Origin of the sequence: Exilibacterium tricleocarpae, assembly GCF_007004655.1 — a bacterium.
Classification (GTDB): Bacteria; Pseudomonadota; Gammaproteobacteria; order Pseudomonadales; family Cellvibrionaceae; genus Exilibacterium; species Exilibacterium tricleocarpae.
In genome coordinates this window covers 288,217-369,576 of sequence record NZ_ML660092.1, presented here as the reverse complement: position 1 = coordinate 369,576, position 81,360 = coordinate 288,217, and the positions used below count along the sequence as shown (strand labels likewise).

Annotated in this window: 72 protein-coding genes and 1 pseudogene (1 of these 73 only partly in view); 28 read left to right on the top strand and 45 right to left on the bottom strand. The window is 54.9% G+C overall.

Annotation, left to right across the window (positions count from 1 at the left end):
- Window positions 1–815 (bottom strand): transposase (locus FKG94_RS28735; protein ID WP_179957602.1); only part of this gene is annotated, 815 nt, incomplete at its 3' end.
- 383 nt (window positions 816–1,198) lie between these two features.
- Between FKG94_RS28735 and FKG94_RS11630 the strand changes: the two genes are divergently transcribed.
- Window positions 1,199–1,399, top strand: coding sequence for a hypothetical protein (locus tag FKG94_RS11630; protein ID WP_142904413.1), 201 nt, complete (start codon window positions 1,199–1,201; stop codon window positions 1,397–1,399).
- 710 nt (window positions 1,400–2,109) lie between these two features.
- Here the strand turns inward: FKG94_RS11630 and FKG94_RS11620 are convergent.
- The 3 genes from FKG94_RS11620 to FKG94_RS11610 all read right to left on the bottom strand — a co-directional run bounded on the left by FKG94_RS11620 (window position 2,110) and on the right by FKG94_RS11610 (window position 5,319).
- The gene (locus tag FKG94_RS11620; RefSeq protein ID WP_142904411.1) at window positions 2,110–2,802 is read right to left on the bottom strand and encodes a TIGR02117 family protein; all 693 of its coding nucleotides are present in this window, start codon (window positions 2,800–2,802) and stop codon (window positions 2,110–2,112) included.
- Window positions 2,803–2,846: 44 nt separating this feature from the next.
- Entirely contained in the window at window positions 2,847–4,310 is a 1,464-nt protein-coding gene (locus tag FKG94_RS11615; protein WP_142904409.1) for an NAD-dependent succinate-semialdehyde dehydrogenase, read from the bottom strand.
- 118 nt (window positions 4,311–4,428) lie between these two features.
- Window positions 4,429–5,319, bottom strand: a complete 891-nt coding sequence (locus tag FKG94_RS11610; RefSeq protein ID WP_142904407.1) for a LysR family transcriptional regulator — start codon at window positions 5,317–5,319, stop codon at window positions 4,429–4,431.
- A gap of 120 nt (window positions 5,320–5,439) precedes the next feature.
- Here FKG94_RS11610 and FKG94_RS11605 point away from each other — a divergent pair, with 120 nt between their 5' ends.
- From FKG94_RS11605 to FKG94_RS11590, 4 genes are all read left to right on the top strand, one after another.
- Window positions 5,440–6,141 carry a CoA transferase subunit A gene (locus FKG94_RS11605; protein WP_142904405.1) on the top strand — a complete coding sequence of 234 codons (702 nt, stop codon included), beginning with the start codon at window positions 5,440–5,442 and terminating at the stop codon, window positions 6,139–6,141.
- Window positions 6,142–6,155: 14 nt separating this feature from the next.
- Window positions 6,156–6,812: a 3-oxoacid CoA-transferase subunit B gene (locus FKG94_RS11600; RefSeq protein WP_142904403.1), complete on the top strand. Its 657-nt coding sequence runs from the start codon at window positions 6,156–6,158 to the stop codon at window positions 6,810–6,812.
- Between the two features lie 550 nt (window positions 6,813–7,362).
- Window positions 7,363–9,357 (top strand): putative bifunctional diguanylate cyclase/phosphodiesterase, encoded by a 1,995-nt coding sequence (locus FKG94_RS11595; RefSeq protein WP_142904402.1) that lies wholly within the window; start codon window positions 7,363–7,365, stop codon window positions 9,355–9,357.
- Between the two features lie 196 nt (window positions 9,358–9,553).
- Window positions 9,554–11,728, top strand: coding sequence for a di-heme-cytochrome C peroxidase (locus tag FKG94_RS11590; RefSeq protein ID WP_142904401.1), 2,175 nt, complete (start codon window positions 9,554–9,556; stop codon window positions 11,726–11,728).
- A 426-nt stretch (window positions 11,729–12,154) separates the two neighbouring features.
- On the opposite strand, the gene FKG94_RS11585 is transcribed toward FKG94_RS11590, so the two are convergent.
- From FKG94_RS11585 to pdxH, 3 genes are all read right to left on the bottom strand, one after another.
- Complete coding sequence (locus FKG94_RS11585) at window positions 12,155–13,369, bottom strand: CaiB/BaiF CoA transferase family protein (RefSeq protein ID WP_142904400.1); 1,215 nt, start codon at window positions 13,367–13,369, stop codon at window positions 12,155–12,157.
- 1 nt (window position 13,370) lies between these two features.
- Complete coding sequence (locus FKG94_RS11580; protein ID WP_142904398.1) at window positions 13,371–14,357, bottom strand: NAD(P)H-quinone oxidoreductase; 987 nt, start codon at window positions 14,355–14,357, stop codon at window positions 13,371–13,373.
- A 208-nt stretch (window positions 14,358–14,565) separates the two neighbouring features.
- Entirely contained in the window at window positions 14,566–15,204 is a 639-nt protein-coding gene (gene pdxH / locus FKG94_RS11575; RefSeq protein ID WP_142904397.1) for a pyridoxamine 5'-phosphate oxidase, read from the bottom strand.
- A 147-nt stretch (window positions 15,205–15,351) separates the two neighbouring features.
- Here pdxH and mobA point away from each other — a divergent pair, with 147 nt between their 5' ends.
- Complete coding sequence (mobA, locus tag FKG94_RS11570; protein WP_179957601.1) at window positions 15,352–15,981, top strand: molybdenum cofactor guanylyltransferase MobA; 630 nt, start codon at window positions 15,352–15,354, stop codon at window positions 15,979–15,981.
- A 961-nt stretch (window positions 15,982–16,942) separates the two neighbouring features.
- Complete coding sequence (locus FKG94_RS11565; protein ID WP_179957600.1) at window positions 16,943–18,151, top strand: major outer membrane protein; 1,209 nt, start codon at window positions 16,943–16,945, stop codon at window positions 18,149–18,151.
- A 184-nt stretch (window positions 18,152–18,335) separates the two neighbouring features.
- On the opposite strand, the gene FKG94_RS11560 is transcribed toward FKG94_RS11565, so the two are convergent.
- Together FKG94_RS11560 and FKG94_RS11555 are read right to left on the bottom strand one after the other, a co-directional pair.
- On the bottom strand, window positions 18,336–19,490 hold the full coding sequence (locus FKG94_RS11560) for a 1-acyl-sn-glycerol-3-phosphate acyltransferase (protein WP_142904391.1): 1,155 nt from the start codon (window positions 19,488–19,490) through the stop codon (window positions 18,336–18,338).
- Window positions 19,491–20,033: 543 nt separating this feature from the next.
- Window positions 20,034–21,230 carry an aminotransferase class V-fold PLP-dependent enzyme gene (locus FKG94_RS11555; protein WP_142904389.1) on the bottom strand — a complete coding sequence of 399 codons (1,197 nt, stop codon included), beginning with the start codon at window positions 21,228–21,230 and terminating at the stop codon, window positions 20,034–20,036.
- A gap of 311 nt (window positions 21,231–21,541) precedes the next feature.
- On the opposite strand from FKG94_RS11555, the gene FKG94_RS11550 reads away from it, so the two are divergent.
- A complete protein-coding gene (locus tag FKG94_RS11550) occupies window positions 21,542–22,831 on the top strand; it encodes a diguanylate cyclase domain-containing protein (protein WP_142904387.1) in 1,290 nt (429 codons plus the stop codon).
- Window positions 22,832–22,911: 80 nt separating this feature from the next.
- Here the strand turns inward: FKG94_RS11550 and FKG94_RS11545 are convergent, their stop codons facing one another.
- Window positions 22,912–23,424 carry an EF-hand domain-containing protein gene (locus FKG94_RS11545; RefSeq protein ID WP_142904386.1) on the bottom strand — a complete coding sequence of 171 codons (513 nt, stop codon included), beginning with the start codon at window positions 23,422–23,424 and terminating at the stop codon, window positions 22,912–22,914.
- 266 nt (window positions 23,425–23,690) lie between these two features.
- A complete protein-coding gene (locus FKG94_RS11540; RefSeq protein ID WP_142904384.1) occupies window positions 23,691–24,701 on the bottom strand; it encodes an aspartate carbamoyltransferase in 1,011 nt (336 codons plus the stop codon).
- 516 nt (window positions 24,702–25,217) lie between these two features.
- Here FKG94_RS11540 and FKG94_RS11535 point away from each other — a divergent pair.
- Window positions 25,218–26,129 (top strand): DUF2971 domain-containing protein, encoded by a 912-nt coding sequence (locus FKG94_RS11535; RefSeq protein ID WP_142904382.1) that lies wholly within the window; start codon window positions 25,218–25,220, stop codon window positions 26,127–26,129.
- An 8-nt stretch (window positions 26,130–26,137) separates the two neighbouring features.
- Here the strand turns inward: FKG94_RS11535 and sbcB are convergent, their stop codons facing one another.
- The 4 genes from sbcB to FKG94_RS11515 form a co-directional block, all read right to left on the bottom strand.
- Window positions 26,138–27,574 (bottom strand): exodeoxyribonuclease I, encoded by a 1,437-nt coding sequence (gene sbcB / locus FKG94_RS11530; protein WP_142904381.1) that lies wholly within the window; start codon window positions 27,572–27,574, stop codon window positions 26,138–26,140.
- Between the two features lie 112 nt (window positions 27,575–27,686).
- Window positions 27,687–27,944, bottom strand: a complete 258-nt coding sequence (locus tag FKG94_RS11525; protein WP_142904380.1) for an HP1242/YdcH family protein — start codon at window positions 27,942–27,944, stop codon at window positions 27,687–27,689.
- A gap of 408 nt (window positions 27,945–28,352) precedes the next feature.
- Window positions 28,353–29,669, bottom strand: coding sequence for a sensor domain-containing diguanylate cyclase (locus tag FKG94_RS11520; RefSeq protein WP_142904379.1), 1,317 nt, complete (start codon window positions 29,667–29,669; stop codon window positions 28,353–28,355).
- Window positions 29,670–29,701: 32 nt separating this feature from the next.
- A complete protein-coding gene (locus FKG94_RS11515) occupies window positions 29,702–31,222 on the bottom strand; it encodes a fumarate hydratase (protein ID WP_142904378.1) in 1,521 nt (506 codons plus the stop codon).
- Window positions 31,223–31,524: 302 nt separating this feature from the next.
- On the opposite strand from FKG94_RS11515, the gene FKG94_RS29535 reads away from it, so the two are divergent.
- Window positions 31,525–31,821 carry a Lar family restriction alleviation protein gene (locus tag FKG94_RS29535; RefSeq protein WP_142904377.1) on the top strand — a complete coding sequence of 99 codons (297 nt, stop codon included), beginning with the start codon at window positions 31,525–31,527 and terminating at the stop codon, window positions 31,819–31,821.
- On the opposite strand, the gene FKG94_RS11505 is transcribed toward FKG94_RS29535, so the two are convergent.
- The 7 genes from FKG94_RS11505 to FKG94_RS11475 form a co-directional block, all read right to left on the bottom strand.
- The gene (locus FKG94_RS11505; protein ID WP_142904376.1) at window positions 31,757–32,536 is read right to left on the bottom strand and encodes a hypothetical protein; all 780 of its coding nucleotides are present in this window, start codon (window positions 32,534–32,536) and stop codon (window positions 31,757–31,759) included. The genes FKG94_RS29535 and FKG94_RS11505 overlap by 65 nt on opposite strands.
- A 373-nt stretch (window positions 32,537–32,909) precedes the next feature.
- A complete protein-coding gene (locus FKG94_RS11500) occupies window positions 32,910–33,560 on the bottom strand; it encodes a urate hydroxylase PuuD (protein WP_142904375.1) in 651 nt (216 codons plus the stop codon).
- A 212-nt stretch (window positions 33,561–33,772) separates the two neighbouring features.
- Window positions 33,773–34,354: a superoxide dismutase [Fe] gene (gene sodB / locus FKG94_RS11495; RefSeq protein WP_142904374.1), complete on the bottom strand. Its 582-nt coding sequence runs from the start codon at window positions 34,352–34,354 to the stop codon at window positions 33,773–33,775.
- 328 nt (window positions 34,355–34,682) lie between these two features.
- Complete coding sequence (gene groL, locus FKG94_RS11490; protein WP_142904373.1) at window positions 34,683–36,320, bottom strand: chaperonin GroEL; 1,638 nt, start codon at window positions 36,318–36,320, stop codon at window positions 34,683–34,685.
- A gap of 167 nt (window positions 36,321–36,487) precedes the next feature.
- Window positions 36,488–36,778, bottom strand: coding sequence for a co-chaperone GroES (locus FKG94_RS11485; RefSeq protein ID WP_142904372.1), 291 nt, complete (start codon window positions 36,776–36,778; stop codon window positions 36,488–36,490).
- Between the two features lie 278 nt (window positions 36,779–37,056).
- On the bottom strand, window positions 37,057–37,473 hold the full coding sequence (locus tag FKG94_RS11480) for an FxsA family protein (protein ID WP_142904371.1): 417 nt from the start codon (window positions 37,471–37,473) through the stop codon (window positions 37,057–37,059).
- Window positions 37,474–37,495: 22 nt separating this feature from the next.
- Window positions 37,496–38,551: a DUF481 domain-containing protein gene (locus tag FKG94_RS11475; protein ID WP_142904370.1), complete on the bottom strand. Its 1,056-nt coding sequence runs from the start codon at window positions 38,549–38,551 to the stop codon at window positions 37,496–37,498.
- Between the two features lie 119 nt (window positions 38,552–38,670).
- Here FKG94_RS11475 and FKG94_RS11470 point away from each other — a divergent pair, with 119 nt between their 5' ends.
- The 4 genes from FKG94_RS11470 (at window position 38,671) to FKG94_RS11455 (ending at window position 42,567) form a co-directional block, all read left to right on the top strand.
- Window positions 38,671–38,982 (top strand): MGMT family protein, encoded by a 312-nt coding sequence (locus FKG94_RS11470; RefSeq protein WP_142904369.1) that lies wholly within the window; start codon window positions 38,671–38,673, stop codon window positions 38,980–38,982.
- A gap of 330 nt (window positions 38,983–39,312) precedes the next feature.
- Window positions 39,313–40,572 (top strand): AmpG family muropeptide MFS transporter, encoded by a 1,260-nt coding sequence (locus tag FKG94_RS11465; protein ID WP_142904368.1) that lies wholly within the window; start codon window positions 39,313–39,315, stop codon window positions 40,570–40,572.
- Complete coding sequence (locus FKG94_RS11460; RefSeq protein WP_142904439.1) at window positions 40,569–41,498, top strand: ABC transporter ATP-binding protein; 930 nt, start codon at window positions 40,569–40,571, stop codon at window positions 41,496–41,498. The genes FKG94_RS11465 and FKG94_RS11460 overlap by 4 nt, the downstream gene beginning before the upstream one ends.
- Window positions 41,499–41,571: 73 nt before the next feature.
- On the top strand, window positions 41,572–42,567 hold the full coding sequence (locus FKG94_RS11455) for an ABC transporter permease (protein WP_142904367.1): 996 nt from the start codon (window positions 41,572–41,574) through the stop codon (window positions 42,565–42,567).
- 21 nt (window positions 42,568–42,588) lie between these two features.
- Here FKG94_RS11455 and FKG94_RS11450 read toward each other — a convergent pair whose 3' ends face one another.
- Window positions 42,589–43,071, bottom strand: coding sequence for a YajQ family cyclic di-GMP-binding protein (locus tag FKG94_RS11450; protein ID WP_142904366.1), 483 nt, complete (start codon window positions 43,069–43,071; stop codon window positions 42,589–42,591).
- Between the two features lie 625 nt (window positions 43,072–43,696).
- On the bottom strand, window positions 43,697–44,287 hold the full coding sequence (locus FKG94_RS29195; RefSeq protein WP_281284233.1) for a TetR/AcrR family transcriptional regulator: 591 nt from the start codon (window positions 44,285–44,287) through the stop codon (window positions 43,697–43,699).
- 65 nt (window positions 44,288–44,352) lie between these two features.
- On the opposite strand from FKG94_RS29195, the gene FKG94_RS29190 reads away from it, so the two are divergent.
- The gene (locus FKG94_RS29190; protein WP_246125095.1) at window positions 44,353–44,511 is read left to right on the top strand and encodes a hypothetical protein; all 159 of its coding nucleotides are present in this window, start codon (window positions 44,353–44,355) and stop codon (window positions 44,509–44,511) included.
- A gap of 265 nt (window positions 44,512–44,776) precedes the next feature.
- Here FKG94_RS29190 and FKG94_RS11440 read toward each other — a convergent pair whose 3' ends face one another.
- The 3 genes from FKG94_RS11440 to FKG94_RS11430 form a co-directional block, all read right to left on the bottom strand.
- Complete coding sequence (locus tag FKG94_RS11440) at window positions 44,777–45,694, bottom strand: transcriptional regulator (protein ID WP_142904364.1); 918 nt, start codon at window positions 45,692–45,694, stop codon at window positions 44,777–44,779.
- A gap of 285 nt (window positions 45,695–45,979) precedes the next feature.
- A complete protein-coding gene (gene ampD / locus FKG94_RS11435; RefSeq protein WP_246125086.1) occupies window positions 45,980–46,546 on the bottom strand; it encodes a 1,6-anhydro-N-acetylmuramyl-L-alanine amidase AmpD in 567 nt (188 codons plus the stop codon).
- A 109-nt stretch (window positions 46,547–46,655) separates the two neighbouring features.
- Window positions 46,656–49,253 (bottom strand): DUF1631 domain-containing protein, encoded by a 2,598-nt coding sequence (locus FKG94_RS11430; RefSeq protein WP_142904362.1) that lies wholly within the window; start codon window positions 49,251–49,253, stop codon window positions 46,656–46,658.
- A 251-nt stretch (window positions 49,254–49,504) separates the two neighbouring features.
- Between FKG94_RS11430 and FKG94_RS11425 the strand changes: the two genes are divergently transcribed.
- From FKG94_RS11425 to FKG94_RS11390, 8 genes are all read left to right on the top strand, one after another.
- Window positions 49,505–50,044, top strand: coding sequence for a retropepsin-like aspartic protease family protein (locus FKG94_RS11425; RefSeq protein WP_142904361.1), 540 nt, complete (start codon window positions 49,505–49,507; stop codon window positions 50,042–50,044).
- A 57-nt stretch (window positions 50,045–50,101) separates the two neighbouring features.
- Entirely contained in the window at window positions 50,102–50,944 is an 843-nt protein-coding gene (nadC, locus tag FKG94_RS11420) for a carboxylating nicotinate-nucleotide diphosphorylase (protein WP_142904437.1), read from the top strand.
- A gap of 160 nt (window positions 50,945–51,104) precedes the next feature.
- The gene (gene rfbF / locus FKG94_RS11415; protein WP_142904360.1) at window positions 51,105–51,878 is read left to right on the top strand and encodes a glucose-1-phosphate cytidylyltransferase; all 774 of its coding nucleotides are present in this window, start codon (window positions 51,105–51,107) and stop codon (window positions 51,876–51,878) included.
- Window positions 51,875–52,945, top strand: coding sequence for a CDP-glucose 4,6-dehydratase (gene rfbG, locus FKG94_RS11410; protein WP_142904359.1), 1,071 nt, complete (start codon window positions 51,875–51,877; stop codon window positions 52,943–52,945). The genes rfbF and rfbG overlap by 4 nt, the downstream gene beginning before the upstream one ends.
- Window positions 52,942–53,499, top strand: coding sequence for a dTDP-4-dehydrorhamnose 3,5-epimerase family protein (locus tag FKG94_RS11405; protein ID WP_142904358.1), 558 nt, complete (start codon window positions 52,942–52,944; stop codon window positions 53,497–53,499). The genes rfbG and FKG94_RS11405 overlap by 4 nt, the downstream gene beginning before the upstream one ends.
- A 5-nt stretch (window positions 53,500–53,504) precedes the next feature.
- Window positions 53,505–54,731, top strand: a complete 1,227-nt coding sequence (locus FKG94_RS11400; protein ID WP_142904357.1) for a class I SAM-dependent methyltransferase — start codon at window positions 53,505–53,507, stop codon at window positions 54,729–54,731.
- Window positions 54,731–55,570, top strand: a complete 840-nt coding sequence (locus tag FKG94_RS11395) for an NAD-dependent epimerase/dehydratase family protein (RefSeq protein ID WP_142904356.1) — start codon at window positions 54,731–54,733, stop codon at window positions 55,568–55,570. Before FKG94_RS11400 ends, FKG94_RS11395 begins: the two co-directional genes overlap by 1 nt.
- 54 nt (window positions 55,571–55,624) lie before the next feature.
- Complete coding sequence (locus FKG94_RS11390; RefSeq protein WP_142904355.1) at window positions 55,625–56,359, top strand: cephalosporin hydroxylase family protein; 735 nt, start codon at window positions 55,625–55,627, stop codon at window positions 56,357–56,359.
- A 2-nt stretch (window positions 56,360–56,361) separates the two neighbouring features.
- Here FKG94_RS11390 and FKG94_RS11385 read toward each other — a convergent pair whose 3' ends face one another.
- The 5 genes from FKG94_RS11385 to FKG94_RS11365 form a co-directional block, all read right to left on the bottom strand.
- On the bottom strand, window positions 56,362–57,252 hold the full coding sequence (locus tag FKG94_RS11385) for a hypothetical protein (RefSeq protein WP_142904354.1): 891 nt from the start codon (window positions 57,250–57,252) through the stop codon (window positions 56,362–56,364).
- Entirely contained in the window at window positions 57,252–58,136 is an 885-nt protein-coding gene (locus FKG94_RS11380) for a glycosyltransferase family 2 protein (RefSeq protein ID WP_142904353.1), read from the bottom strand. Before FKG94_RS11380 ends, FKG94_RS11385 begins: the two co-directional genes overlap by 1 nt.
- A 2-nt stretch (window positions 58,137–58,138) precedes the next feature.
- A complete protein-coding gene (locus FKG94_RS11375; protein ID WP_142904352.1) occupies window positions 58,139–59,008 on the bottom strand; it encodes a glycosyltransferase family 2 protein in 870 nt (289 codons plus the stop codon).
- 35 nt (window positions 59,009–59,043) lie between these two features.
- Window positions 59,044–61,038 carry a hypothetical protein gene (locus FKG94_RS11370; protein ID WP_142904351.1) on the bottom strand — a complete coding sequence of 665 codons (1,995 nt, stop codon included), beginning with the start codon at window positions 61,036–61,038 and terminating at the stop codon, window positions 59,044–59,046.
- 160 nt (window positions 61,039–61,198) lie between these two features.
- On the bottom strand, window positions 61,199–61,699 hold the full coding sequence (locus tag FKG94_RS11365) for a pilin (RefSeq protein WP_142904350.1): 501 nt from the start codon (window positions 61,697–61,699) through the stop codon (window positions 61,199–61,201).
- Window positions 61,700–62,032: 333 nt separating this feature from the next.
- Here FKG94_RS11365 and pilB point away from each other — a divergent pair, with 333 nt between their 5' ends.
- The 5 genes from pilB (at window position 62,033) to yacG (ending at window position 66,715) form a co-directional block, all read left to right on the top strand.
- Complete coding sequence (gene pilB, locus FKG94_RS11360; RefSeq protein WP_142904349.1) at window positions 62,033–63,763, top strand: type IV-A pilus assembly ATPase PilB; 1,731 nt, start codon at window positions 62,033–62,035, stop codon at window positions 63,761–63,763.
- Between the two features lie 4 nt (window positions 63,764–63,767).
- A complete protein-coding gene (locus tag FKG94_RS11355; RefSeq protein ID WP_142904348.1) occupies window positions 63,768–64,985 on the top strand; it encodes a type II secretion system F family protein in 1,218 nt (405 codons plus the stop codon).
- Between the two features lie 10 nt (window positions 64,986–64,995).
- Window positions 64,996–65,841 (top strand): prepilin peptidase, encoded by an 846-nt coding sequence (locus tag FKG94_RS11350; protein WP_142904347.1) that lies wholly within the window; start codon window positions 64,996–64,998, stop codon window positions 65,839–65,841.
- 64 nt (window positions 65,842–65,905) lie between these two features.
- Complete coding sequence (gene coaE, locus FKG94_RS11345) at window positions 65,906–66,511, top strand: dephospho-CoA kinase (protein WP_142904346.1); 606 nt, start codon at window positions 65,906–65,908, stop codon at window positions 66,509–66,511.
- Between the two features lie 3 nt (window positions 66,512–66,514).
- Complete coding sequence (gene yacG / locus FKG94_RS11340; protein WP_142904345.1) at window positions 66,515–66,715, top strand: DNA gyrase inhibitor YacG; 201 nt, start codon at window positions 66,515–66,517, stop codon at window positions 66,713–66,715.
- Between the two features lie 233 nt (window positions 66,716–66,948).
- Here the strand turns inward: yacG and FKG94_RS11335 are convergent, their stop codons facing one another.
- From FKG94_RS11335 to FKG94_RS11280, 13 genes and pseudogenes are all read right to left on the bottom strand, one after another.
- Window positions 66,949–67,200, bottom strand: a complete 252-nt coding sequence (locus FKG94_RS11335) for a hypothetical protein (protein ID WP_142904344.1) — start codon at window positions 67,198–67,200, stop codon at window positions 66,949–66,951.
- An 8-nt stretch (window positions 67,201–67,208) separates the two neighbouring features.
- Window positions 67,209–72,254, bottom strand: coding sequence for an RHS repeat-associated core domain-containing protein (locus FKG94_RS11330; RefSeq protein ID WP_179957599.1), 5,046 nt, complete (start codon window positions 72,252–72,254; stop codon window positions 67,209–67,211).
- 54 nt (window positions 72,255–72,308) lie between these two features.
- Window positions 72,309–72,494, bottom strand: coding sequence for a hypothetical protein (locus FKG94_RS11325; RefSeq protein WP_142904342.1), 186 nt, complete (start codon window positions 72,492–72,494; stop codon window positions 72,309–72,311).
- A 466-nt stretch (window positions 72,495–72,960) separates the two neighbouring features.
- Window positions 72,961–73,320 (bottom strand): DUF6559 family protein, encoded by a 360-nt coding sequence (locus FKG94_RS11320; protein ID WP_142904341.1) that lies wholly within the window; start codon window positions 73,318–73,320, stop codon window positions 72,961–72,963.
- A 3-nt stretch (window positions 73,321–73,323) separates the two neighbouring features.
- Window positions 73,324–73,902, bottom strand: coding sequence for a tetratricopeptide repeat protein (locus FKG94_RS11315; RefSeq protein ID WP_142904340.1), 579 nt, complete (start codon window positions 73,900–73,902; stop codon window positions 73,324–73,326).
- Window positions 73,903–73,916: 14 nt separating this feature from the next.
- Window positions 73,917–76,691 carry an RHS repeat domain-containing protein gene (locus FKG94_RS11310; protein WP_142904339.1) on the bottom strand — a complete coding sequence of 925 codons (2,775 nt, stop codon included), beginning with the start codon at window positions 76,689–76,691 and terminating at the stop codon, window positions 73,917–73,919.
- Window positions 76,692–76,708: 17 nt separating this feature from the next.
- Window positions 76,709–77,557 (bottom strand): RHS repeat domain-containing protein, encoded by an 849-nt coding sequence (locus tag FKG94_RS11305; RefSeq protein ID WP_142904338.1) that lies wholly within the window; start codon window positions 77,555–77,557, stop codon window positions 76,709–76,711.
- Window positions 77,558–77,680: 123 nt separating this feature from the next.
- Window positions 77,681–78,241, bottom strand: a pseudogene (locus tag FKG94_RS29530) (DUF6531 domain-containing protein); the annotation flags it as partial.
- Window positions 78,242–79,171: 930 nt separating this feature from the next.
- Window positions 79,172–79,660, bottom strand: coding sequence for a thiamine phosphate synthase (locus tag FKG94_RS11300; RefSeq protein ID WP_142904337.1), 489 nt, complete (start codon window positions 79,658–79,660; stop codon window positions 79,172–79,174).
- Between the two features lie 175 nt (window positions 79,661–79,835).
- Window positions 79,836–80,207, bottom strand: coding sequence for a helix-turn-helix domain-containing protein (locus FKG94_RS11295; protein WP_218943503.1), 372 nt, complete (start codon window positions 80,205–80,207; stop codon window positions 79,836–79,838).
- On the bottom strand, window positions 80,179–80,406 hold the full coding sequence (locus FKG94_RS11290) for a hypothetical protein (protein WP_179957598.1): 228 nt from the start codon (window positions 80,404–80,406) through the stop codon (window positions 80,179–80,181). Before FKG94_RS11290 ends, FKG94_RS11295 begins: the two co-directional genes overlap by 29 nt.
- 411 nt (window positions 80,407–80,817) lie before the next feature.
- On the bottom strand, window positions 80,818–81,150 hold the full coding sequence (locus FKG94_RS11285) for a hypothetical protein (RefSeq protein ID WP_142904335.1): 333 nt from the start codon (window positions 81,148–81,150) through the stop codon (window positions 80,818–80,820).
- A gap of 59 nt (window positions 81,151–81,209) precedes the next feature.
- Window positions 81,210–81,360, bottom strand: the end of a protein-coding gene (locus FKG94_RS11280) for an FG-GAP-like repeat-containing protein (RefSeq protein WP_281284232.1). Its footprint extends 6,440 nt past the window's final position; 151 of the gene's 6,591 nt are visible here — the last part of the coding sequence; the start codon falls outside the window, past its right edge — the gene reads right to left on this strand; it ends in the stop codon at window positions 81,210–81,212.

The following is an 81,360-nucleotide window of genomic DNA, read 5'->3' as shown; positions in this document are numbered from 1 at the left end:
CGAATCGCTCGCCCTGTCCAATCAACCAGCTCCAAATAGTCAGTAAGACTAAACGAAATGCCAGGATATTCATTGTCTGTAATGCGATCGGAAAAGTGCAGTAGTGGTTTTAAGGGTAGATCAAAGCGGTTGAAGACGCCCTGCGTTTTCTGTTCTCTAATGGCGTTGACCAAATCAAATCGTGGCGCCATACGCTCCTGGACACTGGTGTAATCAGAGCATTCAGGCGCATCGGCAAGGCCCGCTCGGATTGGATTAAGGTCGACGTAGACCATACAGCTCAACAGAGCCTCTTCACTTAACAAGGCTTGGGATTTATAACGGGATTCCCAGAAGTGGCCTGTACACTGATCTTCTTTATTGGCTTCCCTGGCAATGGGTTCGTTCAAGCATTTCATAAACCAGCTTAAATCGGTCAGGCGTTGGCGCCAAACAGCGATGATATCGGTGATGGTTGCCAATTCGGCAGGTGCCAAAGGCTCACCGCCTTGATAACGTCGAACTAGCAAGGGGCCCTTATAGAGGCTGGTCCAGCGCTCAATAACATCGTCATCATGCCAGCATTCGGCTTGCCCGGGGTCGAGCTTTACGACGATATGGTAGTGGTTGTTCATCACGGCATATGCGCAGACGTCAATCGAGAACAGAGAAGACAACAACCGAATGCGATTGACAATCCATTGGCGGCGGTGTTCGTAGTTCCGGTTAGTGTGCTGATCAATACCGCATAGAAAGGTACGCCGGACACAACGGGAAACCACGTGGTAGTAGGGGGTATCTTGAACAGAGACGAGTTCCTTTCGAGGTCGAGTCATCGTTAGCTCCATTAACGATCGGGTGGTAGCTATCTTAAGTGGGGGTTGTTAGATTGTCAATTTAGGAGTGCCTGTCCCACCAATTTGTGCCACCAATTTTCGCCGGACACAACGGGAAACCACGTGGTAATAGGGGGTATTTTGAACAGAGACGAGTTCCTTTCGAGGTCGAGTCATCGTTAGCTCCATTAACGATCGGGTGCTAGCTATCTTAAGTGGGGGTTGTTAGATTGTCAATTAAGGAGTGCCTGTCCCACCAATTCCAGTGCCGCTAGTGTAGAGGCAAGAGTTGTTGTTCAGACAGCTGGAAAAGGTTTTCAACCTTCCCCAATAATTCCAGGAACGTTTAGATCGCCTGGAACGCCGGTAATGGTTCCGTAATTATGAGTAGAGAATTTCTTTTTAGATTGCTGGGATTGGTTCTTAGTTTATGTTTGGCGATACCTTGTCAGTTGATGCTAAATGATGATGCGGAAAATTTTGTAGAGGCAATGATTCAGACTCCATTTGCTTGGTTGGTTTATATTGTCGTTGGATTTTCAATTTCGGAATACATTTATAATTATGTAGGGCGAAAAGGCTAAGACCAAGAGGGACGCATACAACTTAGCAACTTAAGCAATGAGAAATTGATTGGCTCTATAACAAACCAGAACCGAAATGCACACAGTAACTGTCCCCCAGCAAAGCCGGGGGCTTTAGTTTGTGAGCCGCTCAAAGCGGCTGTTACGGGAAACGATGGCGAGGACACGACGGCGAGGACAGGCACCGTTAAAAAACAACGAGGAGTTGCAGCCAGAATATTCTCTCAAGTTAGCACTACCGTTTTGTTAGAGTAGCAGAGGGGGCGTATAAAAATTAACCGCGATGGTTAGAAGATGACCTTGAATCTGTGGAAAAATACCCGCCAAGGCGGTACGTCTTGATAGAATTCTCTGAAAACGTTTTTAAGCGAGTCCTTTACACAGCCGAATTTTTCTCAATTGCGCCGTATGGACTTGTTCAAATGTCTGGCTACTTTGCAGCCAGGCTTCTGTCGGCGTTGAAAAACGTTTTAAGAGCGGCGGTAAGCTAATGGGTATAGACCCTCGTTTGTCACTACGAATCGCTCGCCCTGTCCAATCAACCAGCTCCAAATAGTCAGTAAGACTAAACGAAATGCAGGATATTCATTGTCCGTAAAGGGAGAAACAGGGGACACTGATAACCTAATAACCTGAATCCGTGATTTCATAACGTTACCGCTAAATTCCACGTCAACAAGTGCTGATCTCAGCCTGCTTCTCATAAAAATCTAACGAGCCGCCCTGGCATAAAACACATTGCCCTCAAACGGCGTCCAGACACTCACCTTAATACCCGTCTCTCGCAGTCCTTCCCCGATCCAGTTGTTACAGGTATACCAAAGACTATAGGAACCATTAGCCGCGAAAAAAGCATCGTTGGCACCGTAACGAAAGCCCACCACCGGCTTGGGGCCAGCGGGACTTAAGTCGATCTTGCGGCGTACAAAAGCCACCAGACGCGCATACTCCTCTTCACTGAGCGCCAGCGGATAATGACCATAAACCTGACTCATATCCCGCAGATAGGACACATGCAACAGCGATTCATTACCACCGGACAGGGCACTCAACGCCGTGTCAAACTTGAGATCGCGCCAGTGTGGCGTGCTCAGGTAAAACCCTTTATCGCCCCAGCCGATAGCGATATAGCGAATATCACTCCCCAGCGGCGGAAAATGGCTAAAGGAAAACACGCTACTCCAATCAACATCTCCATGTCGCACCGGAAAGACAAAATCGACATGCACACCATTGGAGGCGAGGTAGGCATCCACTGCATTCGCCGCCGGCTGCCAGTCACGGTTGGCGGGCCACACCATCAGCGCGTAGGCAGCGCCGACGTAGGCCAGCGGCAACAGTACCGGCAGCAGCAGCGCAAAGCCGATAAATTGCAGCGTGGCACCGCCGTGCCAGCGGCGCAATACCGGAACGATTTGCCCACCGCGCCGGCGTCGCAGTGAGGAAACTATTTGTCCACCCCGCCGATACACAGATATTTGATTTCGATGTAATCGTCGATACCGTACTTGGACCCCTCGCGACCGGAACCCGATTCCTTGACGCCGCCAAACGGCGCCATCTCATTGGAGATAATGCCCTCGTTGATACCGACGATGCCGTATTCCAGCCCCTCACCGACGCGCCAGATACGCCCGATATCGCGAGCGTAAAAATAGGATGCCAGACCGAACTCGGTGTCGTTGGCCATGGCAATGGCCTCCTCCTCGGTCTTGAATTTAAACAGCGGCGCCACCGGGCCGAAAATTTCCTCTTTGAACACCCGCATCTCGCGATTGACATCGGTCAGGATCGTCGGCTGGTAAAAACAACCGCCGAGCTTATGATAGTCGCCTCCGACAATGGCCAGCGCGCCTTTCTCCTTGGCATCGGTTACCAAGGCGTGCACATCTTCAGCGGCGCCGGCGTTGATCAAAGGTCCCATGGTGGTGTTCTCCTCGGCACCGGCGCCGAGGGTAAAGTCCTTGACCGCCGCCGCCAGCTTGGCGGCGAACTCGTCGTAAATGCCCTCCTGCACCAGCATGCGGTTGGCGCAGACGCAGGTCTGGCCGGCATTGCGGTATTTGGAGGCCAGGGCGCCCTGCACCGCCGCGTCCACATCGGCGTCGTCGAAGACGATAAACGGCGCATTGCCGCCCAACTCCATGGACGTCTTTTTAACCGTAGCGGCGCACTGCTCCATCAACACCTTGCCCACCGGCGTGGAGCCGGTAAAGGTCAGTTTGCGCACCAGCGGGTTGCCGGTCATCTCGCCGCCGATCGCGCGGGAACTCTTGCCGGCCACCATATTGAAAACGCCGGCGGGCAGACCCGCCTCCTCGGCCAGTACGGCCAGAGCCAACGCGGACAGCGGCGTCTCGGTGGCCGGCTTGCCGACAAACGTGCAACCGGCAGCCAGCGCCGGCGCTGCTTTGCGGGTGATCATGGCGTTGGGAAAATTCCATGGCGTAATCGAGGCCACCACGCCCACCGGTTGCTTGAGCACCAGGATGCGTTTGTCGGCCGCCGGTGGCGCAATTACATCGCCGTAAATACGCTTGCCCTCCTCGGCGAACCACTCGATGTAGTTGGCGCCATAGACTATTTCGCCGCGCGACTCCGCCAGCGGCTTGCCCTGCTCCACCGTCAGGATCAGCGCCAGGTCGTCGAGATTGTCGAGAATCAGGTTGTACCAGTCGCGCAACAGCTTGGCCCGCTCTTTCACGGGCTTGGCCCGCCAAGCCGGCAGCGCGGCGTCGGCCGCCTCGATAGCGCGCCGGGTTTCGCCGGCGCCGCAACTGGCGATGGTGGCCACCACCTCGCCATCGGCGGGGTTGCACACGTCCACCGTGGCGCCGTCATCGGCATCGACCCAGTTGCCGTTGAGATAGGATTGAGTGCGCAATAGGCTGGAATTTTTCAACGCGAGCATCAGGGGAACTCCTTCAAGAAAAGCTGACAAGTTACAGCTCACAGCTTACCGCCGATCGCCGTAAATCGACACTACAAACTACCGCAAATCGGGCACATAACACTAGGGCCTGTCTGCCCTAACCAAACCATTCCAACAAAATCTCCAACATGGCCTGCGCCGCCTGCGACAGCGGATACCGGCAACGGGTAATCACCCCCACCCGCCGCGATACGGCGGGGCCGGTCAGCGGCCGGCACACCGCCCCCATCTCCTCCATCTGCTTGACGCACAGGGCCGGCACGGCACTGACCCCGAGGCCGGTCGCCACCATGCGACCGATGGTGGCCAGTTGATGCGCCTCCAGCTCCACCGGCAAATGAATCCCGGAATCGGCAATGGTGCGATCGATCAGCGCGCGAATACCCGACGGCCGCTGCAGCGCCAGGAAACTGGACGCCTGTAAAGCCCGCCAGGTGACCCGGCTCCTGGCGACCAGCGGGCTGGCCGGCGGCAACACCGCCACGAAGCGATCGGCAAACAGCGGCTGGAACACCAGGTCGTTGGAATCGTCCGGGTCAAAAGTGACGCCGATCTCCACCCGACCGCTGCGCACCATCTCCACCACCGACTCGGCCACCACATCCTGCACCGCCACGTTGACGTCCGGGTAACGCTGCCGGTAGCGCTCCACGATCTGCGGCAACTGGTTGCTGGCAAATGACGGCATCGCCGCCAGGGTCATTTTGCCGCGGCGCATGGCAAACAGGTTGTGCAGGTCCTGCAGGGCGCTGTCCCAGTCCCCCAGCAGGCGCTGGGCGACGGGCAGAAACGCCGCCCCTTCCGGCGTCAGCGACAGCCGCCGGGTGGAGCGCGCCAACAGGCGCCCGCCCACCGCCTCCTCCAGATTGCGAATGGCAATACTCAACGCCGGCTGCGACAGGTGTACCAGAGCCCCTGCCTCGGCAAAACTCTGGGTCTGGGCCACCGCCACGAAAGCCTTGATTTGCTTGACAGTTACATTAATCAATTTTTTAAATCAATTATTCATTTTTTTAAATTTGCTTAATATAAGCCGCTGGCACATCCTAGGCAACCGGTAAATCACCAGTGCGACTATCAAGCAGCTATCAGGAAAAAGGGGTTTTCTATGTCAGGTTTCGACAAGGTGGTGGGCAGTTACGCGGAGGCGCTGGAGGGCCTCGCCGACAATATGACCATCATCGCCGGCGGCTTCGGCCTGTGCGGCATTCCCGAAGGGTGCATCGCCCAAATCAAGGCCATGGGCACCAAGGGCCTGACCGTGGTCTCCAACAACTGCGGCGTCGACGGTTTCGGCCTCGGCATTCTGCTGGAAGACAAACAGATCAAAAAGATGATTTCCTCCTATGTGGGCGAAAACGCCCTGTTCGAACAACAGCTACTGGCCGGCGAGTTGGAAGTGGAATTGACGCCCCAGGGCACGCTGGCGGAGAAGATGCGCGCCGGCGGCGCCGGCATTCCGGCCTTCTATACCGCCACCGGTTACGGCACCCCGGTGGGAGAGGGCAAAGAAGTGCGGGAGTTCGACGGCCGCCCGTATATTCTGGAGCAGGCGATCAAGGGCGATTTCGCCATTGTGAAGGGCTGGAAGGCCGACCGCTACGGCAATGTCATCTATCGCCACACGGCGCAAAACTTCAACCCCATGGCAGCGACCGCCGGCAAAATTACCGTGGTGGAAGTGGAGGAAATCGTCGCCCCCGGCGAGTTGCAGCCGAGCCAGGTTCACACACCGGGTATCTACGTCGACCGCCTGATCCAGGGCAGCTTCGAGAAACGCATCGAACAACGCACTGTGCGCCCCGCCTGAGAGGAGACCAACACATGGCACTGACCCGCGAACAACTCGCTATGCGCGTGGCCCGCGAATTGAAGGACGGCTACTACGTCAACCTGGGCATCGGCATCCCGACCCTGGTGGCCAACTATGTACCCGAAGGCATGGCCGTTATGCTGCAATCGGAAAACGGCCTGCTGGGCATGGGGCCCTTCCCCACCGAGGCGGAGGTGGACGCCGATATGATCAACGCCGGCAAGCAGACGGTAACCGCCATCACCGGCGCCTCGATTTTCTCCTCGGCGGAGTCCTTCGCCATGATCCGCGGCGGCCATGTGGACCTGACGGTGCTGGGCGCGTTTGAGGTGGATGTGCAGGGCAATATCGCCTCCTGGATGATTCCCGGCAAACTGATCAAGGGCATGGGCGGCGCCATGGACCTGGTGGCCGGCGCCGACAACATCATCGTCACCATGACCCACGCCAGCAAAAACGGCGATTCGAAATTGCTGCCGCAGTGCAGCCTGCCCCTGACCGGCGCCGGTTGTATTAAAAAGGTGGTCACCGACCTGGCTTACGTGGAGATCGCCGACGGCAGTTTCCACCTGAAGGAGCGGGCCCCGGGCGTATCCGTCGATGAGATCGTCGCCAAGACCGCCGGTGCCATGGAAGTGCCGGAGGTGGTACCGGAGATGACGTTCTAGACCGTTTTAGACTACGCCTGACCGGCGACCGCAAGCCGGATCGCCGCCCTCGGCCACACCACCCTGCTCGCAGCGACACCTCGCCCGCAGCGAGCCGGCAACAGATTGTTCTGGCAGCACCACTGCCACTCTCTTGGCCCCCGGCGCAGCCCGCTGCGCTCGGGGGTTTTTTATACCGCCGATTGCTTTACAATTCCCCACGGCTTCGCTAAAACTGTCACCGATTAATATTGTCGCAGACTCAATGATTGGCTAAAGACTGCCTAAAAAAGGGCCACTTGTTAAAAATATCACTGATTACAAGTATCACTGATTTAATAATATCGGTTATTGCGCATAAGCTTGCGACGGTAATACCTTTACTGCGCCTAAAGTCCAATAACTATACTCAATGGTTCTAATAATCCGGCCGGGATGCCACCGCTTCCACGACTATGAGCACCGCTACCCGTTTAGCTATAGTTAAAGAAACACTGATGACAGCAAAACTGATCACAGTAATTCTGCCGCACGCGGGCCGGTAGAGACGATTATTCGCGCAAGGAGACCTATGCCGCCGTTCAGCTCATTGGATATTGACGATAATGCCGGGCCCCTTTCCATCGATCAGTTGTGCCAGCCAACCCTCAATGACCTGGTAACCCCGGTCTGGATTTATGACACCCTGAATTTCCGCATTTACTGGGCCAACAAAAGCGGCCTGGTGCTGTGGGGCAGCGACGCCCTGGAAGAATTGCGGGCCAGGGATTTCAAACCGGAAACCTCCGAGGCGGTCAACCAGACACTGCTGGCTTTTCTCGAGGAATTTAAACAGGGCCACAAGGTCAGCCGCTGGTGGCGCCTGAGTCCTCACGGTATTATCAAAGATGTGTTCTGCCAGTTCTCCGGCATTCGCCTGGAAGACGGCCGCCTCGCCATGCTGTGCGAGGGCCTGGAGGCCAGGGTCCTGCACTCCGAAGCCTTTATGAGCAGCGCTATAATCGCCTCCATGTACGACCGGGCCGGCACCATTATCAGCGCCAATCCCACGTTCGAGGAATATTTCGGCGACCATATTTTCAATCTGGGGGACATGATCTGCGATCGCACTCTGGTCGAGAAGCTGTTGCAACGGGGCGCCGTTGAGCGGGAGTCCCTCGAGAAAGATCTGCTGGTCAACACGCTGCGGGGCGAGCGCTGGCACAGTGTGCATATTCAGCCGATCAACCAGGCCGACGGCGACATCGCCTACCTGGTGACACAGCAGGATATCAACAACCGCAAACAACGGGAACTGGAACACCAGGCGCAGGCCGCCACCGACCCGCTGACAGGCCTGCTCAACCGCAACGGTATCGAACAGGCGCTGCTGGGTTACGCCGAGAGCCACCTGCAATACCTCCTGTTCTATATCGACCTGGACGGCTTCAAACCCATCAACGACACTTACGGCCACGGCGTCGGCGATCTGCTGCTGTGCGCGGTGGCCGAACGCCTGCAAAGCGAAATCTGCGAACACCCGCTGGTGTGTCGGGTCGGCGGCGACGAATTCATCCTGGCCGTCAGCCAGGCGACCCTGGATCACAGCGCTGATGACATCGCGCAAAAAATCGTGCGTCAGTTGTCCCGCGTCTACAGCCTGCCGGGCCAGCCGCCACTGTCGATCTCCGCCAGCGTCGGCTTTGCCCTTTACCCCGATCACGGCCAGACTCTGAACGCGCTGGTCTCCAGCGCCGATGCGGCCATGTACGTCGCGAAACAGCGCGGCCGCCGGCGCTGGATTCGCTATCGGCCCGGTATGGAAGACACCCACAAGCGCAAAACCCTGCTCGCCCATGAGCTGCCGAAAGCCAGTGCCGAAGACGAACTGATACTGCACTACCAGCCCATCGTCTGCACCCGCACTGGCACTGTGCTGATGGTGGAGGCGCTGCTGCGCTGGCACAACAAGCTGCTCGGGGCGGTATCCGCCGGCGAAACCATCGAAGCGGCCGAGGATATCGGCCTGATCGCGGAGATCGAGTCGTGGTTGCTGAACCGGGTCTGCGCAGACCTGCACACCATTCGCCGGCAACTGCAAAGCCCGGTGCGCGCCGCGGTAAACATCTCCGGGCTGCACTTGGTCGATGAACACTTTCTACCCAACCTGGATCGGGCCGTGGCGCAGGCCGGGCTGACCCCGGCCGACCTGGTTATCGAGCTGACCGAAAGCGCGCTGCTGCCGGTGCGCGAGACGCACGACAGCCCCGCCCATCGCCTGGCGCAGCGCGGCTACGGCATCGCCATTGACGATTTCGGCACCGGCTACTCCTCGCTCGCCTACCTGCACCGGCTGCCGGCCGACTACGTCAAGATCGACAAAGCCTTTATCGAACGTTTACACGAAGACAGTTCCACAGTAGCCTGCATCCAGAATTTGATCGCAACCCTGGGGATGGAAAGCATCGCCGAGGGCGTGGAGACCGAGACGCAATCGAGCCTGCTCGAACGGGAGTTGGTTACTTTGCAGCAGGGCCACTGGCACGGGGCTCCGGTGCCCTTGCCGGCATTGAAAAAACGAGAGTGAATAAAAGCGGGAGCGTGTGTACACCCGTATTACTGTAGACCTACATTAATGTAGACCTGTATTAATGTAGACCTGTATAAAATCGGAGCGCAGCCACCGGCACCGCAGGTACTGACCCGGCATTGTGGGTCGCCCGATTATATCACTGCCAGCAGCCGTGTTATCAATACAACAATAAACTCGAAGGGGAGTTTCCATGTCGACCAAGCCACTTTCTAAGCTGTTATCCGCTTTGAAGAAGAACCGCAGATACATCGCCTACGGTATGCTCGCCGTCGTGGCTTCCATGTTTATCAGTCTGGCGGCCGGCAAGATTTACCAGAACTGGGACGACGACCCGGACCGCGGCGCCATCGCCATCGACAACGGCGCGTTTGGCGAGAGTTACCAAACGCCGGTCTACCTCGAGCAGGGCTGGAAACCGGAGCAAAGTCTGTGGTTTTACAACACCACCCAGGGCTCGGCACTGCTGCCCTACGATCTGTTTATCGCCCTGGAGCAAAAGGATTCCGACGCGTTGTTTCGCTCGGCGCTGAATATGGACGAATACCGCTACCTGCCGCAAAAGCCCACCTTCTTCAATCCGGACGGGCTGCCGGTGGGCATGGTGAAGGACACCTACCAGGGCAAGGATTATATGGGCTTTACCTGCGCCGCCTGTCACACCGGCCAGGTCAACTACAAGGGCCGGGCGATACGTATCGACGGCGGTCCGGCAATGGCCGATATGGTCACCTTCCTGCACGATCTCGACGCGGCGATGCAGGCCGCACTGCAGCCCGGCGCCAAGCAGCAACGCTTCGTCGAGGCTGTGCTGGCGTTGGAAAACAACTACGATTCCAAGCAACAGGTCCTCGACAGCCTGGCGGAGTGGCAGAAAAAAGTACAGCTCTACAATATCGTCAACCACAGCCGCACCGAATACGGCTACGCCCGCCTCGATGCGTTTGGTCGAATCTACAACCGGGTGTTGCAGCACGTGTTGAATAAAGAGCAGGCGCGCGAACTTCTGGCCATGGCAACCAACCCCGCCGGGGGGCGCATACTGACCATCGAGCAGGTGGACAAAGTGCTGGAAGGCGTCGATGAGACCATTATCCGAGATGGTGAGTTTTCGCAGATCATCACCCGCCTGATGTCCACCGAAGACGGTTATCCGGGCCTCAATCTGCGCCAGCTTCTCACCGTGCGCAATGCGTTGTTCAACGAACCCAATGCACCGGTCAGCTATCCGTTTCTGTGGGATATCGCCCAGTCGGACTACGTGCAGTGGAACGGTATCGCCAATAACGCCGATGTCGGCCCACTGGGCAGAAACACCGGCGAGGTGATCGGCGTGTTCGGCATTCTCGATTGGGAGGCCACCGACACCTGGTTCAGTATCTCCGGCTGGCTGACCGGCCAGGTGGGATTTCTCGAGGCGATCAAGGACAAGCTGGCGTCGCTGGTCAGCGGCCAGGACGGCAACAAAACTATCGTAGATTTCAAGTCGTCGATCAACCTGGTCAATCTGCAACGCCTGGAATCACACCTGAAAAGCCTCAAGTCGCCGCAGTGGCCCGAGGACATATTCGGCAAAATCGACCGCGACAAAGCCGCGCGCGGCGAGTTGATCTACGCCGAGCGCTGCCAGTCGTGTCACGAGATTATCGACCGCAACGACTGGAACCGGGTTGTCATCGGCAAAATGGACAGCATCGATGTGGTCGGCACCGACCCGACCATGGCCGTCAACAGCGTCAGCTACACCGGCAGGTCTGGTCACTTCAAACACACCTATCAACCCACCGGGGTGGGCGATACCATCACCCAGGGCACGGCGCCGGTTGCGGAAATTCTCACCGTGGTCACCAAGGGGGTGGTAGCCACGCCGGACCCGGACAAATGGCTGGTGCGACGCTGGCTCGACTGGATGTACACACTCGGCATGTCTTTTTTCGACAACGAGATCAAGCCCAGCATCAAACAGGGCAACTACCAGGCCGACACCACCGCCAACCCCTACCAATCGCTGCTCTCTTACAAGGCTCGCTCCCTGAACGGCATCTGGGCGACGGCCCCCTACTTGCACAACGGTTCAGTGCCCACGCTTTACGATCTGCTGCTGCCGAAGAAGCGCGCCGACGATCCTGAGGAGGGCGCCTACCGCCCCGATGAATTTATGGTGGGCAGCCGCGAGTACGACCCGGTAAAAATGGGTTTTCGCTATGAAGGTTTCGACGGGTTTTCCTTTAAAACTTTCCGCGCCGGCGACTTGAACAGCGGCCATGAATACGCCGCCGCCCGCACCGAGCGCGCGGATGGAAAGCAATTGAAGCCACTGACCGAGCAACAGCGGTGGGACCTGATCGAGTTTTTGAAGACGCTGTAAATTGAGGCGGATATCGCAATAGCGTGCTCTATAACCGGTGCGGTATCCGCGACTCACTCCATTGACCAGAAGTAACGTTATTGGGTTTGCGGTTTTGCTGAAGACCGTGGCGAATCGACTGGGGCGGAAGCCTGCTGAGACTCGCCGTAAACCCCTCCCTGGGGGCTCGCGCACGGCATCCCTGCCGTGCACGGTCTCAGCAGGCTTCCGCCCCAGTCGATTCTTCAACCTTACCTTCAGCGTTCTTCCAATCAAGCTTTAAAAAAGCAGAACAAGCAGCAAAGAGGTCAATGTGAAGCTCGGGGTTAGGTCAGGCTTTCCCAGACCGTGCGCGGCAGGGATGCCGCGCCCGAGCCCCCAAGGGTGGAGCGGGAAGCAGCGAAGCACTGCTTCGCCCCGGCAATACTAGGCCACGACCCGCGCGAATCAGGTTGTACCCACCACCCCCGCGGCCTGCAACTGCTGCAACTGCGCATCGGAAAGCTGCAGCATCTCCTGCAGCACCTCGCGGTTGTGACTGCCGACCGCCGGTCCCGGCCAGTCGGTTTTGCCGGGAGTATCGCTCAGCTTCGGCAGGATGGCGGGAATCTTCAAAGGTTTGCCGTCGATCTCAACCTGTTCGAACAAGCCGCGCGCATTGAAATGCGGGTCTTCCAACATATCCTCAACCGTGTAAATCGGCCCCGCCGGCACCCGGTTTTCCTCCAGTATCTGCAACACCTCCTCCGCCGGCAGCGACAGGCACCAGGCGCTTAAAGCGGCATCGATTTCAGCTTCGTGCTGCACGCGCCCGGGATTGGTGGCCAGGCGCGGGTCCTGCGCCATCTGCGGATGACCCGCCGCCCGCATCAGGCGTTGGAAAATAGAGTCGCCGTTGCCGCCGATCACGACATACTTGTCGTCGTTGCAGCGATAGGTGTTGGTGGGCACTATGCCGGTGACAGTGGTGCCGGACGGCTCCCGCACCACACCGGCACCATCGTACTCCGGTACCACCGCCTCCAGCAGATTGAACATGGCTTCATAGAGTGCCACATCCACCACCTGCCCTTCACCGGTCTCGTTATTATTGCGCTCCAACAATGCCAGGGCGATACCCAGGGCGGCGTGAATACCGGCGATGGTGTCGCCGATACTGAGGTTGGGTCGCACCGGCGCCTGGCCGGGAAAGCCGTTGACATAGCGAAAGCCGCTGATACCCTCACAGACCGAGGCAAAACCGGGTCGGGAGGCATAGGGGCCGGTCTGGCCGTAACCGGATATGCGCGCATAGACCAGTTTGCGGTTGATCGCCTTGAGGTCCTGCGGCCCGAGGCCCCAATTCTCCACCACCCCCGGGCGAAAGTTTTCAATCACGATATCGGCGCCGGCGGCGAGTTGTTTGACCAACTCGCGCCCGGCCGGCTCCCGCAAATCGATGGTCACGGATTTTTTATTGCGCCCGAGACTGCGCCACCACAGCGATGTGCCGTTATCCAGCTCCCGCCAGCCGCGAATCGGATCGCCGCCGCCGGGCGGCTCCACCTTGATGACTTCGGCACCGAAATAGGCGAGCAGCGCACCGGCAAAAGGCCCCGCCAGTAACTGTCCCAATTCAATTACCCGCACGCCATCGAGCGGGCGCGACCGCTTGCCGCTCATCTCAAGGCTCTCCGACCTGCAGCACAATCTTGCCGATATGCTGGCTGGACTCCATCAGGCGGTGGGCCGCCTGCGCCTCCTCCAGCGGAAACTCGGCGGCGATAACGGGTTTGATCTGCCCCTGTTCGATCAGCGGCCAGACCTTGGCGGCAAGGCTGGCTGCAATCGCCGCCTTGCGTTGCGGCGACTGCGGCCGCAGTGTGGAACCGGACAGCGTCAACCGTTTAAGCATCACCGGCAACAAATTCAGTTCCACCTCAGAGCCCCGTAAAAAAGCAATATTGACAATGCGCCCGTCAACCGCCGCCAGTTCGATATTGCGGGCAACATAATCGCCCCCCACCATATCGAGGATCACATCGACGCCGCGCTGGTCGGTCGCCGCCTTCAGCGGTTCCACAAAGTCCGCTTCCCGGTAGTTAACGGCGAGTGTCGCCCCCAGTTCCTCGCAGGCGCGACACTTACCGGCGCTGCCGGCGGTGGTGAAAACCTGCGCGCCCAGCGCCTTCGCCATCTGGATGGCGGTGGTGCCGATACCGCTGGAGCCACCGTGCACCAGAAAGCTCTCGCCGGGCTGCAGGCCGGCCCGATCAAAGACATTGGTCCAGACCGTAAAACAGGTTTCGGGCAGGGCCGCCGCCTGCGCCGGCGACAAGCCGGACGGGATCGGCAGGCACTGGGCCGCGGGCACCGCCACTCTTTCGGCGTAGCCGCCGCCGTTGGCCAGGGCACACACCCGATCGCCCGGCCGCCATTGGCTGACCTCTGCGCCCGCCTCGACCACCTCACCGGCAACTTCCAGTCCGGGGATCGGCGAGGCACCCGGCGGCGCCGGATAGAACCCCCGGCGCTGGACCACGTCCGGGCGGTTGACACCCGCCGCGATCACGCGAATCAATACCTCAGCGGGTCCGGGCCGGGGCTCGGCGGTTTCCCGCACCTGCAGTACCTCAGGCCCACCAAACTCGGTGATAGCGATAAAACGCATAGGCAATCCTCAATCAGTGATGCTTACGGCAGTCTGTGAAAACAATCTGCAATTAAAACCTGTAACTATGATTTGCAACTACAATCTGCAACTACGATCTGCAACTACGATCTACAACTACGACCTGAAACAACAGCTAGCAATGCCGCCCCGCGACAACAGTCCACACCGGTTTGCCGCAGGCGACAACTTGCTTTAACGGCGCCGTTCACGGCGCCAGTCTCTCTATTTGCCAGCTCCCGGCTTCCTGCAATCGATACTCAAACCGATCGTGCAGTCGACTGGCGCCGCCCTGCCAAAACTCCATCTGCTCCGGGACGACCCGAAACCCGCCCCAGAAATCCGGCACCGGCACCTCTCCCGCACCAAATTTCTTTTTCATCGCCTGAAACTGTTGCAACAACAACTGTCGCGACGACACCGGACGACTCTGGGCCGAGGCCCAGGCGGCCAGCTGGCTATCTTTGGGACGGGTGATGAAGTATTTCAGGGTCTCGGCGGCCGGCACTTTGGCGGCGCGGCCGCACACCTTGACCTGCCGCTCCATACCGTGCCAGGGAAAGTGCAGGCTCACCTGCGGATTGGCGGCGATATCACTCGCCTTGCGACTTTCATAGTTGGTGAAAAAGACAAAGCCGCGGCTGTCGACGTGCTTGAGAAGCACAATGCGCTGGGACGGCCGGCCGGCGCTGTCGACGGTGGCCAGGGTCATGGCGGTGGGATCGGGCACGCCGCTGGCGATGGCCTGCTCCAACCAAAGATCGAAATGCGCCATAGGGTCGTCGCGCAGGTCTTCGCGCCGCAGACCCCCTTGCAGGTATTCACGCCGAATTTGATCGATATCCATAGATCGTCCTCCCACCATTCACTACAATAACCGGACCATGGATCGCCCCGCAGAGCGCCGCAGGTAGGGATTGTAACGGCTATTTTGCCTAAATGCTGCCGGTCGCGGCGCCGGGCCTTCGACAATCCACCGACAGGCTACCGACACTTGCACAGCTCTCGTTCTCCCGCGCCGGTTACCGGCCTTGTGCTGGCCGGCGGTCGCAGCCGCCGTATGGCGGGCGCCGACAAAACATTTATACGCCTCAACGGTACACCGCTGATCGAGCATGTGATCGATCGCGCCGCACCCCAGGTCACCCGACTGCTGCTCAGTATCAACGGCGACGCCGCGCCCTATCGCCGATACGGGTTGCCGCTGCTGGCCGATGCCCTGCCCGGCTTCGGCGGCCCGCTGGCCGGTATTCTGTCGGCTCTGCGCTGGTTGCGGCAACACCAGCCGGACAGCAACTGGCTGGCGAGTTTCGCCGTCGACACACCGTTTATTCCCGCCGACACCGTGGCCCGCCTGCAGGCGGCGACCGAGCGCGATCACACCCTTATCGCCTGCCCCCGCAGCGGCGGCCGCCAGCACCCGGTCTGCGGGCTCTGGTCGCCGGCGCTGCTGCCGGAGCTGGAAGATTTTTTACTGGTGCAAAAGCAACACAAGGTGGGGCGATTTCTGCAGCAGTGCGCCGTCAGCCGGGTGGATTTCGAGGCGGCAGGCATCGACCCTTTTTTCAATATCAACACGCCACAGGACCTCGAGACGGCAACGGCCTACACAGAGACTCAGTAGCTGCTCGCCACAACCCACCGCCAGGGCCGGTGTCAACGCTAATCATCTATCCCTACTGCCCGTATCCGTACTGCCCGCGGCTCGCCTGCAACATCGTGTGGGGCATTACACGATATCCGCACTGCATTGGTTCGCTGCAAGTCCCGATTCAGGGGCCATTTTGCATCACATTCCGGTATCCGGGTCCCACTCTGGTGCGAACCTGAATGCATGCCAGGTGTGCACCCGTTGCTTAAGGCTTTGGTTAATCCATTGATATAGAAAGACTTTCACCGCACCAACAGCCAGCGCAACACCAATTGGCAAGAGAATTGCCATACAAACGAGAGTACAAGAGCACGGGAGCTCTGATAGAAAAGAAATTTCATCAAAAAGCGTCGATAAAAAATTCTGGTAAAAATTCCGGTAGAAGACTTCAGTGGAACGCGGCGCAAAAGACCCGGCGCACAACAGGTACAAAGCGCGCAGATGTTATGAAAAGTATCGCCAACAAGGGCGACGACAACACGATATAGGCATTGCCAAAACAGCAGGCGATAACATGTATAAAAATTCATCACCTCCCTATCGGCCAGCTTAACCTAGGTCAAGGCGTGGCGATTTTTGCGGGTGCTACACTGACCGGGCCTGCCATGGTAAACGGCTTTGGTTTTACAAAAGCGACTCCCTGTAACCCCGGCTGGCGGTTTGCGCCGGCATGGGGCTGTGACGCCGGCAATCGGGCCGAAGTTGACGCCGCTCGATACGCTGATACTTGCCAGGCTGCCGGATAAAATCGATGTTGTTTCGCAGTAGAAAAAAAGAACTATTCTTATGATTAACGATGATGTGAGTAAAGCGATACCGCAGGTCGTTCGTATCATTTGTCACAGCGGGCAAACCAGCGGCCCCCGTCGCCGAGGCGGCTGCGACCGGTTTGACCGTTTGAAAAACTATTGATCAAAAGCCAATGGAGAACGCTATGAACAACCGTATTGCAAAAACATTCGCCCGCCACCTGTTGGCCTTGGCTGTCGCCGCCGGGGCCGCCGGCACTGCCACCGGCGCGGAGTCGTTGCAAGAGGCACTGCGCGAGGGCGATGTCGAGCTGAGTCTGCGCCTGCGTTTCGAGGATGTGGACATAGACATCGACGGCGCGGACAGCAGCGACCTGACATCGCTGCTGACCCGCCTGACATTCACTTCTGCCGGCTACAACGGTTTCAGCACCCTGATCGAAATGGATGACGTCACGCATCTCACCGACTTTGAAGGCGGTGTTGCCGATCCCGAGGGCACCGAGGTCAATCAGGTCTACTTGGCTTATACCGCCGGCAACACCACGGTAAAATACGGCCGCCAGCGCATCCTGCTGGACAACCAGCGCTTTGTCGGCGGCGTCGGTTTTCGCCAGAACGAGCAGACTTACGACGGCTTGAGTCTAACCAACAAAAGCCTGCCGGACACCACAGTGCTGCTCGCCTATGTCAACAATGTCAACCGCATCTTCGGCGAGGACGATCCCCGCGGCGATCACACCAACGATACCTATTTGCTGAACGCCAAGTACAGCGGTTTTGCCGCCGGCACTCTCACCGGCTACGCCTACCTGATCGACAATGAAGATGCGCCGGCGTTTTCCAGCGACACCTACGGGGTGCGCTTTGTCGGCGAAGCCCTGCAAGGCAAATTCAAGTACACGCTTGAAGCGGCCACACAATCCGACGCCGCCAATAACCCCGATGAATACGACGCGACCTATACCCTGTTGGAGGCCAGTTATAAAGTGGCCGAGGTTACCCTCAAGGGCGGCTATGAAGTCCTCGGCGCTGACGGCACCGACGGCCGCTTCGTCACGCCGCTGGCCACGCTGCATAAATTTCAGGGATGGGCAGACCAGTTCCTCGGCGGCGGCACCGGCAACCTGACCGGCGGCATCGAAGACATCTATGTCGGGGCCAGCACCACGCTGGCCGGTGTCAACTTGTCACTGGTCTACCATCAACTGGGCGCCGACGACAACGACGAGCGGGATTTCGACGACTACGGTAGCGAGTACGGCTTCACTATCGCAAAGAAATTCGGGCCGCTGGCCCTGAGCTTGAAATACGCCGACTTCCGTGCCGATGACGACGCCCGCGACTTTGTGGACGTCTCGAAATTGTGGTTGACCGCGGCGGCAAAGTTTTAACAGGCCGTCAACGAAACGCCGGGAGGTGCCATTCGGGCCGGAGTAAAGATTGCTTTTTTAATTTTTACTCTGGCCTCAAACCCTACGGCTACGTTTTGTACCCGTGCGCGCTTGCCTCGCTCTCACGCGATCTCGAATGAAAATTCAGGTAACAGGATAGCCAGACAACACGGCAGTAGTCGCTCTAACCCTGAAACTGCAGCTTGCTCACCACCGGGTTGGCATACATTTCCAGAGCAATTTGCCGCCAACTGCCATCAAAGGCCGCCAGGCGCCGGTTGAACTGCTGCAATTCCGCGCTAAAGTCGCCTTTGGCGAAGGACACCTGTTTCTCAGTGACCGTCAGCGGCGGCAGGGTACCGTGTAACTGTTCGTACGCCGCACAGTTATTCGGATACAGGACATAGTTCTGGATAATCTGTCGATCGATATCGGCCGCCACTTCATCGGTGTTGGCATAGTCGCCGTGCAGCATCTCACCAAAAGCGACGTGCACATGGCCCTTTTGCCCGGCGATACCGGCGGCGATGCTGGCCACATCCTCGTGCTCGTCCTTTTCATAGCAGCCGTGGGAGCGCTGCTCGTAGAGTTCCGATGCCTTGGCCGCGTCACAGGGATCGAGTTCGTAGGAGATGGAAACCGGCACTATGCGCAGCGCCCGGATGTGCTCAGTCAGAGGGGAGGTTTTCGCCTTGCTCAGGGCAAACATGGTCACCAGCGCGGCGTTGGTGCGGTCCAGACCATCTTTGGCGCGCCCCTCGCGCTGGGCAATCCAGATATTGGCATTGTCTTCGTGCAGTGAATGATAGATATAGTTGGAGAGGTGTTTTAATGCCCGCAGCTTATCGCGCGGCGATGTGGCGGACCGGTTGACAATAAAGCTCTTGTTCAGGCGCATCAAATCAGAAACATAAGGCTTGGTCAGCAGATTGTCGCCGATGGCGATACGCACGGTCTTATGACCGTTGTGGTACAACACCCAGTTGACAAACGCCGGGTCCATGGCGATGTCGCGGTGATTGCTGATAAACAAATACGACTGCGCCGGGTCCAGCCGGTCGAGCCCCGATACCGTCAGGCTCGAGGTGGTGGTCTCGATCATGGTGCGCATGTATTTCTCAATCACTGTCTGAAAATCATGCACACTGTTGACCGCGGCCAGTTGCCGCCTGAGCACTGAGCGAACCAGAGGCTGCATCACCCACGGCAACGCCCTGGCCAGCCGCGGAAAGCGCAGGCTGGCCACCGCGTGGCAGAGTTCCCGGTCACTCAGGATGCGATCGAGAACGGGGCGAACTTCATCGTCATTATAGGGACGTATATCGTCAAACTGTGTCATAGTACTGCTTTTATCAATTTTCTTTATTATGCTGCAGCCGGCGCCATTGTGCAGCCACCGGCGCCGGGCCCGCTGCACCGGCAGGTCCGGTCAACAATTCTTGTCAGCAACCATCTGCCAAAAACCATCTGCCAAAAACCATCTGCCAAAAACCATCTGTCAAAAATCATCTGTCAACAACTATCGCGACCGGGCACGGCAAAGTGTTTGGCGCCGGCAGCGGCTGGCTCTCACCCGCAAGTAGCGCCAAACATACAGAAAATGGAATACAAATGCCACCGCTTGCTGGCCACCGCGGCGACTGTGGCGTGAGATTACCGGGCCGGACCCGCCGCGAGCGCTGGCCTTGACTCGAATTCACCGCACCCTGTCCCTGTCACAAAGGCCCGGTAACAACAGGCCCCGTAGCGAGAGGCCTGTGTGAGAAGTCTGTAGTTAGGAATCTGTAGATTGGAGGCTTGAAGTTGGAAACCTGTAGTTGGAAACCTGGAGTCGGAAACCTGGAGTCGGAAACCTATAGTTGAAAAAAAGACAAACGCAGGACTACCGAGCACCGCAGTCTTCTACCACCTCCTGCAAGGCAATCATGGCGTCGGTTAACTGCTCATCGCTCAGGTAAGGCGCAGGACCCAGGCGCAGCCATTGACCACAATAGTCGGTATGCACACCGATATCGCGCAGTCTGGCGCAGAGTTCGGCGGCCACCGGCGACGAGAGGGCCAGAAAAGCCCCCATATACTCGACGTCCGCAGTCAGTTGAATCACTGTGCGGTTAAAGTCGCAAGCGTGAAAGGTCTTGGCCAACAGCGCTAACTGGTGGCGATTGATATCGTGCAGAAAGGCCGGCGTCAGGCCGCGCCGCTCAAAATAGTCGAAGACATGGCCGGCGCGAAAGTGCGGCAGTGCATCGTAGGTAGAACCGTCAAACCGCTTCGCACCCTCACCGTAGGCAAGTGGTCGCGCCGCGCTATCGTCCCGCACAGCATCGAAGCTCCCGAACCAACCGCTGACCAGGGGGCGAAAGTCGCGCCCCGGCGGCACATGCATAAAACAATTACCGTTGCCCATCTGGCAGTATTTGGCGCCGCCGCCGGCGACAAACGCCTGCTCCAGATTGTCGCCACGCAGGGAAAACGGCAACACATTAACGCTCTGGTAGGCGTCGACAAACAATTCCGCGCCCCACTTTTGACACACGGGCAACAGGGCATCGAGACCCGGCACCAGCAGGCCGGTCTGGCGATTGACCGAACCCAGGCATACAGCGGCGGTATTATCGTCAATCAACACGCTGATGCGCTCGACAATATCCACTGCCGGTTCGCCCGGCACGGCAATCACCTCGATCCCCGCTTCGGCCAGGCACGACAACTGGCGCAGCAGCGACGGGTGTTCACTGGCCACCGTAATAATACGCGGCCGCCGCGACCAGGGTAGAACGGATAAAAAGCGCACAAACAGTTCGTGTACACTGGCCGCCAGGGCAATCGAATCCGCCGCGCTGTCGATGCGCCCGGCAAAACCTTCACGCACCCGCCAGGCTCGCTCGAAGACCTGATCACCGCGCTCCTCGCCGTATTTATTCAGGCAGTCCCAGTGCTCGGCATAGCCTCGCTGCGCCACATCAGGAATCGCCTGGTGGACATGACCGGTCAACATAATTCTGGCACCCACGGCTGCATGACTGTAGTCCTCGGCCAGGGCATTGGGCGATTGAGCCAGCATCGCAAGTGACAGCATTGGGTGCAAAGTCCTCCGGGCGGTATGGCAGCTGGTCGCGGCAGTGGCGTTCCGGCGCCACCGGGTGTTCCCACAAATCGGATGCCCATCAGTATAGTTCAGTTCAGCATTAGTACAGGGCAACCTAAGCACGGAGCACTGCAGGTTCCAGGCGTAATAAGCCCGTACCGAAACAGGGGCGAGCGGCGCGCAGCCGACCAATGCAAACCGGCACCAACAGGCGTTGGGAGTCAGGTCTCAGACTCGCCCCGGCCTTATCTGCTAAACTGTCGCTCAAAACAAAAAGCCCGATAGTCAGAATTATTGCGCCAATGAAAATATTGTTGGTCGAAGACAGTGCCACCCTGCGCCACGCCCACTGTAGTTATCTGCGCAGCGCCGGCCACACCCCCATCATCGCCGAAAGCGGTGAAGAAGCGCTGCAACTGGTGGAAAAAACACCAGTCGATATGGTGATCATGGATGTGGAGATGCCCGGCCTGGACGGTTTCGAAACCACCCGCCTGATGCGCGAGTGGCTCGGTAACGATTGGATTCCCATTATTTTCGTCACCGGCAAAAGCGATGACCAGAGCTATCTCGAAGGGATCGATGCCGGCGGTGACGATTATCTGATCAAACCGGTCAGCCCGGCGATACTCGGTGCCAAAATCAAGGCCATGGAGCGTATCGCCCATATGCGCCAGCAGTTACACCAGCTCAATACCGAACTGGAAACCCTGAGCCAGCGCGACGCCCTCACCCAGGTCTACAACCGCCGTAGCTTCGACGACTTGAGCCGCCAGCAGTGGCTGCTGGCCAATCGGCGCCAGGAACCTATGGCGGTGTTGATGATCGATATCGATCACTTCAAACTCTACAACGATTTTTACGGCCAACTGAGCGGTGACGACTGTCTGGTGAAAGTGGCCCGGGCCATTCAGAATACGTTGCGCCGGCCGGCCGACCTCCTTGCCCGCTATGGCGGCGGGGAGTTCATTATCCTGTTGCCCGATACCAACCTGACCGGCGCCAGGCAGGTGGCCGACGCCATTTGTGTGGCGATTCGGGACCTGCGTATCAGCCATCAAATGTCAAAAACCAGCAGCGTGGTCACCGCCAGCATCGGCGCGGCCTGTACCTCACACTACGACGGCCGCACGCTGCAAGACCTGATCAATCAGGCCGATAAGGCGCTGTATAAAGCCAAGTACGCAGGCCGGGACCGCGCCAAGGTGGTAGAGTTCTCGCCCCTGAAATCCCTGCTGGTGGCCGATGACGACGCCCAGACCCTGGACCTGCTCGGCGATGAGTTAGTGGGACGTTACCAGATGGCGGTGGCCGGCAACGGCGAGGAGTGCCTGGAGATGGCGCAGTCGCTGCTGCCGGATATGATTTTGCTGGATATACGCCTGCCCGGTATGGACGGTCTGGCGGTCTGCCAGCAACTGAAGCGGTTCTCCGATACCGCCAGCATCCCCATTGTACTGATCTCCGGTATGCACAAAGCCGAACAATTGCGGCTGGGTAAAGAGGTGGGTGCCAACGACTGCCTGGAGAAGCCGCTGGACCGGCAGCGACTGCTGGCCAAGCTGGATAACTATCTGACCGGGGTGCCGTAGCGGCTGGCTGGCGGCCGCGCCCGGGATCAGGTGCGGCCTGTCGTTATAAAAGCTGTTACAAAAACTGTTACAAAACGGCGTCAGTCGAGCGAGGAGCGGAAACAGAACCACAACAGACAGTGGGTTTCCTTGGCCTGGGCTTCGCCGACACCCATTTCAACCGATGTCAGGGTGCCGTCGCCATCGCTGTCAATACTGTCAAACATGCCCATATAGTTGGTGTATTCAGCCTCCGTCAGGCGGCCGTTCTGATCGATATCGAGCTTGTTGAAACGCGATCGCAGCAGCGCCTGGCGCTTGGCAACGTCCATATTTTCATACTCGTCGAAGGTCACGCCGCCGTCGTTGTCATTATCCATATGTTTGAAAATATTGCGTTTTTTCGAGGTAATCTCGCTTTGCGTGATCTGTGAATCGCCGTTGAGATCGTATTTCGCCAGCAGCCAGTTACCCTGCGAACCCGTACCCTGAGAACCCGTACCCTGAGAACCCGTACCCTGAGAACCTTTGTCGGACTCGTCAGCTACGGCCGCAGCGCTCAAGCTCCAGACTACCAGCGCCAGCCAAGCCGTCACTGTAAATACCTTCTTCATGGTCCACCTGTTATATCGTTATATCTGGTTTAATGGTCTGTGCCGGACGGCTCCCTCCGCTTCTATCCACGGTCATAGTGTAACGCCGCACTCTGTCACAAAGGGAAATAAATGTCACAAATCGACGACACTATTTAAACTTATTTTGTCTAGCTTTTGAACAAAATAGACAGAATCGCTATATGAAAATAAATGAACGGTTCATCTTGCCCGCCGCACCAATAAGCAGCCGGGCGCTTATCACGACAACCTTTTAACAACAACCTTCAATGGCGCCGATTGTACCAGTTTACCGGCCGCGCGCAGCGATCGACTTGATCCACTACATCCAGGATCAGGGCAAACAGTGCCATACGCACCAACACACCGTTGTCGGTCTGGCGAAAAATAGCCAGGTTGGGGTTCTGGTTCAGGTCCTCGTCCAGCTCATTGGCAGCCGCCCGCGAATCCCGCGGCAGGGGGTGCATGATCACGGTGTTGGGCTCGCAGTACTGGGTATAGATCGCCTGGTTGAGCCGAAACCGCCCGCGGTACAGGTCCGCTTCCCGGCGCGAATCGAAGCGCTCCTCCTGAATGCGGGTGGAGTAGGCGATATCCACATGGGCAATACTGTGGGTGAGATCGTCGGAAACCTGCACCTGGTGCCCCGCCCCACGCAAATCGTCGACGATATCATCCGGCATTGCCAGCTCCGCCGGCGACACCAGGGTCAGGTGCAGGTCGCGAAACACTTTCAACAGCTTGCACAGCGAGTGCACGGTGCGGCCGTACTTCAGATCGCCGATCATGGCGATTCGCATGCCATCCACCTGCCGGTTTTTATCGGCCAGTTCTTTGCGAATGGTATACAGGTCCAGCAACGCCTGGCTCGGGTGTTCGTTGTGACCGTCGCCGCCATTAATCACCGGCACCCGGCTGGCAGCGGCAAATTCAGCCACCGAGCCCGGCTCGGGGTGGCGCATACAGATCACATCGCTGTAGCCGGACAGCACCCTGGCCGTATCGTAGAGCGATTCGCCCTTGCTGATGGCGGAGCTGGCAAAGCCGGTGGTTTCGCGCACCTCGCCGCCCAGCAGGTTGAAGGCACAGCCAAAACTCACCCGGGTGCGAGTGCTGGCCTCGAAGAACATATTGCCGAGAATGGCCCCTTCCAGCACCCGGGTGACACGCCGGCGCAGCGCATAGGGCTCCATGGCATCGGCAACGTCGAATACCCGTTCAATATCCGCCCGTTCAAACTGTTCAATGGAAAGAATATTCGCACCGACAAACTCCACAATCGCTCCTCAGGATTTCCGCTGTGCCGCCGCCCGTTGACAGCGGCTGGGCGGCCGCTAAACAGCCGCTATTGTAGCTTCAGATTTACCCACATAACACCGTTGATCAGCCGCTAAATTGCCAAGATCGCCGGAGAACCACCAGCACACAAAACGCCGTAAAATCGCCGATATGCTGACAAGCGGCCAGAACACTACGAAACCGCCGCAGCGCCTTAAAGCCGCCGCAACCCCGATAAACCGCCAGAGCCGCGATAAACGGCCAGAGCTCCAGTAAATTGCTAGAGTGCCGATAAATTGCTAATAGATAAGGAAGCAGCCCGGACCTCACTGGGGTGTCGGCCCCCATGCGCTGAGTTTTCGCACCGGAATCGGGCGCCGGTGGAGCCGGCACACCGGCGAGGCTGGTAAACATAAACGCAGCCATGGCTGCATCGGAGCAACCCTGCACACTGGCGCAATCCAGGCCAGGTGCGAGTCAAATCCGGTACACCCAATCACCAACAAGGACATATTGTGGCCTTACACCACCCGGAAACCCTGGTCAAATACTGTACGGCAGACACTGCCGGGAAAATTCTGTCCAATCGGTCATTGCGCTGGTGCGCTCCGCACCTGTTTTGCGACCCCTTCGAACTCAATCACGATACCGGGCTGCCGTTCGACCCCCACGAGCTGTTGAGCGCCGCGATCAAAGCGGCTACAGCAATGATTTTTGCGAGGGATGCCCCGCGCGGCAATACACCGCTGGTGACGGCTATCCGGCGCTGGCGGGATGAGGAACGCTTCTCATCCCCGGAGGAGGCCGAGGATGTGCTGCAGGAGCTGCTGTCGCAGATCATCGACCAGCGCCAGGCGGCCATCGACCAGGTCATGATGGACTGGCGCAAGTTTACCCGCCGGCTGCGTATCTGCTGCTTCAGCGCCAAACCGAACAACATCGCCGCCTGGCGCCAGTACGGTGAGCGCCACCACGGCGTCGCCATCCGCTTCCAGTGCGGCGAGTTCACCGCCCTGCCGAAACCAAGGCAGGTCAACTACCGCGGCGGGCGCCCGGACATCACCACACTGCGGGAGCAACTGGGCGTTATCATCGGTGATGAACGTTGCGTGCCACAGGAGCAGTTTTATGAAAAGTTCACCAGTAAACCCACGGTGGACAGCCCCATTCAGGAGTGGCGTTGTTTTCACCGGGCCGATGATTCAACCTCCGCCGACCACACCGATGCCACTAACTGGTTCGACGATATCAAGTTCGAGTGCAACGAGATTACCGGTGTTTACTTCGGCATCTACACCGACACCGCGGTCAAGCGGAAGCTTTGCGAGCTGCTGAAAGCGCAATACAGCCACGCCAAAATCTTTCAGGCGAGGGCGGTGCCGGGCAAATACGAAGTGGATTTCGAGCGCATTACCACCCGCAAGTAAACCGTCGTTCAGGCGCGCAACCGCGCCACCAGGTCCTCGCCGTAAGCCAATAAATCCGCCAGCAGCCGATCCTGCTGCGGGGTCAGGCCGCCCTCTGCGCGCAACTCGGCAACGCGCGCGCCAAAGGCCGCCAGGGTCAAAAAGCCCTCTTCACCGGCGCCGCTCAAGCGTTGCAGGCTGTGCTCGTGCCAGAGCTGCCGCTCCGCCTGCGATAAGGTTTCGGGGAAATTTCTCGCCCGGTACCGAAACAGCAGTTCGGGCAGGCGCGGGTCGTGAAAACTGAAAGAGGTATCGGCCAGGGCGGCGCCGTCCGCCTCGCGCACCTCGCGGACGGTCTGGCGGTCCCGATCGTTCAAAAAACCCGCATAAAGCTGTTGCTCCGGGTCGGCCGGCTGCTCGAACGGCGGCGCGGCGAAGACCTGCTGGATTTTCTCTGCGATATCGGCCCGCAACAGTTGTTGCCAGTGTTTCTCACAGAGGTCGCGGTCGATGTTCAGACGCGCGGCAGCGGCGCGGTCGAGCAACTTGGGGGTCGCCAGTACGGGACATTTATTCAAGTGCACCAGCTTCAGGGGCAGGCGTTCGACCCCTGGCGCCAGCGCGTCTTTCGGGGTGAACACCCGCGCGCGAATCCCCTCGCTGTCCAGCGCCAACAGCGGGCCGGGATCGGCACACAGATCGAACACCACCACGGCATTGGTGTTGGTGGGATGCTTCGCCAGCGGCACCACCAGGGCGGCACACCCCCGCTCGGCGGGAAACATCGACGAAATATGCAGCAGCGGCCGGCGCCCGCGCAAGTCGATCAGCTCCGCTACCCGCTGTTTTTTGCGCAGCTCGAACACATACTGATACAAAGCCGGCTGCCGCTCTTTGACCAGCCTGGCCACGGCAATGGTCGCGTGAACGTCGGACAAGGCGTCATGGGCCGCCTCGTGGGCAAGGCCGTTGGCCTGGGTGATGGCCTCCAGTTTAAAACTGGGTTTGCCCTCGGCGGTATCGGGCCACTCGATGCCCGCCGGCCGCAACGCCCGCGTCAGGCGCAACATATCGATGATATCCCAGCGGGAATTGCCGTTTTTCCACTCCCGCTCGTAGGGATCGTAAAAGTTACGATAGAGGCCGTAGCGGGTTACTTCATCGTCAAACCTGAGACTGTTGTAACCGACACCGCAGGTGCCCGGCTGTACCAGTTCCCGGTGAATGGCGGCCATAAATTCCCGTTCAGTGACACCCTCGGCCAGCGCCTGCTGGGGGGTAATGCCGGTCACCAGGCAGGCTTCGGGGTGCGGCAACATATCGACGGGGGGACGGCAGTACAGTTGCAGGGGTTCGCCCACCACGTTCAGCGCCTGGTCGGTACGCACACCGGCAAACTGGCAGGGCCGGTCCCGCGCCGGCGTTGCACCCCAGGTCTCGTAATCGTGCCAATACAGTGTGTTCAATTTTGCATCGCCCCCGTCGCGCCGCTGTGGCCTGCAACTTACCATCATTTCAGGCGCCGGGATACCGCACCCGGAACAGGCGCGGTGGCGGTGCTGTCAGTGCAAAATAAGGTTAGCTGGTGCGAGTGTGATTCTTTTTGATCATCGCATACAACTCATCCTTGAGATGCAGCCGACGCTTTTTCAGAGTTTCAAAATTGCTGTCGCTGGTGGGGATCGAGCGATTTTCGAGGCCCCGCACCTGATGGTCCAGTTCGTGGTACTCGGCCGCCATACGGGCAAACCTGGGGTCTTCGGTTTTTAACTGGTGGATCAGCTCCCGATCGTCGGGAAAGTCATTTGCCAAACTGTGGTTTGGGATATCTGACATACTTGTTAACCTCCGTTAAAAAGAGCAATCGCTGCTCGAAACAGGCTCGACTCGCCATGTGCGGGGTATGGATAGTGGATGTAAACGGACAACCGGGCGAGCGGATACGGTGCATGCAACCGGAACCCCAAAACGAGAAGATGCAAACGTGACTGCCGGCCGCTTTGCGGTTTGTCGACCCTGTTGGCGCGCAAACCGGGCCGGCGCGCACTGGCGCCCAGGCCGGCGATATAGCGCTAGTGTAAAGAGTATCGCCGGGAGCTGCCAACCCCTGGGGTTAACACTTTCGTTATAACCAAAGCCGGGCTAATTCAGCCACTCAACCAGAAGCTTTAGCCATTGAACCGGTAGCCGCGACCACGAAACGGGAGCCTCAGCCGCAAAACGAAAGCCTCACGGGAACTCAAGCTACCAGATCCGGAGTTCGGCCATACTGCTTTCAAAGAGCTTGTACTGGTTGCGGCCGGCCTCTTTGGCTTTATACATGGCGATATCGGCGTTGCGTTTCAACGTCACCAGGTCGGTGCCGTGGTCGGGATAGAGACTGGCGCCGATGCTGACGGTGACTTTCAAACTACGATCGTCGATGTCGACATCCTGCTGTAGCGCCTCAATAATGTGACCGGCAATGACTTCAATGGCCGCTATTGCGGTGACATCCCCCACCAGCACGACGAATTCGTCACCGCCCAGGCGGCACACCAGGTCCCCCGCCCGCACCACATTGAAAATCCGCGCCGCAACCGACTTCAGCAACTCGTCGCCGATATCGTGGCCGAGGGTGTCGTTGATGTTCTTGAAATTATCCAAATCCAGCAACAGCAGCGAACAGCGGGTCTGGTTGCGCTTGGCGTGAGCGACGGCGGTGGCGAAATGCTCATTCAACAGCGAGCGATTGGGTAGACCGGTCAAGGCATCGTGAAAGGCGCGGTAGCGAAACTCTTCGGCCAGTTTTTCCAACTCTGCGGTGCGCTGCCTGACCTGCTTTTCCAACATGGTATCGCGCTGGTCGATATAGTCGAGCATGCTGTTGAACGCCTGCGCCAGTTCGCCGACTTCATCGTCGCTGCTGAGGCTGGCGCGAATTTTATAATCGCCGGTATCGGTCACCCGGCGCGACAGCTCGTTCAAGTGTTTGATGGGGCCGGAAATCGTGTTTTGAATCACCAGGGAGACAAAGAAAGCGACCAGGCTCGCCAATACGAAAGAGGCGCCGGCATACCACAGCGTGCGGGTAATACCCTCGGTCACCTCGCGGTTGCTCACCCAACTGGTGACAGTGCCGATCTTGGTACCGTCGACAACAATATCGCGACTGAACAAGGCGACACCGGGATAGCGGCCGGGGCCCGAAGAACGCCCGCCGACCACCGGATAGCCGATGTCTGACTCGCGGCTGTGGTACTCCGCAAACACCACATCGTCACCGGTGAACACCAGCGCCGCGAGAATGGAGGGATCGGCGGCCAGCGATCCCAACAGTTCCCCGGCCGACACCGCATCCTCAAAGATCATCGCAGCCGAGATGTTTTTGCTCAGAATATCCAGTTGGGCATTGATCCGATGTTCGCGGTTGCTCTCAAGCGACTGCAAATCGTAGTAGATAAAGGCACCCACGATCACCGTCATAGCAATTGCGGTGGTGGCCATGGATACCAGCATCACCTTGCCGCTGATCCGCAGACCACTCAGCACGGGACGTCCCTGTACCGGGCCGGCATCCAATCGATCAACCTCCAGCGCTTGTGTGCAGCCGGTTACTGCAGCTCCACCACGCCCTGCTCTATTTTTGCCTGCCAGGTTTGCGGCCCGGTTCGATGCACGGATTCGCCATCGGAACTGACCGCAACGGTGACCGGCATATCTTCGACGCCGAACTCATAAATGGCTTCCATCCCCAGTTCGGGAAAGCCCACGACCCGCGCCGATTTGATGGCCTGGGCCACCAGGTAGGCGGCTCCACCGACGGCCATCAGGTATACCGAGGCATTGTCCCGGATCGCCTCGATCGCTGCCTGGCCGCGCTCGGCCTTGCCGATCATGCCGAGCAGGCCGGTCTGCTCGAGCATGGTGCGGGTAAACTTGTCCATGCGCGTTGCGGTGGTCGGGCCCGCCGGTCCCACCACTTCGTCGCGCACCGGATCGACCGGTCCTACGTAATAGATGAACCGACCGCTTAAATCCACCGGCAGGGATTCCCCTTTGGCCAGTAAATCCACCATTTTCTTATGCGCGGCGTCGCGGCCGGTCAGCATTGTTCCGGACAACAGCAGAGTCTCACCCGGCTGCCAGGTTTTTACGTCCTCGGCGGTAACCGTGTCGAGGTTTACGCGCCGCACACTGTCGCCGACTTCCCAGACGATTTCCGGCCAGTCCTCGAGCCGCGGCGGTTGCTGCAGCGCCGGTCCCGCGCCGGTGAGGGTGAAATGGGTGTGGCGGGTGGCCGCGCAGTTGGGAATAAGCGCTACGGCTTTGTTGGCGGCGTGGGTGGGGTAGTCCTTCACTTTTACATCCAGCACTGTGGTCAAACCGCCCAGGCCCTGGGCGCCGATACCCAGTGCATTGACTTTCTGCATCAGTTCCAGGCGCAACTGTTCGGCGCGGTTGGCGGCGCCGCGTTCGGCCAGGTCGTGGATATCGATCGGGTCCAGCAGCGCCTCCTTGGCCAGCAACATGGCTTTTTCGGCAGTGCCGCCGATGCCGATGCCAAGCATGCCCGGCGGACACCAGCCGGCGCCCATCTGCGGCACCACCTGCAGCACCCAGTCGACCACGGAATCCGAAGGATTCAGCATCGCGAACTTGCTCTTGGCTTCGCTGCCGCCGCCCTTCGCGGCAACGTGCACCTCCACCGTATCACCCGGCACCAGTTCGTAATGGATCACTGCCGGTGTGTTGTCGCCGGTATTTTTTCGGGCGCCGTCCGGATCATCGAGGATAGAGGCCCGCAGCACGTTATCGGGATGGCCGTAAGCCCGCCGCACGCCTTCATTAACCATATCCGTTACGCTCAGGTCACCGGCCCACTGCACCTGCATACCCACCCTCAGAAAGACTGTGACGATGCCGGTGTCCTGACAGATCGGCCGGTGTCCCATGGCACACATGCGGGAGTTGATCAGTATCTGCGCCATGGCATCTTTGGCGGCCGGATTGGCTTCTCTCTGATAGGCCCCGTGAACCGCTCGAATAAAATCCGCGGGGTGATAATAGGAGATAAACTGCAGCGCATCGGCAACGCTGTCGATGAGGTCGTCTTGGCGAATCACGGTTGTCATGGAAATACATCTCTTATTCGATTGGGGTGGTAGGATGCCGGCGGCGAACCCGGCGTGCGGGCAGAAATTTTACACCAAGCACTGCCGCAATGCCCGGCTCGTCAGATAACGCAATGGGCTGCTCGTCAACTACATAGACCAAGGTTCTGCCGGTTGCAATAAGTTGTTTGTCATAAAGTCAGGCAACAGGACGGTGCAAGACACTGACGCGGGAAAATCCTGTCTCTATTGTCTTGCAATCGGCCCAGACGGGATTACACTGCAAGTAATAGTTGTCACTGCTGTGAGTTAGTAAAACCCGAATGGCGATGCAAATTGAGCCCTGCCCGTTTTGTCAGAGTAGGCACCTGCATTTCAGCAGTCACCTGTTTTCTCACTCTGTCACCTGTGAAAGCTGCAAGTCCAACGGTCCGCACCGGCGCCTGCTAAAAGATGCCGTAGAGGACTGGAACTATACTGCCAGACTATCACGAGAGGGCAGCGGTGTAGCGCCTGCTCCGGTATTCCAACAACCTGCCACCGACACCGGATCGCTTAAGGGGTTGAAGCCCGTCCGCCCTGTTGCACCTGCTGCTGCAGGCGCAACAGGTCCCGATTGATATTGCGCCGGTAGGCGTCTATCGCCTCGATGGCTTCTTCATTGGTCTTCACGCGCCCGGCGATATCCGTCTGCAGACGACCGAGCTGCTGATCCAGCCGATTGGCCTGGTCGACCACAGACTGCAACTGCTGGCGCTGGGCAACCAAATCACCGGCGACCCGGTCCACTTCCGCCTGGCGCGCGCTGGTCTGGGATTCCAGCGCTGCAACGGACGCCGCCTGCGCCGAGCTGCTGGCCAGTATTTTTTGCGTCTCCGCGGCCGTCGCCTTAAACGACTTGTCCAAGGCTGCGAGCTGCTCCTTGTTGTCGGCGATGGCTTTGCGGTTGCGGTCGTGGGCGACGCCCCAGAGCTTGCGTATCTCCGAATCCGCCCACTTCAGTTTGGCGCGAATCGCAGTGACCGACTCGGTGGATTCGTCATCGGACAGCTCCAGCCGCTGTTCGAGGCTTTGAATGCGCTCGTCGGCCTGTGCCAACCGATTCTGCAGACCGAGTGTCTGCCAATAGACAAAACCCGCCAGGCCCAACCCGGTCAGCGCCAGCAACAGGGCAAAGGGCGTCAGGGACGAACGCTGCACTCGGGTCGGCGGCGGTGTGCCGCCGTGATTCGGTGGCGGTGGGGGGCGGACTTTGGTCCGCTGCTGGTGGGAAGCGATTTCATCACGGTCAGGGGTGATATTGGAAATCGTCGGCTCTCTTCGCTCCGGGGTCATGGAAACACTCAATTACAATACATACAATTACGATGCCTGGTTCTGGACAACGTAGTTTGGATACAGTTTCGGACATAGTCCGGGTACAGCCTGCACGGCGCAACCTTGTCCCTACACGGTCGTTCTAGGACTGCAACAGTATTTCAGCAATGCCTCAACAATGTTGCAACCCTATTTCGACCGTATTTAAACTGTGTTTCAACGACGTCCCATTAACACAGGCGTCGTCTCTCAGCTTAATCGGCGCACTGCGCAGGAACGCTCTGCCCGCCTGTAATCGATACCGGCGCTGGCGCCCGAATTGCCATCGGCGCAGGAATCCTTAACGGCGTTAGTATCCAGTATCTGGCGAACGGCTGCCAGTGGCTTTTGTCTAGAGTGCGACCAACAGCCCAACTAAAACGGCGGTCAGCACCAAACTGCTGACAATGACCCCCTGCACCGTAGTCATCGGACCTTGCTTGCCCGCCAGCGCATTGACCTCCAGCGCCGCCACCAGTGCCAGCGCCACCCACATCCCGGTGCCGCCGCCATTGGCCACCAGCAGGTGATCGCCCTGATAGCCGAGATGGGGCGAGGCGAGCATACAGTAAGCCATGGGAGCGGAAAACAGGGTGTTGGTGCGCGACGCCAACAACGCCTTGGCGGCCGCCTGTGGGCCGTCGCCGCCCTCGACCAGGCCCAGGGCAATTTTCTGGTTGGGCCAGATGACCAACCACACATTCAAAAACATCAAAATGCCGAGCACCACGCCGATCACGATATAGTCATTGATCAGAGAGCCGTGCTGCAGACCCACCAGCAACACCACGCCGGTCAGGAAGGTCATCATGGCCCCCCAGCGGAACCACCAGAGCGCACTGGGCGCCAGCTTGGCTTTGGCATCGCTGAGGGCTTCCGGCGAGGCCTTTTTGAAGTAACCACCCTGCACAAAATTAAAGTAATACAGCAAACCGATCCAGGCGATCCCGAACAACAAATGCGCCCAGCGAAATAAAAATACGATCAGATCTCTGATTTCCATTGGTAATTCCCCACTGTATAGATTGTTATTATTAGTCGTAGAGCTGCGGCTAATGCGCCTTTATACCAAGATTGCGACGCTAATTGCAAAGTCGTAACTGTAGCAGTCAGTAACGTGGGACAAAGCACTGCGCATCGGCAAGTGCCTGTCCCACTGCCGCCACTGCCGGACAATCGGCGGCGATGACGGGCCAGAGGTTGGCGCCCGGGGGATCAGGCAAAATTGCCGTTGACAAACTCCCAGTTGACCAGGGACCAGAAAGCCTTCAGGTAATCGGGCCGCACGTTGCGGTAGTCGATATAGTAGGCGTGTTCCCAAACATCCACAGTCAACAGCGGTGTCACCGCAGAATCCGTTAGCGGCGTGCCGGCATTGCTGGTATCGACGATAGCCACTGTGCCGTCAGCCTGCTTGACCAGCCAGGTCCAGCCGGAGCCGAAGTTGTTGACGGCGGCGTTGGTAAATGCCTCTTTGAATGCCTCGAAGGAACCGAAGGCGGCGTCGATAGCGGCGGCTACCGGGCCCGTTGCGACACCGCCACCGGCGGGGCTGAGGCAGTTCCAGTAAAAGGTGTGGTTCCAGACCTGGGCGGCGTTATTGAAAATGCCGCCACTGGCGGACTTTACGATATCCTCCAGCGCTTTGCCTTCAAACTCGGAGCCCGGCAACAGACCATTGAGCTTGGTGACGTAGGTCTGGTGGTGTTTGCCATAGTGGAACGACAATGTCTCGGCGGAGATATGCGGTTCCAGGGCATCCTGGGCGTAGGGCAATGCGGGTAACTCGATGCTCATATCAGACAACCTCTAGATAGATATTCAAGATAGGTTTGGTTCAGTAAGTGCGGTTCATTAAGTTACGGTTCAAGCGGCGCTATGGTTTAAGCAAAGCTACCATTCAAGCAGAACCAAGGTTCAAACAAGACTGATTTTCAAACAAAGCCGCTGTTCAAACAAAACTAAGGCGCAAGCGAAGGACACCATTTCATTAACAACGCCTGCTTTGTTGAGAACGCCTGCGAACTCTGCCAAAACCTTTTTATAAAGTCAATGCTTTACAAATTTATTAAACAGAAAAAAAGCGGCCGTTAACGGCCGCTTTCTCTGTCTGCGTGGACAGCGCTTACATCATGCCGCCCATGCCGCCCATGTCGGGCATAGCCGGCGCTGCAGCCGGCTTGTCTTCGGGCTTGTCAGCCACCATGGCTTCAGTGGTCACCATCAGACCGGCGATGGAGCCGGCAGCCTGCAATGCAGTACGGGTAACCTTGGCCGGATCGAGAATACCCATCTCCAGCATATCGCCGTACTCGCCGGTGCCGGCGTTAAAGCCGTGGTTGCCCTCGGACTGGCGGATTTTTTCAGCCACAACAGAGGCCTCTTCACCGGCGTTGGCAACGATCTGGCGCATGGGGGCTTCCATGGCGCGACGGGCGATATTGATACCGGCCGTTTGATCATCGTTGTGGCCTTCCATACCTTCGATGGCCTGCACGGCGCGAATCAGTGCTACGCCGCCGCCGGGTACCACACCCTCTTCCACAGCCGCGCGGGTTGCATGTAACGCATCTTCAACGCGAGCCTTCTTCTCTTTCATTTCCACTTCGGTGGCAGCGCCCACTTTGATCACTGCAACACCGCCGGCCAGCTTGGCGACGCGTTCCTGCAGCTTTTCCTTGTCGTAATCAGAGGTGGACTCTTCGATCTGCACGCGAATCTGGGCAACCCGGGATTCGATGTCCTTGGCTACGCCGGCGCCGTCGACAATGGTGGTGTTTTCCTTGGACATGGTGACACGCTTGGCCTGGCCGAGGTGTTCCAGGGTGGCCGACTCAAGGTCGAGGCCGACTTCTTCGGAAATCACAGTGCCGCCGGTCAGAATGGCGATGTCCTGCAGCATGGCTTTGCGACGGTCGCCGAAGCCCGGGGCTTTACAGGCACCAACCTTGACGATGCCGCGCATGTTATTGACCACCAGTGTGGCCAGGGCTTCGCCCTCCACGTCTTCGGCGACAATCACCAGCGGCTTGCCGGCCTTGGCGACATTCTCCAGCAGCGGCAGCAGCTCGCGGATATTGGAGATTTTCTTGTCTACCAGCAGGATGTAAGGATTTTCCTGCTCGGCGCTCATATTGTCCTGGTTGGTGATGAAGTAAGGGGACAGGTAACCGCGATCGAACTGCATACCTTCAACCACGTCCAGTTCATTGTCCAGGGCATTGCCTTCCTCGACGGTAATAACGCCTTCTTTGCCGACTTTTTCCATCGCTTCTGCAATGATAGTGCCCACGGATTCGTCGCTGTTGGCAGAGATGGTACCTACCTGGGCGATGGCTTTTGAATCGGTGCAGGGCTGAGCGATGGAGTGGATGTGAGCAACTGCGGCGGTCACAGCTTTGTCAATGCCGCGCTTGAGGTCCATGGGGTTCATACCGGCAGCCACCGACTTCAGACCTTCGTTGACGATGGTCTGTGCCAGCACAGTGGCAGTAGTGGTGCCGTCACCGGCGTCGTCAGAGGCCTTGGAGGCCACTTCCTTCACCATTTGCGCACCCATATTCTCGAACTTGTCTGACAGTTCGATCTCCTTGGCCACAGACACACCGTCTTTGGTTACGGTGGGCGCGCCGAAGGACTTGTCGAGTACCACGTTACGGCCTTTGGGGCCGAGAGTGGCCTTGACCGCGTCGGCCAGAATGTTTACACCGGCCATCATGCGCTGGCGGGCTTCATCACCGAATTTAATATCTTTAGCTGCCATATTCAGTTCCTTAACTCTTCTCTATCTTCGTTTACACCCGGCTGTGTATTTCCAACTGAGCGGTACTTGCAACCAAGTACGTTCACAACCAGATGCGTCTCTATACCAGATGCGTCTCTATAACCCGATAAACTCACTCGACGTGTGTACGAGGCCTGGCTCGGGGTTTATTCGACGACGGCCTTGATGTCGCTCTCGCTGAGGATAACCAGCTCCTCACCGTCGACTTCAATCGTGTCGCTGCCGGCGTACTTGCCGAACACCACTACATCACCCACCTTGACGTCTACGGGACGGACTTCGCCGCTATCCAGTACACGGCCGTTACCCACGGCAACGACTTCCCCCTGATTGGGCTTTTCCTGGGCAGAACCCGGCAATACGATTCCGCCGGCGGAGGTAGCTTCTTCTTCCTTGCGGCGAACCACAACTCGATCGTGTAACGGACGAATATTCATGGACTTGGTCTCCAAAACTATCTTTATCAATCACTCGTTTCTACGTCGTCACGGGCACAGCCCCTGACATTGAAGGCCTATATGGTGCCGCCCGACAGACTTTCAAGCCCCAGGTCACCGGGCCAGTTTCTGCGATTGGCTCCTCCAGCACACTGTTGCCGGGCGGAGGATAAAATCTAGGTGTAGGCCAAGATGGGGCTGGTTTTGGGAATTTCAACACCGGGGTGAAAAAAAAATACGGCAACCCGGGCTGGTGCCGACCGATGGCGCGCCGGCAGTCAGTCGTGGCGCTTGAATTCGCCTTCCAATGTACGCGAATCGGGGGGCCGGCGGGTCGACTGCCAGACCGCCACCCGCGGCTGCAGGCGTCTAACCATTAGCCGGCGCGAGACCGGCAGCAGGCAGGCGAAGCCGACGGCATCGGTGAGAAAACCGGGGGTCAACAGCAGTGCGCCGCCGAAGGCGATAAACAGCCCCTCGATCACCTCCTGGGCCGGAATCTCCTCCATCTGCAGGCGCTGGCGGGCCCGCAACAGGGTACTGAGCCCCTGTTGGCGCAGTAGCCCCACGCCGACCACGGCGGTCAGTATCACCACCGCGATCGTAAACAGGGCACCGATCTGGCTGCCCACCTTGATCAATATCCATATCTCGACAATGGGCACGGCCACAAACAACAGCAACAAACTTCTCACAACTTCCCCCCGGGACGCAGCGCTACCAGACGTAGCCCACCCCCACGCTCAGTTTGGTGTCCGATTTACGCTCATCCTGCTGGGGCATATTGTCGTAATCGTATTCCACCTTGAATTCTGAAAACAGACCCGCCCCCAGGGGCACATTCAAGCCGGTGTCGGAGTCGAACTCCCAGTCGCCGCTGTCCTCGAAGGAGTAGAATAACTCATTCTTGTGCACCAGCGACGCCGACAGCGGCAGCTTGTAGCGAAAATTGGTGGCCCAGCGCCAGGTAACACGGCTGCTCTCGCGCTCGAACCCCTCGCTGTCACCCGGGCTGCGGTTAAACAGCTCCTTCAGGTAAGAGACCCCGGACTCGAGCGACAGGGTCTTGCGATCGGTTTCCCAGAACTGGTACCCGAGGCCGCTACCGAAGGCGTAACGCTCATCGATATTTTTCGACTCGTCCATACCGAGGCCAAGGTCGTTGACCAAAAACCAGCGCTCCTGAAAAAACCACGACAGCCCGTAGGTGAAATCGAACTCCTCCTCGGCCGCCTCGTCGTTAGTGGATTCGCTCTCAAATTCGACCCCGAACATATGGCGCATATCGCCGCGGCGAAACTCCACCTCGGAATCCACCTCCCAGTCCTCCTCGCGCCGGTTGCCGCGGGTGTGGGTGCCCGCCACGGATAACTTGCCGCGGTAGGTGTGGGCGCCGTTGAAGTGATCCTCGTAGGGCAACAGACGCTCCAGCGCCGCCAGCGGCACCCGCCCGCTGGAATGGTCGGCGCAACTGAACTGCAGCTCCTCGCCGCGCGCGCCCACCACGGCGCAGGGTTCGGAGTGGCCGTCCATTTTCACCAGGGTGGTGGTCGAGAGGCTTTCGACCCGATCCTGGGCAATCGACAGCGTGCCGAAAGAGTCGGATTTCCAGGTGATTTTTTCATCTTCCAGCTTGACCAGGTCGCCCTGCAGCCGGTCGCCGTTTTTTAATACCAACACCCCGGCGACCGCCACGGGTGACCCAAACGGTATACACACGAGCACCAGCACGAGTAACGCCAATCGTAACGACAGGGGCTGCGGACGCTTCACAAGCAAAACCTCATTCGCCAAAATGGCCCCATTCTAACCGATTCACCCCGCAAACCGGGAGACCCGGACCACAGTCCCGATTTACCGCATTACCGAACAAATAGCACAATGAGCCGCTTATGACCGATGAAGACACCAAACGCCGTATCTATCAGGTGGTCAGTATGATTCCCCCCGGCCGTGTCGCCACTTACGGCCAGGTCGCCGAGTTGGCCGGTCTGTCGCGGGCGGCGCGCCTGGTGGGCACCACCATGAGCCGCCTGCCAAAAGACACGCAACTGCCGTGGCACCGAGTTATCAACAGCCAGGGCAGGCTCTCACTGCCGCCGGACTCGCCCGGCTATGCGCGACAGAAAGATCGATTGCAGCGCGAGGGGGTCGAGTTTATCGGCGAGCGCTTGAGCCTGCGCCAGTTTCGCTGGCAGCCCTAGCCGGGATAGTGCAGGGTGTCGAACCAATCGGTAGACAGTAGACGCCAAAGCCGGTGTTGGGTGCTTGTGTTATAGATCGATTAGCATTTCAGACCCGATCACACTTTGTACCTGTGCCGTTTGATACCATACGCGGCCTGGTCATCGATCACTACCCGAGAAGCCGGTGCAACCGGTGCCGGCCAATGATCGGTGACCAGTGCTCAAGATTGCCGGCGCGATATCCGGGCAGCCCGGGCCAGACTGCAGGGCAACAAACGCTTTAAGCGTTTGACTCGCTACCACAATTCGTTAAGGTGGGCGCACCACTTTCCCCCATTTGGATTATAAATGGCTGACTCGGCAATCCAGAATGCGATCTTCAACCGCCGCACGTTAATTTGTATCTTCACCGGCTTTAGCTCCGGGTTACCTTTTTTCCTGCTTATTCAACTGGTGCCGGCCTGGCTGCGCAAGGAGGGTGTGGGCCTGGCGGAAATCGGTCTGTTTTCCCTCGTCGGCCTGCCCTATGTGTGGAAGTTTGTGTGGTCGCCGCTACTCGACCGCTTCCAGTTGCCGCTGCTCGGGCTGCGCCGCGGCTGGATGCTGCTGAGCCAGTTTTTGCTGCTGATCTCCATCGCCGCCCTGCCCTGGCTCGACCTGCACGAATCGCTCTGGTCGATTGCCTACCTGGCCACCGCAGTGGCTTTTTTCAGCGCCACCCAGGATATCGTGCTCGACGCCTACCGCCGCGAGCTGCTGCCCGATGCCGAACTGGGGTTCGGCAATTCCGTTCATATCAACGCCTATCGCATGGCCGGCTTTATCCCCGGCGCGCTGTCGCTGATCATGGCCGATCACTTTTCCTGGCAGTTCGTGTTCGGGGCCACATCGCTGTTTATGCTGATCGGGATGGTGTTGACGCTGGTCATCAAAGAACCGGTGCACGACTTTCACCCCGACACCCTGCACGACGCCGTGGTCGATCCGTTCAAAGAGTTTTTCAGCCGCCAGGGGGTACGCCAGGCGCTGTGGATTCTGGCGTTTCTGTTTTTCTATAAGCTCGGCGACAATATGGCGACCGCGCTGTCGACGCCGTTTTATATCGATCTCGGTTTCAGCCTGACCGAGATCGGCCTGATCGCCAAGAATGCCGCCCTCTGGCCGATGCTGTTCGGCAGCATCGCCGGCGGTATCATTATGATCAAGATCGGCATCAACCGCGCGCTGTGGTTGTTCGGGCTGGTGCAACTGGTATCGATCCTGGGTTTCGCCCTGCTGGCCCACGTGGGGGCCAACAACTGGGTGCTGGCCCTGGTCATCAGTTTCGAATACCTCGGCGTGGGTCTGGGCACGGCCGCCTCGGTCGCCTTTATTGCCCGCACCACCAGCAAGCACTATACCGCCACCCAGTTTGCGCTGTTTACCGCCATCGCCGCCCTGCCCCGCACCCTGGCCAATACCACCACCGGTTTTTTGGTGGAGCAGATCGGCTGGGAAAGCTTTTTCTATCTCTGCGCGGTGCTGGCGCTGCCGGGCATGGCGCTGCTGATCAAGGTGGCGCCGTGGCACGAGCACCCCGTCCCCACCACCCGAGAGGCGACACCGTGAGCGCGATCCTGCAGGTCAGGTCGCTGACCAAGCACTTCAAAGACGTGCAGGCCGTCAATGGCCTGTCGTTTGCCATCGAGCCCGGTACCTGTTTTGGTTTGCTGGGACCCAACGGCGCCGGCAAGACCACCACCATCGAAATGATCGAGGGTATCACCGAGCCGAACAGTGGCGAGATTCTCTACAAAGGCAAACCGCGGGACGGCAGCTTTAAGCTGGAAACCGGCATTCAGTTTCAGTCCACGGCGTTGATGGATTACCTGACGGTAACAGAGGTGTTGGATCTGTTTTCCCACCTCTACCCCCGCGTCCTGCCGCGGCAACAGTTGGCGGACCTGTGCCACCTGGGTGACTTTCTCGACCAACCCGCCGCCAAATTGTCCGGCGGCCAGCGCCAGCGGGTGTTGCTGGCGCTGGCACTGATCAACGATCCGCAGCTGGTGTTTCTCGACGAACCCACCACCGGGCTCGATCCCCAGTCGCGACGCGCCTTCTGGCAGTTGATCGAGGACATTAAAAGCGCCGGCAAAACCGTGGTGCTGACCACCCACTATATGGATGAGGCGGAGCAACTGTGCGACCGGCTGGCGATTATCGACCACGGCCGGATCATCGCCGAGGGCTCGCCGCAACAACTGCTGCAACAGCATTTCGATTACGTGTTCGTCTGCATCGACCGGCAGGACTTTCCAGCGCACCTGGACCCGGCGACACTGGCGCCGTCAGACGCGCCCGCCGGCGCCGGGGCAACACCGCCCGGTGTCGTCGCCGTCAACGGCAGCCAGGTGGCCATCAAAAGCCATGCCGTGGAGGAGACGCTGGAGCAATTGATACAGCAGCGGGTGAAATTGAACTCGTTGCGGGTGCGCAACCCCACCCTCGACGATCTGTTTCTCAAACTCACCGGCCACAGCCTGCGCGAATAATCCCGACCGGGGCAAAGCTGTTTACAGGCGCTGACACCCGCAGCGAACCTTTTCACTTAAAGCGAATTTTTCCATGAAGCAACTACTGGCACTGTTTTTCGCTCGCAACAAGGAGTACTACCGGGATCGGGCTTCGCTGATCTGGTCGTTTGTCATGCCGCCGTTAATCGTTGGGGTAGTGGCGCTGGCATTTGCCGACGGCGGCCAGCCGCTGTTTAAGGTCGGCCTCAGCGGCGACCCCGGCAGCAGCTTCGCGCAGCCTCTGCGCGCCGATTACATCAGGACCATCAACTACAGCGATCACGCCGCCGCGCTGATCAAGATACAGCACCACCAACTGGACCTGTTGCTGGCCGCCGATCAGCCCGGGCGGTACTGGATCAACCCGACCTCCCAGCGCGGTCAGGTACTGGAGCAGTTGTTGCTGGCCACCCACCCCGACTGGCAACGCCAGGAGGCCGCGGGCCGCGCCGTGCGCTATGTGGACTGGGTGATACCCGGGATTCTGGGCATGAACATCATGTTCAGCGGTCTGTTTGGAATCGGTTATGTGATTGTGCGCTACCGCAAAAACGGTGTTTTAAAGCGCCTGCAGGCGACACCGGCAACACCGTTTCAGTTTCTTACCGCCCAGGTGCTGTCGCGCCTGATCATCATGATGATCGTCAGCGCCCTGGTCTATGTGGCCTGCGACCTGTTCCTGGACTTCATCATGCTCGGCCGTTACCTGGACCTGTTATTGATTGCGCTGGTGGGCAATATCGCCATTCTCTCCCTGGGCCTGATCGTTGCCAGCCGGCTCGCCAGCGAGGAGTTGGCCAACGGCCTGCTGAACTTTTTCTCCTTCCCGATGCTGTTGTTGTCGGAGGTGTGGTTTTCGCTGGACGGGGCGCCCGCGTGGTTGAGCCAGGTCTCGCAACTGCTGCCGCTCACCCATCTGGTGCAGGCCGCCCGCAGCGTTATGCTCGAAGGGGCCGGCCTGGCGGCAATCGCCCACCACCTGTGGGCAATGCTGGCGATGGCCGCCATCTTTCTGGGGGTGTCGGCGGTGCTGTTTCGCTGGCGTTGAGAGGCTGCCCGGGCAATCGGGCTAATCCCGAAAGTTTGTAAACTGCAGCGGCATATCGATATCCGCCTCGCGCAGCAGCGCCATCACCGCCTGCAGATCATCGCGCTTTTTGCCGGTGACACGCACCTGGTCGCCCTGAATCTGGGCCTGGACCTTGAGCTTGGCATCCTTGACCAGCTTGACGATACGCTTGCACAGCGCGCTGTCCAGCCCGGTGCGCACCACCACCTCCTGTTTGATCTGCTTGCCGGAGGGCTGCGGCTCGCCGGCCTCGAGGCAGGCGATATCGATCTTGTTCTTGTGCAGGCAGGAGCTGAGCACGTCGTACATCTGGGTCACCTGGAAATCCACCTCGGCGGCAATGGTGACCTGGTACTCATTGCGCTCAAAACTGGCGTCGACGCCTTTGAAGTCAAAACGGTTGCCAATCAGTCGATTGGCCTGATCCACGGCATTGGTCAGGGTATGCAGGTCCACTTCTGAAACAACGTCAAATGAAGGCATGGGTGCTCTCTATCGGGTCTATGGTTCTAGTTCTAGGTTCCTGGGTTCTATTGGCGTTTTCCAGTACTCTGGCCAGCAAGCCTTTTCACCCAAGACAGGTTTTGGTGTCCGTAATCAGACCGGTCCCGCCTATCGGATCACTCGCTGCGAAAGCGGCTTACGATAAAAAAGGGCGCTGATTATAACCTTCCTGGCGACCTAGCTACAGCCTGGAAACTGTGACTGGATTGAGCGTGTGAGTAACTTAAGGATGAAAAATAAGAGGGGGAATAAGACCCCCACCGGCCGCGCACAAGTGCAGTTCAATGGTTCTAGTGCTAGTGGCGCATCCCTGCCGTGGTTGAGGAGAACTGTAAATTTGTACAGTGCGACCGGTGAGGAATTTAATGATATGCCTCTGCCCGAGCCTCGTCAAGCAATTCTTCCAACCGGATTGTAATTAATGCAAGATTTTTTAAGCACCTTAAAAACCCGCATCTACAAGGGATGTGATTACTTACATACAAAATGAATAAACGGCTTTTGCCAAGGCCCGGCGGCACGCTGCACAAACGCCGCCAAAGCGGCGATTAAAGAAAAAGCATGCCCTGAGCGCGCTCCCAACAGCCGCGACAGTACCGGCAAATCAGGCCACCAGCGCCCGCATCAACCGACTGAGCTGTCGCGATATAGTGTCGGGCCGGAATTGACCAGGTACGGCTATGGCCTGGCACTCGAGGTGTTGCAGGGTACCCATAATCAGCTCCGCATCCGTTTCCGGTTCGGCGGTACCGAGCCGCCGGCACACCGCCACAAAGTCGGCCAGAAAGCGGCTGCGCAGCTTGTGAGCGAGTTCGCGCTGCGATTCGTCCAGGTGCAGATCGAAAAAGAAGGTCATTTCCACCGCCACGCCCTGGGGATGCTCACGGATATGGTGCTCGAGATAGTCGGTCATAGTGCGCGCCAGGCTGTCGGCGATCTCCCGGCGCACCGCGGCATCGGCCAGTGCCGCCTTATCGAAGCGGTCCAGATAGTCCAATGCCGCTTGTAAGTAACCGCCCGCTTCGCGGTGCAGGGCATCCTTGTAGTGGGTAAAAGCCTCGGCCACCAGTTGGCTGAGATCTTTGAAGTAATAGGTGGTGAGGGACAGGTTGACGCCGGCCTCCCTTGCCACTGCGCGATGGGTCAGGGCGCGATAGCCCTGATCGGCAATGACGCGTAAAGCGGCCTCGAGAATCTGGCGCCGGGTCTGCTCGCCTTTAGCGCGGCGGGGTTTGGTGCTTGTTCCGGTGGAGTGGGTTGGTGCCTGTCCCTGTGGTGTTGGTGCAGTGCCTGTCCCTGGTGGTGCCTGTCCTGGTGGTGGTGGTCCTGGTGGTGGTGCTGTTGGTGACGCCTGTTGAGCCCCCGTACCCGGCGGGCTTGATGCCTGTCCCTGTGTGGGAGTGCCTGTCCCAGCAGTAGTGAGAGTGCCTGTCCCAGTAGTGCCTGTCCCAGTAGTGCCGCCAGTAGTGCCTATAGCGGTCTCCTCACTCTCGGCGCGGCATGGTTTAGGCCCTGTAGTGGTCTTTGAACTGTCTTTGTACTGCATTGGATCGCTACTGATTGCTATTTCACTGCCATATTTCGCTGTTTTACCGAGTGATTTACCGGGACAGGCGTCACAGTCACGCCCGCCGCCAACAGGTATCGATAGCACTCGCTTCGGGACAGCCCGCCGGCCCTGAGCCTACACGATCAGGGTAACCAAGGCTAACAGGCACAACCACAGCATCAGGGTCCGCGACAGCAGCGATTGCAGGGCCCGCAGCTCATTTTCCGAGACCTCCTGCGCCACCTCCTCGCCGATGGTCAGGGCGCCGCGGATTGCATGCATTAACACCTTCGCCGAGGGGCTTTCGAAGCAGGTCATAAACGCTCGCCACTGCTGGATACAACCAACAAAATTTCCAGTCAAGGCAAACGAGCCGCCCAACAACCGCACCGCCGGCCACTCCAGCAACCACAGCCAGCGCCTGGCCGCGGACTCCTCCTCGCGACTTTCCTCGCTAATCTCATCGCCACTCCCCTCGCCGTTCTCCTCATCGCTCTCATTCCCATCACTATCCTCGCCAGTACAGGACGCCAGGTACAGGGAACTGAGGCGATAAAGTAGCGCACCCGGGGGGCCCAGCAAGACGAACCAGAAAAGTACGGCAAACATGCGCTCAAAGCCGCGGTAGCCGGCGGCGGCCAGCAGCGGTTCGTGCAGGCTCGGCCAATCTTCATGGGTTGTATCTTCCAAAGTGGCGCCCAGTTGCCGGGCTGAGGCCACCGCCGCCGGCCAGTCGCGGTCGCTCCAGGCGCTCAGGTACCCCTGTAAGGAGGCAGAGAAGTCGCCGCGGCCGAGGCTGTAGAGCAGCACCGGCACGGCAATCAGTACCTCCAGCCAGGCCCCGAAGGCGGTCACTATGTCAATCGCCACCACCAGCGCCAACAGCGGACCCGCCAGCGCCAGAATCAGCACCAGCGGTGGGGTTGCCGCCAACCAGGGCTGCTTTTTCAGCCATCCCACCCAGCGCCGAAACCATTGATCGCGGTGCAATGGTGCCCCCGACCCCCATAGCTGGACCAGACCCAGCACAATCAAAATCGTCAGCAGTAACATGACGGTTTATTCAACTCCCCAATAGTGATGTTTAGTTATTTTTCCCAGTTAGGGCTCTCTCTGCCAGTCCAGTACACTAACCTGCCAGTAGCTCCTCCGGCGGCAGGGTGCGGGGACGTAACTTCAGTTGCGTCCCCTTAGAATGGTGCCACTCCCCTCCATCAAAGCACCACCACCTGTCACTCCGATCTTCATTCATCTCTTTTTCGACATCGCAACAACGGACGGTAGCGCTGGTAAAAAGCCATATGATCCGCCTCGACGGCTCGGTGCTATTCCGCCCAGCTAAACAAGATCGGCCCGATAGCGACGCCAGTCGAAACCGGCACCGGGATCAGTTTTGCGGCCCGGTGCAATATCGCTGTGTCCGGCAATGGCCTGCGGCGTCAACTCGGGGAAGGCTCCCAGTAACGCCCGGGTGACCGCTGCCAGCTCGCGGTATTGCTCGTCAGTGTACGCGTCGACATCCGTGCCTTCCAGTTCGATACCGATGGAAAAGTCGTTGCAATTGTCCTGTTGCTGATAACAGGACGCGCCGGCGTGCCAGGCGCGGTCGAAACAGGAAACGAACTGGGTCACCCCGCCGTCGCGGGCGATCAGCAGGTGGGCGGACACCCGCAAGTCCACCAGGGTCTGGAAGTAGGGGTGCTCGGACAAGTCCAGGCTATTGGTAAAAAACCGCTCAATATGACCGCCGCCATAACGCCCCGGCGGCAGGCTGATGCTGTGAATCACCAGCAGGCTGACCGAGGCCCCCGGCGGACGCCGATTGAAGTTAGGGCTCACTACACGCTGTACACCCCGCAGCCAGCCCCGCTTATCGATGGTATAAGTGGAATTCCCGACAGCCAAATACACCTCCCGACCCAGCCGTTGGGGGCTCATTAGACAGGTATTTTGGAGAGGGGTCCAGTGTCGGGGACAGCTTCAAAGAGTATTAACAGGCCCTGAGTAAGTGCTCTTAACTACTGGTCCTGGATTTGCGCAGGTTGCCGATCACCGACTCCAGCGCCCGATCAAACAGCATACCGTCATCCAGCAGGCTCAGCGCCCCGGATTGCATGGCCGCGGCCAGGCTGTCGCGGGTTTTCTCGGCCACCTTCACACCGCTGCGATTGACAAAAATATACTTGCCGGTGGGTTTGATAATGGCTGCCAGGCGACAGCGATAACGCTTGTTGTTCTCATCCACCATTTCAAACCAGGTGCCCTGGGTCAGCCTGTCGATCTGTTGCAATTGCCGGCAGTGGGATTGCCTGGAGGCTTCGCCACTGACCGGCATATGCTCCGACACCACGCTGGCGGCCGGCGCTTGGGGCGTCTCCGGTGGCAGTGTCGCTTCGGCGTCGCCATCGATATCCGACACTGCCGGGCCGCCGAGGGCGGCGTCAATTTCCGCATCCAGTGCATCCATCAGGGCGGCGTCGGCGGTTGAATCAATCGCATCCGGCTCGCTGTCGGCAACGGGCGCTGGCGGTATTGCGGGCGCCGGACTCGAAGTCGGACTCGGACTCGGGCTCGGCGCCGGTGCTCTGCTCTCGGTGCGCGAGGTTGATTGAGTCTTCGCAGAGGAAGTTGCAGGGGCTGGCGATGCCGGCGCCGCCTTGGCCGCGGCAAGCGACTCCGCTCTCGGGGCCGCCGCTGGAGCCGCACCAGTTTCTCTGGACACTTCCGCCCTCGCGGAAGCTGCCGGGTCGGCGGCAACGGGCGTCTCAGCTTCGGCTGCTTTAGGTTCGGGTTCAGGTGCCTCCGCGGCACGCAGTTGAGCGATATGCAATATCTCGAGCTGCTTGAACAACTGTGTCATCTCAAACGGGTTGTAGGAGACACTTTCCAACCCCTGACGCAGCCGTTTCAGCAGTTTCGGCACCAGTTGCAACATTTCCTGGCGATGCTGCGGGCCCGGGGTGGCATCGATACTCCAGATCAAGTCGTCGACCACCTGCAAACCGTCTTTCCAGTCCTCGCTGTCGGTGCCCTGCTTCAGGCAAACGAGAAACAGCACATTGCTCCAGGCATCGCGCAACAGTTTTTCCACCACCGGGGGCAGTGCCAGACCATCAGTCTTCTCACTCAGCGCCTGGGTTACCCGGGCTCGTGCCACCTCGGCCTTGGCCTTGCCGTCCTCGGCGTCGATGGTGCGCTGCTCCAGCAGCGTGGCACGGCGTTTTTCTTTTTCCACAAAGGAGACAAAATCTGCCAGCACCTCGGCGAACAGTTCGACATCAGAGCCGAACTCACCCAGTATGCGCTGCACAATAGACTCGACTTTGCGGTACAGGGGGTCCTGGCGCTGGCCGTCGTCCTGCCAGCCGAGGCCAGCGGTGGCCAACTCGTTCAGCAGGCGCCGGGCGGGGTGGCCGCCCTTGTTGAAGAACGACTTATCGGAGATGGCAACTTTGATAATCGGAATCTGCAGCCGCGCGATCAATCCCTTCATAGGCTCCGCGAGATTGCGGTCGTCGAGGATAAACTCGAACATCATATTCACCAGGTTGATCACATCGTCGTCAACCTGGCCGATATTCTGCTGGCGGTCCTGGCTTTGCAGCAATTGCTGCAACAACTGGCGCAACTGCAGTTGCGGCACCAGGCCGCCGCCGGCCACCCCGCTACTGAGTTGCTGCGACTGGATGCCGGACAGCAGGCCGATCAAATCGCCCGAGCCGAGTGCGGGGCCCGCGGCTGGGGCCGCCCCCGGTGCTGTGTCGCCGCGCTGGTTGGCCAGCAACCCCCGCAGCGTGTGCAAAATTTCGTTGTCGGCTGCCGCGTCCTGGGCCGGCGCCATACTCTGTGCCGGCGGCGCCTGACGCTGCGCGGCCGGTGGGGGCGCGGCGCGGCCGGACCCGGGTCGGCGGCGGCTGCGCTGGCGTAGCGAAGGCAGAATATTTTGTTCGATCAACGCGTTGTTGAGGGCTTGGTAAAACTTGCCCAGATGGGCCACCACATAGTTATCAAACAGTTTGAACAGGACCAGTTTGGCCTTGATATCGATCGCCAGTTCCTGGGCCGTATCGGCGAAGGCGCGGCAGACCACATCGGGGCCAAACGGATTGTTTCTCGGGTAGACCTTGACCGGCACCAGACTGTCCAGGCGCAGGGTCAGGTGTTGGATGGGTTCGGCGTGGCGCTCGCTGGCCTTGGCGATCATGCCGTCCGTGGCGACCAGTTGCTCCAGCTCTTCGTTTTGCACCAGCGATAGGTTATCGAGGGAGTAGGCGTCGTCGGCGTCCGCTTGCGCGGCGGCATGTTGCTGATTGGCCAGGAGTGCGAATGCCTTGTCGATGGCGGTGCCAAAATCCGCTTCCATGGCGCGGCGGCGGATGCGCACTTCGCGCATAGAGTCGAAATAGAGGTTCTGATCCTGGTTGCTGGCCGCTTTATCGGCCAGTTCAAACAGGGCGTCGTCGGCGTTATCGAACAGCCTTCTGAGCAGACCCAGTAACAGTTGTTTGCCTTTGTCCTGCAACTGGTGAACAGGCGCCGGCAAACGCGCCGCCTGGGCGCGGTAATCCTGATTCTTCGACTTCAAAGGTACCACCTTCGCCGTGCCAGACATATTTTGGCATCTCCCCTCAACCTAAAAGTCTTACTGCGAGCCAGGCGGGCTCCCCACAACACAGACGGTGGTAGCGGGTTCCCGATTTCCGGATATATTTGGGAGTATAATCAAAGCCGGGACAGGTCCCAGAGGGAAATGTTAATATCGAGACCCGCATCACAAGTAGTTATAACGCTGCCAGGCGTTTATAACCCTACAGACGTCTCAGTATCCTGAGATAATGCTCAGCGCTATAACGAGGGTTAGTCATGCAGGACAATCATCCACAACGCGAGACACCGGCCGGCAAGTCCATGGGCAAGGGCATGCTGATAGTGGCGTGGGTGATTGCTTTGGGATTATTGACGACATTTTTCGCCGGCTGGGAGGGGCGCCAGTATAACCCCAATACCAATATCCAGGGTCAGGTGCAGAGTAATGTCAGGGAAGTGGTGTTGGAGAGTAATCGCCAGCATCACTATGTGGCGACTGGTCTGATTAACGGTGAGGAGGTGGTCTTCCTGCTCGACACCGGCGCCAGCGATGTGGTGGTGCCGGCGCAACTGGCGGGCAAGCTGGGGCTGAAACGTGGCAACGCGGGTTATGCGCAAACAGCCAACGGTATCGTGCAGGTATTTCGGACCCAACTGGACACGCTGGACCTGGGGGTTATTCACTTGAAGGACGTGCGGGCCAGTATTAACCCCGGGATGTCGGGGAACGAAGTATTACTCGGGATGAGCGCGTTGAGGCATGTGGAGTTTACCCAGCGTGGCACGCGGTTGACATTGCGGCAATACGGGCCATGAAGACGGCGGGAATTGCTGGTAGACTTGTGGTTTTTGGTGCCGGTAGAAACAGAAGCTGTGTTTGATTCTATTCCTGATTTGAGACGAGACGTTGTTGATAGTGTTCGGCGGGCGCTGGCTGAGGATGTGGGTAGTGGGGATATTACGGCTGGGTTGATACCCGACAGCAAATTAGCCAATGCCAGAGTGATCACCCGCGACAACTGCGTAGTTTGCGGCCAACTCTGGGTAGACGAAGTTTTTCGTCAATTGGACCCAGGTGTGGACGTTCAATGGTCAGTAAAAGACGGCGATCGAGTACAAGCCAACACCGAACTTTTCTCTCTCCGGGGTAAAGCCGCGAGCCTGTTGACCGGGGAGAGAACTGCACTTAATTTTTTGCAACTTTTATCGGGCACTGCCACCACCAGCCGCCACTATGCCGATCTGGTTGAAGGTACGAACGTCAAACTCCTGGACACTCGCAAGACTATACCTGGTTTGCGCACAGCACAAAAATACGCCGTTAGCTGTGGCGGGTGTTACAACCATCGCATCGGTTTATTTGACGCCTACCTGATCAAGGAAAATCATATTGAAGCCTGCGGCGGAATAACAGCCGCAGTAACAACAGCCAAGACAAATGCTCCCGGCAAACCCGTCGAAGTGGAAGTTGAAAACCTCAATGACTTACAAGAGGCACTTGCGGCGGGAGCTGATATTATTATGCTCGATAACTTTCCTCTCGAACTGTTGAAGCAAGCTGTCGCAATAACCAATGGCAAAAGCTCACTGGAAGCTTCAGGAGGCATAACCGATGCAAACCTGCGCAGTGTTGCGCAGACAGGAGTGGATTTTATTTCATTGGGTGTCTTGACCAAAAACTTACAGTCAGTTGACTTGTCTCTACGACTATTTTAAGTGAATAACTATACTAATATAGCGGTAGCTCATCCTTGAGCTCATTCATTATCTATCGAACCGCAGACCAGCTATCGCCGGCGACAAACTGGCGAGAAGACACTAACGTAAACTAGGTTCAATTATCTTGTGTTAACGGCAGTCTGGAGAACTACATAATATGAAAGCCGTCATTTTGGCCGGCGGACTCGGCACTCGTCTTAGCGAAGAAACCTATATAAAGCCAAAACCTATGGTGGAAATAGGCAACAAACCTATCCTTTGGCATATTATGAAAGTCTACTCGGCCTACGGTATCAACGACTTCATTATTTGCTGTGGCTATAAGGGCTATATGATAAAGGAGTACTTCGCCAACTATTTTCTTCATATGTCTGATGTCACATTCGATATGGCCAAAAACGAAATGAAGGTACATCAGAACAACGTGGAACCCTGGCGGGTCACGCTGATAGATACCGGCGAACACAGCATGACCGGCGGCAGGTTAAAAAGGGTTCGGGAATATATCGAAAGCGACGAGGCATTTTGTTTTACTTACGGGGACGGTCTGGGCGACATCAACATAAAGAAACTTATCGAGTTTCACCGAGAACACGGCAAGCAGGCAACCCTGACGGCAACACGTCCACCAGGCCGTTACGGTGCATTGAAACTGGTGGATGGTCAGCGCGTGGCAAGCTTTCAAGAGAAGCCAGACGGCGATGGGAGTTGGATAAATGGCGGCTTCTTCGTGCTGTCTCCGCAGGTGATTGAGCGTATCAGCGGAGATGACACAAGCTGGGAGGCGGAACCACTAACCTCTCTCGCTACCGACGGTGAATTAATAGCGTTTATGCACAGTGGTTTCTGGCAACCTATGGATACGATTCGGGAAAGAAACCTCCTTGATGAGTTGTGGAACAGTGGCAATGCCCCCTGGAGAGTCTGGTGATTGACCCGAGCTTCTGGAATAACCGCAAGGTTTTTGTGACCGGCCACACCGGATTCAAGGGAAGCTGGCTGATCCTGTGGTTAAAGCAACTCGGAGCCCGTGTCACCGGCTATGCGCTCGCTCCGCCGAGCCAACCGTCGATGTTTGAACGGTTAAATCTCAATGACCAAATGGAAAGCAGTGTGACCGGTGATATTCGGGATGCCGCACATTTCAAAGGAGTATTGCAGGCAGCAAAACCTGAGATAGTCATACATATGGCCGCCCAGTCTCTGGTGCGCGACTCCTACCTCGATCCGGAAACTACCTATGCCACGAATGTTATGGGCACTGTCAATCTGCTGGAAGCAACACGCCACACCTCCAGCGTCAAGGCGGTGCTTAATGTCACCACCGATAAATGCTACGAGAACAAAGAGTGGGTATGGGGCTACCGGGAACAAGACCCACTTGGCGGGAAAGACCCCTACAGCAGCAGCAAAGGTTGTGCAGAGCTGGTTTCACATGCGTATAGAAATTCCTTTCTTAAAGATGCAGGTATTGCTTCGGCAACAGCCCGTGCAGGTAACGTTATAGGCGGCGGGGACTGGGCAACCGACAGAGTAATACCCGATGCCATACGGCACTTCACATCAGACAAAACGCTTAGGATACGCAATCCTGGAGCCATACGCCCATGGCAACATGTTTTGGAGCCACTAGCAGGATATTTAATGCTTTGCCAGCAACTGTACAAAGAGCCCGACACCTTCTCGTCGAGTTGGAACTTCGGTCCTCGGTCGAACGATGCCGTAACAGTGTCGTTTTTGGCAGAGACGCTTACAGCGCTTTGGGGTGATCAGGCGCGCTGGAAACTCGATACAGACGACAATCCCCCTGAGGCACAATATCTCAAACTGGATTGCTCGAAGGCAGAAATGCTGCTCAAGTGGCAGCCGATTTGGCCACTGGGACATGCTTTGAAGGAGACTGTCGGCTGGTACAAAGCCTTTTACCAAAATGAAGATATAGTGGCATTTACCCTGGATCAAATTGACCGCTATCAAGCGGAGCATATGCAGCTATGAGTCACAGATTTGAATTTGTCTCACTGTCTATCCCCGGGCTCTACCGAGTTATAAAGAAACCTCAAAACGACAGCAGAGGGTTTTTCTGTCGATCTTTTTGTGCTGAGGAATTCCGTGAGATCGGCTTAGCCGAATCCATTGCCCAGATAAATCATACCTTAACAAAAAAAAGAGGTAGTATCCGGGGTATGCACTTTCAAAACCCGCCTCATGCAGAAGTAAAAATTATTAGTTGTATCAGAGGCAAGATATTCGACGTCGTGGTCGACGTGCGGAAAAACTCGCCAACTTATCTTCACCTCCATATGGAGCTTTTAGGTGCAGAGGACAACACTTGTCTATATGTACCCAAAGGGCTGGCCCACGGCTTTCAAACACTGACTGATGATTGTGAAATGCTGTACCTGCACTCTCAGTCCTACGAGAAAAGCGCTGAAGGGGCACTTAACCCGATGGACCCGAAACTGGCCATTGACTGGCCGCTGGAGACGAGTGAAATTTCTGATCGTGATCGCAACCACCCGATGATCGATGCAGGTTTCAAGGGAGTATAAGACTGGTGAAATGCAGGCACTGTCAGACGGAGCTTCAACACACATTTGTAGACCTGGGCACCGCGCCTCCTTCAAACGCCTATTTGTCAGAGCAGCAATTAAATGCGCCAGAAATCTGGTACCCTCTTAAGGTACTTGTCTGTCACAACTGTTGGCTGGTTCAAACAGAGGACTTCGTCAATGCCGAAAGCCTGTTTTCAGAGGATTATGCCTATTTCAGCTCCTATTCTCTATCGTGGATCGAGCATGCCAAGCACTACGTTAGCCATATAAGCCAACAACTACGACTGCAGGCCGACAGCTTAGTCGTTGAGATCGCTGCTAACGACGGCTACCTGCTCCAATTTTTCAAAGAGAAAAAGATACCCTGTTATGGCATTGAACCCACGCTAAGCACCGCCGCAGCCGCCAAGGAAAAAGGTATTGATGTAATAGAAGAATTCTTCGACGTGCCACTAGCCGAAAGACTAGTATCTCAAAACAAACAAGCAGATTTGATTGTCGCCAACAATGTGCTGGCCCATGTCCCGGATATCAACGGCTTTGTAAAAGGTATTTCCTTGCTGTTGAAGCCCGGCGCGGTGGCAACATTTGAATTCCCTCACTTGGTAAACCTTGTAACCTCAAATCAATTCGATACGATTTACCACGAGCACTACTCTTACCTTTCTTTGACCACTGTGCAGCGTATTTTTAAGACCAATGGGCTCTCCATATACGATGTAGAAAAGCTACCGACCCACGGCGGCAGCCTGCGGATTTACGCGCAACATAGCGGCACTGGTTCAAAACCTGTCACTTCGAAGGTCGAGGATCTGTTGAAGTACGAAAGCCGAGCTGGAGTGTCCGCTTTGGATTACTACCAGAAGTTTCAAATATCTGCCAATAAAGTCAAGAATGAGCTTCTGAAGTTCCTGATAACAGCCCGGCAAGAAGGGAAAAAAGTCGCCGCCTACGGGGCCGCGGCGAAAGGCAATACCTTGATTAACTATGCAGGTATAAAACGCGACCTAATCAGCTGTGTTATCGACAAAAACCCGGCCAAGCAAGGCGGCTTTTTACCAGGCAGCCGTATTCCAATAGTGGACGAAACGCACCTGGCACAGGAGCGGCCGGACCTAGTCGTCATTCTGCCTTGGAATCTCAGGGACGAGATTACAAAACAGCTTGCCTATATACGCAACTGGGGTGGGCAATTTGCTACCGCGGTCCCAAAACTGGAGGTATTTTAATGAAAGTTGTGCTTACCGGTGCATCAGGCTTTATCGGTGGCTACGTATTGGCTGAGTTACTGGACAGGGGCACCGATGTCGTCGTCGCAACTCGCAACCCCGGAGTATTCGATACCAACCAGCAAGCTAAGGTCGTGACATTGGATATTTCCGCTCCCGGCGAAGACCTTTACGATCGTCTGGACCGCCCCGATGTCCTTATTCATCTGGCATGGGATGGCCTTCCCAACTATCACTCACTCCACCATTTTGAAACAGAGCTTCCCGCCCAATATCACTTTATAAAAAAGGCTGTTGAAAGCGGTCTCTCTTCTGTAGTCATAGCTGGCACATGCTTTGAATACGGCATGCAGGCGGGAGAATTGACCGAAAAAACCATCTGCCAACCCGAAAACGCTTACGCTCTGGCAAAAGACACCCTGAGACGACAGCTACAGCTTTTAACGAAAACCACGTCATTTAATCTGACGTGGGCCAGGCTTTTCTATATGTATGGCAGCAGACAGCAAAGCAATTCACTGTTTGCACAACTGAGAAGTGCGGTACAGCGAGGCGACAAAGTATTTAACATGTCAAAAGGAGAGCAGTTGCGGGACTATCTTCCGGTAGAGACCGTAGCTTCTGCCTTGGTTAAACTGTCCGAAAGGCAAAATGACGCAGATATCGTCAACATTTGTTCCGGTAAGCCAGTATCGATTCGGGCATTGGTCGAGAGTTGGCTGGAGCACTACGGCTGGGATATACAGCTTAACCTGGGTTATTATCCATATCCGGATTATGAGCCACTGGCTTTCTGGGGTTCAACTGATAAGCTGGTAAAACTGGTAGGGGCTATGTAGATACCTGGTCTAAGTAGACGAAAGTTTTAATTTGACTATTGATGGTAAAGAATAATGAGTTTTGAAAAAGAAGTAAAAGATAGAATTCAACAAAACGCGACTGACAAAAAAATGAAATCTGACGCCAGAGAATTTATGGAGTCAACCATTGCCGCCAAGTACTCTTATAATTTTTCCTGGATGGGACGCCCGATCATACAATACCCCCAAGACATTGTCGCTATGCAAGAAATAATTTGGGAGGTTAACCCTGACTTGATTATCGAAACCGGCATCGCACACGGCGGCTCTCTGATTTTATATGCATCAATACTGGAGCTTTTAGCGGCAGCCGGGCGCGGAGACGGCAAGGTGCTCGGAATCGATATCGATATTCGCCAGCACAACCGAGAGGCGATCGAAGCACACCCAATCTTTCCGCGCATTGAGATGATTCAGGGCTCGAGTATCGATTCGCTTGTGATCGAGCAGGTAACAAAGCACGCCGAGCGCAGCAAAAAGGTACTTGTTGTTCTCGACTCCAACCACACACATGATCATGTACTGGCGGAACTGAAAGCTTACGCTCCCTTGACATCTGTCGGTAGCTACTGTGTCGTTTTCGATACCATTATAGAAGATCTTCCCGCAGACTCTTTTGGCGATAGACCCTGGGGGCGGGACAACAATCCAAAAATGGCGGTAAGAGAATATCTGGCATCTAATTCAAGTTTTGAGATTGACTACGCTGTGCAAAACAAAGTGTTGATGACCGCAGCGCCTGATGGCTACTTAAAGAGAATAAAGTAACTTCAAACAAGCCGGTGGCGTTGTGTGCGCAGTAGCAAAAACAAAGCCCGCAGTCCCACGGCAAGGGTATCACCCATCAACACCACCAAACGAAAACCAATAAGTTGCGCAACTATTACTTCGATAGACTCCGCATCCAACAGCAGTGAAAACATAAACTCAGCAACACCCAGCCCCTGCGGTGCCACAGGCACCGCATAGCCCACCGCCCATGAAAATACATAGTAGGCACTCGCCAGTGAAATGCAGTGCCCCACGCAGGCATTCTCAATAGCCGAATAGTAAAACCCGAAGATGCCGGCCAGTGCCAACCAATAAACCCAGGTTACAACTACACCCCGACCGTAGTTTATCTCTTTTAGAAGTGCGGCCCGAAAGAGCCTCAGACTAAAGCTCCAACGAAATACTAAGTAAGACACCAACAACAGAGCCACAATATAGGGGATGCTCAAGCCGCGCAGCACAAGAATAGCGAATGTCGAAATCGAGGCCGCCGCTACCAGAGGCAAAACAGTCTCATAAATCAAGATTGATTTAATTGAGGTAGCCGGAACACCTTTCTCATGTAAATCAACACCCTTTCCTACCAACATCCAAAAACCACCGGGGATATATCTGGCGAGTAGCCTGCGAATGGCGATATCGTAATAATAGCCATTGAGCTTGGCACGCAGATCACTTCTCAAAGCCAAAATCGTGCAATAAGGAGACAGCAGGGCCAAACAACTCCACAGCACAATAAGAAGCAATGCCTTTGCATACCCGAGGCTCTGAAGCACATCGATAAGCACTTCGTGTTGATATAAAGCGATACCGAGGACGGAAACGACGATCAGAAACGCGATTGAGCGTTTTAGTATTCCAAGGACGGTCTTGAGACGTGCGGCGTCCACTACCGGGCACTTGCAGACAGCTTAAAGTCAATATACTTAATCAGCAAAATCAAAGGCGTCGAAAACAAAAGCACAGCCTTCTTCAACCAAGGTATTTTGGCTCTGGCGATAACAAAGACCAACTGAATAAGAATATTAGCATTGGGAAAATGCCGGTAAAACCAAGTATCGACTAAATTAAACTCTTTGGATTTGTAACGCTTTAACTTCTCTGCGTAACTGGGCTCGTGTCGAAATTCACGTCGTGACCAGGCGGCCCCAGTCACATTAATAAACTCACCGCGCAACGACAGCTCCGCCAACACCAACAGATCCCAGCCAATACAACCGAGTAACTTCGGAATATCCTCAATGGCCTGTCGCCTAATCACACCGAGAATCGGGTTCATACTGCCCAGTAACGCAAATACCATCCGCGAGCAGGGCCCCAAACCGACAGTATCGGCCCAACCCGATGTGCGAACCAACTTTTCACCATCGTCGTCAATCCAGTGGTTGACACCAAAGCAAAGAACGGCTGAGTCCCTTGCTTCCAGCGCATTAACAGCGACCTCCAGATAGTTTTTCTCCCAACTATCATGTCCAGCGGCCCACATAAAATACTCCCCCTTTGCCTCTCGAAAGACCAGACGGGTGTTTTCGGCGGCACCTACATTCTTCTCATTCTTATATATACGTAAACGAGTATCAGCGGAAGCCATATCCTGGCATATCGACCAAGTTTCGTCAGTAGATGCGTTGTCGAAAACAATAACTTCTATATGCGAGTAACTCTGTCGAAGCAGGGCCTCCAAGGCAGAGCGGATATACTTACTCTCGTTATAAACCGGCACCCCGATCGATACAAGTGGTTTTGACGCACCGGAGGCATCCACTCCACTCATAGCTACTCACTTTCCCTGTAAAGAAGCGTGGTTACTTGCTCTGCAACAAGACCTACCAGAAACACAATCAGACTGGACAGCAGCATTAAAGTAGACATATTGGTAAACGTCCCATGAGCTGCGTAGGAAAACACATAATTACCAAAGCCCGCCATAAACAACAGCGCTGATACAGGCAGAAAAAGTTTGAGCGGTGAGTACAAAGTTCCGACTTTAAAAATAATCAGCAAAAAACGAATACCATCGTGGGTTATGCGAATATGGCTTTTTCCCTCTCGCTTCTCTGCTATGATGGGCTCATAAGCGACAGCATGGCCTGCCCGGAAGAATGCCATGGTAATTGTAGTCGGGTAAGAAAATCCATTCGGCAGCATATACAGATATTTGTTGAAGTACTTGCGTCGAACAGCACGAAAGCCTGAGGTCAGATCGGGTATTTTATGTCCCACCATCCAGGTAGCCAGGCGGTTGTAGATCTTGTTAGCAGCGAGACGGCCGAAGCTAGCTTGCGATTCATTGTTACGAGCGCCAACTACCATGTCGAAGCCTTGCTCCAGCCTGGCAATAAGTTTCGGGATGTCATCCGGCTTGTGTTGGCCATCGCCATCCATAAAGACGACAGTATCACCTTTTGCTTTTCGCGCACCGGATTTAATAGCTGCGCCATTTCCTTTAGAGTAGTTATTGGTCACAACTTCTACCCCCAGACTTGAGCAGTACGCTTCAGTGCCATCTGTAGAACCATCGTTAATAACAATAATCTGTGCACCTTGGAACTTCTCCTGCAAAACAGGTAGAATTCTCTTCAGACTTGTTACTTCATTTTTGGCCGGAATAACAATCGATATATTTTTCCATTTAATATGAGTCATGGCTACCGCTCACCGCCTAGTTGTTATAGCAATACCTAATTTACATTCATTTCCTCAAACCTGGCAATAGCGGCTTCTTGGTTTTCGACTTGGTTGCTGAAGAGCCCAGCGTCGTCCTTACTTTTCACTTCGTAAATAATCTCCTTTGCTCTGCCCACCTCCCCTACCGCCAGCAGTAACATACTCAGATTTAAGTAGTGTTGCAAATGCTCCGGCTCCAGAGAAAGAGCCTCTTCAGTGCGATCAATTGCCAAAGCTACTTCATTTTGTTGAAACAAGACGTTAGCGGAGGTAGCCAGTAACCTGCTGCGAACTTTACCGTCCACTGAGGGGTTAGCTAGTGCCCGGTTAAAAATATCGTTTATTGTCTGGGTTTCCACCTGGCACCAGTCGTAAGCAGCACAATCGCCAAGACCGGTGAGACTGGCCGCAGTAAAGTGAGAGATAGGATACTCTGTTAGGGAAGTAAACAGCTCTTCTTGCGGATACGATGCAACGTTTTCGAGGTGGCCTTGGGCCAACCTAAAGCTGGCCAAATGAAATGCGACCACCAGGTTGCCGGCACGGTGAGTATTGTTCAGTTCTGCAGCGGTAAGGAATTGACGGTAGGCGAGGTTCGCATACTTACCTAGCTGATCGTTTTCCGATGCCTCCATAAGACTCCAATATACCCGACCTAATTGATAGTGAGAGCGAGCCGAATTCGGATGGTGTTTTACCGCTAGAGAGGCCTGCTCCACTATATCGCCCCAGACGACAGCTCTAACAGAGGTAATTGAAGCGAATAAAATGATCAAGCCAATCACCGCCGTCCGGAGAACCACAGATATGCGTTTTTGCGAAAAGACGGTGCACAAATAAAAAATAACTGTAAATAGTACACCATACAGAGCAACATAGTTACGATGCTCATGAGCCATCTCCAGAGGAAAAATCGTCGACTCCATGGCGTGCGCAGCCAGAAAAAAAAGTATGCCAAATGAAGCGACAGGCTGGCTGTTGCGGAGTAAAAAAGCAGAAAAAATCAGGACAGAAATCCCCAGCCAAGCCAGCAACGTGGTAGCGGGAGATAACAACCCTTGAGAAACCACAATATCATCGTGATACAATCCCAAATCAGAAAGCTGTGGTATTAATGTCATCTTTAAGTAAAAGAACAAAACCCTCGGCTGAGTCAACACTCTCTCTTCCAATGTAAATTGGCGTTTTTCATAAGTCGCCATCAGCCATTCTGGATTAACCGCCAGAAAAATCAGCAGGATTATCCCGGGAAGAACGACAAATGCAGCAAACAGTGTTACCACAAAACGCGATTTTCTCCCATCGTCTTGATTAAAACCAAAAAGAATCCACTCGACCACTAACAAGAACAGCGGCAAAAGCGCACCATTTTCTTTAGCCAGAAAAGCAAGCGGTGTGCATATAAAAAAAGCGCACAATATGGCAATGTAACCACCCCGGCCTTGCAGTTGTCGCAATCTGCCCCAGCAATAAAGCGCTAATCCCAACCAAACAAACAAGGCCGAGAGTCCAGTCATACGTTGTACGATATACAATACCGTAGTCAGGTTAAGCGGGTGCAGCAGCCAGGCGGCTGTGATTGCTACACTCGCCCATAGCGACACACGATCGGTAACGCCGACGATACCTCTCAATCGCAGGGCGCAAAAGATCAGCGTACTGAAAATAAAGACAATAACACCGCACAACAGGTGTATCAGCAAATTTGTCAATTTATAGGCATATGGATCTAAGCCGCTGAAGTAGTGATTCAAAGCCAGCGAAAGCATGCTGATCGGTCTTTTGAATACACCGTCACCATAGGAAAACATCGCAATACGAAGAACATCCGGGCTTAAAGAGTCAATTTGAACAGCGATGTTGCCCGTGATGTTGACTGCATCATCAAAAACAAATACACCCTCAAGACCCGAAGCATAGATAACCGCTGCTAGGATCAATATGGCAGCCAAACTAATAGCCGCAAGAGTTTTGTGCTTACTTGATTCCCAACTAAACAAACTACTCATAAGTTATCGCGCCAAAATAACACAGGAGCCTCGGATAATATCCACCCCCCCCAAAAAAAAAGCTGCCCCGTTGAGGGACAGCTTTAGTTGAACTCAACTACCTACTGTAGTGATCTATCTACAAAATGCAAGCTTAATATATTGCCCACGTAACATCGTTTTAAGGGCGACATTCACTCGGCGTGTACTTAGCAGTCAAATTTCCTGTTGTAGCTGCAGTATTATCTGTAAGGACCGCATCGTTTGCATCAGGAGCGGGCGCAGTACCACACACCCATACGATACCCCCGGCGTTATTCACATAAGGAGTCAAACCAAGAGTCTGAGTAGAAATATTAGCATTAACTCGATTACCATAAGTGATTAAGATTGCCCCGTTAGTGACAGCCACCTGCGTCACATAATTGCCAGTAATACTCGTTGGAAGTGAAACACCTGCTGACTGGTTGTTAAGCGGCATTCCGCCTCGCGCGGACCAAAAATCGCCTACAGCGGTCTTCACTTCAGCGGCAAGGTTCAAACCTTCAGTAACCTGCGTCCGGATGGTGTAATCTTGATAGGCCGGCAATGCAATCGAGGCCAAAATACCAATAATCGCTACCACGATCATCAATTCAATCAGAGTAAAACCCTTTTGAACTGCTTTTTTTACATTTTTCATGACTTGGAACTCCAAAATACCCAGTTTTTAGTAAATGAAAGAGTGACGATTCTTCAGCAGAAAATATGCCAAGTCAAAAATTCTTTTGTTACCAATAACTTACGCTTCCCACTAAAGCAAAAAACACATTCAGGCTACATTTTTTTTCACTTAGTGACGATATTTGTCACTCAAATGCCACCGCTGGGTGATCTCTCAGCTATCATAACAACTGAGCAAACATAAGAATCGCGCTGGCTGACTGTTTTACAAACCTTCAATAATTACATACAGTTAGTGTCTTTAGTTCATTCAGCAGTTTAGCTTCGCTCAAAGCTCGGGATCACACGGTATATGAACGCTCCATCAACCGCCATCAGCGGCCTGGCCAGACGCCTGGTCCTCGACAAGCTACTTAGCGACAGCCAGGCGGCGGACGCGAGTGCCCAGGCCTTGAGGGAAAAACAACCACTGGCACAGTATTTGGTCAATGGTAAGCTAGTCGACGCCCTCAGCCTGGCCGGCGCAGCCTCAGACGAATTCGGCACCCCATTGGTAAATCTCGATACTATAAGTAAAGACAGCCTGCCCAAAGGCTTGGTTGACCAAAAACTGATCAAAAAGCACCATGCACTCCCCCTGTATCGCCGCGGCAACCGACTGTTTATCGCCATTGCAGACCCCACCAACCTGCACGCTCTCGATGAGATTAAATTCCACACCGGTATCACTACCGATCCCATTTTGGTCGAAGCAGATAAACTGACTAAAGCCATAGACGACTTTATCCAGTCCCAGGAGGAGTCGTTGGGAGATACCCTGGGCGGTCTGGACGAGGACAGTCTGGACGATCTCGATATCGAAGCGGTCGATGAAGAAGCCATGCCGGGTGCCGATGAAGCCGCCGAGGCCGACGAAGCCCCCATCGTTCGCTTTATCAACAAGGTCCTGCTGGACGCCATTAAAGGCAACGCCTCCGATATCCATTTCGAACCCTACGAAAAGACCTATCGGGTCAGATTTCGCACCGACGGGATACTGCACGAAGTCACCAAGCCCCCCAATAACCTGGCCACCCGACTCGCGGCACGGCTAAAGGTGATGTCACAAATGGATATCTCCGAACGGCGGGTCCCCCAGGACGGCCGGATCAAGATGAAGATATCCAAGTCCAGGGCTATCGATTTCCGGGTCAACACCCTGCCCACCCTGTTTGGCGAGAAGATCGTACTGCGGATACTCGACCCCAGCTCGGCAAAGCTGGGCATCGACGCCCTGGGCTACGAAGACAATCAGAAAAAGCTGTACTTGGACGCCCTACATCAACCCCAGGGCATGATCCTGGTGACCGGCCCCACCGGCAGCGGCAAGACAGTATCGCTCTACACCGGCCTAAATATCCTCAATACACCGGAAAGGAACATCTCCACGGCGGAAGACCCAGTGGAAATCAACCTGGAGGGCATCAACCAGGTCCAGATCAACACCCGGGTGGGTCTGACCTTTGCCGAGTCCCTGCGCTCCTTCCTGCGGCAGGACCCGGATATCGTGATGGTTGGGGAAATACGCGATCTGGAGACGGCTGAAATCGGCATCAAGGCCGCCCAGACCGGCCACTTGGTCCTCTCCACGCTACATACCAACAGCGCCCCGGAAACCCTGACACGCCTGCTGAATATGGGGGTCCCCGCCTTTAACGTGGCCACCACCGTTAGCCTGATTATCGCCCAACGCCTGGCCCGGCGCCTGTGCAACGCCTGCAAAAAGCCGGCTGACGATATCCCCAAAGAGATCCTGCGCCAGGAGGGCTTTGACGATATCGGCGTTGCCCCCGCTGACATACAACTCTTTCACCCTGTCGGCTGCTCCCAGTGCACAAACGGCTATAAGGGCCGCGTCGGAGTTTATGAAGTAGTTCGCATCACCCCAAAAATCTCCGCACTTATAATGGAGGGCGGTAACGCATTGCAAATAGCCAACCTCGCCAAAGAAGAGGGGTTCAACAACCTTAGGGTATCGGCACTGCGCAAAGCGGCAGAAGGGCTCACCAGCCTAGAAGAAGCAAATCGGGTAACTAAGGACTAAGCACATGGCGGCCTCCTCAACAGCAAGCATGTACGTCTACAAAGGCGTTGACAGGAAAGGTAAGTCGATCCAGGGAGAGATCAGCGGCAACAGTTCAGCGCTTATCAAAGCCCAACTGTTAAAACAGGGCATTTCAGCGCGTTCAGTGCGCAAAAAGCCGAAACCGCTGTTTGGCGGCGGCAAAAAGCCGATCAAGCCGATGGATATCGCCATCTTTACCCGCCAGATGGCCACTATGATGAAAGCCGGAGTGCCTTTGGTGCAAAGCTTCGAAATCGTCGCCGACGGGGTCGAAAACCCGGCATTGAAAGAGCTGGTGCTGAGCATCCGCGAAGACGTCGCGGCCGGGGGCGGTTTCGCCAACTCACTGCGGAAGCATCCGCGCCACTTCGACGATCTTTTTTGCAACCTGGTGGACTCAGGCGAGCAGTCCGGTGCCCTGGAAACCATGCTTGACCGAATCGCTCTCTACAAAGAAAAAACCGAGGCGATCAAAGCGAAGATCAAAAAGGCCATGACCTACCCCATAGCGGTTATTGTGGTAGCAGTGATCGTCACGGGTATTCTACTGGTCAAGGTTGTGCCGCAGTTCGCCGAGACATTCAGCAGCTTTGGCGCCGACCTGCCCGCGTTTACACTGTTTGTCCTGGGGTTATCTGACACTGTCCAGGACCTCTGGTTTTTTATCTTGTTAGGCATAATAGCCGCTGGGTTCGCGTTTAAAGAAGCCCGGTTACGCAATAAGAAGTTTGCTGCCTTTGTAGACAGAGTGACATTGAAACTGCCTGTAGTCGGACTGATCGTTTTCAATTCAATCCTTGCCCGCTTCGCCCGCACTCTCTCTACCACCTTTGCCGCTGGTGTCCCCTTGATAGACGCACTCGATTCAGTCGCCGGTGCCACCGGTAGCGCCCCCTACCAGGAAGCAGTAGAAAAGGTACGCGACGATGTCTCTACGGGCATCCAACTCAACGCGGCAATGAGAGCAACCGGCAAATTCCCCGCCATGGTGCTACAGATGACAGCTATTGGCGAGGAATCGGGCGCGCTGGATGAAATGCTTGATAAAGTAGCGGTTTTCTATGAAGAGGCGGTGGACAACCTGGTCGATAACCTCACCTCCTTGCTGGAACCGTTGATCATGGCAGTCCTCGGCATCCTCGTAGGCGGCCTAATGATCGCCATGTACCTCCCCATCTTCCAAATCGGCCAGGTGGTGTAACCCACAGCGAATGGAAACCTATGTTATCGCCCTCGCCGTAGTGCTGGGCCTGCTGGTCGGCAGCTTCTTAAACGTCGTTATCATCCGACTCCCGCAAATGATGCAGCAGTCCTGGAAACAGGACTGCTGCGAACTGCTGGAGTTGGAAAACGATCCCGGCCCCCGCTTCAATCTGGTGGTACCCAACTCCACCTGCCCCCATTGCGGTCATCGCATCAAACCCTGGGAAAATATCCCCGTTATCAGCTACCTGTTTCTCAAGGGACGCTGTGCAAAGTGCCGCGAGCGAATTTCCCCTCGCTACCCGATAATTGAACTGATATCGGGACTGCTATGCGGATTTGTCGCCCTGCAGATGGGCGCCAGCGTGCAGACGGCTCTGGTGCTGGTACTCACCTGGTGCCTGATCACACTGACCGTCATCGACATCGACCATCAATTACTGCCCGACAGCATCACCTTGCCACTGCTGTGGCTGGGACTTCTGGCCAACGCCCAGGGCCTGTTTGCCCCGCTTGAGGATGCGCTCTATGGCGCCGCCGCCGGCTACCTGGTTTTATGGTCGATCTACTGGCTGTTTAAGCTGGTCACCGGTAAGGAAGGCATGGGCTACGGCGACTTCAAGCTGCTCGCAGCCCTGGGCGCCTGGCTCGGCTGGCAGGCGCTGCCGGTCATTATTATCATGTCGTCCCTGGTGGGGGCGGTCATTGGTATTGCCGCCATTTTAATTCGGGGGCGCGATAAAAATATTCCGATCCCTTTTGGCCCTTACCTGGCCATTGCCGGCTGGATAACCTTGATGTGGGGCGATAAGATAACCACTGCCTATTTTCGCTTTATGGGGCTGGCGTCCTGACCCGTGACAGCCGGGTTCGATGCACCGATCCATACAGCTTCCATCCACACAAAGGTTCCCGGGCATGTTCATCGTAGGTCTTACCGGCGGTATCGGCAGCGGTAAATCCGCCGTGTCGGCATGTTTCGAGCGCCTGGGCGTCACCGTAATGGACGCCGATATCGCCGCCCGCACCGTGGTAGAGAAGGGCCGCCCGGCACTGGCAGCCATCGCCGAGCATTTCGGCGCCGATATCCTCGACGCCGACGGCGCCCTCAACCGGGCCGCGTTGCGGCAGATCGTATTCCAGGACCCGGGCCAGCGCAGTTGGCTGGAGCGGTTGCTGCATCCCCTTATCTTCGAGGAATTGAAAAGCGGCCTGCGCAACGCCACCAGTGCCTATAGCATCCTGGTTTCGCCCTTGCTGGTGGAGACCAGTCAGCACCGCCTGACCCAGCGCATCCTGGTGGTGGATATTCCCGAACAACTGCAGTTAGCGCGAACCATGGCGAGAGACAACAACACAGAGGCGCAGGTTAAAGCCATTATGAAGACCCAGGCCAACCGGGAGCGGCGCTTGAAGTGCGCCGATGATGTGCTAGTCAACGACGGCAACCTGGAGGATTTAGAACGCGCGGTCGAGAAGCTGCACCAGCAGTATCTGAAAATGGCAGCCGAGCACGGAGATTGATCGATGGCCGAGAAACCGCCGCTGGAACTTGAGTGCCCCACCTGTAAGGCGAAAGTACTGTGGAACGATGATTTCCCCTATCGGCCGTTTTGCAGCAAACGCTGCCAGTTGATTGACTTTGGTGAATGGGCCAATGAAGAGCATCGGATTAAGGGGAACTCGCTCTATGATGATGTGCTGTCGGATGATTTGGAGGGGCGGTGAGGGCTGCGCTGCTTTTTTATGGTGATTGCCTCGCTACTGAGTTCAGGTGTGGTAGACCGGACGCTCACCATTTAACTATACATGAAACTGCGAATAGCCCGAGGATTCCAGACCTACTAATTCCAATTTTCTTAGCAGTTCCTCAGGGCATTGATTAAACTTTATATCCTCCGTTACCTTTTCTTTTGCGTTTAGAAAAGTGTGTAACATGGCTTGCATTTAAACATTAACTATTAGTCAAGACTCGATCCCCTCTCTTGCTCTTGTTCACCTTCTGATGGATAAGGTTCGAGTTCAGGAAACCTTGAGATAATACGACCCATGGCATCTGAATAAAGATGCGAAGAGGCGGACACGATTGCATGCCTTATCTCGTAAGATAGTTTCTCATCTTTGATTTCCCTTGCTGTGAATTCAGCAATATCCATGGCTCTATGGCATTCAAGAAGCTCACTCATAAGTTTCTTTGCTAACTCTCGATTCATATCATTTCCTAATAAGGGTGAGGGCTACAACCCATAACCCTCGAGCAAGTAGTTTCACACCTAGCGACCCATGCTCCAGAGTTACCACGCCTATTTTTTGAAAAAAACTTACCAATGCATATATTTTTGCAGCGCAACCTGATTTCTCTACAGTTCTCTCCGTTCCTATCAGGATCTGCGTCTGGGCAGGATTCATCTTCTTCCAAGTGTTCCGCTGCATCCCTGCCTTCTTCTTCTGGAGTTTTGGTTTTTTCCTGACTAAGTTGGCCTGCAGCTAGAGTTGCTCCCGACGCCGCATTGCCAGCGTTTGGCGAGAGCCCTCTAGAGCCCATACCGGCGGCAGAGCACTGTATGGGATTAGTCTGACATGAAGTTACTAGACCTTTGGGGTCACTATATATAAGTGGATTCTGGAGAACATAGCCATAGGTATTAACCCCACCAGCCAACCCAATAGGATCACTTTGAATATACCGCCCTATCGTTGGGTCGTAATCCCTAAAGTAGTTGTAATGAAGCCCCGTCTCCTGATCAAAATACTGCCCCGGAAACCGCAACGGCATCTCCACCGCCACCCCATCAGCATCCGGGTCCTCATCCACAACAGCCTCACCAAAAGGTTTGTACTGAGCACGCCATACAGCTTTTTGATCATAGTTAGTGACTAATTGTGGGGTATTGAGGTGATCGTTGTGTATAAAGTAAACTTCTGGATCAACAACATTCTCTCTAAATAGCCCAGCTTTATATCCTTCTGGCGTAGAATGTATAAAGGCTTGCTCCCCCAGATTTAAATCTATCGTTAATGTGCCCGATCCAGCGCCCCCGTTATTAACGGCCACTCGTACCTCGGAGCCGGACAGCGAAGCAAAAGACATCCCGCCTTCACCCGTTATAGGGTCACCATTTAGCCACGAGCCATCGCTTTGGCGTAACCAGAATCTTTTAGTTTGGCTGTCAATTGCTACTCCTACAGTACCGCTGAATGAACCAATACCACCAGAACCAGTCGCAACTCCATATAAGCCACCATTAGCCACGTAGTAATACGCTGAGTTCACCGCACCAGTGTACCAGTTGTAGGTAGCGTTTTCACTAGCGACACCGACCATGTGATAGGGACTAACATTGTTCAATTCAATGTAGACTTTTCCCTGAACCGCTAACGTACTTCGACCCGCATGTGCCGCATCGTCGTATGATGTCACCGAAGTGCCGCTTAACGTCGCGCCCCCTTCTACTTCCACAGCGCTATACTTTTTTGAGTATATAACAGATGCAGGTACGGTACCGGTGCCATTGGACATGGGCCCTATTGACCCCGGTTTGACAACTGCAATGGGTTCGCTATTGAGGTAAATATACTCGGCAATCAGAGTACCATCTCCCTTAGTTTCAGCCCGTAGCTCCCCTTGTAACCCATAGTGGTACTGTATGTGCTCATCAATATTGGGGCCAGATATGGTTTTAGTCACTCGTTGACCTTGGCTGTTATAGGTATAGTTCGCTGTGATGCCATTGATCTGTGCACCAACCAATCGCTCTGCCGCGTTATAAGAGAAAGTGGTTCCTGCCCACGCGTTGTGGGTGATATTCCCATTTGCATCGTGGAGAATACTGCTCACTATATTCGATTGCGCAGTTATACTGACTAAGCGGTTGCTTGATATGTCATACAAGTAACTATCCGACTCCTCAATGACCCCGTCCTTATTACTATCTAGCGTTAACAGCTTACGATTACCAACACCGTCATACTGGTATTCAATCCTGCCATAGATACCGTCAGCGAATATTAGTCGATTTGAATTATCGTAGTTAAAACTCTGAGACTTAGTCGAATCTACCTCATCAAAGATTTGGTCAATATTTCCCGCACGGGTATACGAATAATCCCGATACAGTGAAGTCAATGACCCACTTTTCACTCCAATGTCATCTAATGCATAGTTGAGATCAAACACTTTTGTGAGCTGTAGACCATTTCCTAAATTGGCTTCTGTTAAAGGGCCAAATGGTAGCGATACCATTGCATCTACTAACGTAACCTGCTCCGCAGATGCCGATCTCCTGGTTTTCAGGGCGATGAGTTGGCCATTTTCATAACTATAGTCAACAAGCCTACCACTGGGGTACTCCATTTGAGTCAGATAATCAGCCACGCCAAAATGATAGCGCCACTCATACAACCCTCCTTCTACGGTATAGCCCCGGTAAATTAAACGTCCTAAAGCATCATACTTCCGCTCGTAACCGCCAGAGGGGCCAGCAATTGCTGTAAGTCGGCCAATTCCGTGATTCCCATTGGTCGTATCATCATACGTATAGACCACCGTTTCCGAATCAAAACCGACGTATCGCTTTTCTTTGATTCTCGACAGTAAATCGTAATCGTATTCGATGACCTGCCCAGATTGGTTAGTTTCTTGCTTAAGATTGCCTGCTTCGTCATACCAATATTGAGATATTCCGGTATCAGCACTGTTAAGTTGGATAAGCTGCCCAAAACCATCGTAAAGATAGCGTGTGAGATTCCCTTCCTGGTCAGTCACACCGCTTAAGTTACCTTGTGCATCGTAGTCATAATAACTAACGTAGCGGGGATTGCCGTCTGCGTGTTGAATTTCAAACAATTCCTTTAGCTGGTTATAGCTTTTTTTGACCTCGGTTGCAGGACTCTCTGCCGTATTTTGAGTTACCGTTCGGTTTTGATCATCATAATTGTATTCGCGAACTATCAAACTATTAGCGTCATAGATGGTTATCAACCGGCCTAGCTCATCAAGCGCTTCCTGGTAGGCGTACCTTAAAATACCAGAAGTATCATGAACTTCAATTTTTAAAGGTCTGCCATCTACTACGCTGGGGGTAAGTATAGAATAGTCCCCTTGAGAGTTTTCAACTTTAGTGAGATGGCGCGAAGCATCATAGGAGTATTCTATCCAGTTCTCTTGGGCAGTACCGACAGCTAATGTAATTCGCCTTACTTTGCCATTTGGATAGTATCCATAAGAAGTGGTGACAGCTTCAGCGGTTTCACTCGCCTGTATATATGAAGTTACTTGCTGCTTTTCATTATAATCGACAGTAGATGCTATGCCATTTTCGTCGACGATTCGTGTTGGTAAACCTTGGGAATTGAAAACACTATACTGAATTGAGTGGCCAAGCGCATTAGTTGACTGTACCAGTCGCCCCTGATTATCCAAATAGCTTATATCAGTATCCTGAATTCCCGGAATTGGCCCGTCAGTCGCAATGGTTGCCAGCTGTGATTTCTCAGCATCGTGATAGGTATAGGTGTAATTCCAGGTTCTGGTTCGTCCGTTGGTACTATAGGGTGCACCGATTTGCGTCAAGTCAGTAATAATCCTTCTTTCTACCCTACCTTCCGCATTGTAGACAAAATTAACTTTTTGATACTCTGACCATGCACCTGCGGCTTTTCCGGAATATTTGATCTCAAGAGGTTGCCTAAGTGACGCATCCCATTGGGTGTCTACGCGGGACATTCGTGCGGTTTCAACCAGATCCCCGAGATCTATGGTAGGCTTGCCATTGGATGAATTCCACTTGTAACCGGATATCCTAAGGTTTCGATTGCCATTAGCATCATATCCAAATTTGGATACCGCACCGTTACCGTGTGTTGTCACTTCTACCTGATTGCTACTATTAAACGAATTGTATTTAGCATCACTACAAGAGGTGACCGATCCATCCACCTCAAAATGAGAAAGGCGACTACCGCCCAGAGGACTAGCCTCGATATAGTGTTTAGATACCAGCTCAGCTTGTGTGTTATTGATGTCATCGACATATTTAGTGACTTTGGCGTACCGTGGTGTGCTGTTATCAGCGTGAGTATAATCAATCTCTACAACTTCTTTTCCAGCATGCTCACTTCGCGTGGCACGCCCGGAAATATCGTAGCTCCAAGACGCATAGCGTTGCCCGGTTTCGTCGACAATACCCGTTAATGCCGTGATATGATCAGGCTCGGTATACTCATAGATCTTTGACTGGATGGCGCCCTGAGCATCGCTGTATGAAACACTGGACAGGAGATTGCCATTTGCGTCTATATAGCCGTAGTCATACGTCATACCCATCACTATGATCTTATCAACAACTTGGTTTTCATAGGTAATCGATAGCGTGTTCCCATAGCTATCCTTAACCTTAGTCAGAAGATTTTCTGTGTACTCGAAAGTAAGCGTTTGATTCTTCTTATTCTTCTGTTCCAACAAACGTCCGGCAGGGCTAAATGTTAGTTGGTCACCATCGATTGAATTTAGCTTATATTTTTCATTTCCATTGACAAGGCTGTGATCAATTGTATTTTCTGCACTCCAACTATTGGTACTTCCTTCCCTGTGAAATTGTATCCGGCGCCCGTCGGGTAAAATAATCTGTATTTTATCTTCATTGATAAAGTACAAACGGCTATCAAGATTACTACTCCAATTCCTTCCAAAAATACCGATTCTATCTTGTGTCGACCAGGGCACATTGACGTCAGCTGCGTACGAATATATGCCATAATCAAAGCTATTGTAACTACGTTCTATTCGTAGAGGCATTTCACCGATAGAGGATACAAAATCGACTTCATGCTGATATTTGTTACCTGAAATAATACTAATGGGGTTTCCAACAGCGCCCGAGACACCGCTGCTACAGCTCCCATTATTACCGGGATCACCCAGGTCATTTTCCTTTTCTTTGTCAGTTGGCAGACACTGCCCTGCTTCATCGACGTAAGGTTGGTCGGGTGAACATCCACTGGTCCCTGCATAAAAGTTCTTCCAGGTGCCCACACCATCATTTGATTGAACGCATTCCCTATACCCTTCATTACATGTATATCCTAATGCGGTATATTCACAACTTGTAGCACAACTCTGTAAACAAGCGGCGGCGGCGGTTGTGAAGTTGACGTATGATTTGTCGACGTACTTGCAGGATGGGGATGCGTGAGCGCCCGAAATAGAGGCTGCTAGGGCGAGAACAACAACTAACATGGCTTTTGAGAAAGCGGTTATATTGCTCATATTTTTCATCCAGTTTAGTAAGACAAATAAGCGAAGACAGAAGTTACGGCGATACTATGCATATTCATCAGCCGCTTCCGGCAACAGCACTTCTTGATAATTATGAGGCCAATAAAATGCGCTATTATAGGCGAGGGTCAGCCCGATGGTAATATCCGTGCGCAAATTGGTGTTGGTATACTGGCTACTGTAACCTTCATAGTACAACGACTCTATGGTGTCCGCTACGCCAGTGGCCATCGATATCGAAGCTACTATATCCCGATAGATTTTCTCCGTATTCCAGAGGCAGTTCACTTAATCATCAAAAGTCCCGCGGTTAAGTAAACCGTCTCCCAAATAATCTAGAGGAAAAAGAAGACGGAGGGATTATTTTTTATACAATCCAGCTCTGACTATATTTTAATCCCTCTGAGCTTCCCCTACCCCCTGCCAATCCAAAATTCACCTACAGGACATTCCCGACTCTCAGGTAAAAAGTAATAGGACAACAAAGCAACCATAACGTCTGTTTGATTGATTTTTATTCCCTCCGTCACCTATACTTATATATGAAACTGCGAATAGCCCGAGGATTCCAGACCTACTCATTCCAATTTTCTTAGCAGTTCCTCAGGGAATTGATTAAACTTTATATCCTGCGTTACCTTTTCTCAGTGTCCTCCTAATCCGGTGTCCCTCTACCTCCCTTCTCCCCCCGCCTCTTCTAATTTCCTGCTCCATCACTACCACCGCCACCAATACCATCGCCTAAAAAACTGGCATTTATTCCATGCACATCAGCAGTAGAGAAATCTGCATCTCCGCCAAAATATTTCTCTGCAAGATAGCCTTTAACTTCTTTAAAGTATTTATTTTGTTCTAGACTCTGTTGGAATTGATCGAAACCACAAAATAAACCATAGGCATAATTTACATACTTTTTGCTTAGGCCTGCGTATTCTACCGTCCTTAATACTTGACCTTTGGTATAGTGCTTAGAATTTCCGTAACGCTTATTCAGCAATCGAGGTAATTCTCTAGCGTAGCTTTTTATAGCACGATTTCTAAAATAGGAGAAAGCCATATATCACACGTGCATATTCGGTGTATCTGGGTCCCCTTCTTTAAAGGCCCTATATAGTCGAACTATAGATGACAAATAAATGGAAACACCTTTAAAGATCTTTGAAATTCCACCCCATCCTTTGATCAAACGCACGCCCAGCTCCTTTTTTGCATAAAGATGGCCTGACATAGCTGCTTTCTCATATAGATATAAAATATGTTCTTTGCTCTTTTTTTCTAAACGATTTTTTTCTTCGTAAATAGCCATTTTATAAAATGCGGGATAATACCCTTGTTTTGATGCCTTCTCGTACCACGCATACGCTTTCTGAAAATCAGTTTGCTCTCCCAGAATTTTACCCAGTATAAACATAGCTTGACCTTCACCAGCACCGGCTGCTTTCTCTAGCCAAAAAACAGCTTGCAAATCATTCTTCTCTACTCCTAACCCCAAATAAAGACTTTCACCAATATATAACTGAGCATTAGAGTAACCTTGTTCGGCAAGGGATTTATATAAGTAGAAAGCTTTTGAAAAATTTCCTTCCGTACATGCACGGTGTGCCAAATCATATCTCGAACCTATATCCGGATTCACCATTTTACCTAAACCCTTTACTCTTTTTCTGGTGGTTTAATGGGTGGGCGAGGCCGTCTTTCACGTGGCTGACTGGATCCAGGAAATGGATCCGGCCCAACTCTACCGGGCTTCTTAACATCATCCATTGGTTGACTAACTGCTACACATAAAGTCATACAAATAGCTTTCAAACCTTTCGCAGTTGGCACCCATTTACATCTTTTCTTACAATCAGGTTTTTTCTTGTCGCCACACTGTTTCCCGCTATCAGAATCACCGGAAGAACCTCCGGGAGACAATCCAAAAGGATCAATATAACTCAGCGGGTTTTGTTTGACGTAACCGTAAACATGATTCAGCGCGGTTGACGTGCCACCTGCCGCTAACGGTATACCTTGAAGCAATGCAACTTGTAATTGCGGATCAGAATAATCTTCCGATATCCCAATAGGATCACTTTGGATATACCGCCCTATCGTTGGATCGTAATCCCGGTAGTAATTGTAATGAAGCCCCGTCTCCTGATCAAAATACTGACCCGGAAACCGCAACGGCATCACCACTGTCACCCCATCGCCATCCGGGTCCTCATCCACCACCGCCTCACCAAACGGCTTGGCCCTGGCCGACCACACCACCTGCCCCGACGCATCGGTAAGATACTTCGGCGTCGCCAAGTGATCAGTATGGACCGTATAGATAGCCCCTGCGACACTATAAGCCAAAGGCTGTCCATCCACGTACACATAACGGGCACTGACCGCACCGCTACTGCCATCCGCCTCAGCAATCAACTGGCCATCCAGACCATACAGATAGTGCGTTGTCACCCCCGCAACCGTTTTCGCCGTGCGCTGCCCCAATGCATTGTAGGTATAGCGGGCCAGCTCTGTCTCAACCACCTGGCCCTGCGCATCCAGAGATTTTACAACCACACGACTCAGCCGGTTGCGGGTATTGTACGCCCAAAAGGTGCCTTGGTTAATAGCCCAGGTTTTGCTGGCGGTATTGCCGTTCTCATCATAGCTGTACTGCCACTGCCCCTCGGTCAGCAGTTGGTTGCTGGCCGCGTCATACAGGTAGTAGGTATCGGTGCCATTGTCTGTCAAGGTGATGCGGTTGCCCGTGGCATCATACTGATAGAGACGATTACCGTAGCCGCCGCTGGCTGAGGCTAACCGGTCGAGTGGATCGTAATCAAATAACTGGTTTTGGCTGGCATCATTGCCGTCCGTCATGCCCGTGATATTGTTATTGGCGTCATACTGATAAAGCGTGTCTTGTACTTCACCGAGGGTACCGATGGCCAACTGGGAAAGGCGGTAATCCTGGTCATAGACGGCACTGTAATTGAGGCCGTTGCCATAGCGCATGGCGATCACGGGGCCGAAGGGCAAGTAATCAACGTCACTGAGTAACGTGGTGGTTGTGCCCCCGGCACGGGTGTCCACCCCGTTGATACGACCCGCCATATCATAGCTATAGGTCACCTCACCACCGTCGGGATAGGTCATCTGCGTCACCTGGTCGGCCAGGTTGTACTGGTAGGTCACCGTGTAGGTGTGGCCGTCCCGTATCCGGGTGTGCTCAATCACATTACCGCGGTGGTCGTAGCGGTAGCGGCTTTCGCCACTGCTGTCGACAAGCCCGGTCAGGCGGCCCCGGCCATAGTTGCCATTTGCGGTGTCATCGTAGGTATAGGTGACGGTAGCGGTGGCATCACCGGGACTATGCGATTGAATGACACGATTCAGGGCATCGTAGTGGTAATGGGTAACGACACCCCGGGCATCGGTCTGGGTGAGCCTGTTGCCGGCGTTGTCATAGGTGAAATGCGTAATGCCGGTATCCGGACTTTCCAGACGCACCACATTATCGAAGGCATCGTAAACGTAGCGCGTTACCAGCCCCCGTTGATCCTCGACGGAGGCAATGCGATCCAGCCCGTCGTAGGTATACTTCACGTTGTGTAAGAGCGGGTCGGTGACTGTGGCGATCCGGTCGAGCGCATCGTACACCTGCCCGGTGGTGTTTTCCTTACCATCGATCTGTTGAATCACATTGCCGTTGACATCGTAACCAAACTGTCTCGTTTGGGCGGCCGCGCCAACGGTTTTGATCACACGACTTAACTCATCGAAGACACGCGTGGCCTTGAAGACAACCGGTCCGCTGCCAAGCGTGGTGATCGTGCTGATATACCCGTCAGCATCATAGGACACGGTGGTGACCGCCTCCGTGCCTGTCTTTATCACCTCTTCCAGGCGATTGCCCGCCGCATCCAGCGTATACTCGATACGACCATCCAGGCCACTGGCGATGCCCGTGAGCCGGCTGTTGGCATCGTACTCATAGCGCAGCACAGAACCATCCGGTGAGGTGACCTGTGTCCGGTTACCGGCCTCATCGTAGTCGTAGCGGGTGACGGCATCGAGTGCGGCGTTGCCCGAGGGATGCTTGACGGTCGAGGAGGCCAGCCAACCCCGGACATGGTAGGTCAACAGGGTCTCGACACCATTGGCGTCGATGATTTTTCCCGGCAAGCCGCGACTGTTGTAGTCTTGCAGCTGTGTGGTGTGGCCCAGCGCGTCGGTGATGCTGCGCATATTCCAGTGCGCGTCATAACTGTAGCTGGTGGTGTCAGCCACATCGGTGCGGGGACCGTCCTCCGAGGTCACTAGACCCACGGCGTTATAGGTGTAGTGCCAGGCCTGGTTGCCAGAGGCCGCAACACCTGAAGCCAGACCGAGAAAGGCGACAACAACCAGGGCTTTTCTGAAAGGCAATTTCATCATGTCAGTCCCGTTCATCCATCCGTATCCATTGATTAGGGTGCGACAGCCGGTGTGACCGTCCTGCTGAGCAGTCGGCCGGTGGTATCATAGGTGAAGTGGGTTTCACGCTCCGGTTCGGTAATCTTGACCGGCAGGTTAAACTCGGGATGCCACTGCGTGGTGATGGTGCGCTCTTCGGGTTTACCGACCGCTTCGGTGCGGCTAAGCTCCAGGCCGGCTGTGTTGCGAACGTAATTGGTGATAGTGCCTCGGGCGTCGGTTTTTGAGCTGACAAAGCCACGCACATCGTAGGTAAACGTGCGAAAGTCGCCCACGCAGTTACTGGTGGGTTGGCCTTCGACTTCAGCGAGTTTTTTGACGCCTTGGACGGCCCAGAATCGGTAGATAGTGTCTTTGCCAAGAGCGTTGGTAATGGTAGCAGTATTGACACTGTTATAAACAATACTGGACTTACCAACACCACCTGCGCCCTGGCTCTCGATAGCCCTGCCACTGGAATCATAGACAACGGTGGATATCAATGCACCTCTTTCGTCGACAATGCCCGTGATATGTCGGACGTTGCCGTACAGGTAGGTGCGCGAAGGTGGCGGAATAGCGTCGGTGGGATCGGAGTCCGGATACGTCACACTGGCGATCTTAGCGCCGTCTTCCCGATAGCCATAGGTATAAGTATTACCATCGGGATCGGTCATAGCGCTAATGTCGGTAAACCCCTCATACCAGTTGTAATACTTATACGTCAACACCAGAGACTGCCCATTCGAATGGGTCACGGTGACAGTGTTACCGGCGGTGCTGAGGGTGTGTTTACTACCTGAAAGGTCTTCAATCTCAGACAGGAAGCCTGCGGCATCGTAGGTTTCGGTGACATTATCCACTCGTTTATACAGCCAACCGGTAATCTCGCCATTATCATTTTTCGTGGCGTTCAGCTTAGCGGTGGTTAAGCGAAGCGATGGCGTCCAGGTGACACCGTCATCAAGGCTGGTAAACTGATGGGCGCTACCATCTGGCCGCTTTACGGAAGCGGTTATTCGAGGGTCGCTCTCAGTGACGGTAATATGTTGGTTATACGAATGAGACCACAAGCCCACCGGGTAATTTGATTCAGATGCCGGACTGGGTTTACTGTTGTAGTAACGCACAAACTCTAATGGGAACAGCCCACCGCCTCTAAAATCCACCTCCTTATAGTGCTTGTTCCCGATTGCGGTATTGATAGGCCTTCCTGTGCTAGAGGAGGGAACACCACCGGGTCCGCAGGAATCTCCAGGAGGCGGCACACTGGGGACCAACAGACCTCCAACGACTTGCTCGGTAAACTCTAGGTCGGGAAAGACGTTATTACCACACTTTTTGCTGTAGGTCGCTTGAATTTGCACTCTAATAAGACTAGCTTCACTTTCAACACTGACACCACTAACAGAGCAAGATATTTCACGAATCTCGCAACCAGAACCTGACTGTCCATCAGATTCCGTGCTCTTTTTATGATTCGCACAGGATCTGCTGACGGCAGCCCCCTGAGAGCCCACCCACAAGGGCCCTCCATAGAATCTCATCCAGTTACCCCCCCATCGATACTTAGGCGAAGCCAAGGCACCTACACTCAACAGCAACGACGCAATAACGACGACTGCCATCGTTTTGAAGAACCACATCCGAGTCCGGGTCATCTAAAGCCACCTGCTACTTAGGTTTTTAAAAACAGGAGATCCTCGCTGAAAAAAATCAACGATAAACCAGCACAGGATAAAAAAGAGTAGGCTCTGTTTATCAACTGTGTTTTTCCTCCTTAAGAAGGATTCGCAAAAAATTACAGCGCTCGACTTCCTTCGTCAACAAGATATATGAGTTGAAATCAGGATATATTATTAACCACTACCAATAACAACAGCTTTTAGCAGTTCACTAAAAGTATTTCTACAAATTGAAGCACTACGATTCGCTAGTGTTTTATGAGATTCGCTGTCGCCAATATTTTCCAGAAAAAATTAAAAAGAAAGCCCTGAAAATCGAGTGTACCTGAGGATCAACCCTGAACCCCGTATAGAGTACAAACTAAAGCGACCATGGAGACATTAAGCCATCGCCCTAAAACCCGGAAGTTCAAGGCGCAATAAAAAGCCCATACTTATAAAGTTGCATAAGTTAACTTTTGTCGCTATATCTTTAAACGACAAAACGCAAAACGCCCGAACATAGACAGTAAAAAAGGTCCGCTAGTTTTATGTGGCTTCTATATAAAAAAGCCGTACTCACAAAAATGCCTTTACATCCCAGCGCATAACCAGAGAAAGAAACAACCCGCACACGCGGGCCCTAAAGAGAGAAATAACTAGACACAGTCAATAACTATCACTCCATGCATACCTCTGTCTCTTCACCCTTCCACACCCTGGCACTCTACTGATAGTAGACCGAAGAGACCTTACTAACCGCAAGAAAATATATTAAATATATTGTTCCGTAAAAAATCGCTATCCTTGCCTTTAACAACCATCACTATCCCAAAACCCGCGAATGCCTGCAATTCCCTGCGCCCCACAATCAAAACTTTGCTCAAGTTTTTCGGTATCCATACCGCCCAATGCAAACACCGGCACCCTCGCCTGGCTGACCCACGACTGAAACCGCGACCAGCCCAAAGCCTCCATCTCGGGATGAGTGGCCGTTTTAAACACCGGAGAAAGCGTAACAAAATCAACACCCAAGGCTTCCGCTTTGCGCAGTTGCCCGGGCGAGTGACAGGAAGCGCTAAACCACGCCTGCTGTGAAACGGGTCGCTCAGATAACCCCTTCAAACGCTCACTGGTAACATGCAACCCATGACAGCCGGTCTGCTGATAAAGCCCTGGCACTGTGTTGGCAATAGCAACAACACCGCGCCGGCGACACAAGGCCGCAACAGCCTTCGCCACCTCCAGATAAGCTGCATCATCCAACTGTCTACTTTTGTGCATGTCCCACTGTTCAATCAAAGAATCAGTGTCCCTCTACCCCACCGCCACTGGGACGAAGTAATATGCTCGAGGACTTAACGGGAGGTTTGGTCGATCCCGGGACCACCTGCTTTTTGGTGGATTTCCATATAGCCGCACAGCAATAGGTTGATTCGGGTTTGACAATACAGCCCTGCAGAACCCGGCATATTGACTATAAAAACCTGTGGTAATCGCAGACCAGTTTGTCAGCCAGCTTCTTGGCCATGACTTTGCCTAGAACGCGCTTGTTGTTTTCCATCTCTGACAAATGATGCTGGCGAATGCCGACTTGTTCCGCCAGCACTTTTTGGGTCAGCCCCGCACGTTGGCGATAGAGCCGCAGATAATAGCCAGGTGTTCGATAGTCTTCCCCGTGGCGCACTTTGGCTTCTGCATGGACAGTAGCGACCGAGATACGGGCCTCTTCTCGATACTGATCTAAAGTAGAACGCAACATTTCTTTTAAACGAGCTGCATTCACTTTCTCATGTGGCATAAGCACAATATCGCCCACGTCATGATGGAGTTTGAGGGCTTGGTTCATCTAAAGCATCCCGTAGGTTACCGACATAAAAAATTTCAATTTCTAATTCCCGATCTTCGATTTGGCAATACCGCATGCGATAGCGGTAATTCAGCCACAGACGGTATTCATCCTCACCGGTTTTTAAGGTATCCCAACCTTGGGGGTTAGTACCCTGAGCTTCCAGGTCTTCAATGGCCAAGTCGACCAGATCCTGCATCGTTCGTGGCAGCCTGGACAGTTGTTTTTTGCTTTGCGAGTAAGGTAGACGCTCCATGTCATGACAGGGAAGATATACCATTCAATGGTATATTGCTACACCTATTTTTTGAACCGCCAGCGGGATGCTCACAAGCCACGCCTGCCGCTGATAGAAATGACTACCAGATTCCTAGCAGTCACAAAGAATATAACTCCACCACTGCGCCAATTAAGAACTTGAACAAATGCTCTACGAGCCCTACCACCCAATTCAAACACCGGCACTTTGGACTGATTTAAGTGCATGTGAGACTGCGAATAGCCCAAGAAATCCGGATTCACTAATTTCAATTTTCTTAGCAGCTCCCCCCCAGGGGAGATTGATTAAACTTTGTATCCTCCGTCACCTTTTCTCCATCCTTTTACATCTTTACCTTTTAACGGTGACCCTCTCCAGAATTTTCTTCACTGCCTGCAATTCGGAATCAAATAACTTGTAAGTCTCCAATTCTGGTGAATGAATGCCACCATTATTATCAATGTAAGTAACTTTGTTTTCGGGCAAGACAATTTTTGCTCTCAAGTTGTCAATTTCAAACTCCCCTTTAGACGACGAGCCCAGCAATTTGAACAGCTTCTTAATACGGCGATTCGTCAGAGCAATCTCGCCTACGAATACAGCCGATTCCTCAATATTTTCCGGAGTCATCGGCATATAAGTTTCAACCCCGATAGGCACATAAAAAATTTCTACTTGATTCAAAATTTCATCTCCCGAAAAACATAAAACAGGAAATATTGCAAAAAAAAATGTTAACAATTTCATTTTTCGAACCTGGTTCTACTCGGCAGACCGAATGCATTCATTATAGGGTTTTCATTTTGTATAATATTATTCATCTGCCTAAATCCATCATCTTCCGCACTAAAAACAGCATGACCAAGCTCGTGAGCCATGATTCTTCTGGCCGTT

Excerpts from the sequence above, each read along its gene's own strand:
- FKG94_RS11630 (WP_142904413.1), top strand. The coding sequence starts at position 1,199 with ATGAGTAGAGAATTTCTTTTTAGATTGCTGGGATTGGTTCTTAGTTTA.
- FKG94_RS11615 (WP_142904409.1), bottom strand. The coding sequence starts at position 4,310 with ATGCTCGCGTTGAAAAATTCCAGCCTATTGCGCACTCAATCCTATCTC.
- FKG94_RS11605 (WP_142904405.1), top strand. The coding sequence starts at position 5,440 with ATGTCAGGTTTCGACAAGGTGGTGGGCAGTTACGCGGAGGCGCTGGAG.
- FKG94_RS11600 (WP_142904403.1), top strand. The coding sequence starts at position 6,156 with ATGGCACTGACCCGCGAACAACTCGCTATGCGCGTGGCCCGCGAATTG.
- FKG94_RS11595 (WP_142904402.1), top strand. The coding sequence starts at position 7,363 with ATGCCGCCGTTCAGCTCATTGGATATTGACGATAATGCCGGGCCCCTT.
- FKG94_RS11590 (WP_142904401.1), top strand. The coding sequence starts at position 9,554 with ATGTCGACCAAGCCACTTTCTAAGCTGTTATCCGCTTTGAAGAAGAAC.
- FKG94_RS11585 (WP_142904400.1), bottom strand. The coding sequence starts at position 13,369 with ATGAGCGGCAAGCGGTCGCGCCCGCTCGATGGCGTGCGGGTAATTGAA.
- FKG94_RS11580 (WP_142904398.1), bottom strand. The coding sequence starts at position 14,357 with ATGCGTTTTATCGCTATCACCGAGTTTGGTGGGCCTGAGGTACTGCAG.
- pdxH (WP_142904397.1), bottom strand. The coding sequence starts at position 15,204 with ATGGATATCGATCAAATTCGGCGTGAATACCTGCAAGGGGGTCTGCGG.
- FKG94_RS11565 (WP_179957600.1), top strand. The coding sequence starts at position 16,943 with ATGAACAACCGTATTGCAAAAACATTCGCCCGCCACCTGTTGGCCTTG.
- FKG94_RS11560 (WP_142904391.1), bottom strand. The coding sequence starts at position 19,490 with ATGACACAGTTTGACGATATACGTCCCTATAATGACGATGAAGTTCGC.
- FKG94_RS11555 (WP_142904389.1), bottom strand. The coding sequence starts at position 21,230 with ATGCTGTCACTTGCGATGCTGGCTCAATCGCCCAATGCCCTGGCCGAG.
- FKG94_RS11550 (WP_142904387.1), top strand. The coding sequence starts at position 21,542 with ATGAAAATATTGTTGGTCGAAGACAGTGCCACCCTGCGCCACGCCCAC.
- FKG94_RS11545 (WP_142904386.1), bottom strand. The coding sequence starts at position 23,424 with ATGAAGAAGGTATTTACAGTGACGGCTTGGCTGGCGCTGGTAGTCTGG.
- FKG94_RS11525 (WP_142904380.1), bottom strand. The coding sequence starts at position 27,944 with ATGTCAGATATCCCAAACCACAGTTTGGCAAATGACTTTCCCGACGAT.
- FKG94_RS11515 (WP_142904378.1), bottom strand. The coding sequence starts at position 31,222 with ATGACAACCGTGATTCGCCAAGACGACCTCATCGACAGCGTTGCCGAT.
- FKG94_RS29535 (WP_142904377.1), top strand. The coding sequence starts at position 31,525 with ATGGCGATGCAAATTGAGCCCTGCCCGTTTTGTCAGAGTAGGCACCTG.
- FKG94_RS11505 (WP_142904376.1), bottom strand. The coding sequence starts at position 32,536 with ATGACCCCGGAGCGAAGAGAGCCGACGATTTCCAATATCACCCCTGAC.
- FKG94_RS11500 (WP_142904375.1), bottom strand. The coding sequence starts at position 33,560 with ATGGAAATCAGAGATCTGATCGTATTTTTATTTCGCTGGGCGCATTTG.
- sodB (WP_142904374.1), bottom strand. The coding sequence starts at position 34,354 with ATGAGCATCGAGTTACCCGCATTGCCCTACGCCCAGGATGCCCTGGAA.
- groL (WP_142904373.1), bottom strand. The coding sequence starts at position 36,320 with ATGGCAGCTAAAGATATTAAATTCGGTGATGAAGCCCGCCAGCGCATG.
- FKG94_RS11485 (WP_142904372.1), bottom strand. The coding sequence starts at position 36,778 with ATGAATATTCGTCCGTTACACGATCGAGTTGTGGTTCGCCGCAAGGAA.
- FKG94_RS11470 (WP_142904369.1), top strand. The coding sequence starts at position 38,671 with ATGACCGATGAAGACACCAAACGCCGTATCTATCAGGTGGTCAGTATG.
- FKG94_RS11465 (WP_142904368.1), top strand. The coding sequence starts at position 39,313 with ATGGCTGACTCGGCAATCCAGAATGCGATCTTCAACCGCCGCACGTTA.
- FKG94_RS11455 (WP_142904367.1), top strand. The coding sequence starts at position 41,572 with ATGAAGCAACTACTGGCACTGTTTTTCGCTCGCAACAAGGAGTACTAC.
- FKG94_RS11450 (WP_142904366.1), bottom strand. The coding sequence starts at position 43,071 with ATGCCTTCATTTGACGTTGTTTCAGAAGTGGACCTGCATACCCTGACC.
- FKG94_RS11440 (WP_142904364.1), bottom strand. The coding sequence starts at position 45,694 with ATGTTACTGCTGACGATTTTGATTGTGCTGGGTCTGGTCCAGCTATGG.
- FKG94_RS11430 (WP_142904362.1), bottom strand. The coding sequence starts at position 49,253 with ATGTCTGGCACGGCGAAGGTGGTACCTTTGAAGTCGAAGAATCAGGAT.
- FKG94_RS11425 (WP_142904361.1), top strand. The coding sequence starts at position 49,505 with ATGCAGGACAATCATCCACAACGCGAGACACCGGCCGGCAAGTCCATG.
- rfbF (WP_142904360.1), top strand. The coding sequence starts at position 51,105 with ATGAAAGCCGTCATTTTGGCCGGCGGACTCGGCACTCGTCTTAGCGAA.
- FKG94_RS11405 (WP_142904358.1), top strand. The coding sequence starts at position 52,942 with ATGAGTCACAGATTTGAATTTGTCTCACTGTCTATCCCCGGGCTCTAC.
- FKG94_RS11395 (WP_142904356.1), top strand. The coding sequence starts at position 54,731 with ATGAAAGTTGTGCTTACCGGTGCATCAGGCTTTATCGGTGGCTACGTA.
- FKG94_RS11390 (WP_142904355.1), top strand. The coding sequence starts at position 55,625 with ATGAGTTTTGAAAAAGAAGTAAAAGATAGAATTCAACAAAACGCGACT.
- FKG94_RS11380 (WP_142904353.1), bottom strand. The coding sequence starts at position 58,136 with ATGAGTGGAGTGGATGCCTCCGGTGCGTCAAAACCACTTGTATCGATC.
- FKG94_RS11375 (WP_142904352.1), bottom strand. The coding sequence starts at position 59,008 with ATGACTCATATTAAATGGAAAAATATATCGATTGTTATTCCGGCCAAA.
- FKG94_RS11370 (WP_142904351.1), bottom strand. The coding sequence starts at position 61,038 with ATGAGTAGTTTGTTTAGTTGGGAATCAAGTAAGCACAAAACTCTTGCG.
- FKG94_RS11365 (WP_142904350.1), bottom strand. The coding sequence starts at position 61,699 with ATGAAAAATGTAAAAAAAGCAGTTCAAAAGGGTTTTACTCTGATTGAA.
- pilB (WP_142904349.1), top strand. The coding sequence starts at position 62,033 with ATGAACGCTCCATCAACCGCCATCAGCGGCCTGGCCAGACGCCTGGTC.
- FKG94_RS11355 (WP_142904348.1), top strand. The coding sequence starts at position 63,768 with ATGGCGGCCTCCTCAACAGCAAGCATGTACGTCTACAAAGGCGTTGAC.
- FKG94_RS11350 (WP_142904347.1), top strand. The coding sequence starts at position 64,996 with ATGGAAACCTATGTTATCGCCCTCGCCGTAGTGCTGGGCCTGCTGGTC.
- coaE (WP_142904346.1), top strand. The coding sequence starts at position 65,906 with ATGTTCATCGTAGGTCTTACCGGCGGTATCGGCAGCGGTAAATCCGCC.
- yacG (WP_142904345.1), top strand. The coding sequence starts at position 66,515 with ATGGCCGAGAAACCGCCGCTGGAACTTGAGTGCCCCACCTGTAAGGCG.
- FKG94_RS11335 (WP_142904344.1), bottom strand. The coding sequence starts at position 67,200 with ATGAATCGAGAGTTAGCAAAGAAACTTATGAGTGAGCTTCTTGAATGC.
- FKG94_RS11330 (WP_179957599.1), bottom strand. The coding sequence starts at position 72,254 with ATGAGCAATATAACCGCTTTCTCAAAAGCCATGTTAGTTGTTGTTCTC.
- FKG94_RS11325 (WP_142904342.1), bottom strand. The coding sequence starts at position 72,494 with ATGGCCACTGGCGTAGCGGACACCATAGAGTCGTTGTACTATGAAGGT.
- FKG94_RS11320 (WP_142904341.1), bottom strand. The coding sequence starts at position 73,320 with ATGGCTTTCTCCTATTTTAGAAATCGTGCTATAAAAAGCTACGCTAGA.
- FKG94_RS11315 (WP_142904340.1), bottom strand. The coding sequence starts at position 73,902 with ATGGTGAATCCGGATATAGGTTCGAGATATGATTTGGCACACCGTGCA.
- FKG94_RS11310 (WP_142904339.1), bottom strand. The coding sequence starts at position 76,691 with ATGAACGGGACTGACATGATGAAATTGCCTTTCAGAAAAGCCCTGGTT.
- FKG94_RS11295 (WP_218943503.1), bottom strand. The coding sequence starts at position 80,207 with ATGAACCAAGCCCTCAAACTCCATCATGACGTGGGCGATATTGTGCTT.
- FKG94_RS11290 (WP_179957598.1), bottom strand. The coding sequence starts at position 80,406 with ATGCAGGATCTGGTCGACTTGGCCATTGAAGACCTGGAAGCTCAGGGT.